121 protein-coding genes, 3 riboswitches and 2 other annotated features (2 of these 126 only partly in view) are annotated in these 112,124 nt (G+C 53.6%); of the genes, 43 read left to right on the top strand and 78 right to left on the bottom strand.

What is annotated here, in order from left to right; all coding sequences use genetic code 11:
• Window positions 1–1,458, top strand: partial view of a bifunctional glutamate--cysteine ligase GshA/glutathione synthetase GshB gene (gene gshAB / locus KNP75_RS00980; RefSeq protein WP_215189375.1) — the 3' portion only. It extends 834 nt beyond the left edge of the window; 1,458 of the gene's 2,292 nt are visible here — the last part of the coding sequence; its start codon lies off the left edge, out of view; the stop codon is at window positions 1,456–1,458.
• A gap of 77 nt (window positions 1,459–1,535) precedes the next feature.
• Window positions 1,536–2,036 carry an SRPBCC family protein gene (locus tag KNP75_RS00975; RefSeq protein ID WP_215189373.1) on the top strand — a complete coding sequence of 167 codons (501 nt, stop codon included), beginning with the start codon at window positions 1,536–1,538 and terminating at the stop codon, window positions 2,034–2,036.
• A gap of 47 nt (window positions 2,037–2,083) precedes the next feature.
• Here KNP75_RS00975 and KNP75_RS00970 read toward each other — a convergent pair whose 3' ends face one another.
• The 4 genes from KNP75_RS00970 to KNP75_RS00955 are packed head-to-tail and all read right to left on the bottom strand — an operon-like array spanning window position 2,084 to window position 5,062.
• Window positions 2,084–2,455, bottom strand: a complete 372-nt coding sequence (locus KNP75_RS00970) for a YidH family protein (RefSeq protein WP_131435836.1) — start codon at window positions 2,453–2,455, stop codon at window positions 2,084–2,086.
• Window positions 2,456–2,478: 23 nt separating this feature from the next.
• Window positions 2,479–3,537, bottom strand: coding sequence for a threonine aldolase family protein (locus KNP75_RS00965; protein ID WP_215189371.1), 1,059 nt, complete (start codon window positions 3,535–3,537; stop codon window positions 2,479–2,481).
• A 50-nt stretch (window positions 3,538–3,587) separates the two neighbouring features.
• Window positions 3,588–4,568 carry a zinc-binding dehydrogenase gene (locus tag KNP75_RS00960; protein ID WP_215189369.1) on the bottom strand — a complete coding sequence of 327 codons (981 nt, stop codon included), beginning with the start codon at window positions 4,566–4,568 and terminating at the stop codon, window positions 3,588–3,590.
• Between the two features lie 2 nt (window positions 4,569–4,570).
• A complete protein-coding gene (locus KNP75_RS00955; RefSeq protein WP_215189367.1) occupies window positions 4,571–5,062 on the bottom strand; it encodes a lactoylglutathione lyase family protein in 492 nt (163 codons plus the stop codon).
• Window positions 5,063–5,179: 117 nt separating this feature from the next.
• On the opposite strand from KNP75_RS00955, the gene KNP75_RS00950 reads away from it, so the two are divergent.
• Entirely contained in the window at window positions 5,180–5,485 is a 306-nt protein-coding gene (locus KNP75_RS00950; protein ID WP_138858700.1) for a winged helix-turn-helix transcriptional regulator, read from the top strand.
• Window positions 5,486–5,513: 28 nt separating this feature from the next.
• On the opposite strand, the gene KNP75_RS00945 is transcribed toward KNP75_RS00950, so the two are convergent.
• Entirely contained in the window at window positions 5,514–5,894 is a 381-nt protein-coding gene (locus tag KNP75_RS00945) for a VOC family protein (protein WP_215189365.1), read from the bottom strand.
• A gap of 79 nt (window positions 5,895–5,973) precedes the next feature.
• On the opposite strand from KNP75_RS00945, the gene KNP75_RS00940 reads away from it, so the two are divergent.
• A complete protein-coding gene (locus KNP75_RS00940; protein ID WP_215189363.1) occupies window positions 5,974–6,459 on the top strand; it encodes a GNAT family N-acetyltransferase in 486 nt (161 codons plus the stop codon).
• A gap of 9 nt (window positions 6,460–6,468) precedes the next feature.
• Here KNP75_RS00940 and KNP75_RS00935 read toward each other — a convergent pair whose 3' ends face one another.
• Genes KNP75_RS00935 through mtnK form a run of 5 tightly spaced genes read right to left on the bottom strand, consistent with a single transcriptional unit; the run spans window position 6,469 to window position 12,099 of the window.
• Window positions 6,469–7,470 (bottom strand): ABC transporter permease, encoded by a 1,002-nt coding sequence (locus KNP75_RS00935; protein ID WP_215189361.1) that lies wholly within the window; start codon window positions 7,468–7,470, stop codon window positions 6,469–6,471.
• 1 nt (window position 7,471) lies between these two features.
• On the bottom strand, window positions 7,472–8,845 hold the full coding sequence (locus KNP75_RS00930) for a sugar ABC transporter ATP-binding protein (protein ID WP_215189359.1): 1,374 nt from the start codon (window positions 8,843–8,845) through the stop codon (window positions 7,472–7,474).
• Window positions 8,845–9,921 (bottom strand): sugar ABC transporter substrate-binding protein, encoded by a 1,077-nt coding sequence (locus KNP75_RS00925; RefSeq protein WP_215189357.1) that lies wholly within the window; start codon window positions 9,919–9,921, stop codon window positions 8,845–8,847. The genes KNP75_RS00930 and KNP75_RS00925 overlap by 1 nt, the downstream gene beginning before the upstream one ends.
• Window positions 9,914–10,948, bottom strand: coding sequence for an S-methyl-5-thioribose-1-phosphate isomerase (mtnA, locus tag KNP75_RS00920; RefSeq protein WP_215189355.1), 1,035 nt, complete (start codon window positions 10,946–10,948; stop codon window positions 9,914–9,916). Before mtnA ends, KNP75_RS00925 begins: the two co-directional genes overlap by 8 nt.
• Entirely contained in the window at window positions 10,945–12,099 is a 1,155-nt protein-coding gene (mtnK, locus tag KNP75_RS00915) for an S-methyl-5-thioribose kinase (RefSeq protein ID WP_215189352.1), read from the bottom strand. The genes mtnA and mtnK overlap by 4 nt, the downstream gene beginning before the upstream one ends.
• Before the next feature lie 81 nt (window positions 12,100–12,180).
• A riboswitch (SAM riboswitch) is annotated at window positions 12,181–12,283 on the bottom strand.
• Window positions 12,284–12,488: 205 nt separating this feature from the next.
• A riboswitch (SAM riboswitch) is annotated at window positions 12,489–12,590 on the top strand.
• A 69-nt stretch (window positions 12,591–12,659) separates the two neighbouring features.
• On the opposite strand from mtnK, the gene KNP75_RS00910 reads away from it, so the two are divergent.
• The 4 genes from KNP75_RS00910 to KNP75_RS00895 are packed head-to-tail and all read left to right on the top strand — an operon-like array spanning window position 12,660 to window position 15,625.
• Window positions 12,660–13,817, top strand: a complete 1,158-nt coding sequence (locus KNP75_RS00910) for a 2,3-diketo-5-methylthiopentyl-1-phosphate enolase (protein WP_215189350.1) — start codon at window positions 12,660–12,662, stop codon at window positions 13,815–13,817.
• A complete protein-coding gene (locus KNP75_RS00905) occupies window positions 13,814–14,464 on the top strand; it encodes a 2-hydroxy-3-keto-5-methylthiopentenyl-1-phosphate phosphatase (RefSeq protein WP_215189348.1) in 651 nt (216 codons plus the stop codon). The genes KNP75_RS00910 and KNP75_RS00905 overlap by 4 nt, the downstream gene beginning before the upstream one ends.
• Window positions 14,461–15,078, top strand: a complete 618-nt coding sequence (locus KNP75_RS00900) for a methylthioribulose 1-phosphate dehydratase (protein ID WP_215189346.1) — start codon at window positions 14,461–14,463, stop codon at window positions 15,076–15,078. Before KNP75_RS00905 ends, KNP75_RS00900 begins: the two co-directional genes overlap by 4 nt.
• A 13-nt stretch (window positions 15,079–15,091) precedes the next feature.
• A complete protein-coding gene (locus tag KNP75_RS00895) occupies window positions 15,092–15,625 on the top strand; it encodes a 1,2-dihydroxy-3-keto-5-methylthiopentene dioxygenase (RefSeq protein ID WP_021066014.1) in 534 nt (177 codons plus the stop codon).
• 36 nt (window positions 15,626–15,661) lie between these two features.
• Here KNP75_RS00895 and KNP75_RS00890 read toward each other — a convergent pair whose 3' ends face one another.
• On the bottom strand, window positions 15,662–16,495 hold the full coding sequence (locus KNP75_RS00890; RefSeq protein ID WP_034779447.1) for a TerC family protein: 834 nt from the start codon (window positions 16,493–16,495) through the stop codon (window positions 15,662–15,664).
• A gap of 256 nt (window positions 16,496–16,751) precedes the next feature.
• On the opposite strand from KNP75_RS00890, the gene folE2 reads away from it, so the two are divergent.
• Window positions 16,752–17,660, top strand: a complete 909-nt coding sequence (folE2, locus tag KNP75_RS00885; protein ID WP_021066012.1) for a GTP cyclohydrolase FolE2 — start codon at window positions 16,752–16,754, stop codon at window positions 17,658–17,660.
• Between the two features lie 36 nt (window positions 17,661–17,696).
• On the opposite strand, the gene KNP75_RS00880 is transcribed toward folE2, so the two are convergent.
• The 4 genes from KNP75_RS00880 to pta all read right to left on the bottom strand — a co-directional run bounded on the left by KNP75_RS00880 (window position 17,697) and on the right by pta (window position 19,983).
• Window positions 17,697–17,864 (bottom strand): hypothetical protein, encoded by a 168-nt coding sequence (locus KNP75_RS00880; RefSeq protein ID WP_200881507.1) that lies wholly within the window; start codon window positions 17,862–17,864, stop codon window positions 17,697–17,699.
• Window positions 17,861–18,160: a rhodanese-like domain-containing protein gene (locus tag KNP75_RS00875; protein ID WP_215189344.1), complete on the bottom strand. Its 300-nt coding sequence runs from the start codon at window positions 18,158–18,160 to the stop codon at window positions 17,861–17,863. The genes KNP75_RS00880 and KNP75_RS00875 overlap by 4 nt, the downstream gene beginning before the upstream one ends.
• A 36-nt stretch (window positions 18,161–18,196) precedes the next feature.
• Window positions 18,197–18,916 carry a DUF2711 family protein gene (locus KNP75_RS00870; protein WP_215189342.1) on the bottom strand — a complete coding sequence of 240 codons (720 nt, stop codon included), beginning with the start codon at window positions 18,914–18,916 and terminating at the stop codon, window positions 18,197–18,199.
• A 77-nt stretch (window positions 18,917–18,993) separates the two neighbouring features.
• Window positions 18,994–19,983, bottom strand: coding sequence for a phosphate acetyltransferase (gene pta, locus KNP75_RS00865; RefSeq protein WP_034779454.1), 990 nt, complete (start codon window positions 19,981–19,983; stop codon window positions 18,994–18,996).
• A 338-nt stretch (window positions 19,984–20,321) separates the two neighbouring features.
• Between pta and hemQ the strand changes: the two genes are divergently transcribed.
• Window positions 20,322–21,101 carry a hydrogen peroxide-dependent heme synthase gene (hemQ, locus tag KNP75_RS00860; RefSeq protein ID WP_215189340.1) on the top strand — a complete coding sequence of 260 codons (780 nt, stop codon included), beginning with the start codon at window positions 20,322–20,324 and terminating at the stop codon, window positions 21,099–21,101.
• A 239-nt stretch (window positions 21,102–21,340) separates the two neighbouring features.
• On the opposite strand, the gene KNP75_RS00855 is transcribed toward hemQ, so the two are convergent.
• Entirely contained in the window at window positions 21,341–22,276 is a 936-nt protein-coding gene (locus KNP75_RS00855; RefSeq protein ID WP_215189338.1) for an ATP-grasp domain-containing protein, read from the bottom strand.
• Window positions 22,277–22,431: 155 nt separating this feature from the next.
• Between KNP75_RS00855 and KNP75_RS00850 the strand changes: the two genes are divergently transcribed.
• Together KNP75_RS00850 and KNP75_RS00845 are read left to right on the top strand one after the other, a co-directional pair.
• Complete coding sequence (locus KNP75_RS00850) at window positions 22,432–23,928, top strand: potassium/proton antiporter (RefSeq protein WP_215190371.1); 1,497 nt, start codon at window positions 22,432–22,434, stop codon at window positions 23,926–23,928.
• A 114-nt stretch (window positions 23,929–24,042) separates the two neighbouring features.
• Window positions 24,043–24,486: an Hsp20/alpha crystallin family protein gene (locus tag KNP75_RS00845; RefSeq protein ID WP_034779464.1), complete on the top strand. Its 444-nt coding sequence runs from the start codon at window positions 24,043–24,045 to the stop codon at window positions 24,484–24,486.
• Window positions 24,487–24,512: 26 nt separating this feature from the next.
• Here the strand turns inward: KNP75_RS00845 and trpA are convergent, their stop codons facing one another.
• The 5 genes from trpA to trpD are packed head-to-tail and all read right to left on the bottom strand — an operon-like array spanning window position 24,513 to window position 28,747.
• Window positions 24,513–25,289 (bottom strand): tryptophan synthase subunit alpha, encoded by a 777-nt coding sequence (trpA, locus tag KNP75_RS00840; protein ID WP_215190370.1) that lies wholly within the window; start codon window positions 25,287–25,289, stop codon window positions 24,513–24,515.
• Window positions 25,289–26,470 (bottom strand): tryptophan synthase subunit beta, encoded by a 1,182-nt coding sequence (gene trpB / locus KNP75_RS00835; protein WP_034779469.1) that lies wholly within the window; start codon window positions 26,468–26,470, stop codon window positions 25,289–25,291. The genes trpA and trpB overlap by 1 nt, the downstream gene beginning before the upstream one ends.
• Window positions 26,452–27,024 carry a phosphoribosylanthranilate isomerase gene (locus KNP75_RS00830; protein ID WP_215189336.1) on the bottom strand — a complete coding sequence of 191 codons (573 nt, stop codon included), beginning with the start codon at window positions 27,022–27,024 and terminating at the stop codon, window positions 26,452–26,454. Before KNP75_RS00830 ends, trpB begins: the two co-directional genes overlap by 19 nt.
• On the bottom strand, window positions 27,000–27,761 hold the full coding sequence (gene trpC, locus KNP75_RS00825; RefSeq protein WP_214753567.1) for an indole-3-glycerol phosphate synthase TrpC: 762 nt from the start codon (window positions 27,759–27,761) through the stop codon (window positions 27,000–27,002). The genes KNP75_RS00830 and trpC overlap by 25 nt, the downstream gene beginning before the upstream one ends.
• Window positions 27,758–28,747: an anthranilate phosphoribosyltransferase gene (gene trpD / locus KNP75_RS00820; RefSeq protein ID WP_034779475.1), complete on the bottom strand. Its 990-nt coding sequence runs from the start codon at window positions 28,745–28,747 to the stop codon at window positions 27,758–27,760. The genes trpC and trpD overlap by 4 nt, the downstream gene beginning before the upstream one ends.
• A gap of 56 nt (window positions 28,748–28,803) precedes the next feature.
• Window positions 28,804–29,028 (bottom strand) — a binding site (T-box leader).
• Between the two features lie 50 nt (window positions 29,029–29,078).
• Window positions 29,079–29,308, bottom strand: a binding site (T-box leader).
• 196 nt (window positions 29,309–29,504) lie between these two features.
• Here trpD and KNP75_RS00815 point away from each other — a divergent pair.
• On the top strand, window positions 29,505–30,866 hold the full coding sequence (locus KNP75_RS00815) for an amino acid permease (protein ID WP_215189334.1): 1,362 nt from the start codon (window positions 29,505–29,507) through the stop codon (window positions 30,864–30,866).
• 90 nt (window positions 30,867–30,956) lie between these two features.
• Here the strand turns inward: KNP75_RS00815 and KNP75_RS00810 are convergent, their stop codons facing one another.
• The 3 genes from KNP75_RS00810 to KNP75_RS00800 form a co-directional block, all read right to left on the bottom strand.
• A complete protein-coding gene (locus KNP75_RS00810) occupies window positions 30,957–32,492 on the bottom strand; it encodes a murein hydrolase activator EnvC family protein (protein ID WP_214753563.1) in 1,536 nt (511 codons plus the stop codon).
• Between the two features lie 461 nt (window positions 32,493–32,953).
• Window positions 32,954–33,319 (bottom strand): DUF423 domain-containing protein, encoded by a 366-nt coding sequence (locus KNP75_RS00805; RefSeq protein WP_034779481.1) that lies wholly within the window; start codon window positions 33,317–33,319, stop codon window positions 32,954–32,956.
• Window positions 33,320–33,332: 13 nt separating this feature from the next.
• A complete protein-coding gene (locus KNP75_RS00800) occupies window positions 33,333–33,938 on the bottom strand; it encodes a trimeric intracellular cation channel family protein (RefSeq protein WP_034779483.1) in 606 nt (201 codons plus the stop codon).
• 94 nt (window positions 33,939–34,032) lie between these two features.
• Between KNP75_RS00800 and KNP75_RS00795 the strand changes: the two genes are divergently transcribed.
• Entirely contained in the window at window positions 34,033–35,670 is a 1,638-nt protein-coding gene (locus KNP75_RS00795; protein WP_034779485.1) for an ABC1 kinase family protein, read from the top strand.
• Here the strand turns inward: KNP75_RS00795 and KNP75_RS00790 are convergent.
• The gene (locus KNP75_RS00790; protein WP_215189332.1) at window positions 35,609–37,201 is read right to left on the bottom strand and encodes a GNAT family N-acetyltransferase; all 1,593 of its coding nucleotides are present in this window, start codon (window positions 37,199–37,201) and stop codon (window positions 35,609–35,611) included. The genes KNP75_RS00795 and KNP75_RS00790 overlap by 62 nt on opposite strands.
• Window positions 37,194–37,709: a glycerol-3-phosphate acyltransferase gene (locus KNP75_RS00785; protein ID WP_215189330.1), complete on the bottom strand. Its 516-nt coding sequence runs from the start codon at window positions 37,707–37,709 to the stop codon at window positions 37,194–37,196. The genes KNP75_RS00790 and KNP75_RS00785 overlap by 8 nt, the downstream gene beginning before the upstream one ends.
• Before the next feature lie 88 nt (window positions 37,710–37,797).
• Between KNP75_RS00785 and KNP75_RS00780 the strand changes: the two genes are divergently transcribed.
• Window positions 37,798–39,210 (top strand): NAD-dependent succinate-semialdehyde dehydrogenase, encoded by a 1,413-nt coding sequence (locus tag KNP75_RS00780; protein WP_215189328.1) that lies wholly within the window; start codon window positions 37,798–37,800, stop codon window positions 39,208–39,210.
• A gap of 37 nt (window positions 39,211–39,247) precedes the next feature.
• On the opposite strand, the gene KNP75_RS00775 is transcribed toward KNP75_RS00780, so the two are convergent.
• From KNP75_RS00775 to KNP75_RS00750, 6 genes are all read right to left on the bottom strand, one after another.
• Complete coding sequence (locus tag KNP75_RS00775) at window positions 39,248–39,880, bottom strand: HAD family hydrolase (RefSeq protein WP_215189326.1); 633 nt, start codon at window positions 39,878–39,880, stop codon at window positions 39,248–39,250.
• Window positions 39,881–40,029: 149 nt separating this feature from the next.
• Window positions 40,030–40,395, bottom strand: a complete 366-nt coding sequence (locus KNP75_RS00770; RefSeq protein ID WP_035385631.1) for a rhodanese-like domain-containing protein — start codon at window positions 40,393–40,395, stop codon at window positions 40,030–40,032.
• Between the two features lie 104 nt (window positions 40,396–40,499).
• Window positions 40,500–40,772, bottom strand: a complete 273-nt coding sequence (locus KNP75_RS00765; RefSeq protein WP_029594570.1) for a DUF5327 family protein — start codon at window positions 40,770–40,772, stop codon at window positions 40,500–40,502.
• Window positions 40,773–40,840: 68 nt separating this feature from the next.
• On the bottom strand, window positions 40,841–42,136 hold the full coding sequence (locus KNP75_RS00760) for a DUF2252 domain-containing protein (RefSeq protein WP_215189324.1): 1,296 nt from the start codon (window positions 42,134–42,136) through the stop codon (window positions 40,841–40,843).
• Window positions 42,137–42,149: 13 nt separating this feature from the next.
• The gene (msrA, locus tag KNP75_RS00755; RefSeq protein ID WP_215189321.1) at window positions 42,150–43,100 is read right to left on the bottom strand and encodes a peptide-methionine (S)-S-oxide reductase MsrA; all 951 of its coding nucleotides are present in this window, start codon (window positions 43,098–43,100) and stop codon (window positions 42,150–42,152) included.
• Window positions 43,101–43,181: 81 nt separating this feature from the next.
• Complete coding sequence (locus KNP75_RS00750) at window positions 43,182–43,364, bottom strand: hypothetical protein (protein WP_138858671.1); 183 nt, start codon at window positions 43,362–43,364, stop codon at window positions 43,182–43,184.
• Between the two features lie 88 nt (window positions 43,365–43,452).
• On the opposite strand from KNP75_RS00750, the gene KNP75_RS00745 reads away from it, so the two are divergent.
• The 3 genes from KNP75_RS00745 (at window position 43,453) to KNP75_RS00735 (ending at window position 45,620) form a co-directional block, all read left to right on the top strand.
• Window positions 43,453–43,788: a hypothetical protein gene (locus tag KNP75_RS00745; protein WP_215190426.1), complete on the top strand. Its 336-nt coding sequence runs from the start codon at window positions 43,453–43,455 to the stop codon at window positions 43,786–43,788.
• 90 nt (window positions 43,789–43,878) lie between these two features.
• Window positions 43,879–44,949, top strand: coding sequence for a GGDEF domain-containing protein (locus tag KNP75_RS00740; RefSeq protein WP_215189319.1), 1,071 nt, complete (start codon window positions 43,879–43,881; stop codon window positions 44,947–44,949).
• Window positions 44,950–45,095: 146 nt separating this feature from the next.
• Window positions 45,096–45,620 (top strand): hypothetical protein, encoded by a 525-nt coding sequence (locus tag KNP75_RS00735; protein ID WP_138858668.1) that lies wholly within the window; start codon window positions 45,096–45,098, stop codon window positions 45,618–45,620.
• 247 nt (window positions 45,621–45,867) lie between these two features.
• On the opposite strand, the gene cydC is transcribed toward KNP75_RS00735, so the two are convergent.
• The 8 genes from cydC to arcA all read right to left on the bottom strand — a co-directional run bounded on the left by cydC (window position 45,868) and on the right by arcA (window position 57,552).
• A complete protein-coding gene (gene cydC / locus KNP75_RS00730) occupies window positions 45,868–47,583 on the bottom strand; it encodes a thiol reductant ABC exporter subunit CydC (protein WP_215189316.1) in 1,716 nt (571 codons plus the stop codon).
• The gene (cydD, locus tag KNP75_RS00725; protein ID WP_215189314.1) at window positions 47,580–49,304 is read right to left on the bottom strand and encodes a thiol reductant ABC exporter subunit CydD; all 1,725 of its coding nucleotides are present in this window, start codon (window positions 49,302–49,304) and stop codon (window positions 47,580–47,582) included. The genes cydC and cydD overlap by 4 nt, the downstream gene beginning before the upstream one ends.
• A 124-nt stretch (window positions 49,305–49,428) precedes the next feature.
• Window positions 49,429–50,118, bottom strand: a complete 690-nt coding sequence (locus KNP75_RS00720; RefSeq protein ID WP_029594559.1) for a Crp/Fnr family transcriptional regulator — start codon at window positions 50,116–50,118, stop codon at window positions 49,429–49,431.
• A gap of 129 nt (window positions 50,119–50,247) precedes the next feature.
• A complete protein-coding gene (locus KNP75_RS00715) occupies window positions 50,248–52,590 on the bottom strand; it encodes a glycoside hydrolase family 31 protein (protein ID WP_215189312.1) in 2,343 nt (780 codons plus the stop codon).
• Window positions 52,591–52,769: 179 nt separating this feature from the next.
• Window positions 52,770–53,732: a carbamate kinase gene (gene arcC / locus KNP75_RS00710; protein WP_215189311.1), complete on the bottom strand. Its 963-nt coding sequence runs from the start codon at window positions 53,730–53,732 to the stop codon at window positions 52,770–52,772.
• 15 nt (window positions 53,733–53,747) lie between these two features.
• Complete coding sequence (gene arcD / locus KNP75_RS00705; RefSeq protein ID WP_214753541.1) at window positions 53,748–55,223, bottom strand: arginine-ornithine antiporter; 1,476 nt, start codon at window positions 55,221–55,223, stop codon at window positions 53,748–53,750.
• A gap of 54 nt (window positions 55,224–55,277) precedes the next feature.
• Window positions 55,278–56,306 (bottom strand): ornithine carbamoyltransferase, encoded by a 1,029-nt coding sequence (gene argF / locus KNP75_RS00700; protein WP_215189309.1) that lies wholly within the window; start codon window positions 56,304–56,306, stop codon window positions 55,278–55,280.
• Between the two features lie 16 nt (window positions 56,307–56,322).
• A complete protein-coding gene (arcA, locus tag KNP75_RS00695; RefSeq protein WP_034780161.1) occupies window positions 56,323–57,552 on the bottom strand; it encodes an arginine deiminase in 1,230 nt (409 codons plus the stop codon).
• 342 nt (window positions 57,553–57,894) lie between these two features.
• Here arcA and mgtE point away from each other — a divergent pair, with 342 nt between their 5' ends.
• Both mgtE and KNP75_RS00685 read left to right on the top strand, forming a co-directional pair.
• On the top strand, window positions 57,895–59,253 hold the full coding sequence (gene mgtE / locus KNP75_RS00690; RefSeq protein WP_214823387.1) for a magnesium transporter: 1,359 nt from the start codon (window positions 57,895–57,897) through the stop codon (window positions 59,251–59,253).
• Between the two features lie 143 nt (window positions 59,254–59,396).
• On the top strand, window positions 59,397–61,178 hold the full coding sequence (locus KNP75_RS00685) for a solute:sodium symporter family transporter (RefSeq protein WP_034779516.1): 1,782 nt from the start codon (window positions 59,397–59,399) through the stop codon (window positions 61,176–61,178).
• 39 nt (window positions 61,179–61,217) lie between these two features.
• Here the strand turns inward: KNP75_RS00685 and KNP75_RS00680 are convergent, their stop codons facing one another.
• Window positions 61,218–62,120 carry a sensor domain-containing diguanylate cyclase gene (locus KNP75_RS00680; protein WP_052090191.1) on the bottom strand — a complete coding sequence of 301 codons (903 nt, stop codon included), beginning with the start codon at window positions 62,118–62,120 and terminating at the stop codon, window positions 61,218–61,220.
• 150 nt (window positions 62,121–62,270) lie between these two features.
• Between KNP75_RS00680 and KNP75_RS00675 the strand changes: the two genes are divergently transcribed.
• From KNP75_RS00675 to KNP75_RS00660, 4 genes are read left to right on the top strand one after another with little or no spacing between them, the layout of a single operon-like run.
• Window positions 62,271–63,284: a serine hydrolase domain-containing protein gene (locus KNP75_RS00675; protein WP_215189307.1), complete on the top strand. Its 1,014-nt coding sequence runs from the start codon at window positions 62,271–62,273 to the stop codon at window positions 63,282–63,284.
• On the top strand, window positions 63,284–63,670 hold the full coding sequence (locus KNP75_RS00670; protein ID WP_215189305.1) for a GNAT family N-acetyltransferase: 387 nt from the start codon (window positions 63,284–63,286) through the stop codon (window positions 63,668–63,670). Before KNP75_RS00675 ends, KNP75_RS00670 begins: the two co-directional genes overlap by 1 nt.
• A gap of 11 nt (window positions 63,671–63,681) precedes the next feature.
• Window positions 63,682–64,452, top strand: a complete 771-nt coding sequence (locus KNP75_RS00665; protein WP_215189303.1) for an SDR family NAD(P)-dependent oxidoreductase — start codon at window positions 63,682–63,684, stop codon at window positions 64,450–64,452.
• Window positions 64,453–64,474: 22 nt separating this feature from the next.
• A complete protein-coding gene (locus KNP75_RS00660) occupies window positions 64,475–64,681 on the top strand; it encodes a hypothetical protein (RefSeq protein ID WP_034779520.1) in 207 nt (68 codons plus the stop codon).
• 19 nt (window positions 64,682–64,700) lie between these two features.
• On the opposite strand, the gene KNP75_RS00655 is transcribed toward KNP75_RS00660, so the two are convergent.
• Window positions 64,701–65,132 (bottom strand): hypothetical protein, encoded by a 432-nt coding sequence (locus tag KNP75_RS00655; protein WP_034779522.1) that lies wholly within the window; start codon window positions 65,130–65,132, stop codon window positions 64,701–64,703.
• 146 nt (window positions 65,133–65,278) lie between these two features.
• On the opposite strand from KNP75_RS00655, the gene KNP75_RS00650 reads away from it, so the two are divergent.
• Window positions 65,279–66,274: an MDR family oxidoreductase gene (locus KNP75_RS00650; RefSeq protein WP_138858656.1), complete on the top strand. Its 996-nt coding sequence runs from the start codon at window positions 65,279–65,281 to the stop codon at window positions 66,272–66,274.
• Window positions 66,275–66,332: 58 nt separating this feature from the next.
• Here the strand turns inward: KNP75_RS00650 and KNP75_RS00645 are convergent, their stop codons facing one another.
• The 4 genes from KNP75_RS00645 to KNP75_RS00630 all read right to left on the bottom strand — a co-directional run bounded on the left by KNP75_RS00645 (window position 66,333) and on the right by KNP75_RS00630 (window position 68,820).
• The gene (locus KNP75_RS00645) at window positions 66,333–66,677 is read right to left on the bottom strand and encodes a YflT domain-containing protein (protein ID WP_215189301.1); all 345 of its coding nucleotides are present in this window, start codon (window positions 66,675–66,677) and stop codon (window positions 66,333–66,335) included.
• A 96-nt stretch (window positions 66,678–66,773) separates the two neighbouring features.
• Complete coding sequence (locus KNP75_RS00640; protein ID WP_214823393.1) at window positions 66,774–68,234, bottom strand: UDP-N-acetylmuramoyl-L-alanyl-D-glutamate--2,6-diaminopimelate ligase; 1,461 nt, start codon at window positions 68,232–68,234, stop codon at window positions 66,774–66,776.
• A gap of 155 nt (window positions 68,235–68,389) precedes the next feature.
• Entirely contained in the window at window positions 68,390–68,590 is a 201-nt protein-coding gene (locus KNP75_RS00635) for a helix-hairpin-helix domain-containing protein (RefSeq protein WP_215189299.1), read from the bottom strand.
• Complete coding sequence (locus KNP75_RS00630; protein ID WP_029594535.1) at window positions 68,587–68,820, bottom strand: hypothetical protein; 234 nt, start codon at window positions 68,818–68,820, stop codon at window positions 68,587–68,589. The genes KNP75_RS00635 and KNP75_RS00630 overlap by 4 nt, the downstream gene beginning before the upstream one ends.
• A 129-nt stretch (window positions 68,821–68,949) precedes the next feature.
• On the opposite strand from KNP75_RS00630, the gene KNP75_RS00625 reads away from it, so the two are divergent.
• Both KNP75_RS00625 and KNP75_RS00620 read left to right on the top strand, forming a co-directional pair.
• On the top strand, window positions 68,950–69,165 hold the full coding sequence (locus KNP75_RS00625; RefSeq protein WP_021065960.1) for a hypothetical protein: 216 nt from the start codon (window positions 68,950–68,952) through the stop codon (window positions 69,163–69,165).
• Between the two features lie 164 nt (window positions 69,166–69,329).
• Window positions 69,330–69,602 (top strand): sigma factor, encoded by a 273-nt coding sequence (locus KNP75_RS00620; RefSeq protein ID WP_052090193.1) that lies wholly within the window; start codon window positions 69,330–69,332, stop codon window positions 69,600–69,602.
• On the opposite strand, the gene KNP75_RS00615 is transcribed toward KNP75_RS00620, so the two are convergent.
• Window positions 69,585–70,397, bottom strand: coding sequence for an HAD family hydrolase (locus KNP75_RS00615; RefSeq protein WP_215189297.1), 813 nt, complete (start codon window positions 70,395–70,397; stop codon window positions 69,585–69,587). The two genes, KNP75_RS00620 and KNP75_RS00615, sit on opposite strands and share 18 nt — an antisense overlap.
• Window positions 70,398–70,459: 62 nt before the next feature.
• Here KNP75_RS00615 and KNP75_RS00610 point away from each other — a divergent pair, with 62 nt between their 5' ends.
• From KNP75_RS00610 to KNP75_RS00590, 5 genes are all read left to right on the top strand, one after another.
• Window positions 70,460–70,711 (top strand): hypothetical protein, encoded by a 252-nt coding sequence (locus tag KNP75_RS00610; protein WP_214711245.1) that lies wholly within the window; start codon window positions 70,460–70,462, stop codon window positions 70,709–70,711.
• Window positions 70,712–70,826: 115 nt separating this feature from the next.
• Entirely contained in the window at window positions 70,827–71,387 is a 561-nt protein-coding gene (locus tag KNP75_RS00605; protein WP_214796550.1) for an RNA polymerase sigma factor, read from the top strand.
• Window positions 71,384–72,097 (top strand): anti-sigma factor, encoded by a 714-nt coding sequence (locus KNP75_RS00600; protein WP_034779530.1) that lies wholly within the window; start codon window positions 71,384–71,386, stop codon window positions 72,095–72,097. The genes KNP75_RS00605 and KNP75_RS00600 overlap by 4 nt, the downstream gene beginning before the upstream one ends.
• Window positions 72,098–72,181: 84 nt before the next feature.
• Window positions 72,182–73,093 carry a Gfo/Idh/MocA family protein gene (locus tag KNP75_RS00595; RefSeq protein WP_215189295.1) on the top strand — a complete coding sequence of 304 codons (912 nt, stop codon included), beginning with the start codon at window positions 72,182–72,184 and terminating at the stop codon, window positions 73,091–73,093.
• Window positions 73,094–73,108: 15 nt separating this feature from the next.
• On the top strand, window positions 73,109–73,294 hold the full coding sequence (locus KNP75_RS00590; RefSeq protein WP_021065953.1) for a hypothetical protein: 186 nt from the start codon (window positions 73,109–73,111) through the stop codon (window positions 73,292–73,294).
• 37 nt (window positions 73,295–73,331) lie between these two features.
• On the opposite strand, the gene KNP75_RS00585 is transcribed toward KNP75_RS00590, so the two are convergent.
• Window positions 73,332–74,249, bottom strand: a complete 918-nt coding sequence (locus KNP75_RS00585) for a DMT family transporter (RefSeq protein WP_214796545.1) — start codon at window positions 74,247–74,249, stop codon at window positions 73,332–73,334.
• A 326-nt stretch (window positions 74,250–74,575) separates the two neighbouring features.
• Between KNP75_RS00585 and abc-f the strand changes: the two genes are divergently transcribed.
• Complete coding sequence (gene abc-f / locus KNP75_RS00580) at window positions 74,576–76,414, top strand: ribosomal protection-like ABC-F family protein (protein ID WP_215189293.1); 1,839 nt, start codon at window positions 74,576–74,578, stop codon at window positions 76,412–76,414.
• 15 nt (window positions 76,415–76,429) lie between these two features.
• Here abc-f and KNP75_RS00575 read toward each other — a convergent pair whose 3' ends face one another.
• Window positions 76,430–76,591: a hypothetical protein gene (locus KNP75_RS00575; protein WP_034779568.1), complete on the bottom strand. Its 162-nt coding sequence runs from the start codon at window positions 76,589–76,591 to the stop codon at window positions 76,430–76,432.
• A gap of 97 nt (window positions 76,592–76,688) precedes the next feature.
• Between KNP75_RS00575 and KNP75_RS00570 the strand changes: the two genes are divergently transcribed.
• Window positions 76,689–77,021, top strand: a complete 333-nt coding sequence (locus KNP75_RS00570) for a hypothetical protein (RefSeq protein ID WP_034779571.1) — start codon at window positions 76,689–76,691, stop codon at window positions 77,019–77,021.
• A gap of 558 nt (window positions 77,022–77,579) precedes the next feature.
• Here KNP75_RS00570 and KNP75_RS00565 read toward each other — a convergent pair.
• The gene (locus KNP75_RS00565; RefSeq protein ID WP_138858645.1) at window positions 77,580–78,434 is read right to left on the bottom strand and encodes an HAD family hydrolase; all 855 of its coding nucleotides are present in this window, start codon (window positions 78,432–78,434) and stop codon (window positions 77,580–77,582) included.
• Window positions 78,435–78,598: 164 nt separating this feature from the next.
• Here KNP75_RS00565 and KNP75_RS00560 point away from each other — a divergent pair, with 164 nt between their 5' ends.
• The 4 genes from KNP75_RS00560 to kynB all read left to right on the top strand — a co-directional run bounded on the left by KNP75_RS00560 (window position 78,599) and on the right by kynB (window position 83,001).
• The gene (locus tag KNP75_RS00560) at window positions 78,599–80,113 is read left to right on the top strand and encodes a BCCT family transporter (protein WP_034779574.1); all 1,515 of its coding nucleotides are present in this window, start codon (window positions 78,599–78,601) and stop codon (window positions 80,111–80,113) included.
• A gap of 121 nt (window positions 80,114–80,234) precedes the next feature.
• Complete coding sequence (kynU, locus tag KNP75_RS00555; protein WP_034779576.1) at window positions 80,235–81,512, top strand: kynureninase; 1,278 nt, start codon at window positions 80,235–80,237, stop codon at window positions 81,510–81,512.
• A gap of 11 nt (window positions 81,513–81,523) precedes the next feature.
• Entirely contained in the window at window positions 81,524–82,363 is an 840-nt protein-coding gene (gene kynA, locus KNP75_RS00550; RefSeq protein WP_215189291.1) for a tryptophan 2,3-dioxygenase, read from the top strand.
• A gap of 14 nt (window positions 82,364–82,377) precedes the next feature.
• A complete protein-coding gene (gene kynB / locus KNP75_RS00545) occupies window positions 82,378–83,001 on the top strand; it encodes an arylformamidase (RefSeq protein WP_214796539.1) in 624 nt (207 codons plus the stop codon).
• Between the two features lie 30 nt (window positions 83,002–83,031).
• On the opposite strand, the gene KNP75_RS00540 is transcribed toward kynB, so the two are convergent.
• Window positions 83,032–83,901: a MurR/RpiR family transcriptional regulator gene (locus KNP75_RS00540; RefSeq protein ID WP_214796537.1), complete on the bottom strand. Its 870-nt coding sequence runs from the start codon at window positions 83,899–83,901 to the stop codon at window positions 83,032–83,034.
• 203 nt (window positions 83,902–84,104) lie between these two features.
• Here KNP75_RS00540 and KNP75_RS00535 point away from each other — a divergent pair, with 203 nt between their 5' ends.
• Window positions 84,105–85,502 carry a 6-phospho-beta-glucosidase gene (locus tag KNP75_RS00535; protein WP_034779585.1) on the top strand — a complete coding sequence of 466 codons (1,398 nt, stop codon included), beginning with the start codon at window positions 84,105–84,107 and terminating at the stop codon, window positions 85,500–85,502.
• Window positions 85,503–85,540: 38 nt separating this feature from the next.
• On the opposite strand, the gene rbsB is transcribed toward KNP75_RS00535, so the two are convergent.
• From rbsB to KNP75_RS00500, 7 genes are all read right to left on the bottom strand, one after another.
• Complete coding sequence (rbsB, locus tag KNP75_RS00530) at window positions 85,541–86,452, bottom strand: ribose ABC transporter substrate-binding protein RbsB (protein ID WP_215189289.1); 912 nt, start codon at window positions 86,450–86,452, stop codon at window positions 85,541–85,543.
• 22 nt (window positions 86,453–86,474) lie between these two features.
• Entirely contained in the window at window positions 86,475–87,440 is a 966-nt protein-coding gene (locus KNP75_RS00525) for an ABC transporter permease subunit (protein ID WP_034779589.1), read from the bottom strand.
• 1 nt (window position 87,441) lies between these two features.
• Window positions 87,442–88,920 carry a sugar ABC transporter ATP-binding protein gene (locus KNP75_RS00520; protein ID WP_214753483.1) on the bottom strand — a complete coding sequence of 493 codons (1,479 nt, stop codon included), beginning with the start codon at window positions 88,918–88,920 and terminating at the stop codon, window positions 87,442–87,444.
• Between the two features lie 11 nt (window positions 88,921–88,931).
• The gene (gene rbsD / locus KNP75_RS00515) at window positions 88,932–89,321 is read right to left on the bottom strand and encodes a D-ribose pyranase (RefSeq protein WP_214823400.1); all 390 of its coding nucleotides are present in this window, start codon (window positions 89,319–89,321) and stop codon (window positions 88,932–88,934) included.
• Entirely contained in the window at window positions 89,321–90,205 is an 885-nt protein-coding gene (rbsK, locus tag KNP75_RS00510; RefSeq protein WP_214823401.1) for a ribokinase, read from the bottom strand. The genes rbsD and rbsK overlap by 1 nt, the downstream gene beginning before the upstream one ends.
• Window positions 90,202–91,185, bottom strand: a complete 984-nt coding sequence (locus KNP75_RS00505; protein ID WP_214823402.1) for a LacI family DNA-binding transcriptional regulator — start codon at window positions 91,183–91,185, stop codon at window positions 90,202–90,204. Before KNP75_RS00505 ends, rbsK begins: the two co-directional genes overlap by 4 nt.
• 101 nt (window positions 91,186–91,286) lie before the next feature.
• A complete protein-coding gene (locus KNP75_RS00500; RefSeq protein WP_215189287.1) occupies window positions 91,287–91,838 on the bottom strand; it encodes a GNAT family N-acetyltransferase in 552 nt (183 codons plus the stop codon).
• Between the two features lie 67 nt (window positions 91,839–91,905).
• Between KNP75_RS00500 and KNP75_RS00495 the strand changes: the two genes are divergently transcribed.
• Entirely contained in the window at window positions 91,906–92,352 is a 447-nt protein-coding gene (locus KNP75_RS00495; RefSeq protein WP_138858638.1) for a DUF4385 domain-containing protein, read from the top strand.
• Here KNP75_RS00495 and KNP75_RS00490 read toward each other — a convergent pair whose 3' ends face one another.
• The 14 genes from KNP75_RS00490 to KNP75_RS00425 all read right to left on the bottom strand — a co-directional run bounded on the left by KNP75_RS00490 (window position 92,353) and on the right by KNP75_RS00425 (window position 106,656).
• The gene (locus tag KNP75_RS00490) at window positions 92,353–92,790 is read right to left on the bottom strand and encodes a GNAT family N-acetyltransferase (protein ID WP_214753473.1); all 438 of its coding nucleotides are present in this window, start codon (window positions 92,788–92,790) and stop codon (window positions 92,353–92,355) included.
• A gap of 87 nt (window positions 92,791–92,877) precedes the next feature.
• Complete coding sequence (locus KNP75_RS00485) at window positions 92,878–93,327, bottom strand: OsmC family protein (RefSeq protein ID WP_021065934.1); 450 nt, start codon at window positions 93,325–93,327, stop codon at window positions 92,878–92,880.
• Window positions 93,328–93,372: 45 nt separating this feature from the next.
• Window positions 93,373–94,938, bottom strand: a complete 1,566-nt coding sequence (locus KNP75_RS00480; RefSeq protein WP_215189285.1) for a diguanylate cyclase domain-containing protein — start codon at window positions 94,936–94,938, stop codon at window positions 93,373–93,375.
• A gap of 134 nt (window positions 94,939–95,072) precedes the next feature.
• A complete protein-coding gene (locus KNP75_RS00475) occupies window positions 95,073–95,705 on the bottom strand; it encodes an SDR family oxidoreductase (protein WP_034779608.1) in 633 nt (210 codons plus the stop codon).
• Window positions 95,706–95,728: 23 nt separating this feature from the next.
• On the bottom strand, window positions 95,729–96,367 hold the full coding sequence (gene thiE, locus KNP75_RS00470) for a thiamine phosphate synthase (protein ID WP_215189283.1): 639 nt from the start codon (window positions 96,365–96,367) through the stop codon (window positions 95,729–95,731).
• Complete coding sequence (gene thiD / locus KNP75_RS00465; protein WP_215189281.1) at window positions 96,339–97,175, bottom strand: bifunctional hydroxymethylpyrimidine kinase/phosphomethylpyrimidine kinase; 837 nt, start codon at window positions 97,173–97,175, stop codon at window positions 96,339–96,341. The genes thiE and thiD overlap by 29 nt, the downstream gene beginning before the upstream one ends.
• Entirely contained in the window at window positions 97,175–97,963 is a 789-nt protein-coding gene (gene thiM / locus KNP75_RS00460; RefSeq protein WP_215189279.1) for a hydroxyethylthiazole kinase, read from the bottom strand. The genes thiD and thiM overlap by 1 nt, the downstream gene beginning before the upstream one ends.
• Entirely contained in the window at window positions 97,960–98,634 is a 675-nt protein-coding gene (gene tenA, locus KNP75_RS00455) for a thiaminase II (RefSeq protein WP_214796513.1), read from the bottom strand. The genes thiM and tenA overlap by 4 nt, the downstream gene beginning before the upstream one ends.
• An 82-nt stretch (window positions 98,635–98,716) precedes the next feature.
• A riboswitch (TPP riboswitch) is annotated at window positions 98,717–98,821 on the bottom strand.
• 61 nt (window positions 98,822–98,882) lie between these two features.
• Window positions 98,883–100,331, bottom strand: coding sequence for an exopolysaccharide Pel transporter PelG (gene pelG / locus KNP75_RS00450; protein ID WP_215189277.1), 1,449 nt, complete (start codon window positions 100,329–100,331; stop codon window positions 98,883–98,885).
• On the bottom strand, window positions 100,312–101,730 hold the full coding sequence (gene pelF, locus KNP75_RS00445) for a GT4 family glycosyltransferase PelF (RefSeq protein WP_215189275.1): 1,419 nt from the start codon (window positions 101,728–101,730) through the stop codon (window positions 100,312–100,314). The genes pelG and pelF overlap by 20 nt, the downstream gene beginning before the upstream one ends.
• Window positions 101,727–103,574, bottom strand: coding sequence for a DUF2194 domain-containing protein (locus KNP75_RS00440; protein WP_215189273.1), 1,848 nt, complete (start codon window positions 103,572–103,574; stop codon window positions 101,727–101,729). Before KNP75_RS00440 ends, pelF begins: the two co-directional genes overlap by 4 nt.
• Window positions 103,556–104,494: a tetratricopeptide repeat protein gene (locus KNP75_RS00435; RefSeq protein ID WP_215189271.1), complete on the bottom strand. Its 939-nt coding sequence runs from the start codon at window positions 104,492–104,494 to the stop codon at window positions 103,556–103,558. The genes KNP75_RS00440 and KNP75_RS00435 overlap by 19 nt, the downstream gene beginning before the upstream one ends.
• Window positions 104,495–104,498: 4 nt before the next feature.
• Window positions 104,499–105,668, bottom strand: a complete 1,170-nt coding sequence (locus KNP75_RS00430; RefSeq protein WP_214753453.1) for a GAF domain-containing protein — start codon at window positions 105,666–105,668, stop codon at window positions 104,499–104,501.
• A gap of 160 nt (window positions 105,669–105,828) precedes the next feature.
• The gene (locus tag KNP75_RS00425) at window positions 105,829–106,656 is read right to left on the bottom strand and encodes a glycoside hydrolase family 191 protein (RefSeq protein ID WP_353049010.1); all 828 of its coding nucleotides are present in this window, start codon (window positions 106,654–106,656) and stop codon (window positions 105,829–105,831) included.
• A gap of 104 nt (window positions 106,657–106,760) precedes the next feature.
• Between KNP75_RS00425 and KNP75_RS00420 the strand changes: the two genes are divergently transcribed.
• Window positions 106,761–107,162 (top strand): ion channel, encoded by a 402-nt coding sequence (locus KNP75_RS00420; protein WP_084592883.1) that lies wholly within the window; start codon window positions 106,761–106,763, stop codon window positions 107,160–107,162.
• 13 nt (window positions 107,163–107,175) lie between these two features.
• Here KNP75_RS00420 and KNP75_RS00415 read toward each other — a convergent pair whose 3' ends face one another.
• The 3 genes from KNP75_RS00415 to KNP75_RS00405 are packed head-to-tail and all read right to left on the bottom strand — an operon-like array spanning window position 107,176 to window position 108,815.
• The gene (locus KNP75_RS00415) at window positions 107,176–107,328 is read right to left on the bottom strand and encodes a hypothetical protein (protein WP_034779628.1); all 153 of its coding nucleotides are present in this window, start codon (window positions 107,326–107,328) and stop codon (window positions 107,176–107,178) included.
• A gap of 48 nt (window positions 107,329–107,376) precedes the next feature.
• Entirely contained in the window at window positions 107,377–108,216 is an 840-nt protein-coding gene (locus KNP75_RS00410) for an aminoglycoside 6-adenylyltransferase (RefSeq protein ID WP_215189269.1), read from the bottom strand.
• Window positions 108,213–108,815 carry a pentapeptide repeat-containing protein gene (locus KNP75_RS00405; protein WP_214755978.1) on the bottom strand — a complete coding sequence of 201 codons (603 nt, stop codon included), beginning with the start codon at window positions 108,813–108,815 and terminating at the stop codon, window positions 108,213–108,215. The genes KNP75_RS00410 and KNP75_RS00405 overlap by 4 nt, the downstream gene beginning before the upstream one ends.
• A gap of 53 nt (window positions 108,816–108,868) precedes the next feature.
• Between KNP75_RS00405 and KNP75_RS00400 the strand changes: the two genes are divergently transcribed.
• A complete protein-coding gene (locus tag KNP75_RS00400) occupies window positions 108,869–109,315 on the top strand; it encodes an NUDIX hydrolase (RefSeq protein WP_215189267.1) in 447 nt (148 codons plus the stop codon).
• Here KNP75_RS00400 and KNP75_RS00395 read toward each other — a convergent pair.
• Entirely contained in the window at window positions 109,286–109,996 is a 711-nt protein-coding gene (locus tag KNP75_RS00395; protein ID WP_215189265.1) for a YjjG family noncanonical pyrimidine nucleotidase, read from the bottom strand. The genes KNP75_RS00400 and KNP75_RS00395 overlap by 30 nt on opposite strands.
• A 72-nt stretch (window positions 109,997–110,068) precedes the next feature.
• Between KNP75_RS00395 and KNP75_RS00390 the strand changes: the two genes are divergently transcribed.
• Window positions 110,069–110,911, top strand: a complete 843-nt coding sequence (locus tag KNP75_RS00390) for a GNAT family N-acetyltransferase (RefSeq protein ID WP_215189263.1) — start codon at window positions 110,069–110,071, stop codon at window positions 110,909–110,911.
• Window positions 110,912–110,922: 11 nt separating this feature from the next.
• Here the strand turns inward: KNP75_RS00390 and KNP75_RS00385 are convergent, their stop codons facing one another.
• Window positions 110,923–111,870, bottom strand: coding sequence for an alpha/beta hydrolase (locus KNP75_RS00385; protein ID WP_215189262.1), 948 nt, complete (start codon window positions 111,868–111,870; stop codon window positions 110,923–110,925).
• Between the two features lie 59 nt (window positions 111,871–111,929).
• Window positions 111,930–112,124: the 3' portion of a hypothetical protein gene (locus tag KNP75_RS00380; RefSeq protein ID WP_214753442.1), read on the bottom strand. 36 nt of this gene lie beyond the right edge of the window; only the last 195 of its 231 coding nucleotides appear in the window; its start codon lies off the right edge, out of view — the gene reads right to left on this strand; it ends in the stop codon at window positions 111,930–111,932.

Genomic DNA, 112,124 nt, shown 5'->3' with positions numbered 1-112,124 from the left:
TTGGAACGACTGGAGACGAACGGCATCGATTACGTCGAGATTCGTAACATCGACCTCAACCCGTTCGAGAAGACCGGCATCGCCCTGTCCGACTTGAAGTTCCTGCACGTCTTCTTGCTCTACTTGACGTTGAAAGACGAGACACGATTTACGGACTGGCAAGCCGAGGCGTTCCACAACCAGCAACGCGTGGCGAAAGAAGGCCTATCCCCAACGCTCTTGCTGTACCGCGATGGCGAGGCGGTGCCGCTTCAGACGTACGCACGCGATTTGCTCGACGAGATTGAAGCGTTCAATGACCGATACGCACTCGGGTTCGATGATGTCTTCGCCTCTGTCCGGGATCGGATTGACCATGTCGAGGCGACTTACGCGTCACGCCTCACCTCCGCCATGATGACAGACGGCTATACGGACTGGTCGCTCCGACAAGCCGAAATGTTCTATCAAGACGCGTACGCTAACCGGTTCCGGATGCACGGCTACACGGATATGGAGCTGTCGACGCAGATTTTGATGAAGGCGGCCCTGAAACGCGGCTATGCCGTCGACGTGATTGATCGGGATGATCAGTTCATCCGAATCCGGAACGGTAACCAGACCGAATACGTCAAACAAGCGACGAAGACGTCGAAAGATAACTACGTCTCTGTCCTCATGATGGAAAATAAGACGGTAACGAAACACATACTCGCCGAACAGGGCATCCGGGTGCCGAGCGGGGTCGAACTCCGGAGTGAAGTCGATTTACAAGACGCCTGGTCTACGTTCGCGAACCAGCCGATCGTCTTGAAACCGAAATCGACGAACTTTGGCATCGGCATCCACATCTTCAAGGACGGCACGACGTTCGACGAGACGCTCGAGGCGTTCCGTCACGCCCGTACGTTTGACGACGTCGTCCTGCTCGAGACGTTCCTGCCCGGGAAAGAGTATCGTTTCCTCGTCATCGGAGACGAAGTCGCAGGCATTTTACACCGCGTCCCGGCGAACGTGACCGGGGACGGTGTGTCGACGATCCGTGAGCTCGTCGCCAAAAAAAATGAGGATCCTCTCCGGGGCAAAGGTTATAAGACACCGCTCGAAAAAATCGACATCGATGACATCGTCGTGGCTTTCCTCCGTTCTCAAGGCAAGACACCGGACAGTGTCCTCGCCGATGGTGAGCTCGTCTTCTTGCGTGAGAACTCAAACATCAGCACAGGCGGTGACAGCATCGACTATACGGATCGAATCGCCGACTTCTATAAACAGATTGCGGTCGATTCAGCAAAAGCGATCGGTGCGACGATTTGCGGCGTCGATATGATGATTCCCTCACTTGATGGAGATATCGACTATGGCATCATCGAGCTGAACTTCAATCCGGCCATCCATATCCACGCCTTCCCTTACGAAGGCAAGGAACGGCCAATCGGCGAGACCGTGCTCGATTTGTTATTTGACGGAAGAGGTTGAAGAGGTCCATGAATCGGGAATAGAGACTACATTGATTAGACAGATGTATCTTCTTTCTCGAGAAAGGGGTCTTTCCAATGGAAAAAGTGAAATCTCAAGTCGAAGGCAACACGTTAGTCGTCGAACGAAGTTTCAACGCACCACGTGAGCTGGTGTTCGAGGCGTTCTCGACACCGGCCCACCTCGAATCCTGGTGGGGTCCGGCTGGATGGAAGACAGAGATTCGAACGTTCGAGTTCGAACCTGGAGGCACGTGGCATTACAAAATGACATGTGTCGACAAGGAGCAGGGTGACTATTACGGTATGGAGTCATGGGGGAAATCGACGTTTCTCGAGATTGATTCGCATCGAAAAATCGTCTACACGGATGCGTTCTCGGACGCAGACGGGCACGTCAATCCAGAACTCCCCGTCATGACAATTACCAATGAGTTCATCGATATCCCGAACGGCACGCTGTTCATCAGCCGCTCCGAATTCACGGACGCCGAGTCGCTCCAGCAAGTCGTCGAGATGGGGGCCGTCGAAGGCTTCTCTTCGCAACTCGAACGGCTCGACGCCATCGTCTCCAGATAACGACAAGCACCGCATCTCTCTTGTTGAGATGCGGTGCTTGTTTGGCGTCAAAATAAGAAATAGCTGACAATCAAAATCAACGTGAAAATGAACACCATCCCGATGGCGAGCGCGACAAGGCTCATCTTCGCCGATTTGAACTGCTGAGAGTTGATCGTATGGACCTTTTTCAAATACGACCGGGTCCCGACGAGGATTGTCGCAATCCCGAAGATAATCGACAAGATGCCGATGGCCGTAATCAATTGGTGCTCGGTCCCGCTCAAATTCTCACTTCGATAGTAGTGGAAATTCGTTACGAGAAAGCCGATCCCGATGACGGTGATCGCCGTCCGAATCCAGGCGAGGAACGTCCGCTCGTTGGCGAGATGTTGCTGGATGTACTGCGAATCGACCGTCTTCTCTAAATCTAGTTTCACCGATATCCCTTCTTTCTAGCTCATCATTGCTCTAATTGTTCGAATAATCGATTGAGTTGATGTTCATCAATCTCTCCATACGCATCCCCGATACTGATCTCGGTCGAACAATAGTCGTCATGTGGTACGAGATAGCCCGTGACGCCGACCCCTGTCGTCTCTTGAACGGATTGAATCCGTGCCGCGACCGCTTCGTCGTCCCCTTCGAGATGAAGATGGAACATGTTCGTCACCGGGACTTCCGGTGTCGTCCACACTCCGTCGAGCGCATTGAAGCGGCGCGCCAGTTCCTTCGCCTGCTCGACATACGTCCCCATTCGGTCTTTCCGTAGCTCGTAGTAATAGTCAGCCGGGATGATGTACGGGTACAGTCCAATCAAATCACCGCCGTACCGCCGTTTCCATATTCTCGCCTCGTCACAGAACGGTTTAGGTCCTGCTAAGATGGCACCTGCAATACCGCCGATGCCTTTATAGAATGAGACGTAGACGCTATCGAACAACGCACATACTTCCTCCGCTGTCTTCTCATAATATGGGAGCGTCTCGAGGAGGCGCGCTCCATCTAGATGCAGACGAATCCCTCGCTCCTGGCACAAATGACTAATCGCCTCAAGTTCAGCAAATGACGGTAAGTAACCGCCGAGTTCCCGTTGTGGCAACTCAATCAACAGGCAGGCGACATCCGGTAACGCCTTCACTTCGGCGAGCGTCATCAACCGGTCGTCATCCCCAAGCAAAATCGGTTCGAGGTGATGCAACTCCTTCAACCCGTCCTGTTCGTGAATCTCCAAGTGACAGAGCGGATGATAGGCGACGTTTCGATTTCCGGTCTCGTCCGCCCAAATCCGTAAGGCGATTTGTTGTGCCATCGTGCCGCTCGGGAAGAAAATCGCATCCTCCATACCCAGTTCTTGCGCCATTTTTTGCTCGAACCGCATGATGACCTCGCCCGTCCCATAGTGGTCGCTCACCTGATTCGGGTCGACCTCAGCGAACGCCTGTTGCAAGACGCCGACAGTTCGTTTCCCGTGACCGCTCAGTTGATGCGACGTCTGTTGATACGATGTGCGTAAATCCATGTCATCCCCTCCACAACAAGCCCCCTGTCCGTAGACAGGAGGCTCCCAAGTTAGTCGCGCATGCGGACGATTAATTTGCCGCGCACTTTGCGTGTTTGTAGCTGTTCCAAACCATCTTTTAACCGTTCGAACGGCAAGACGTCCGTAACGAGATCGTTCAATTCACCCGCCTCGAGCAGCTTCATCATCTCTTCGGCCATATAGGACAAGTTACGGATGGCCCGCTCGTTCTCACTCGCATGGGCCGCACCGAGGGCGACTTCATGAATCGAAGGCGACAGCGTGAACCCTTTCATGTTCGACATGTCAGGTGGACCGGCGATATAAGCGAGCTGTCCGCTGAATGCGAGTCGATCCAAATCGGCCGTCGCCACATCGCGTCCGACCGTGTTCAAAATCAAGTCGACACCGCGACCGTCTGTCAGTTCCATGATTTTCTCCGTCACGTCCTCGACGTTGTAGTCGATGGCGACATCGGCACCGAGCGATGTGACCCAGTCAAAGTTTTCCGGCGATGCTGTCGTGAACACTTTAAGCCCAAGTTTTTTGGCAAGTTGAATCGCGTAACCACCGACCCCGCCCGCTCCGGCGTGGACGAGAATCGTCTCTTTGTCGCGCGTGTTCAACTTCTGCATGATTGCCTCATACGCTGTCATACCGGCACAAAGGATAGCCGCAGCGGCCTCATCGCTTACATCAGGCGGGACGACGGCACAAGCACGCGCGTCGACGACCGCATACTCGGCGAAGCCGCCGTTGTTTCCAAGACTCGTATGGACGGCGACACGTGAACCGGTAATGATATTGGCGATGCTCGAACCGACTTCGACGACTTCCCCGACCAGGTCGACGCCGAGAATGTGTGGGTACGACCAGTTCGGGTTGCCGTTCGTGCCGACTTTATAGTCGACCGGGTTCAAGGCGACCGCTTCGACTTTGATGAGAAGTTCGCCCGCATCTGGTGTCGGTCGCTCCACCTCACCGATGTGTAGATATTCTAATCCAGGTTGATCAAGTAGCCAAGCCTTCATGCTCAATACGCTCCTTCCGAATACGTCAGTTCATAGGAATGCGAATAAATTTCGACAAGGTTGCCGAACGGGTCTTCACAATACACCATCCGGTACGGTTTATCGCCCGGGTAATATTCCCGGATTGGCATCCGTTGTTTTCCGCCATGGGCGACGATTTTCTCGACGAGTCCTTCGATGTCCGGGTCTTGGACACAATAGTGGAAAATACCCGTCTTCCAAAACTCGAAATTGTTCTCCGGCTTCTCATTGTTCGGGAACTCGAACAGCTCAATGCCAATCTTATCACCCGTCGACATGTGGGCGATTCTGAAGTTGCCCCAGCCCGGTCCGAACACGTCCGTGCACATGACACCGATCGGTGAGTCGTCCTCGACGACGTCTGATGGTTGCATGATGGTGTACCAGCCCATCACGTCCTCATAAAATTTCACTGCTTCGGTCACACTCGGGACCGATAGTCCGATATGTGAGAATGTACGTGGATAAGTCACTGTCATCCGCTCCTTTTTGTTTGCTCAATTTGTTGGATAACGATACGATACCTTCATCGAAGCAAGAAAAATAGTACGCACATTCAAGTAACTACCCGAAAGCGAGGCGAATTGAACATGACGACCCCGTTCCCCGTCAATAAGGCGCTCGACATCATCGGCGGTAAATGGCGGCCTCAAGTGTACTGTACGCTCGAGAACGGCCCGCGCCGCTTCTCGGAGATTCAGCGCGCCATCCCCGACGTCAGCCGTAAAGTGTTGACCGACCAACTCCGTGAACTCGAACAACTTGGCATGGTCCGCCGCATCGACTATTCGACCGAGAAACAGCTTCACGTCGAATACTCGCTCACCGAGGACGCACTCAGCCTGCAACCAGCCATGAAGGCGCTCTGCTCTTGGGGCGAGACACACGACGAATAAACCCGCGCCGAATCCGGCGCGGGTTTTGTCATGCTGCGAATAGGCTGATCAGGTTTCCGTCCGGATCGATGACGATGGCGTAACGTTGTCCCCAAAACGTATCCCACGGTTCGCGGTGCGAGGCATGGCCCTGTCCGACGATCGCTTCATAGCGCGCATCCAGTTCATTCCGACTATCGCACAAGAAAGCAAGTTCGACCCGGTGCCCCGTCGCCGGTTTCCATTCCCCATACACCGATTCGGCCACTTCGACCGCATCGAAGGCGAGCCGGACACCGCCGTCATCGACCTCAACGTGCGCTTCCCCATCCATCGCTTCCGGAATCGACAGGCCGAGCAGCCGATAAAAATCGAGCGCCCGTTTCATGTCTTCGACGACGATGCCAATCATATCTAGCTTGATTCCCATGTAATCACCTCATTTTCCAAGTTGGTGGTGCTATGATGAGTGTAGCACTACATCCTGCTCGTGAAACGAGGAAATTCAAATGACCCATCAATTCGCTGTCCTGACCCAGCCACAGGCGGAAACGATCGCCTACACGTGGCACTATGAAGGGGATTATTCCTTTTACAACATGGAGGCCGATCAGGACGATTTGGCCGAATTTTTAGACGTCGAACAGCGTGGACAGTCGGTGTTCGCCATCACGTCTGACGGTGAACTCGTCGGGTTCGTGAGCGTCGCGCCAACGGATGCTGAAACGGTCGATATCGGGCTCGGCATGAAGCCCGATTTGACCGGCAACGGGAGCGGACGAGCGTTCGTCACATCGATTCTCGACTTCGTCAAAGCGACGTACTCACCTCATCGCATCACCTTGTCCGTCGCCGCCTTCAACGTGCGGGCAATCCGTGTCTATGAGGCGTGCGGGTTCACGCAGACCGGTTCGTTTCAACAACCGACGAACGGGAGCACGTTCACCTTCATCCAAATGGAACGTCAAGAAAGTCCTCAGAACCAACCGTTCTGAGGACTTTTCCTATGTGAGCTGCTTCTTTTGGATGTATGACAAGCCGAGCGCCGCTATCAAAATTGTGCCTTTGACGATGTCTTGGGCGTAATATGGCACGTCCCACATCGTCAGTCCGTTCAGCAAAATCCCAATCAAGATGGCACCGATCAACGTACCGACGACGTTCGGTCGTCCGGTCCCGAAGACGGCGTAGCCGATATAGGCGGCCGCGACGGCGTCCATCAACAGCGGTGCCCCGGCCGATACTTGTCCGGTACCGATGCGTGACGCCAAGATGATGCCGCCGATGGCCGCGAACAGACCACTCAACACGTACGCGTACAGCTTGATACGCGTGACGGCGATGCCGGAGCGGCGGGCCGCCTCCACGTTCGAGCCGACGTAATAAAATTCGCGTCCCGTCTTCGAATACGTCAAAAATAGATGGGCCCCGGCGAAGAAGAGAATCATCAAGATGGCGACGAACGGGACAGGACCGATCGAACCTTGGCCGATGAAGAGGAACGACGGGATGAAACGTCCCGGTGCCGTTCCCCCTTCAATTGGCATGTTGTCGTAAATCGAGAATCCTTTCGTATACGTCAATTGGACCCCGTTGATGACGTACATGATGGCGAGCGTCGCGAGCAAGTCCGGTAAGCGGAACTTGATCGTCACGAGCGCGTTCAACAGCCCGACGAGCACGCCGAGTACAATCGGGACGAGCAAAGCGACGAGCAGTTCTTGACTATGTAATACGAGACTCGACGCCGCACCGATTGTCGCGAGGCTCGCCGTTGAGCCGACCGATAAGTCGAACCCGCCGACGATGAGCGAGAACGTCACTCCGAGGGCGAGCAGCGAGACGATCGATACGGACTTGATGATGTCGCTGAAGTTCGCGTACGTCAAAAACTGGTCGTTCGTCACGCCGAAGACGGCGATGAGTGCGAGAATCGCGAACAACGTACCGTATTGACCGATGCCGCTGAAGCGTTTCGTGCGTTGTTTGATGACGAGTTGGGCCATGTTAGACGCCTCCTTTCTGTTGCCAACGGCCGCGGTCGAGCCAAAGCGTCCGGTTGGCGATCAATTCTAGTTCATGCGGTTCACTCGACGTAAAGATGACAGTCTTTCCATTTTTCGCGAGGCGGGTGACGAGTTCATAAATGTCCCGTTTCGCCGTCACGTCGACGCCTTTCGTCGGTTCGTCGAGCAGATAGACGTCCCGGTCCTCGAGGAGCCATTTGCTGAGGACGACTTTTTGTTGATTCCCTCCGCTCAATTCTCGGACCGGTTGCCCGACCTGGTCGTATTTCACTCGCAGCGAGGCCAATACGCGTGTGATTGCGTTCGCCTTCCCTTCAATCGCGAGGACGTTCCGTTCAATCGAATCGTCGAGGAAAAGCCCCTGTTTCCGGCGTTCTTCCGGTACGAGGGCGAACCCGGACCGAACCGCCTGACGTGGTTCACGAATCTTGATTGGTTTCCCGTCCAACGTCATCTGTTGTTCAACGCCGGAGAGACCGAATAGCGCCTCGATCAACTCCGTCTTCCCGCTCCCGGTGACGCCGCCGATGCCGACGACTTCGCCTTTATACGCCGTGAACGACAACCTCGTCCCGAACGCCGGTAACGTGAGCTCTGCCTGAATCCGCATCTCGGTTTCCGGAACGGCTTTCTCTACCGCTTCTGCCATGTCGGATCCGCTCAAATACGTATGGATATCCCGTTCTGACAACGCCTGAAACGGCCCTTCGTAAGCGATGCGGCCATCCCGGAGGAACGTCGTCGTCGTGGTGACGCACGACAGTTCGTCCGACCGATGCGTGATGAGAAGAATGCCGACACCTTCCTCTGCGAGCGATTGCAATAACGTGAGCAGTGACGTCGCATCTTCCGTCGACAAGGCGGCCGTCGGTTCGTCGAGCAAGAGGTAGGCCGCATCACTCGCGAGCGCCCGGGCAATCAAGACACGTTGCTTGACGCTGAGCGGGAATCGTCCGACCGGTTCGGTCACATCAAGATCCAGTCCGACGCGCTCCAAGTAGGTGGCTGCTCGCTGTTTTAGCTCACGAGGACGAATCCGTTCGACCGCCTGCCACGGCACGACGTTTTCATAAATCGGTAAATCGAGATAGAGGGCGTCATCGACTTCTTGCGACACCGTGATGATCCCACGGCGTATCGCCTCGGCCGGTGTGAATGTGACCGGTGTCTCATCGAGCTCGATCGTCCCGGATGTGGGGGTGATGGCGCCACTCAACAGCTTCACGAGCGTGCTCTTTCCGGCCCCGTTCAACCCGAGCAAGCCATGAATCTCGCCACGTCGGAGCGTGAAGTTGACATCGTCGAGCACGGTGACGTCGCCATAACGTTTCGTGACGCGTTCCAGCCGTAACATCAGTCCGTCCCTTTCATCCAGTCCGACCAGGCCGCGTCTGACGCGCCCCAGTTCGGGACGTATTGGCCGAGGTCGTCCATCGTCACTTTTTCGTCCGGCAAGACGTCACGGTCGACGAGATATGGGTCGACCGAATGAATCGACGGCGTCTCTTCACCCGCCAGTTTTTGATACGCGTAACGGACTTGGATCCGTCCGATTTCAGCCGGATCCGTCGCCGCCGTCACTTTCCACGGGCTGCCGTCCTCTTGCATGAGCTGCAGGTCTTCGTCACTCAAATCGATGCCATAGACCGCGATCTCATCGCGTCCGGCCTGTTTGATGGCACGGCTCGCCCCTTTGGCGAACTCGTCCCACATTGCGAATACGGCATCGATTTCCCCTTCCGGATACTTCTTCAAAATCGCTTCCATCTGGCTCTGTGTGTCAAGCGCCGTATTGTTCGTCGCCGAACCGAACTTGGCGACTTCCGTGATGCCTGGGTAGCGTTTCAAGAACGCATCATAAATCGTGTGGCGTCGTTCCATCGGTGTGAAGCCACCGACCCAAATCGTGACGATTTTGCCTTCGCCGTCCAAATCTTCGGCGAGTGCCTTGAGCGAACGCCAAGCGAGCGAATAGTCGTCCTGGTCGATGACCGTCACCCCGTCGTTCGTCAAATCGTTGTCGAACGCGACGACTTTGATGCCTTTGTCGAGTGCGCGTTGGACCGGTTCTTTTAATGCATCGGCGCGGCCATGGTCAATCAAGATGACATCGACCCCTTGCGTCGTCGCCGTGTCGACGTAACTCGCCATCTTCGACAGATCGTTGTCGGCGTTGTACACTTTCACGTTGCCGCCGAACGATTCGACTTGTTCCGTCACCCCATTGATATACTGCGACGAGAACGTCCCGATCGACATCTGCATAATCAAGGCGACATCGATATCTTTCGGCAACGTCCCGTTCGAGACCGAGACGGGTTTCGTCTCTGCCGTCTTCTCGGCCGGCTTTGATGGAGCCGCTTGCTCGTTCGTGCAACCGACGAGCGCCAAGACGAATGTGAATAACAAAATCAAGATTTTTTTAGACATGAATCGTTCCCCCTACATGATGTGTGATGGCGGCTTCTGTCGGTTCGAATACACCCGCCTCGGTGATGAGTCCGGTGATGAGGTCCGGTGTGGTGACGTCGAACGCCGGATTGAAGACGGTGATACCGACGGGCGCCGTCGGTTGACCGCCGATATGTGTGACTTCTGACGGATTCCGCTCCTCGATTTCAATCGTGTCGTCCGCCGTCAAATCGAACGTCGAATGCGGCGCAGCGACGTAGAACGGAATGCCGTAATGCTTGGCGAGGACGGCGAGTTGTAACGTCCCGATTTTATTGGCGACGTGACCCGTCCGTGTGATGCGGTCGGCTCCGACGATGATGGCGTCGACTCGTTTCGACTGAATCGTCCAAGCCGCCATATTGTCCGTGATGAGCGTCACGTCGATATCGGCCCGGTCGAGCTCCCAGACGGTGAGGCGTGCCCCTTGCAGGAGCGGCCGCGTCTCACAAGCGAAGACGTTGAAGGATACGCCACGTTCTTTTCCGACGTAAAACGGCGCGAGCGCCGTCCCGTAACGCGATGTCGCGATGGCACCGGCGTTGCAAATCGTCAACACGTTCCCCCCGGCCGGCAACACCGTCAGTGCATGCTCACCGATGGCCCGATACGTATCGACGTCCCGGTCATACAAAGCGATGGCGCGTCGTTTGATTTCCTCGGCAATCGCCTCGAAGTCATCCCCGACATTTAAATCAAGGAGCGACTCGATCACGTTTTGCAGATTGACCGCCGTCGGCCGGGTCGCGATCAGGCGGCGTCCGACGAGATCGAGCCGACGCGTGAAGTCCGGGTCATCGACTAACCGACTTGCCTCTTTGGCGAGGATGAACGCCCCGAAGTAAGCGATAGCCGGGGCGCCCCGGACTTGGAGCGTCTCGATGGCATGTTCGGCCTGTTCGAGCGTTTCGATTGTCACGTACCGCTCTTCATGCGGCAACAACGTCTGATCTAATACGATGAGTTCGTCCGTCTGCGGATGGAAACGGATATTTTGGACCGTCATACGCGCACCCCCGACAAAAGCGTCACCAAGTCGTCAATCGATTCGACGCTGTGGCGTTCTTTAATGAGCGCCGTCCCGAGAGCGAGTGCGTCACGTTTTCGTTCGAGCCGCGTCGCTTCCGGCAACGTCTCGAGATCGGCGACACCGGCGAGTCCAACGGCACGGCGAATGAGTTCGCAACCGGCGTAGCCGATCGTGTCGCTGAAAATCGTCCGCAACAACTCGTCGACGAAGCCGTCTGTGTTAAATGGCTCGACGGCGCGCTCAAAATTGACCCGGAACGTCTTCTCAAACGTCTCCCATACCGTCAAGACGTCCGTGAAACGTTCGAAGCGTTTGAGCGGGTCATGGAACGTCGACAGCGTCAAATGGGCGATGATTTGTCCGAGATCGAAGCCGAACGGTCCGTAAAACGCGAACTCTGGATCAATGATTTTCGTTTCTTGTTGAGTCGCGAAAATACTGCCCGTATGTAGGTCGCCGTGCAGGAGCGCCTCATGTTTCGTGACAAACCCGACTTTCAGTTTCGTCACCTCGACCTTGAGCGCTTGGTCTTGCCAAAGGCGTTCGACATCTTCTCGCAGCGCCGTCTCGATGTTGTTCGACTCCGCATCTTTGAACGGGTCGGTGAAGATGAGTTTCTCGGTGATGTCACACAGTTCCGGGTTGTAATAGTCACGTTCAATCCGCTTCTTCACGATCGGTCCGGCCGCGTAATCCGACGTCGCGAACAGCGTCTCGCCTAAAAATTCCCCAACATGGCGGGCAAGTTCAGGATACGTTTTCCCTTCCAAATAGCCTGTCCGAACGATCTCAAAATCTGACAGGTCCTCTAAAATCGTGTAGGCGAGCGTGCGGTCACTGCCAAGCACGACTGGCACGAAACGAGGGACGACGTTGGCGAATTCGCGCAACGCCAACTGCTCGATCCACGCCCGTTCAAGTGTGAGCGGCCAACTTTCGCCGACGACTTTCGCATATGGGAGCGCTTGTTTGACGATGAGACTCGTTTCGCCTTGTCGGATGCGGAAAACGAGGTTCAAATTGCCGTCTCCGATCTCCTCGCAATGCGTGATGCCTCCGTCTTCGATTAACCCCAACGTTTTCACATGCTCGACGACGGTCTGTTCTGTAAATGGTTGATATGACATAATGTTTTCCCCTTCCTGTACGTTGCCCACAAAAAAAGCCCCTTTCTCCGCGAGAAAGAGGCACAGCCAAACTGGTTGTTCCTCTCATCTGTCAGACATTCGTCTGGTGGATGTAGCACCGTGCCTAGTGGTCGGTTGCTGCGGCGTCATCGGGCCAATTCCCTCTGCCAACTCGCGATAAGAGTGGTTTATTCGATTCGGTGAACTTATGTGCTGAATATTACGGACTCGACGTCACGATTGTCAACGGCAATTTCCCGATGTAACTTCGTCTTTTTTTGTGCATATATGGAAACAACTTTCCAAAATATTTTTTTTGGAAAAAAAGGAATTGACGATGTGACGATTCTGTGCAAAAATTCAATTAAATTTCACAACTTCAAATCACATTCTTATCAAGAGCAGACGGAGGGACAAGCCCGATGATGTCGCAGCAACCGACCAGAGATGGCACGGTGCTAATTCTTGCAGCGTAAGCTGAGAGATAAGAGTTCATTTTTTTATGATGACCTCTTGCCTCGGCATGGGGTCATTTTTGTTTGCCTGGAAGGAGGAACCATATGAGTATCACTGCCACATATGAAATCAAACAGACGGACGCGGTCGCGACCGTCGCCGACAAGATCGCCCTCGAGCTGACCGTCGGCACATGGACGGACTTGCCTCACTTAGAGCAAGAGCAGTTACAGGCGTTCCGAGGTGAGGTCGTATCAACCACACATACGGACACGACGAGCCGCTTCACGATCCGCTATCCGTTACATAATGTCAGCCCTGACTTTTCATCCATCTTGACGACGACGTTCGGGAAACTGTCCCTCGATGATTCGGTCCGATTAATCGATTTGACGTTGCCGGAGACGCTCGCCTCTGATTTCAAAGGCGCCAAGTTCGGTGTCGACGGGATTCGTGAGTTGCTCGGCGTTCAGGATCGCCCGCTCGTCATGAGCATCTTCAAAGGCGTCATCGGCCGTGACCTCGCGTTTCTCGAGCAGCAACTCCGCGATCAGTTCGCCGGTGGCATCGATATCGTCAAAGACGACGAGATTTTATACGACAACCCGCTCACCCCTTCGCTCGAACGGGCCCGGATCGGAGCAGACGTCATTCAAGCCCACTTCGAGACGACCGGGAAACGCGTCCTGTACGCGATCACGCTGAGCGGCCCCGTGTTCGGTCTGCGTGACCAGGCGCTCCGTCTCACCGAGGCCGGTGCGACGGCGCTCCTGTTCAACGTCTATACGTACGGTCTCGACGCACTGCGCGAACTCGCGAACGATCCGGATATCCACGTCCCGATCTTGGCACATCCGGCCTTTGCCGGCGCCTTGACCGGGTCAATCAGTCATTCGCTTTTACTCGGTAAACTCCCTCGCCTCGCCGGGGCCGATTTGACGCTCTTCCCGTCACCGTACGGCTCACTTGCGACACCGCGCGACGAGGCGTTCGTGATTCGCGACCAGAGTGCCGAACCACATTGGTCGAAGCCGATTTTGCCGGTCCCGTCCGCGGGGATTCATCCGGGACTCGTCGCCGATATCATTCGGGACTTCGGGACGGATGTCGTCATCAACGCCGGCGGTGGCATTCACGGTCATCCGGACGGTGCAGCCGCCGGGGCTCGTGCGTTCCGACAAGCCATCGCTCACGTACTCGGTCAAACCGAAGGGCAGACGGACGAGCTCGATACCGCGTTGAAGGCGTGGGCGTCACGATGACGATCCATATCCTCTGCGACTTTGACGGGACGATTACGGCGGAAGACAATATCATCGCGTTGATGAAGGCGTTCGCCCCGCCGGCTTGGGTCGAGTTGAAAGACGCGGTCCTCGAGCAACGGATTTCCATCCGATCCGGGGTCGGTCAAATGTTTCGACTGTTGCCGAGCGAGGCCGCCCCGACTTACCGTGATTATTTGTTGGGGCGCATCACGCTCCGCCAAGGGTTCCCGGCATTTTTAGAAGAAGTTCGGGCCCATGGCTGGAAGTTTGACGTCGTCAGCGGCGGGATGGACTTTTTCGTCCATCCGATTTTGGAAGGCTACGTCGATCCCGAACACATCTACTGTAACGTCGCCGACTTCTCCGCTGAGACGGTCACCGTCGCTTGGCCGCACGCTTGCGACGAACAATGTACGAACGATTGCGGTTGTTGCAAGCCGACGCTCGCTCGTCGCATCGTCAATCCCGACGACCGCTTGATCGTCATCGGTGACTCGGTGACCGATTTCGAGGTCGCGAAGCGTGCCGACTTCGTCTATGCCCGAGGTCAACTCATCACGCTCTGCGAAGCGGCAGGCATCCGTTATGCCCCGTTCGAGACGTTCGACGACATCACCCATCACTTGAAGGAGGTGTCCGTATGAGCCTTGCGACACGTTGGCTTGAACTCGCCGACATTAAAGACGAACTCGCCGCCCGCGACTGGTTCCCCGGAACGAGTGGGAATTTGGCGATTCGCGTTTCCGATGACCCGCTCGAATTTCTCGTCACGGCGAGCGGACGCGATAAACGAAAACGAACACCGGACGACTTTGTTCACGTCGATGCGGCCGGACGCTTGATTGGCGAACAGAACGGTCGTCCATCCGCCGAGACGCTGCTTCACGTCGAAGTGTTCAATCGGACGGACGCGACGTGTTCGCTCCACGTCCATACGGTCGACAATAATGTCATCTCCGAGCTCCATGCCGCCACCGGCGAAGTCATCTTCACCGGCCAAGAGATCATCAAGGCGCTCGGCTTCTGGGACGAGGATGCGGTCGTCCGCGTACCGATTATCGAGAACCATGCGGACATCCCGACGCTCGCAGCCGCCTTCGCCCCTCATATCCGGGCAAACGCCGGCGCCGTCCTCATCCGCAATCACGGCATCACCGTCTGGGGCGAGACCCCGGCCGCGGCCAAACGTTATTTAGAGGCTTACGAGTTCTTGTTCAGCTATACGTTAAAACTACGCGCCCTAGGCGTCCATTCATAAGGAGGAACCAACCATGGCAACTGTCTATTTCCAACAAACCGAAGAACGTTACGTCGATCAAACTGAAGTGAGTGCCTTTTTAGAGTCACGCGGGATTTTATATGAGCAGTGGGATATCACAAAGCTCCCGGAAAACCTGCAAGAGAACTATCAGTTGACGGACGAGGACAAACAAGCGATCTTGTCGACGTTCCGTGACGAGATTCGTGACGTGTCGGAGCGCCGTGGCTATGAGACGGCAGACGTCATCTCGTTGTCGGATGCGACGCCGAACTTGGACGAACTGCTCGTCAACTTCCAAAAGGAACATCATCACACAGATGACGAGGTCCGCTTCATCGTCAGTGGCCATGGCATCTTCGCCATCGATGACGCCGAGCGCGGCTACTTCAACATCGAGCTTAACCCGGGTGACCTCATCTCGGTGCCGGTGAACACACGCCACTACTTCACGCTCCAAGACGACCGCAAAGTCGTCGCCGTCCGCATCTTTGTGACGACCGAGGGATGGGTGCCGATTTACGAGAAACAAGACGTGACAGCATGAAAAATGGTCTCTCGCCCAAAGGCGAGAGACCATTTTTTAATGTTTGGCAGCGGCTGTCGGTTTTGAAGAGAACCAACCCCATGCCGCGATCCCGACCATGACCGACCAGAAGAACACGGTCCACGCCGTCGAGTGGACGAATCCGTCCGGAAGACCCATGAATTCGAACGGTGTGCCGGCAATCAATTTCTTGAAGCCAGGGTGTTCGAGGACGAGCACCGTCAACTTCACGCCGACCCAGCCGACGATGATGAAAGCAGCTGTTTCGAGTGATGGGCGTTGATGCAACAACTTGACGAAAATACGTGCGGCGAAACGCATCAAGATGACCCCGATGAGTCCACCTGTCAAGACGACGAAGAACTGACCAGAGTCGATGCCGCCGATCTCACCGAGCCCGAGTGGCGGCAAGCTGACCGCGAGCGCGACTGCTGCGAGAATCGAATCGACCGCGAAGGCGATATCGGCGAACTCGACTTTAGCAACCGTCCACCAGAACTCTTTCTTCGTGACCGGCTTCTCCGTGATGGCCGTCTCTTCTTTCGCCTCAGCGGCGAGGTCTTGTTTCGGATCCATCTTACGGGCCTTATAGGTCATATACAGATGCCGCGCACTCATCCCGATCAAATAAAGCGCACCGAGCGCCTGGACTTGCCAGACGTTGATCAAGAACGAGATCAAGAACAAAGCGATGAAGCGGAAAACGAACGCTCCGAGTAATCCGTAAAATAGTGCCTTCTTCTGCTCTGTCCGTGGCAAGTGCTTGACCATGACCGCCAAGACGAGCGCGTTGTCTGCAGAAAGCAGCCCTTCAAGACCGACGAGTACGACGATGATCCAGGCGTACTGCAGGATTAACTGCCAATCCATTAAAACATCCCCTTTTTCTGTTGTGTTCCTTCATATTTAACAGTGATCTATATTTTAAGTTCACAGGAACATTTTATTCCCCATTTAGATTGAAATCAATCTTCTTTTCTTCAATTGCTGAAGTTTTTTCATTTGTGAGCACGTTCAAAGCATGTTCAAAGAGCAAAATGGTACCCGGTCGATGTACATTTCGTGATAAAATCCTAACAAGAACGAGTGGCAGTCATTTGCCCTCTCAAAAAAGGAGAATCCGATTATGTCTACAAGCCATGTCGCTTTACCTACTAAAGCAGAACGACATAAATTATTCGGTTCGGTCCCGCCGATCAAAGGCACGAAGCCAACTGAAAAAGATAAAATGGTCGATCTACAAAACACACCAAAAAACTTCTTGTTCGCGCTCGACAGCGTCGGCATCTCAAACGTCAAACACCCGGTCAACATCGAGACGCCAGACGGCATCCAAGCGACGGTCGCCACATTCGAGTTGACGACATCGCTCGTCCAAGACCGTAAAGGCATCAACATGTCGCGTCTGACAGAACAGCTCGACGCGTACCACACGCAAGGCTGGACGTTATCGAACCGCTCGCTCATCGAGTTCGCGCAAGAACTCGCCGAGCGCATGGAACAGACGGAAGGTCAATTGACGGTCCGTTACCCATGGTTCTTTAGCCGTAAAGCCCCGGCGACAGGTCTCAGCGGTCTTATGAACGCGGACGTCATGCACAACGTGACGTATAACTTAGAGACTGGTATGGCGAGCGTAACGGTCGGTCTTGTCATCAACGTGACAACACTTTGCCCATGCTCGAAAGAAATCAGTGAATACAGTGCCCACAACCAACGCGGCTACATCACGATTGAAGCTGGTCTCGATGAAGCATCGCTCGACGGTTTCGACTGGCGTCTCGCGCTTCTTGAGGCAGCTGAGTCGAACGCATCGGCCCCGCTTCACCCTGTCCTCAAACGTCCGGATGAGAAACGTGCGACAGAAATTGCGTACGAAAACCCGCGTTTCGTTGAAGACATGGTCCGCTTGATCGCGGCTGACTTGTACGAAATGAAACAAGTCGTCAACTTCTTCGTCGAATGCCGCAACGAAGAGTCGATTCACCAACATGATGCGATCGCTTCGATCACATTCGATAAGCGCGATAACTAAAAACGAGTGAAGCCTACGCGGGCTTCACTCGTTTTTCTATAGGCTTTGGACGAGTCGAATCGTCAACATCATGACGATGACGATGATCCAGACCGCCCAGACGAGCCGCCACTTGTCCCCATCGACTCGTTTGACGAACGTGTAGACGGTCAAGTAGAGCGCGATCAATAGCGGGATGACGACCCATGGATTGTCGAGCATCACGCTTCGACGTCACCGTCCCAAGCGAGCATGCCGCCCTCGACGTTGATGACCTTGTAGCCTGCTGACTCCAAATAATCACATGCTGTCACACTGCGGCCGCCTGAGCGACAGATGACGTGATAGACGTTGTCTTTCGCGAGCTTGTCCGTCACGCCAGGAAATTCAGACAGCGGATAGAGCGGTACGTTCGGGATATGACCCGCATCGTACTCGTCTTGTTCGCGGACGTCGATGATGTGGAGCGATTCGCCGTTCTCGAGTTTTTCACGTAATTCGGTTGCGTGGATGTTTTGCATGGTGGTTCCCCCTTAAAAGTGTTGTCCCTTACTAGTTTACCTCAGTTTTCGATCAAACAAACTCCAATTGATTGTCGTGTTTTCATCACAATAGAACCCTTCGAGTTCGCACCGCTCGACCACCTGCTCGACCCAAGCTCGGCTGCCGCAAATCAACGTGAAATGGCTATCCCAAGGCGGTACGATGAGCCAATCATGTAGATGTCCGAAGAACGTCCGATGCCGCATCCCCCACGTATCGGAGGTTAGCGTCTCCCGAATGTTGATGAGATGCCGTTCCGTGCAGAACTCGTCCCCGCTCCACATCCACTCTTCTCCCATCTCAAGAAGTGCTCGTAACACCTGATTCTCTAAAAGATTCGACAGCTCCCCTTCGCCTGGTGGAAGTACGTTCTCGCTATCGCAAAATTCGATGATTCGATTCGCACCTTCTTGATCTTCGGCGTGCGGTTTCAGCGCCGCAATCATCGTCCGGAGCGCGTGATCGATGCGTTTGATGTCATCGAAACCAAGTCGGCGACGCATATCTGCCCATGTGATGGCCCGAAATTGCTGTTCGACCTCATTTTTATCCATCTCGACATAACGGTCAACCGCGGTCGGGTCGTCTTTCGGGACTAGAAACGGATGAAACACGACGAATACTGTTTCGAACACCCCTTCGTAATACGTTTTGATCGGATAATCATCTCCGCCACCGAACATGGCGTACCGATGCCCTTCCGGCAATGTGATGATACCTTCCACTTCATCCATTTCCTCGCCCCCTTTTCCAATAGTTTACAATGGGACCACAAAAAAAGCATCCTCCGCTCAGGAAGGATGCTTGCGACTTACGCTTCGTTGCGCTCGTCGATCGCTTGTGCCGCTGTGATGAGCGTCAATTTATAGACGTCCTCTTCGTTACAGCCACGTGATAAGTCGTTGACCGGCTTGTTGAGACCTTGAAGGATCGGTCCGATCGCTTCGAATCCGCCGAAACGTTGAACCATCTTGTAGCCGATGTTTCCGGCTTCGAGGCTTGGGAAGACGAAGACGTTCGCATTTCCGGCTACTTCAGAGCCTGGTGCTTTCTTCGCCGCCACGCTCGGGACGAATGCCGCATCGAATTGAAGTTCGCCGTCGATTGGAAGGTTCGGTGCCTTCTCTTTGGCGAGACGTGTCGCTTCGATGACTTTCTCCGTCTCTGGCGACTTCGCTGATCCTTTTGTCGAGAAGCTGAGGAGCGCGACTTGCGGCTCGATGCCGAACGTCTTCGCTGTCAACGCTGACAAGTAGGCGTTTTCGGCGAGGTCAGCCGCGTCCGGTGCGATGTTGATCGCGCAGTCCGAGAAGACGTACTGCTCGTCGTCACGTACCATGATGAAGACGCCTGACGTCTTTTTGATGCCTGTTTGCATCTTGATGATTTGTAGGGCCGGACGGACCGTGTCGGCTGTCGCGTGCATCGCGCCTGAGACGAGACCTTCTGCTTTTCCTGTGTGGACGAGCATCGTACCGAAGTAGTTCACGTCTGACGACAACAATTCACGTGCTTGTTCCGGTGTCGCTTTACCTTTACGGCGTTCGACGAACGACTCGACGAGTGTGTCGATGTCTTCGTACGTCGCTGGGTCGTATTGCGTCAAACCTGAGATGTCAAAGCCATGCTTCGCAGCGACCGCTTCAAGCTCAGCTTTTGGTCCGATGACGATCGGTTCGACCATGCCGTCATTCTTCAAACGAACAGCAGCGCCGAGGACGCGCTCGTCAACACCTTCTGGGAAGACGATGGTCGGGCGAATCGGGCTGACTTTTTGTTTCAACGTGTCAAATAGTTTCATAGTGAATGAACTCCTTTTCGATTAGAAGAAATCGGATTTTTTCTCTCTCGGACGCTCTCGTCCATATGCGAGTTTTATTATACACAGTACGTTTTTTAAAATAAACTATTCTGCCCATTTCGTCATAAATCGCTTGAAATCAATCATTATATGGATAGAACAGTTTATCGTTTTTGACTGATACAGCCCATTGTGAAGCCGTTTTCATAAAACTTGCTCTTTACCTCTTTACCCAGCTCGAAGTGTGACTACCCTCACAACGGCGTCAAATTTGCCAGGCGGTGATTCGTGTATGGTAAAATAGTCAGCGAAGCCTAGTCTCGAAAGGAGTTTTTTTAATGTCAGAACGTCCAGCACCAACACCGACAACCGATACGCAACACGCAGCCGCCACGTTAGACGGTTGGTATACGCTCCATGATTTCCGCTCCATCGATTGGACTCGTTTAAAAGCAGTCGACCCAACCGCCCGTCAAGAGATGATTGACGAGTTCGTCGCCTTCCTCGGCTCACTCGAAGATGTCGAGACACGCGGTGAAGGAAGCCACGCCTTCTATTCAATCCTTGGCCAAAAGGCGGACGTCGTCTTGATGGTCCTTCGCCCGACGTTCAAAGAGCTCGAGCAAGTCGAACTCGCCCTCCGCAAGACGAAATTGTACGATTATATGATTCCAAGCTATTCATACGTTTCCGTGATCGAACTCGGCATGTACCGTGGTTCAGGAGACGGTGACCCGTACGAGAACCCTCACATCCGGGCCCGCCTCTATCCGACACTCCCGAAAGCGGCCCACATCTGCTTCTACCCGATGAGCAAGGCTCGTCGCGATGGGGACAACTGGTACACGTTGTCGATGGATGAGCGCAAAGACCTCATGTATCGACACAGCATGATCGGCCGCAGCTATGCCGGTAAGATTCAACAGTTCATCGGCGGCTCGACTGGTTTCGACGGTTGGGAATGGGGCGTCACGTTGTTCGCGGAAGACTCGCTCCAATTCAAGAAGATCGTCTATGAGATGCGCTTTGACGAAGTCAGTGCCAAATATGGCGAGTTCGGTGACTTCTATGTCGGGAACATCCTTCCTAAAGAAGCACTTGCCACATTCCTCGGCTAAACGATGTTTACGCCATCACGCCCTCGGGAATCATTGTTGTAGAAGCAACATTACAATGATCAATGAGGTGAACAACGATGCGCGTGTTCAAGGAATCAGATCGAGACACGGCGAAACGTTTAGATTCGTTCATTGAACGAATGGCACCGACGGCAGAACTAGTCCAACTTCGATTTGAACAGCAATTACAACATACACAGCGAAAGGGTCAGGCAAAAGCCTGACCCTTTCTTCTGTCTTTATTTAGTCGTGACCGTCAAGGCGTCCCCTAGGAACGTCGCGAGTTCGAGCATCCCGTACTGCCCTGCTTTCGCTTCGGCGTCCGAGTTGTAGTTCGTGTTCGTGTTGACGTCATACGCGTACACGTTTCCATCCTCGTCTTCGATGATTTCAATTCCAGCAACGGCAATGTGATTGTTCTTCAGAAACGCCTCTAGCTGCTTGATAATCGGGTCGTCGAAACCGGCGACGATCTCGAACTTCGCCGGTGGCGTCTCGCCGACCGGGCAAAACTGGTCTTCAATCGAGCAAGCGTCGGCCGGGCAGAGTTCGAAGCCGTCTGACGTATCGACGCGCACCGCGTAAACGAACTTGCCACCGATGAACTCACAGCGCGTGATGAACGGTTTCGGTGCCTCGATATACTGTTGGATGAGCGTAATCCCGTCAATCGACTCCTCGAACGTCGGTCCGTTCACGTATGCCTTCAACGCATCAACGGAATGAAACAACTGAACCCCGAGCCCTTTACCGGCCCGGTTGTGCTTCGTGATGAACGGCGTCATCCCGAGCTTCTCGGCCGCCTCGATGATTTGGGCTTTCCCGACGGCCGCAATCGTCTTCGGCACCCGAATTCCCTCTTGGCGGAGCGCCGTATATTGATTGACCTTGCTCACTTCGAGCCGAATCGCGCGTGTGCCGTTGAAGACGGTCCGTCCGTTCGCCTCGAGCCAAGCGAGCACACCTTCCGTCAACTCCGGCGCATACCGGTGCCCCCGTGTGTGCGACGAGGCACTCATCCGGTTATAGAAGACGCCTTCGGGCGGCTCGGCCGCGATGTCGATGATGCCTTGATCGAGATGCCACAGTTCATATGAAAGTGATAATTCCTCGAGTCGTCGGACGAGATGGTCCGTCCATTCGTTGTTTTCGTGGAGTACGTGAATTTTAGCCATGTGAATCCCCCTTTTGATTGTCCTTACTTTATCATATCTATATCCGATTATTCCAATCTGCATAATCGATGGTGCGTTGATTCTTAATTCATAACCATTTCATGGTATAATGAACTTAATAATACAATGCGAACATTAACGTGAAGAAGGAAGTGATGTGTTTGACCGCACCGATTTTGAGTACCGATTTTTTGATTCTTTTATTTGGTCTGCTCCTTGTCGCCGGCGTGTTAGCCACACGCGTATCGACTCGTTTCGGCTTGCCTGCCTTGATCCTGTTTATGGGCATTGGCATGCTGATGGGTAGCGATATCACCGGCCTGATTTTCTTCGACGACACCAATCTCGCTCAAATGATCGGTGTCGCCGCACTCGTCGTCATTTTGTTCGAGGGTGGACTGCAGACGAAATGGTCGTCGATTCGAAGTGTGCTTGCTCCGTCCGCTTCGCTCGCCACGATCGGCGTCTTGTTGACGACCGGACTTATCGCCGTGGCCGTTCGTTTCGTATTTGGTTTCGACTGGATTGAATCTTTCCTGTTCGGCGCGATCATCGGTTCAACCGATGCGGCTGCCGTCTTCGCCGCCTTTAAAGGAAAGAATATCTCGCCGAAAGTCGGCGCGACACTCGAAGCCGAGTCCGGCACGAATGACCCAATGGCAATGTTCTTGACGATTCTCGCCCTCGATTTCATGTTAAAACCCAACACGACGATTTGGGACGGTCTCTGGATGTTCGTCCTACAGATTATCGTCGGGGCGTTCGTCGGTTACATGCTCGGGAATTTATCCCGTCTCATGCTCAATCACTTACGACTCGAGTCGAGTGGTCTCCATGCGGTCCTCATGATTTCGATGGCGTTCATGACGTACGGCGTCGCTGCTTACTTTGCGGGCAGCGGTCTGCTCGCGGTCTACCTCGCCGCGATGATCGTCGGAAATGCGCATACGGCCCACGAAGTAACGATCGTTCAATTTTCCGAGGCGCTCGCCTGGATCATGCAAATCATTATGTTCGTCATTCTTGGCTTGCTCGTCTTCCCGAGACAGTTGCTCGACCCTGATCTCATCTGGAAAGGCTTGTTGATTTCGTTCATCCTCATGTTCATCGCCCGGCCGATCGCCGTTTATTTATCGACGATCACCATGGAATTCACGAACAAGGAGAAGTTGTTCATCTCTTGGGCCGGACTAAAGGGCGCCGTCCCGATCGTCCTTGCCACGTTCCCACTCATCGCCGGAATCGACAACAGTCAGATTATCTTCAACGCCGTCTTCTTCGTCGTCGTGACGAGCGCCTTGATTCAAGGAACGACACTGACACCGCTCGCGGCGAAACTCAATTTGCTCGGGCCGGATAAAATTCGCTCGCCGTATACGATCGCTCTCGTATCGAGCAAACAGTCGCAGCATCAGCTCGTCCCTTACGTGGCGACCGAGGAATCGTCGATGATTGGCAAGACGCTCGCCGATATCACCTTGCCACCGAACACGGTCGTGAATGCGATCGTCCGTCAAGACTATCTCATCCCACCGACGGGCCAGACGAAAATCGAACCCGGTGACTTGTTGTACGTGCTCGCCTCGACGTATCGCCATGACCAACTCGACCGAAAATTCGGGGAGGACGGGTTAGAACGCGTCGAATTGTGACTCTCGTTTCTTCAATAAACTGTCACGTCGATTACGTTTATCCCTAGCTAAAAACGGACAGAGTAAAAGTGACAACACTTCTACTCTGTCCGTTTTTTTGAAGGGGGAATTTGTATGTTCGATTTGACGCCATTCCGGAAGAATGAACTCGATCGATTGCGCAAAGACTTGTTCGGAGATGTCTTTGATCGGATGAATCATCTGTTCGACCCGAAAGACGGGGCGACATCGTTCCTCGACTCATTCAAACTCGACGTCCGGGACCAGGATAGCCAATACGTCATCGAGGCCGAGATGCCAGGTATCCAAAAAGATAACATCCACATCCGCTACGACAAAGATTATCTCATCCTCTCGGTCGACCAACGTGAAGAGAAGGAAGAAGACAAGGACTACGTCTATCGGGAACGCCGCGTCACGTCGATGCAACGTTCACTCTATCTGCCGAACGTGAAAGAAGACGCCATCAAAGCGAAACTGTCGGACGGTGTGCTCCACTTGACCGTACCGAAAGCCGATGACGGCTCGAGCACACGCACCATCGAAATCGAGGAATGAACAAGGATCGTGCCGAGGCACGATCCTTATTTTTTTACGCTGACCGTCCGCGCCGATGCAATCAACGCGGCCACGTCTTGTTCACGTCCCGCATGGAGCGCCTCGACGATAAAACTGCCGACGACGACCCCGTCACAGGCCCCCCCGAGCGTCCAAACCTGATCGGCGCGATGGACACCGAATCCGGCGAGCACCGGTACCGGTGACCGCTCCGTCAACGAACGCAAGTGGTCGAGTAACTCCTCCGGGAACACGTCCGTTTTCCCGGTCGTCCCTTTGAGCGTCACCGCATAGACGAATCCTTCCGCCTGGCTTAAAATCGTGTCGATGCGAGCCTGACTGCTCGTCAACGTGACGAGCGGTACGACCGCGACCTCGTGACGATCGATGCCGGCGAACAAATCGAGGCTCTCTTCAAACGGCAAATCGGGAATGATGACGCCGCTGACCCCAGACGCTGCCGCTCGCTCGAAGAAGCGCTCGACCCCGAACCGGAACACCGGATTCAAGTACGTCATCAGGACGATTGGCACCGAAAAACGACCCGTTCCTTCTATTAAACGGTCCAACACGTCCGTCAACGTCACCCCTTGTTCGAGGGCGCGCATTCCAGCCGCCTCAATGATGGGGCCGTCCGCTACCGGATCGGAAAACGGGATACCGAGCTCGATCGCCGTCGCACCCATCGCCTCCAACCGTTCGATCGTCGGGATCAAGCTGTCGAGACCGTCGTCCCCGGCCATAATGTACGGGACGAACGCCGTCCCTTCACTCCGCTGTCGAATCGCTTCATCTAATCGCATCATTGTGTCACCCTTTCTCGAATCGTATGAACATCTTTATCCCCGCGACCAGATAGACAGATGACGAGCACGTCATCCGCGTCCATCGTTTGGGCGAGCGTTTCCGCATAGGCGAGCGCATGCGATGACTCGAGTGCCGGGATGATCCCTTCTTGGCGACTGAGCGTCATGCAGGCCGCGAGTGCGTCTTCGTCCGTTACCGCCGCGTAGCGAACCCGCTCAATGTCTTTTAAGAAGCTGTGCTCTGGTCCGACGCCCGGATAATCGAGCCCGGCCGAGATCGAGTGCGCTTCCTGGATTTGTCCGGCCGCGTCTTGCAAGACGTACATGAGCGACCCGTGGAGCACCCCGACCTCACCTTTCGTGAGCGTCGCCGCATGCTTGTCCGTATCGACGCCACTCCCTGCTGCCTCGACACCGTATAAGGCGACCGTTTCGTCATTCAAGAACGGATAGAACATGCCCATCGCGTTGCTCCCGCCACCGACACAAGCGACGACCGCGTCAGGGAGACGACCTGTCTTCTCAAGCACTTGGCGACGCGTCTCCGTCCCGATGACGCTTTGGAAATCGCGGACCATCGTCGGGAACGGGTGCGGTCCAAGCACCGACCCCATCACGTAATGCGTGTCATCGACGTGTTTGACCCAGTAACGGAGCGCCTCGTTGACGGCATCTTTCAGCGTTCGGCTCCCCGACTTGACGGGAACGACGGTCGCACCGAGTAGCTCCATCCGAAACACGTTCAATTCTTGACGTTCGACGTCGACCTCACCCATGAAAATCGTACATTCGAGATTGAGGAGCGCACATACCGTCGCCGTGGCGACACCGTGCTGCCCGGCCCCTGTTTCGGCGACGACTTTTCGTTTGCCCATTCGTTTGGCGAGGAGTGCCTGACCGATTGTGTTGTTGATTTTATGAGCACCGGTATGGTTCAAATCTTCTCGTTTTAAATAGACGTTCGTCCCAAGACGGCGACTCATGTTCTCCGCATAATAGAGCGGCGTTTCCCGTCCTACATACTCACTGAGGAGATCGTTGAAGCGTTCCTGGAACTCAGGGTCTTGTTTCGCTTCCTCGTACGCCACTTCGAGCTCTTCGACCGCTTGCATGAGCGTCTCCGGTATATATTTCCCTCCGTAGGGGCCGAACTTTCCGTTCACTGGTTGTGTATACATCGTGTTTCCTCCTTGGCGCGTCCGATGAACGCGCGAATTTTATCATGATCTTTCTGTCCATTCGTTTCCACACCGCTCGAGACGTCGACGCCGTCCGGTCGCATGGCGCGAATCGCCGCGCCGACATTGTCGACTGTCAATCCACCGGCGAGCCAAAACGTTCGCTCCGGACGTTCCAGCGTCTCCCAATCGAGCGTCTCCCCACTGCCCGGTGTCGGGGCGTCGAGTAAAATGACGTCAGCCTTCGACTGGTGATCCGCTTCGATGAGCGGAAGCCTGAACTGACGGAACGCTTCAAACGGCCGTGTCCGACGGTGCAATTGAATATCGGTCAAACCACAAGCGACGGCAGCTTCGACTTCTTCAACTGTCGGGTCGAGAAATACGCCGACGACCCGAACTTCATCTGGAATCAACCGTCGCAGCCGCTGCGCCGTCGCGATATCGATTTGGCGCGGGCTATCCGCAAACACGAACCCGATGGCGTCCGCTCCCGCCTCTACCGCCGTGACGACACTGGCCTCGGTCGTCAGTCCACATATTTTAACGAACATGACGTCAACTCCTCGATCAAGGCTGTCGGGTCGTCCTGTCGCATGAGCGCCTCTCCGACAAGAATCGCCCGGGCCCCGGCTGTCTGTAACCGACGGGCCGCCTCTCCTGTGCTGACACCACTCTCGCTGACGAACGCGACATCGGGATACTTCGTCATCAAGTCGACCGATGTATCGAGCGATACCTCGAACGTCTTCAAGTTCCGATTATTGATGCCGATCAACACATCTCCGAGTTCGAGTGCCGTCTGAAGCTCGGCCTCATCGTGCACTTCGACGAGGACGTCGAGACCGATTGATCGGGCATACTGTTTTAACGTATGGAGCCGGCTCGGATGAAGCGCCGCGACGATTAACAATGCCGCACTCGCCCCGGCCGCTTTGGCCCGGTCGAGTTGCCGTTCGTCGATGATGAAATCTTTACAGAGGACCGGGATTTCAACGGCAGCCGCGACGTCGCGCAAGTCGTCGAACGAACCTTGAAAATACGTCGCGTCCGTCAAGACGGAAATCATTGTCGCTCCCGCCCGTTCATACGTCCGGGCCCGGCTCGCGACGTCCATTTCGCCGCGAATCAACCCTTTCGACGGGGAAGCCCGTTTAATCTCCGCGATGACATGAAACCCTTCCCCCATCAATCGCTGTAGCGAGATCGGTGTCGTCTTCGCCACCTCGATGTCTTCCATTTGATTGACCTCTTCGATTTTCGTTCCGATGATTTTCGTCAAGTAGCTCATGCGCCAACCTCCGTTCGTTGTAATTGTTTGAGTACGCGGATGGCGTGCCCTTCATCGATGCTTGCCATTGCCACGGCGACGCCTTCGCGAAGCGTCTGGACCGTCCCGTACGTACAGAGGGCGAGTGCGGCGTTCAATAAGACGACGTCGCGCGCCGGTCCCTGCTCTCCATTCAAGACGGCAAGGAGCGTCTCGGCATTCTCAGTCGGTGTCCCGCCTTGCAAGGCCGACAGCGGCGCTCGCATCAATCCGACGTCGCGCGGGTCGACGGTGTAGCGGGCCACTTTGTCGCCGTTGAAGAACAAGACTTCGTTTCTTCCGGCGAGACTCGCTTCATCCAGTCCGCCTGCCCCATGGACGACCATGCCGCGCTCGACGCCGAGGTGGCGCATCGCCGTCGCCATCTTCTCGATGAGCGATGGATGGTACACGCCGATCAATTGCCGCTTCGGCTTGAGCGGGTTCGTCAACGGGCCGATTTGATTGAAGATGGTCGCCGTGGCGAGTCGTTTCCGGACCGGCATGACGTGTTTCATGACCGGATGGATGTGCTGGGCGAACAAGAAACTCAAGTTCGTCCGCTCGAGGTCGGCGAGCATCGCCTCATGACTTTGGACGATCGGGATATTCAATGACTCGAGGACGTCGGCACTGCCTGACCGGCTCGACACGCTGCGATTCCCATGTTTGGCGACCGGGATATCGAGCCCCGCCAAGACGAACGCGACCGTCGAGCTGATATTGAACGTGTTCGCCCCGTCGCCGCCCGTGCCACAGACGTCGAGCACAGGAAGCGCCGTCTCGGGGAACGTTGCCGCCTCACGGATGTAATCAGCGAGTCCGGCCATCTCCTCGGCCGTCTCACCGCGCGCTTTCATGGCGAGTAACACCTCGGCGATTTGCGCTTCGTCGGCTTGGAACAACTCGGCCGCCGCCCGTTTCATTTCATTCGTCGTCAATGGGTTCGTCAATAGTCGTGTTAACATGTCCGTTCCTCCTCAAGCATTTTGGGTATAAAAAAACTCCATACGACGTCTGTCGTATGGAGGACGGTATGGACCGCGGTGCCACCTCTCGTTGGATCGATCGATCCCACTTTCCGATGCTATCACATCGTATCCCGATAACGGGGGAAGCCGTCATGACCTACTTGATTCAGCCATGCTCTCATGAGCCCATTCACGTAAATGTCTCGGCCAGGATCCCACCACCCCCGGCTCTCTTGACGAGACTTGTTCACGCTACTCTTCTCAATCACTGATTTATTATGCGTTGAAACGAAAAAGGGTTACCCGCCCGACTCATAGCTTGCGCTATGAGAAGGACGAGTAACCCCGTGGTGCCACCTTCGTTGGTTCCGTAGAACCCACTTCACGGACAATCATCCGCTTTCCCATGGTAACGGTGGGTGACCCGCTAAAGCCTACTAAAAGTTTCGGTTTAGAGCTCGGAAGTCCATTCGCGACGTCCCGCATACTGATTCACACCAACCATCAGCTCTCTGTCATACGGGGACCGTCGTTACTTCTCTTCGTCGACGCCTTTATTCGTTTCAGTTAAGTTAACTCGTACTATACAGGGCAGGAAACTTCCTGTCAAACAAAAGCGTGCAAAAAAAACTTTGCTTCTATAGGTGCGGCCGAATCGATACCGCTTTTTACGATATCGCGAGTTGACACTTGATTTTTTTGTCTGCTATAGTCGTCCCCAACAACACTTCACTCAACTAAAGGAGAATCAACTTTGGAAACTAGCAAATTAAAACGTGAACTGTCCACACGGCAGTTGACGATGATTTCGCTTGGTAGCGCCATCGGGACGGGCCTCTTCCTCGGAAGCGGGCTCGCCATCCAAACGGCAGGACCGAGCGTGCTCGTCAGTTACGCCATCGGGGCGTTCATCGTCCTTTTACTGATGGGCTGTCTCGCCGAGATGACGGTCGCCCATCCGACCTCAGGCTCATTCGGCACGATCGCCGAGCGATATGTCCATCCACTCGCCGGCTTTTTGGTCCGCTACTCGTACTGGGTCGCCAACGTCCTCGCCATCGGCGTCGAAGTGAGCGCGATCGCCATCTATATGCGCTACTGGTTCCCCGATGTGAACGGATTCGTCTGGGTCGCCGTATTCGGCGGTTTACTCATCTATGTGAACGCCCGGCACGTCCATATGTTCGGGACGACCGAATACTGGTTATCGTTCATTAAAGTGACGGCCATCATTCTGTTTATCGTGCTCGGGGCAGCCACGCTGTTCGGTCAACCCGGTTCACCAATCGAATCGATCACGACCGGTGATGAAGGTTTCTTCGCCTTCGGGTTTTACGGGATGTGGGTGACGATTTTCATCTCCCTCTTCAGTTTCCTCGGGACCGAGCTCGTCGCCGTCACGGCCGGCGAAGCGAAAGACCCGGACCGTGCCGTCCCGAAAGCGTTACGCGCGACCGTGTTCCGCTTGACGTTCTTTTATCTCATCACGATTGGCATCATGCTCATGCTCATCCCTTGGCAGCAGGCCGGGATCGATCAAAGCCCATTCGTTCTCGTCATGCAGCAGTTCGACGTGCCTGGCGCAGCCGGCATTTTAAACTTTGTCATCTTGATTGCTGCCTTGTCGGCGATGAACGCTCAGCTCTATGCTTCAACGCGAATGATGTATTCACTCGCCGAGGCCGGTGATGCTCCGCGTATCTTTAAAAAGGTCAGTGGCAGCGGGATTCCAATGCCTGCACTATTCGTCTCGACGGGCGGAATCGTTCTCGCGGCGCTGCTTCAAGTGTTCATGGAATCGTCGTATCCGTTCCTCATGGGGATCTCGATGTTCGGAGCGATCTTCACGTGGTTCATGGTATTCGTCTCCCACTTGTTCTTCCGGAAGAAATGGTCCGGACGCAAGTTGCCGGTCCGCATGATCGGTTATCCGTTCCTACCGTTACTTGGTGCCGGATTGTTGCTCAGCCTCATGATCACGACATGGTTCACCGATTTCAACATTTTGCTCAAGTTCGGGATTCCGTGGTTGGTCGGATTGACCATCATCTATCTTGTCCGTGAACGGTTCCGTAAAGCGAACAATCAATCAGACGATATCGAACAAGCGAACTGAAACAAGCGCTTATCCGCAACGGATAGGCGCTATTTTTTTCGCATACATAAAAACGAGCACCGGTCACGATTGACGGGTGCTCGTTGAACATCAGAAGAACTGACGTGGATTGACTGTGCTGCCCGCGTCCGTTCCCGAGTACGAGTAGCTGCCTTGATGGATCTCGAAGTGAAGGTGCGGGCCTGAAGAGTTACCCGTGTTACCAAGTCCACCGATGTTTGATCCTTGCGTCACACGTTGACCGGCACTGACTGAGACCGAGTTCAAGTGCGCATAGACCGTTGTCCATACTTGTCCGTTGATGACGTGGGCGATCATGACGTGATTCCCATATGCTCCACCCCAGCCGGCACGGATGACCGTTCCGGTTGCCGAGGCACGGATTGGCGTCCCGACAGGTCCTGCAATGTCGACACCGTTATGGAACGAGTAGCCGAATTGACCGCTTGCCGGTCCCCATCCTTGTGAGAAACGACCCGTTGTCGGTTGAATGAACATCGCGCCAGATGGTGCTGGTGCTGATGTCGTCGGTGCAGTCGGTGCTGGTTTCGGTTTTGGCGCTGGTGCAGGTGCTGGTTTCGGTGCTGCCGGTTTTGGCGCTGGTGTATTATTTTGTGTCGTCTGGTTTGAAGATGCAGATGACTGGGTATTATTGTTACTGTTCTGCTGTTTTTGAGCTGCTGCTCGTTCTGCCTCGGCTTTAGCCGCTGCCGCTCTTGCTTCTTCTGCTTGACGCGCTGCTGCTGCCGCTTGAGCCGCTTCCGCTTGACGAGCTTCTTCAGCCTTACGTGCCGCTTCTTGACGAGCCGCTTCTTCAGCGCGACGACGTGCTTCTTCTTCCTCACGACGCTGTGCTTCAATTTCAGCCGCAATCGCTTCTTCTTGGGCGATTAACGTCGCTTCGATTTCTTGAAGGTCGAAGATTTGCGATTCAAACTTAATATTCTTCTTCTCGAGCTCTTTGATGCGGGCTTCGCGCTCTTTCATCTTCTTCTCGAGTTGAGCTTGGCGCACTTCAAGCGCTTTTTGTTGTTTCAAGAGCGAAGCACGCTCTTCTTTGAGCGAGGCTTGCGCTTCTTTTAACGATTGGCGCGTCGCTTCGTAATCTTCAAACAACTCTTGGTCGCTCCGTTGAATCGTTCCGGCCGTGATCATGCGTGTGATCAAGTCCGAGAAGTTTTTCGAACCGAAGATAAACTCCGCCCAGTTGATTGAGCCGCCGCCGTTCGTTTGCATCGTGGCCATGCGCTCTTTCATCATCTCTTCTTGGGCTTTCATCTTCTTCTCGTAACCTTTAATATCTTTCTCGAGGTCTTCAATCTTCAATTCAGTCCGCTTGATTTCTTGGCGTTTTGCCGCGACATCGTTGATGATGTCTTGAAGCTGGGCGTCCATCTTGTTGACTTCCGTTTGGACTTTCGAGATTTCATTTTTGTTTTGCTTGATTTTCGAAGACGTGTTCGATTGGTTCTGTTTGACGTTATTTCGTTGCTCTTGCACTTTTTTCTGCTGTTCTTGTTTCTCCTTGATTGACGTCGAGGCATCAGCCACCGAGTGCGTCCCAAGAAGAAGCGCGCTAAGCGTAAGTGTCGAGACGGTGCGTTTCCAATTGATCAATGGGGACATCCTTTCTAGTTTAAGGGGTTGGCGTTCACGTTCTATTTAAGGTCAGTCGTTTTGCTATGTAACAAAAACGATTAATTTTTTAGTTTCAACACGACTAATTATATCGAAGTGTCGAATGTTTTCCTGTTAAAGTTATATTTCACTTTTATTACGACTGATGATGCGAAGACCTCATGTAGCTCCCAACCTCTTTATATTTCAACATTTTTTCACTTTTCTTTTCTCGAAACACTTTTGTAACAATAGTTGAAAATAGGAAATCATTGACCTTATATTTAAATAACGTTATCCAGTCTTTTTTCTAAGTCTAACCATTCCCAAAAAACGTAAAAAAGGGCCCGGTTGGTGTCTCGCTCAAGGCGAAGAAGCCAACCGGGCCAATTGTTCGTTGTCGTGTGAAGACGAGGGGTCTCACACTTAGAATGTTACACGACGACTGTTAATCACACGTTAACGTTTGATTACAGTTTGAGCGCACCGATGATGACGAACACCCAGGCTGCGATAAACAAGACGCCGCCAATTGGCGTGACCGCCCCGAGCTTCGTAATTCCAGTCAATGCCATGACGTATAGACTGCCTGAGAAAAAGAGAATTCCCGCAAACATGAGCCAGCCTGCTGTGTTGAACTGGCTAATGCTCACTTTCATCAAGATGCTCGCTAACGCGATGATGCCGATGGCGTGAATCATATGGTAGAGCACGCCGGTCTGCCAGTTGGCGAGCATGTTCGGTGCCAGACGTTCTTTCAAAGCATGGGCCCCGAACGCACCGAGAGCGACGCCGAGCGCCATTAAGGCAGCGCCGATGATGAGCAATAGTTTCATACTAATTTCCCCCTTATCGCACTTTCCGTGCAGGTAAATTCCACTTCCGATAGTAGGATATCACTCGAAGCGCCGCGACGACAACGAGTAACGTATAGACGGGGAGTCCCCCTTCAAGACGAAAATAATACGTGACGACCGCGATGATGATCGCCCACATCGCGTACACTTCAGACTGGAGGACGAGCGGTTTCCGGCCGGCCAATAAATCACGGACGACCCCCCCACCGACACCTGTCAGGACGGCAGCCGCAATCGCTGCCGACAATGGTAAATCCAGCTTGATGGCAACTTGTGCGCCTTGAAACGCGAAAGCCACGAGCCCGATGGCATCGACGATGACACCCCAGCGTTCCCAATGGGGCAAGACGACACTCGGCAACAGGAAGATGAGCAACGCGACAAGAAAACAAAGGATGAAGAGATCGTTTTGTTGCCAAATCAAGCTGACGGGGTTCCCGAGCAAGACGTTTCGGATGGCACCGCCACCGAAAGCCGTCGTAAAGGCGAGCAACCACACCCCAAAAATATCATATTTCTCGTCCATCGCGATGATGGCACCGCTCGCCGCGAATGCGATTGTTCCGACGACGTTGAGTAATTCCCACTCCATAAACATCCCTTGCCCTTTCTTGAAAGCATTCTGTGGTAAAGTTAAGATACAAAAAATCAGATCAGTCGAGCGACTGCTTGTAAAGGATGTCGGTACTTTTATGAAACGAATCGCCTTGTTCCGCATATGGATTATCGTCACGATGTTCGCCCGATTCATCATTAAAATTTATGCATTCTCCCGCAAACAGCAGCAAGGTCTCGCGTCGACCGAAGAGTACGAGGCGCTCATGTTGAACCTTGCCCGCGAGTATAAACGGAACGCGCTCCGGCTCGAGGGGCTGTTGATCAAGCTCGGGCAGTTTCTATCGATTCGGGCCGACTTGTTGCCTCCGTCCGTATTGAACGAGTTATCCGAGCTTGTCGACCGCGTCCCGACATCGGGCTGGGACAAGTCTCGCGCCATCTTGGAAGCAGAATGGGGCGTCCCGTACACCCAAGTCGTGAAGGACGTCGGCATCGACGCCGTCGCCTCTGCCTCGATTGGGGAAGTGTACGGCGCCACACTCCTGGAAACCGGGAAGCGTGTCGCGCTGAAAATCCAACGTCCGGATATCGAAAAAATCATTCGGACCGACTTCAAAGCGATGCGAATCGTCACGACGATGCTCAAGCGGACATCGCTGGCAAAATCGACCGACTTAGATAGCTTATATCGCCAAATGATTTTTGTCATCGGGGACGAGTTAAATTTCCAAACCGAATTGAAGAACGCCCATTATTTCAAAGCGAAATACGCCGATAACCCCGACGTGTACATCCCGGACTATTATGACCACCTTTGTACGAATCGGGTGTTGACGATGGATTGGGTCGAAGCCCGCCGCATCACCGACCTCGCTTTCTTAAAAGAAAATAATATCGACCGCTCCGCACTTGCCGAACGGTTGTTCACGATGGCAGCCGAGCAACTGTTGTTCGGTGGGCAATTCCACGCCGACCCCCACCCCGGTAACGTCCAGATCCGGGCCGACGGGACGATCATCCTGCTCGACTTCGGAATGGTCGGGTCATCGACTGCCCAAGACATGGCGACGATCCGTAAAATCTTGCAGGCGTTCATCTCGCTCGATTACGACGGTGTCGTCGACGGTCTTGAAGACTTGCGTTTTCTGTTGCCGACGGCGAACAAGCACAACATTCGTCAAGCGCTTGAAAAAGCGGTCACGTTCTATTTAGAGACCGATATCGATACGGTCGATACGAAGCTGATCGAAAAAGTGTTGCAAGATATCCAACTGCTCGTCAAAAACGAGCCGATCCAACTGCCGGCCGAGTTCGCCTTCTTCGGTCGGGCCGCTTCGACGCTGCTCGGGATTCTGCAAATCCTCGACCCGAAAATCGATTTGTTCACGCTCGGTAAACCGATCGTGATCCAATGGCTCGAGTCCGATGGGACGACGATTCAGAACCGTTACGTCATGACGGCGCTCAACTACGGGAAGAAGTTACTGAACGTCCCGCCGCTGCTCGATAACTATTTGAAAGAACCGACCCGGAAGCGCCTGTCCGAGCAGGCGATGTTCCAACGCGACCTCGAGTCCAAAGAACTGCTCCACCGCCAGACGTTCAACTCAGGGGTCATCATCCTCGGCCTCGTCGTCGGCCTGTTCGGCTATATCCGGCCTGACGAGTGGCTGTTTTGGTCAGGTGGGGTCGTCGCCGTCGTCGCCTACTTCAACTCAAGACGCCTCGGTCGTAAGATTCGTCATTTGGCACGCCAAGATTTCCGTGTTTGACCCCGTCACTCTCTCGAGTGGCGGTTTTTTTCTGGAGCCACGTCCCGATATAGGCGGCGACTTGCTGCAAATCCCGCTCGGTCGTCCATCCCATCGTGGAGACTTGGAGACAGTTCGCACGCCGTAAATAGGCGCTCTCATATTGCACTTGATAGCCCTGGAACATCAACTGGCGCCCCAGTTCAAGCGAGGAAAGATGTTCCGGTAACGTGAGCGAAAAAATACCCGGTGCTTGGTCGTCTCCGATTTTAACCGGTGCGCCTCGGCGCAAAAGTTCATCCACGAACACATCAAGTTTTGATTGATGCGTCCCAATCTCCGCGTCTGTCAATTCGTCTAACGCGATGTCCATCGCTTGAATGAGCGGGACCGATTGCGTGAAGGCAATCGGGTCATAGCCCGCCAAGTCCAAATAGCGTGAAATCGACGGGTTCGGGACGGCTCGATGTCTCATCGCGACAAACGCCAATCCCGGTGCATTGCGAAGCGCCTTTCCCGACACGAACGTCACCATGTCCGCAAAGGCATAGTCCGTCTCAAGCGTACCGACTGCGCTGATCGCATCAATCGCAATCACCGTTTCACACTTGCGTGCATAGTGACGCAACGCTTCCAAGTCGACCATTCTCCCCGTCGACGTCTCGCAGTGGACCGTCCAAATCCAATCCGGCCGTTGCCGCTCGAGTTGCTGGACGTCAATACGCTGCCCCCCAGAGAGCGACAAGACCTCAAATTCAAGCCCAGCCCGGTTGGCGTGATCGATGAGTCGTCGACCGAACTCACCTGTATCGAGAATCATCCCTTGTCCAGTCAATTGTGCGGCAACTGCATCGTTCGCGATCGTTCCGCTCCCGAGTAACGTGTAAATATGAGGTAACTTGATGAGGGCGCTTAACTTCAGCTGGACCGAATGGAGCAAACGGCTGGCCTCGACTGACCGATGTGATAACGGCTGCATGGCCAAGGCCGAGCGAACGCGGGATGACAGTTCGACAGGACCGGCGAGGAGTTGCCTCGGACGCAACGTTCGTGCGGTCTCGGATTGCATAAACCCAGAGCGGGTCAGCTTCATCGGCACGTATAACGCCTCCACCGTCCCGACCGGTTCTGCGAACGCGGTAAATCCGAAGCGTCGATACAACTTCTGTTCACGTACGGTGCCACTGATGACAATCCCTTCGACGCCCCGTTCTGTCGCTTCCAAGAGCATCCCACGCATGAGTCCGGCAAACGTCCGCGTGTTCCGATAGGCGGGCGTCACCGCCAATAGCCGGACTTCAATCCATTCCCCCGGTGGTAACGTCACCCCTTTTTGTTCGAGCGAGAACGGTCGCTCGTCACGGATGGCACACATGGCGACAAGCTGCCCGTCCGCCAATCCAACCCAGTATGTATTCGTATCATGGAAGCGATCGACGAGTCGTCGCTCCTCGTTCGGATGGTGTTGCGGGATTTCTTCGACAAACGTCTCATAGTTCAATCGATGAATCGCTTCCGCATCCCCCGGCGTCGCTCTTCGAAATTCAAGCACGTTGTTTCCCCCTTATATGATGGTACATGATCAAAATCATCGTCAAACTGGCCACACTGACATCTGTTGCGTCCCCCCAGGCCGCGAGCGGCAAGAGCATGAGCATGACAAGCCCCGTCTCGCGCGAGTTACGCGTCAGTTTGATGAGAATGAGCAACATGGCAAGTCCTGCTAAAAACCATAGCGGGCTGTACGCTAATATAATTCCAGAAAATACGGCGTACCCCTTCCCACCGGTGCGAATATGCCACATCGGATAAATGTGCCCGAGCGTCAAGGCGAGCCCGGTCTCAAAAAAATATGGACCGCTGATCGACAAGACGAGTACCGTCTTCAAGACGTCGAATCCGTAAACGAACAAGAACGCTCGCTTCCCGCCGATCCGTAACGCATTGCGGGCACCGGTATTTCCCGACCCACTCGTTGCCAAGTCTTGACCGTTCCACCTGCCGTATACACGACCGCCGAGTATACTGCCGACGACATAGCCCAAGATGATGACCCACATAGCGATCCCTCCCCCGTTGTAAAATTGTGTATGATTTTTGAAATCGGGTACCTTCTTAATGTGCACCTAGACGAAAGGGGAAATCAAGATGCGAGTGGAGAACAATTTCATCAACGGAGAATGGATTGATACATCGGACACGATCGAGGTGCGGAATCCCGCGACCGGCAACATTATGGCCACGGTGACAAAGAGCGACACCGCCGAAGCGAAACAGGCTGTCGATGCCGCCCACGACGCCTTGAAGGACTGGCAAGAGAAAACGGCAGAAGAACGAGGCGCCCTCCTGCTCGAATGGAATCGACTGATTGATGAACATACGGAAGCCATCGCTCGGACGATGGTCGAAGAGCAAGGCAAACCGCTTCAAGAAGCGATCGGTGAAGTCCGCTATGCGAACGGCTTCATCGAGTGGTACGCCGCGGAAGGTCGGCGCGTGTACGGCGAGACGATTCCGGCCTCGTCAAACAAGAAGCGCATCTTTGCCATTAAACAACCAGTCGGCGTCGTCGCCGCCATCACCCCATGGAACTTCCCGGCCGCCATGATCACCCGAAAATTGGCGCCGGCGCTTGCCGCAGGTTGTACCGTCGTATTGAAACCGGCATCAGCGACACCATTGACGGCGATCGAACTCGTCAAACTGGCTGAGAAAGCAGGCTTCCCACCCGGTGTCATCAATCTTGTCACCGGGAAAGCTTCTGACATCGTGAACACGTGGCAACACGACCCCCGTGTCCGCAAATTGACGTTCACCGGTTCGACCGAGGTCGGCAAGACGCTCATGCGCGGCGCCGCCGATACGATGAAGAAAATCTCGCTCGAGCTCGGTGGTCACGCCCCGCTCATCGTCACGGCACAGGCAGATCTCGACAAGGCTGTCCCGCAAGCGGTCGCGACGAAATTCCGTAACGGCGGACAGACGTGTGTCTGCGCCAACCGGATTTATGTCGAGCAATCCATCGTCGATGCGTTCTCTGAAAAATTCATCGAGGCCGTCGCGGCGCTCGAAGTCGGGAACGGACTCGACGAAGGGACGGATATCGGCCCGCTCATCGACGAGGCCGCGGTCGAGAAAGTGATGAAGCACTTGGAAGACGCCCAAATCCGGGGCGGGGAAATCACGGGTGGCGAACAGCTCGACGGATTGTTCGTCCGGCCGGCAGTCGTCCGCTATGCGAATGAGGATATGCTGTGCATGAACGAGGAGACGTTCGGTCCTGTCGCCCCGATTGCGTCGTTTGACTCGCTCGAGGAAGTGATTGAACGGGCGAACGCGACCCCGTTCGGCCTTGCCGCCTATGTATTCACGCAAGACATCAACGAGGCCCTCTATTTGGCCGAAGCGCTCGAATACGGCATCGTCGGCGTCAATGACGGCCTCCCCTCAACGCCGCAAGCCCCGTTCGGTGGCTGGAAACAGAGCGGTCTCGGCCGCGAAGGTGGGCACCACGGCATCGAAGAGTTTTTAGAAGTAAAATATATTTCGCTTGGACTCTAAAAAAACCGGTTGAACGTCGCGCGTTCAACCGGTTTTTTTATTTTTCGACCAAGGCGATCAAATCGTTCGGCGTCGCGATCACATGATCGGCGAGCGCCCACTCGTCTTCGTTGCCGAAGCCGAAACCGGTCAAGACGACCGGGAAGTCATGCGCTCGTGCCGCTTCGACGTCAGATTTACGATCCCCGACCATCACATAGTCGTTATCGCCGTGACGGAGACGATGCGCCGTCAAAATGTCGGCTTTCTTCTCCCCGCTCACGGATTCAAGACATTCTGGAGCCGTCATAAACTGGCGGATATTTTGCGAGTCGAGCATGAGGTTCAAATAATGGACCCCGCAGTTACTCGCGGTCGTCAACGTGTGCCCTTTCGCGTGGAGCGCCTCGAGCATCTCGTAAATCCCGTCGAACAAGACGTGTTGGCCTTCCATCGCTCGTTCGAGCGTCTCATGACGAAGTTTGCGAATTTGGCGGATCTCCTCGATTGTCGCCTCCGGGATGACGTGCTCCCAAAATGCGTTACCGGCCAATCCGTATCCCGATCGGACCGCTTCCTCGCTCGGTTTCGGTAAATGTGGAAGTTGCTCCAACGCCTCGTGGATTGCTTGCGTCATCGGTCCGGTCGTGTCAACGAGCGTCCCATCGATATCAAATAAAATGACTGCCATATCTGTATCCCCTCTCTCTTTCCTATGCTCCTACCGTAGCAGAATCCCCTCAATTCCGAAAGCGGAAACGTCACACGCAAATCTCACCTCTAAAAGTGAAATTCAGAGTCCATAAAAAAACGGCTGAACAAATGTTCAACCGAGAACTGTCAGCCGCGCCAGAAACTCATACCGCCTTTGACCGAGTAGACGTCCGTATAACCCGCGCTTTTCAACATGGCCGCGGCCCGTTGACTTCGCATCCCGCTTTGACAGATGACGTAGACCGGACGTTCTTTATCTTTCGGATATTGGGCACTCGCGTTCCCGAATCCCGATAACGGCACATTTTTCGCTTGCTTGATATGCCCGCCCCGGTATTCGTGTGGTTCACGAACGTCGAGCAGTTGAATGTTTCGCTCTTCGGCAATCTTCCGTTTCAATTCATCCGTCGAAACTGTTTTGACGCTGTTTCGCTTCGTCCACCAAAAATAAATCAATCCGATCACTACTGCGACAAACAAGAAATCAAGCATAGTCACGCCTCCGTTAGGTATAGTTTAGTTAACCCCATTATACCCCCTATGGTATATAAGTCAACGCGAACGCTCGCAAAAAAAGCTGTGCCCCGGGGCACAGCTTAGAAGTCGAGCAATGAATCGGTTTTCGGTTTGTCTTCCTCTTCTAAAGGAATCCCGAGAAACGCTGCCATCTGCCGATCAAGCGGCGGTTTCGCCTCGGTCGGTTGGGCCACGGGAGCCGCAGTGGGCTGCGTTGGAGCCGAATCGGCGAGCAACAGCTCGCAATACCCCATCAGCTTGGCCAAATGGCGCTTCTGGGTCTCTCCGCTCGACTGTTCAATTTGGCTCATCACTTGTTTCATCTGCGTGATGACCTGTTGTTCTGTAATCATACGTCGCACACATCCTTTACCGTTCCATTCTGAGGCAAACGTGGGGCCGACCGCAAGTCCGGTGCTCGTCAGACGTGGGTCTCCGCACGCGTCTTAAGCCAAGATTGGAACGCCTCAAAGTCGAACCTGACTTGATTGGCGTAAAATTGGGACCAACGCGAGATTTGACGAATGAATAGCGGTCGCGACGCCCCGATGGCCGCCGCAATCCGTTCACTCGCCTCGTAATCGAGCACGTTCGCATCCGCGTCCGCCCGGGCATGGATCTTGGCCGTGATCTCCGCCTGTACTTTCAACGTCTCAATGAGCGATTCTTCATTTTTGATGTGCTTCGCTTTCACTTTCCGCTTATAAGGTGACCGTTGCCGCACGTAATACTCGTTCCCGTCCATCGTCAAGTAGCCGAGATACGGGTCACGACTATGCACCATGGCGCGCTGAGCCGCGATGACACGGGCTCCTTGATGTGATAAGCCGTCCTCAAATAACGGATGCGTCGGCAAAAAGAGTGAAGGGACAGCTGATTGCGCCTGCTTCATTTCGAGAATGATATCCTCGTCATGCTCCTCGTCCGCGCCTTCAATCAAAATATAATACCGTTCGAGCCCGATTGAAGCGGTACCGCTCTCCCGTTTGATGGCGATGTCTTTAATCTCATAATGGTCGGCGTGGTGACGATGCTTTTCCGACAAGGAGGCCAAATAGTCAGGCCATGCCTGTTTGATTTGTTTGGCAGTCTTCGGACTGACCGGGACGAGGTCGTCACTTGTCGCGAAGTAACGCTCCTCATCCCGGACTTCCGTTCGCTCCGCCATGAATGCGTCTTTCTTCTTCTCTGCCTTTTTAATCACTTTCTTGATCGCTTTGCACGTGTTCGCTTTCGTGAATTGAACATCTTCATCCTTCCCATTCGCATAGCGTTCCATCGCACGCGCGTATGTCTCTGCATACGTCTCAATGGCTCGCCTCGCATCAAATCCTGACTCCGCGGCAAACAAATCGACCGAGATCGCCATGCGAAGGACGTCAAACAAATAAGACCCGAGATACGCCTCGTCAAAATCGTTCACGTCATAAATGATGGTTCCAGCCCCATCCTCGAACACACCGAAGTTTTCAAAATGCAAGTCCCCTTGAATGAACGTCGGATGAGACGCGTCGGTATCGAACGCGAGCGGCACTTTCGCAAAGTCATAATAGAACAAGTGGGAGCTCCCCCGGAAAAACGAGAACGGGGTCGCGCTCATCTTGTTGTACTTCTCATCTCTAGCCGCTTCAGACAAGTTTCGAATCGATTTGTCGTAGTAATCCAAGACGGTCGCGAGCGTCTCACGACGGATCTGTTGTTTGACGGATGTGAACATGACCTTCTCCCCTTCACGTATCGAATAAGTGCTTGTACTCTCCATAACCTGCAGACTCTAACTCTTCTTTTGGAATGAAACGGAGTGCTGCCGAGTTGATGCAGTAGCGCAGACCCCCTAGTTCTTTCGGGCCGTCATCGAATAAGTGACCGAGGTGACTGTCGGCTCCTTTCGAGCGGACTTCAGTCCGGACCATATGGTGCGTCGTGTCCATGTTCATGTCGATACGCTTTTCCTCGATCGGACGGGCGAAGCTCGGCCAGCCGCAATTCGACTGGAACTTGTCGCGCGACGTGAAGAGCGGCGTACCATCAATCACGTCGACATACAATCCTTCTCGTTCCTCGTCCCAATACTCATTTTGAAACGGGGGCTCGGTCCCGTTCTCTTGCGTGACTTTATATTGGATCGGCGTCAAGCGGTCTTTCAGTTCTTTCTGAATCTTCTTGTCGCTCCACGCCTCTTTCACAAACTTGGCGCGGCCTGAACCGACCCGGTACATTTCGTAGCGGAACGGATTTTTCTTATAGTAGTCTTGATGATAGTCTTCGGCTTCCCAAAACGTTTTCGCGGGACGAATCTCGACTTCGATCGGTCGGTCGAACCGGCCTGAGTCCTCGATTTCTTGTTTTGAACGTTCCGCTGCCACGCGCTGTTCTTCCGAATGATAGAAGATGGCCGGGCGATACGATTCACCGCGGTCATTGAATTGTCCGCCGCCATCGGTCGGGTCGATTTGACGCCAATAGATGCGTAACAGTTCCTCGTATGAAATGACTTCCGGGTCAAACGTGATCTCGATCGCCTCAAGGTGACCGGTCGTCTCCGAACAGACTTGTTGATAGGTCGGGTTGTCGACGTGCCCGCCCGTGTAGCCGGAAATGACGCGCTCGACCCCTTCGTATTTATGAAACGGTTTGACCATGCACCAAAAACAGCCTCCCGCAAATGTAGCTTTTGCCATAATAAATCCCTCCTTACTATGTAGTGTACCCAAAAAATCTCGTCGACAACAAAAAACGAGAACCACGAACGTGTTCTCGTCTTAGTCTTCTTCGACCTGATTCATGTGCCGCATCACTAAAAATAAGATGACGCCGACGATAAGCGCCCCGAGCACGGTCAACGCCATATTCCCTCGAGCCGATAATGTATAAAAGATGGCCAACCCGATCAAGATGAGCGCGATCGGAATAAACGCTCGCTTAAAATGATCCCAATACCGCACGGACAGTCCCCCTTTCTTTCTATCATACCAAATTTGTTTGCTATGATAGAGAGGAAGATGATGTTTCATTTCGAAGGAGGCACTTAGTATGGAGGTTGAACGGTTATGGGCCAATCGTCCGACACTGATGTGGGAAGACCGGATGAATGAAGGCGATGACGTGTATACCGTCGAGATCATCTTTGCCGTTGACGCCGCGCTCCGACGGTACGTGACCGCATTGACACATGCAGACGGAACGGAAGTAAGCGTCTTGGCAGCGGTCCGCGACGTCGTGTTGCGCTTGAACGAGCTCGATACCGAGCACGACCATTTCATCGAGACGGTCGAGCGTGAGGAACTGTACGATTTCATTCAAGCCGGGGCAATTCTAGCCGGTTATGAGACTGACGAGGACGTGACGGAAGAATGGCGCGACTGGTGAACACATTGCACTCCTCCATAAGCAGTCAACGCTGTTTGAATATGCTAAACTGAAACTAATTATTTCCATTTCACGCAAGGGGATAGAGCCATGCTAACCATCATCAACTCGTTCTTTCTGAACTTGTGTATCCTATTCACCCTCTTCACAATCTCATTTCTTCCGTTCCGCAATCGTCCGCGTCTGACGCCAAAATCGCCTTTGAAAGGTCGAATCTTGCTTGGCGTCCAGACAGGGATCGTCGCCTTGATTTTACTCGCGAACGCACTGCCGCTCGAAGGGATTTTGATCGACTTGCGCTCCATCCCCATCTCGCTTGCCGTCTTGTTCGGCGGGTGGGTCAGCGGGATTGTCGCTGCCGTCATCTTTCTGACCGCCCGATTTTTCATGGTGACCGACGGGGCGTATATCGGCTTTTATTTGGCGGTCTTGACGATGATTGGACTCGTCCTTCCCATCAGTCTATTGCGGCTAAAACTCGATAACACTCGCAACACGTTACTCGTCTTCACGACGATCAGTGTCACCGTCTTCGGTGCGGCCATCTATTATGCGTTGCCGCTCGAACTGTTCTATCCTGTCATTCTCGCCTACGTCGTCATGGCGTACGGCGGCGCCTGTGCCGCGTATCGTTTGCTCCAAGAGTTGCGTCGCCACTTCGAGAACGTCCAACATCAGCAACAACTCGCCCGGACCGACGCGTTGACCGGCATCGCCAACCGGCGTCTATTGAACGAGGCGATGGCCAACTTGAACGTCGAAGCCAAAGAATACGCCTTGATCCTCGTCGACATCGACCACTTCAAGCGCGTGAACGACACGTACGGTCATGACGTCGGGGACGACGTCTTGCGGGAGCTCGGCATGTTGCTCGTCGCCGAGAGTGAAGAGCGTCATCTCGTCGGCCGCTTCGGCGGAGAAGAATTTTTAATCATCATGCCGAACGCCAATCGAGATGAAGTGACTCACCTCGCTGAATCTATACGAGAAAAAGTCTCGACGTTCCCGTTCGAGACGAGCGCGGGGACGCTGCATATCACCGTTTCGCTCGGGGCCTGCCATTCGAACGATATCGAAGTCGACAGCGTGTTGAAACATGCCGACGAAGCGTTATACCACGCAAAGGAATCGGGACGAAATCGATTCATTCTGGCGTCGTAAAGCGCCTCATGTTCGCAAAAGATTGCGATTTCCCGCAGTTTTCCCGCTTTACTTTCAACTAGTGAATCGGTACACTAGGCTAGACTTTGATTCGACTATCCTTACAGTGATCATAGATTTGGACAGAAAAAGGGGAAACACATTTCATGACAGTATTGTTATCACTATTCGGTTTGATGTTTGTGGGATCGTTCATCCTCGACTATCAACGTGGCAAGACGTTCCGGCAGTCGCTCTTCGGGGGAGTCGATACGATGAAACGGAACTTGTTTATCTTTTTACGCACGTCCCTCTCGATGATGATTTTTATCGGTCCGCTCCTACTCATCTCCATGTTCGCCTTCTCAGAACTCGTATCGTTCGAGACGGTCGCCGCCTTCATGATTGCCGTGCTCAGCATCGGGTTCGCGGAACGCATCATCGGGATGATCGTCGCACCGCTCGTCCGGACGTTCTGGCACCAACGCGGAAAATTGATGCCGCTCTATCTTGATGCAGGTCTTTATATTTTCTTGCTGTCGATTCTCATCCTCGAGTTCTTGATGAACATTCCAGGTGTTGAACTCGGTGCTTCTGCCATCGCGGTATTTTATGCGTTCGCGCTCTTCTATACTCGTTACTTGTTCAGCTTGCTTCGCTTCACGCTTCGTAAGGGCGTACCGTCGAGCTGACAACGATCCGCAAACAGTTTGGTTTGCGGTTTTTTTGTACAATTTACTAATTGACAATGAGAATCGTTATCACTTATACTCTAGTTGTAGCTCCCAAAGCTTGACGTAAACGTTCCCCAAACCAATACGTCACGTGGATTCCCCTCCACGACACTCTTTTTGAAAGCAATGCGACAACCCCCATTTGTTGCACCCAAATTTGCCATCCAAAAAAACGAGCGGCTCTCCGACGGAGCCGCTCGTTTTTTCATGCAAAGATATCTTGTTCGATCTGTTTCAATCCATAAAACACACCGTGTGCCTGCATCAGTTCATCATACGATCCGGTCTCGACGATGCGTCCGGACTCCATGACGATGATGTGATCGAAACGTTCGAGCCCAGTCAGACGATGGCTGACCATGACGAGCGTCGCTTCATCGGCTTGACGCAAAATCTCGGCGAACACGTCCGCCTCGGTCCGCGCATCGAGCGCCGATGTCGCTTCGTCAAGTATCCAGAGCAATCCATTCTTCAACAAGGCTCGGGCGATGGCAAGACGTTGCCGCTCGCCGCCCGATAAGTTCGCCCCTTTCTCAAGGACGGGCTCGTCGAGCGAGAAACCGAGGCGGACACTCGCGAGCGCCGCTTCCATCTCAGCGTCCGAGAAATTACCGGCGAGCTCCAAGTTCTCTCGTACCGTCCCGAAGAAGAAATGGTTCTCTTGAAGGACGACGCTAGCTTCACGCCAGACCGATGCTTGGGTCACATCGTCCAACCGCTGTCCATTCAATCGGATCTCACCAGACTCAGGTCTGACAAAAGCGAGCAACAGTTGAAGCAGTGTCGATTTCCCTGAGCCGCTCGGTCCGACGATAACGGTCTTTGAACCGCCTCGTAACGTCACGTCGACGCCGCTCAGCACGTCACGGAACGTGTCCGGGTAGCGATAGCTCACGCGTTCGAACGATACGTCAGGTGCTGTCTCGAGCGCTACGTCGGTACGGGCCGACTCGGCAGCGACAATCGCTTCACTCGGCTCGACCACTTCGAGCAGTCGATCGGCCGCTTGCTTGCTGTCAGCAAAGTGGCCTGGGAAGACTGCCATCGGTGTCGCGTTCTCAAACGCGGTGAGCGACATCATGATGAGCATGGCCAAGAAGAGGCCATTTAATTCCCCGTCGACGACAAGATAGGCCCCGATGGCCAAAACACCCCATGAGACGAGTAAGGACGCCGCCACGACGAGCGAGGAGTTGAAGAACTGGTTCGTCACATCTCGTTTTTGGGCATCGGCGTAGCGGTCGCTCTGTTCAAGCAGTTCGTTGCGCGTTTGACCAAGCCGATGGTGCAACAACAGGTCGCGATAGCCGTACATCATCTCCGTCATCCCACTCGACAGGTCTCCTCGCAAGGTACGGAGTTCCCGGTCATGCTTGGCACGGACACGGGCGAAGAAGGCCGGGATCAAAAAACCGGTCACGAAGACGCCGAACAAGATCCAAACGCTGACCCAGACCGAGAAGTATGTGACGAAGAAAATCGTGCTCAAGAAGACGAGTACCAAGATAATCGGCGGGTAGAACACCCGTAAAAAATAGTTCTGCAAGCTCTCGACGTCACCGACGACGCGAGCGAGCAAGTCCCCACTCCGATATTTGGCAAAGATGCTCGGGACGAGCGGCTCGAGTTGACGATAAAATCGGACCCGGAGTTCGCTCAAAATCGTGAACGTCGCCCGGTGCGAGGCGAGACGCTCCTGATAGCGAGCACTCGCCCGAATCACACCGAACAGTTTAATCAAAACGACGGGCACCATGAGCGCATACAGCGGCGGCACGAGCCCAGCCCGTGAGACGAGGTATCCGCTCGCCGCGAACAAAGCGACGGCTGCGATGCCAGCGACATAACCAAAGAAGATCGAGAGGATGATATCCTTTTTCTCTCGCATCATCCATTTCGTGATCGTCCAAAGGGAATTCATCCTCTCACCCCTTTCTGTAGCGTGAATAAGTCAGCGTATTGCGGAACGCTGAGCAGTTCGTCATGTGTGCCTTGGGCGACGAGACGCCCTTCGTCCATGAACCAAATCGCATCGGCTTGTTTGATCGTATGCAGACGATGCGCGACCGTGACGAGCGTTGACTCACGTGACAACTCATCGATTGAGCGCCGAACGATTTGTTCGGTCACTAAATCAAGTCCGGTCGTCGGTTCATCGAACAAGATGATGCCGGGACGTTTTAAGAAGGCCCGGGCCAAGGCGAGCCGCTGCCGTTCGCCTCCGGATAAGCCGTAACCCCCTTCACCGAGTTCGGTATGAAGACCGTTCGGCAACTGAGCGATGACATCGTTCAGTCCGGCTGCCGTCGCCGCCTCGAGGATGCTCGCTTCGTCCGCCGCCTCACCGAGGGCGATATTATCGGCGACGGTGCCGGCGAACAAATACGGATTTTGTGAGATATAGCCAATCGTGTCATACCATGACGTATCGGTGTACGTCTCGAGCGGTTCACCGTCCACGAGGACACGTCCGCTGTCAGGTTTGACGAGCCCCGATAACACGTTCAAGACGGTTGTCTTCCCGGACCCGCTCGCCCCGACGAGCGCCATGTGGGCACCGGCAGGAATTACGCCGCTTAAAGGCTGGAGCGTGAAACGCCCCCCTTCATAGGCGAATGATGCTTCGTCGAGCTCGAGGTCGGGTGTCCGGCTCGTCAACGTCCGGTCGCCCCACTGCAGACGTTCATCCGGTGCGTCGAGCGCCTCGAAAATACGATCGGCCGCCCCCATGCTGCCGCGTCCGGTATGGAACGCACCGCCGAGGTCTTTAATGGCCAAATAGTATTCCGGAGCCAAGACGAGAATCAAAAAGCCGGAGAAGAACGTCAAGTTCTGCCAGACGACCATTTGCAGCGCCACTTCGAGCGCCACGACCCCTGTGCTGAGCATCGAGATGAACTCGAGCATGAGACCCGATAAGAACGCCGTCTTCAAGACGACCATCGTCGCGTCGCGGAAGTCGAGACTGCTCTTTTCAATCGCTTGCGCCTCACGCTCGGTCCGACCGTATAGTTTCAATGTCGTCAATCCTTGCAACACGTCCAAGAACTTTCCGGAGAACTGGTTCATCTTCTCCATCTGTTGTTCGGATTTTTTCTGCGTCGCAATCCCGATGATAATGAAAAAGATTGGGATGAACGGCGCCGTCACCATCATGATGACGCCCGAGATCCAATGTTGGCTGAAGACGACGACGAGAATGAGCAGCGGAATGATCGACGTTTGAATGACTTGCGGCCAATATTGGCTGAAGTAGGCGTCGACTTCATCGACCGCGTCCATGAAGACGCTGACTTTCTTTCCGGACTGGCCGGACAAAGATGTCTCGATCGGATTCGATGTATAACGGTCAAGCAACTGAAACCGGAGTGTCCGTTTCGCTTTCTCCGCTAGACTAGCTCCGATTCGTCCTGACATGTAGCCGAACAAAGCACGCGTGACGAGGGCGAGAATGAGCCAGCCGAGCGCCGGGATGATGCTTTCAAACGATGCATTTTTTAAAAAGACCTGGTCGACGATATCGACGATTAAATACGCCTGCGCCAAAATCGACAATCCGATCATCACCGCGGCGATGACGAGTCCGACGATATGGCGTTTTTCAGCTAAAGCGAGAGCTTGCAGTCGTTTCACTGCGTTCATCCTTTCTATACTATCCAAAACTTTTCTTTGTGAGGATTCTCACTAATTATAACTGATGCACACGACCATGGCGAACGCTTCGCTTAGCCAGACATGCAAAAGACGCCGCGTATATCACGTGGCGTCATACGGTCGACTGTTCAAAGTATTCGGGATGGCCAATCATCAATTCACGCGCATCGAAGTGAAGCACCTCTTCTTTTCGTAAGCGCGATAAGATGTTCGACACGGTCTCCCGTGACGTGCCGGATAAGCGTGAGATTTCAATCGTCGTGAACGGACACCGGACGCGAACCCCCTCTGCTTCCGGTTCCCCGAGGTCTTCAATCAAGTAATGGATCGTGTTGAGTACGCGTTCGGTCGCACTCGGAGTGATGATGTCCTGCACCCGTCGCTCGTGCAAGTCGAGAATCCGATTCATCTGTCCGACGATATGGAGTAACATCGACGCGTTCCGAGAGACGAGTTGTTCGAATCGGTCCGTCGGCATATAGATGACCTCGATATCGGTCAACGCCTCCGCCGAATGTTGATAATACGGTTCCGTCATCAAGCCGCGATACGGGAACAGTTGCTTCGGTTTCAAGTAGTCCGTATATTGATGGGTCGCCGTCTCGTTGTTGCGCTCGAGCTTCACGTAACCGCTGATTAAAAAGTAGACGCGCTCCCGAGGATCGCCTTCCATGAATAAGAGCTGTCCTTTCCGGTACGTTCGACAATAGACATGGGGCAACAGTGCCTCGAGCTCACGGGCGGTACATTTGGTGAATACATCGAGTTGCCGCAAGTCGTCTACGGTCCATTTCGGTTTCATGTTGAACCCTCCAATCTATCTTGCCTCTCCTTTTAGTATAGTTGGATTCAATTTGAAAACGCTTGCAAAATCCAACGATTTTCTGACAAAAAAAGAGGGGCTTTCACCCTCTTCGTCACAGCACGTTATTCAGTCGAGCATCAACTCCATGATCGCATCTTGCAGGTCACGGTCGAGTTCAAGCGCGTGCAAATCGAACAACCATGCCTCGAGTCGCGTCTTCGCTGCCGCCGATCGATACAACTTGTCTTTTAAATCATAAGAAATCTCGGCGCGGTCCAAGAAACGATACAAGCGATCGAGCCGGTGATCGTTCGCCGTCAGTTCGACCGGGAGCGACACCGTCATCTCTTCATCAATCGGACCGAGTTCGAGGCGCAGTGTCTGGGTCTCTCGATTGTATTCACCAGAACCGGTCACACCTCGGAGGAGTAACGTGACGTTACGGTCAGACGGCAAGACGGTCCGGTCACCTGTAACGTGAATGTGGAGTTTCCGTTCCTCCCAATCAAGCGTGAACGTCGTCTCAGCGTAAGCACCCGTCTCATAGTCACGGTCCGACCCGTTGTCTTCATAGAGCGTGAACGTATTCGACGCGCCCGGGAAGATGAGCACTTCCAAATCGGCCGGATTATCCGTATCGTTACGACCCGAGTAATGCCGTGCCATCGGGATGATGGCCCCTGCTTTCGCGAACACTGCTTGTTCGTCAAGTCCCCGGAACACCCGAACCGACTTCTCTCCCGCATAGCGATGACCGGTAAAGAAATCGAACCAGTCACCTTTTGGTAACCAGACGTTCGTCGCTGCGACGTGGAGCTGTTTATTCATCGGCTCGACGATCGGAGAGACGATGAGCTCACTGCCGAAGTAGTATTCGTTCGGTACTTCATACGCCGCGTCCTCGTCCGGATGTTCATAATACATCGGTAAGATGAGCGGCAAGGCACCCGCGTGGTTCCGCCAGTTCATCGTATAGATGTACGGGATCAATTGATGGCGCAGACGCAAGAACGTCTTCATCGATCGCTCCGCCTCGAGACCGAAGCGCCACGGCTCCTTCCCGTTGAACGTACTGAACGTCGAGTGCAGGCGCATAATCGGACTGAACACACCGAACGCGACCCAACGTGCGGCGAGCTCATCGTCTTTTGAACCTCGGTAATGCCCACCGATATCGTGACTCCACCAACCATAGCCGATATTGGAAGCCGTCGCCGTAAAGTACGGCTGGAACGCGAGCGACGCCCACGAAATCAACGTGTCTCCCGAGAAACCGACCGGATAGCGGTGACTGCCCGGGCCCGAATAACGGGAGAAGATGATTGGTCGATCGCCATCCCGGGCGATGTCGGCCGCATGATAGTGGTTCAGCATCCAGAGCGGGTCGAGCCCTTCCATTTTCGACGTCGAGCCTTGTTGCCAGTCGATCCACCAGAAATCGACGCCGTCGTCTTCATGCGGATGATGCATCTGCTCGAAATAGGCTTGAATGAAGCGTTTATCGGAAAAGTCGAACGGGATGCGGTCGCCTTGGGACGGATCGATGCCCATCGCCTCGGCCATCGCCACATATTGGTCTTCGAAGGCACGCACACCATCCGCCGGATGCAAGTTCAACGTGACGAGCAACCCTTCTTGCTTGAGCCACGTCAAGAATCCTTTCGGGTCCGGGAACAAGTTCTTGTTCCATGAATAGCCCGTCCATCCGCTCCCGTATTCTTCGGGGACATCGGTGACGTGCCAATCCATGTCGATGACGCTGACCGAGAACGGGATGTCCTCTGTCTTAAACCGACGCATGAGTTCTTTATATTCCGTCTCGTCGTAGCGCCAATAGCGGCTCCACCAGTTGCCGAGCGCTTTTCGTGGCAACAGCGGCGTCGAGCCGGTCAATTGATAGAAATCACGGAGTGCGCGTTTATACTCATGCCCATACCCGAAGTAATACAAGTCATGGATATGTTTACGCCGCGGTTCGACGAAACGGTCCTCGGTCATGATGAACGAATCAGAGTCATCGATGACGGCATACCCTTGTTTCGAGGCGATGCCTTCACCGAGTTCGGTCGCCCCGTCGACGTGGTCGAGCGTTCGCGCCGTCCCTTTCAACGTCCGCTCCGGTCCGTTAAACGTATAGCGGCTATAATACGTACTGAAGTTCCCTTTCACGTCGACGTAAAGCGTGTTCGGCGCGAACGGCCCTTTCGTGTAGTAGAGGTGGACGTGCTCCGTGATGATTTGCAATTCCGTCTCATCCTCAATCACGCGAAACTCTGGGACTGCGAACGCCCGGTTAAAGACGACTTGGGTCGGCCGGTCTTCGAACACCCCATCCTCGGCATACTCCATCCGAATCAATTGGCTCGTCAGTACCGTGAAGCGATAGCAGCTCCCTTGGACGATCGCCCGATCATCTGCCTGCGGTTTCATTTGTTGCGTATAGACGTTCTCCTCTTCAAATAGACGCATAAGCTCGAGCGTTGCCGCTCTTCGTCACTTCCCTTCTAAATTGTGCAAACGTTTACACTCAAAATGATAGCAATGTCTAAATCGACATACAACATTCCTTCCCCATGTCGGACCATAAAAAACGACGAGCAGCCAATTCAGGAAAAAAGCCACAGACGCTGATGTCTGTGGCGTTGAGCTTATTGTTGGAGCGTCGCGGCGAGTCGGACGCGCGTCCCGACCTCACCTCGGACCGCCGCAAGGGCTTGTTCGAGCGACGTGATGACGGCAACCCGGTCGTGTCCTGATTCGGCGAATTGAAGGGCGGCCCGAACTTTCGGCAACATGCTGCCCGGTGCGAACTGGCCCTCGGCGATATACGTCTCGAGTTGTTCTTTCGTCGTCTCCTCGAGCGCCCGGGCCGACGGTGTCCCGAAATCGACGAACACGTGCTCGACGGCCGTCAAGATGAGGAGCATGTCGGCGTCGACGAGATCGGCGAGTTTCGCAGCGGCAAAATCTTTATCGATGACCGCCTCGACGCCGATATAGCCATCGGCTGTATCGATGACAGGAATCCCCCCGCCGCCAGAGGCGACGACGATGTGCTCATGAGCGACGAGGTCACGGATGACCGCGTGCTCGAGAATCGCCACCGGAAACGGACTCGGGACGACACGGCGATAGCCGCGTCCGGCGTCTTCTTTGAACACATAACCGGTCGTCCGTTCAATCTGCTGCGCTTCCGCCTCGTCATAGAAAGGACCAATCGGCTTCGTCGGGTGACTGAAGGCACTATCGTTCGGGTCGACGACCGACCGCGTGACGATCGGTGCGACCGAACGTTCCAAACCACGAGATCTCAGTGCTTTCGTGAGGGCGTTCTCGAACCAATAGCCAATCATCCCTTGTGTCATCGCCCCGCAAACGTCGAGCGGCAAGGCCGGCGTCGCCGGACTGTCCGACGCAGCCTGTTGCAACATCAAATTTCCGACTTGCGGCCCGTTGCCATGGGTGATGATGACCTCAATTCCTTCGGCGACAAGCGCGGCCAGTGATTCCGCTGTCGCCTCGACGGCTCGAATTTGAGCCTCGGCCGTCGCATCTTTACCTTTTTGAATCGCATTTCCACCTAGTGCGATGACTACTCGTTTATTCCGCATATTGGTTTCCCCCGATCAAAAGACTGAGATATTTCCTGAGACGATGCGCACGACGGCCAAGATGGCGAGCGCGGTCAAGACACCGGCCACGATCCACTCCGTCTTCGTCAACGTCTTGATTCCGTTCTCACGTTGCGCCTTGATGTAGAGCAACGTACCTGGTGCGTACAGTAATGTCGTCAAGAGCAGATAGTCGATTCCGGCCGCATAGATGAGCCAAATCCCGTAAATCGAGGCGACGGCTCCGATGATGAGGTCGCGGGTCCGACGTTCACCGGCATTGTAGCCGATGCCGTTCTTCGCGACTTTGACTTGATAGAAGGCCGAGAAGACGTACGGGATCAAGATGGCGCTCGAGGCGAGCGAGAACGCGAAATTATACGCCGCATCCGAGAACAGGAACGTGAAGAGGAACAGCTGGATCAACCCGTTCGTGAGCCAAAGCGCGTTGGCCGGCGCATTGTTTTTGTTCTCTTTCGTGAACCATTTCGGGAACACGCCGTCTTTCCCGGCTACGAATGGGATCTCAGCGGCGAGCAACGTCCAGCCGAGCCATGCTCCGAGAACTGATATGACGAGACCGCCATTGATGAGCATCGCGCCCCACGGTCCGACCGCTGACTCGAGCAAGTACGCCATCGCCGGTTGCGAGGCGTTCGCCACGTTCTCTGGATTCATGAGACCGAGCGACATGACCGAGATGAGCAGATAGATGATGAGCGTCCCGAGCAATCCGATGACCGTCGCTTTCCCGACGTCCGAGCGCTTGCGGGCCCGTCCAGATAAGACGACCGCCCCTTCGACCCCGATGAACACCCATAGTGTGACGAGCATCGTCGAGACGACCTGGTCTCTCACACTACCCCATGAGAAACCACCCTGTCCCCAGAAATCGAACGTGAAATTATCGAGGTTAAAGAAGAATAAGGTGATGGTGATGAAAGCAAAAATCGGTACGAGTTTGGCAATCGTCGTGATGATGTTGATCATCGACGCTTCGTGGATACCACGTAAAATCAACGAATGCACGAGCCATAGCATAATCGAGGCACCAATGATCGAAGCGATGTTTTGACCGCCTTCAAAGATTGGGAAGAAATAGCCGACCGAACTGAACAGAAGCGTCGCATAGGCGACGTTGCCGAGCCACGCGGATAGCCAGTAGCCCCACGCCGAGTTGAACCCGACAAACTGACCGAAGCCGGCACGGGCGTAACTGTACACACCACCATCGAGATCCGGACGACGCATCGTCAAATTTTGAAAACTGAGTCCGAGGGCGATAATCCCGATTCCGGTGATGACCCACCCAATCAAAATCGCTCCCGCGTTCGCACCTTGGGCCAAGTCGGCCGCCAAGTTGAAGGCGCCGCCGCCGATCATTGAACCGACGACGAGTGCCGTCAGCGCCCCGAGCCCTAAACGTCGATCTTTCTTCTCTGGTTGCACGCCAGCCGTTCCACTTGAGTCATGCGCTATTTTCGTAGACATTGAACTCATCCCTTTCGTTTAGTACGGGCCGGAGGGGAGATCCCCTCCCATCCGTCAGCGTTCAAGCCATCCGTTCGTGTCGGTGAGCGTCGCGGCCATCACCGCTTTAATCGTATGCATCCGGTTCTCGGCTTCGTCAAAGACGAAGGAGTGACGGCTCCGGAACACTTCATCCGTGACTTCCATCTCGCTCAACCCGTACTCCGCATGGATCGCCCGGCCGACTTCGGTCTCCAAGTCGTGGAAGGCAGGCAGACAGTGGAGGAACATGACGTCCGGATTATTCGTCTTCGTGAGCATGTCCATGTTCACTTGATATGGGTGAAGCAGTTTGATGCGCTCGGCGAACTCGGCCTCTTCGCCCATCGACACCCAGACGTCCGTGTAGATGACGTCGGCGTCGGCGACCGCTTCGTCGATGCTTTCGGTCAACGTGATCTTCGCCCCTGTCTCGGCAGCGACCGAGCGGGCAAAATCGACGACTTCATCCGACGGCCAAAGCGATTTCGGCGCACAGATACGCATGTCCATCCCGACTTTGGCACCACCGATGAGGAGCGTGTTACCCATATTGTTGCGCCCGTCACCAACGTAGACGAAGCGGATGCCAGACAGCTCGCCTTTCTGTTCTTTGACGGTCAAGAAGTCGGCCAAGATTTGCGTTGGATGATACAAATCCGTCAACCCGTTCCATACCGGGACACCGGCGTCTTTGGCCAGCCCTTCGACCGTGTCATGGGCGAAGCCGCGGAATTGGATGCCGTCAAACATACGCCCGAGCACGATCGCCGTGTCGCGCACCGATTCTTTTTTGCCAAACTGGATATCCGATTTCCCGAGGTATTCCGGATGCATGCCTAGATCGATGGCCGCCACAGTGAACGCACAACGCGTCCGCGTCGAAGGTTTCTCAAACAACAGCGCCACATTCTTTCCTTCACAGATTCGATGCGGGACGCCTTGTTTCTTTTGACGTTTGAAGGTGGCCGATAAATCGATCAAATAGTTCAACTCATCCCCTGAAAAATCGTTCAATGATAGAAAATGACGGCCTTTCAAATCAAAGTTGTACGTTGTAGACATGCTCGTTTCCTCCTCGTTAAATGTCTTTGCGGATAATCGGACAGCTCATGCAGCGTGGGCCCCCACGGCCACGCGACAATTCACTCGACATGATCTCGATGACTTCGACGCCCTCAGAGCGAAGCAACTCGTTCGAGACGTAGTTACGGTCGTACGTGACGACGACGCCTGGAGCGATCGCGAGTGTGTTCGACCCATCGTTCCATTGTTCGCGGGCAGCGGCGATCGGGTCTCCGCCGCCACATGGGATCAAGACGATCTCATCGAGACCGAGTGCGGCTTTCAACACGTTCAACAGATCCGTATGCTGGGTGATGTGAAGTTCACCCTCGGCGTTCAACGTCAGTTCAAAGATGTTCATCTTGCCTCCTGGCCCTTGGATGAACGGGTGAATCGTGAACTTGTCATGGTCGACCATCGTGAAGACCGTATCGAGATGCATGAACGCGCGCGACTTCGGAATCTCGATGGCGATGACTTTCTTGAACGTGCCGCCGTTTTTCAACAAGTTGAGAGCGACCCGTTCAATCCCTTGGGCCGTCGTCCGCTCGGAAATCCCGATGGCGACGACTTCTTTCGAGAGAACGAGTTCATCTCCACCTTCCATCGCGAAGCGGTAGTCGCGGTCCGACCAGATCGGGATGTCGTGTTTCGCGAATCGCGGATGATAGCGCATAATATATTGCGTAAACAACGATTCGCGGCGGCGAGCCGGCTCTTTCATCCGGTTGATGGATAGCCCGTTCCCGATGGCTGCCGATGGGTCACGAGTGAAATATAAGTTCGGCATCGGGTCGAGATAGAACGGATATGTGTCCTCAATCATCTCGTGCAAGTGGCGCCGTTTCTCTGGCTTAATCTCAGACTTGCGAATGCCGGCCATAACGGTTTCAATCAATTTTTCGTTGTCGTAGGCGAGCAAATATTCTTTAAGTGTCTCGTACGAGCCGTTGATATTCGATTTTGACTCCGCCAAGATATCGGCGACGAATCGTTCGCGCACCCCTGGTAGTGATAACGTTTCCGCCATCAAATTTTCTAGATAGAGTACTTCGACGCCGCGATTTTGGAGCACGCTCGCAAAGTAGTCATGTTCTTTTTGAATGACCGGAAGATGAGGAATGTCGTCGAACAAGAGTCGTTCCAAATATTCTGGGGTCAAATTTTCGAGCTCACGCCCTGGTCGTTTCAATAGTACCGTCCTAAGTTCACCAATTTCTGAATACACGTGGATCGGATGTTTCAGCGTTGTATCCCGTGCGGTTTGTTGATCCGTCATCGATATCATCTCGCTTCCTCCTTGTGATTCGGGTGTGTTTCTACCCTTACATTATCAACTTACCCAATTCCGAGGTGGGCAAGTCCGACGTTTGGACTGTGGTGGATTCCACACTAAAGTGCATAGATGATGACGTGGCATGAATGAACAACCACTCGAGAAACGGTGCGTCCCCTCAAATCGGAGGAGAGAGACGTATACACACTGTATAGATTGTGAAAAAAATTCATAACATTTTTTTGATTTTGTTTGAGCCCGACTAAAGTCGTGACATAATATAGACAAATGATGTGAAAAGGAAGTGAGTCGATGGCAATCGAACGTACAGAACGCGCCCGTCATGAAGCCCAAGTGACAGCGCTCATCCAAAAAGGGGACCCGGTCGATTTCCGCGACGTGTTTCTCACACTCCATCCGGGCGAACAAGCCGACCTCTTCATTGAGCTCGAGCAACCGGGTCGCCAGTTCGTCTACGATGCCTTGTCCCCGGAAGCGTTCACCGACCTATTTGAAAAGCTCGAACTCGATGAACAAGAACAGTTCATCCAAGAGATGCCACGTCCGTTCGCCGTACGCGTGTTGAACGACATGTTCTCGGATAACGCCGCCGACTTGATGACCGAGCTCCCGGACGATTTCATGAACGAACTGTTCGAGTTGATGGACGAGACCGAGGCGACCGAAGTCAAAGACTTAATGCGCTATCCGGATGATACGGCCGGCGCCATCATGACGACCGAGTTTATCGTGTTGAAAGCGGACAAGACCGTCGGTGCGACGCTCGAAGACTTGCGCGAACTTGGACCGGAAGCCGAGACGATCTATTACCTGTATGTCATCGACACCGATCGCCGGCTCGTCGGCGTCGTCTCGCTACGCGATTTGATCGTCTCCCCGCTCGATGTGCAAATTGCGGATATCATGGGCCGACGCGTCGTATCGGCCCACGTCCTCGCCGACCAAGAGGACTTGGCGCGGACCGTTCAAAAATATGATCTATTGGCCTTGCCTGTCATCGACAGCGAGGACCACTTGCTCGGAATTATCACGGTCGACGATGTCATGGATGTCATCGAACGGGAGACGACCGAGGACTTTGAGGAGCTGTCAGCGACAAAAGGATCGTCCGACATCAATATGGGACCGGTCGAAGCAGCGATAAAACGGGCCCCTTGGATTATCAGCCTCATGTTTCTCGGGATGATCACCGCGTCGACGATTGGTGGCTTCGAGGATACACTCGAAGCGATCGTCCTGCTCGCTGTCTTCATGCCGCTCGTCATGGGTTCGGCCGGGAACGCCGCCACCCAATCGCTCGTCGTCGCCGTCCGTTCAATCGCACTCGGGACGATCAATCGAAAGAACGTGTTGAAGATGATTCGCCGTGAGTTCGGGACGGGCGTCTTGCTCGGTCTCGCCTGCATGGTCGTCATCTTTGGGGTCATCACCGTTTTGTACGACAGTGCCTTGATCGGGATGATCGTCGGTCTGTCGATCTTTGCGTCACTCAGCGTGGCGACCATCGTCGGGACGCTCGTGCCGCTCCTCATCAATCGATTGAAACTTGATCCGGCCGTGGCGTCGGGCCCCTTCATCACGACGGTCGTCGACAACCTCGGCTTGATCATTTATTTCACGGTCGCGACTTCGTTGCTACGCTTTTTCTGACACCTGACATCTCAGGTGTCTTTTTTGTCGTGATGTTTATTACAGTTCTTTTACAAAAGAGAAAATGGGAAATAATCATGATTTAGGACGGGTATTCATGAAAAGTACTTATAAATAAGAAGAGATTGAGGGAGGGATATTCGTTGACCATTCAACAAGTTGTTTACATATTGATCACAGGGGCTCTCTTCATGGGTCTCGTCGCATACGTGTCATACCGCATGACGAAAGGAAAAGTCGAGAGTGCCGACGATTATTTCTTGGCTGGACGTGGTCTCACCGGTCTATTCATCGCCGGATCGCTTTTATTGACCAACTTGTCGGCCGAGCAATTGATCGGCTTGAACGGCCAATCGTTTGCCGGCAATATGTCCGCTATGGCATGGGAAGTCACGGCCGGCATCGCCGCCATCATCATGGCCCTCTTCTTACTTCCACGTTTTCTCGGCATCGGAATTTCAACGATTCCCGAGTTTTTGAGCCAGCGGTATGACGAGGACGTCCGCCGCTTGACGGTCCTGTTGTTTTTGTTCGGCTATATGTGCGTCACGATTCCATCGATGCTCTACTCAGGCGGCTTGGCCGTCCTGCAACTGTTTGACGTACCAGCCCTGCTCGGGATCAGCTTCGAGCAATCACTCTGGATGGTCATTTGGTTCATCGGGATTATCGGTGCCGTGTATGCCATTTTCGGAGGACTCCGTGCCGTTGCCGTTTCTGACACGTTGAACGGAATCGGCTTGATTATCATCGGATTCCTCGTCCCGACGCTTGGCTTTATCGCGCTCGGTGACGGCAATCTTGTTGATGGGATGAAGACGATCGCAACCGAGAATCCGGAGAAACTAAACGCGATCGGTTCAGAGAACGATTCCGTTCCGTTCTTGTCCATCTTCACGGGGATGATTTTTGCGAACTTATTTTATTGGGCACTCAACCAATATGTCATTCAACGGGCACTCGGGGCGAAGAACTTGGCCGAAGGTCAAAAAGGAGTGCTTTTCACCGGCTATTTGAAGTTGCTCGTCCCAATCTTCATGTTGCTCCCGGGGATTATCGCATTCCATTTGTATGGCACGAACGTCGACAAGGCCGACCTCGCTTATCCGAGCTTGATTGCCGACTTGTTGCCGATGTGGCTCATGGGCTTTTTCCTCGCCGTCTTGCTCGGTGCCGTGTTCAGCTCGTTCAACTCGCTGTTGAATAGTATCGCTACGCTATTCGTGCTCGATATTTACAAGCCGAAGTTCAAACCGGACGCATCAGACAAAGACTTGATTCGGGTCAGCAAATGGTTCGGGACGTTCGTCGCGCTCGTCTCGTTCTTCGTCGCTCCAAACTTGATGTATGCACCGGACGGCCTTTGGGACTTGATTCGCCGTTTCACCGGCTTCTTCAACATCCCGATTCTCGTCATCGTCTTAATCGGGATGCTCGTGAAGCGGGTGCCGCCGATCGCCGCGAAACTCGTCATCGGCTTCCACGTCGTCACGTATTACTTCCTCGTTTGGGGAACGGAGCAGTGGTTCGGCTTCGACCTCGGCATTAACTTCATTCACATTTACGGGATTTTGTTCGTCCTCGAGACGGCCATCATGCTCGTGTTCGCGAAAGTTCGTCCGATGCAACACATCAATCCGATTCGCATCGACCTCGGTCGCGTCAAACCTTGGCGCCATGCCATCTCGACGTCAATCATCCTGATTGCTTCGATGGTGTTCGTCTACTTCGTCTTCTCACCAATCGGTCTCGCCTATGCGGACGGGATCGTGTCGAGCTGGTTCTGGCCAGCGACACTCGCTTTGGTCGCGACGACGAGCGGGCTCGTCTGGACATCGTATCGCTACTGGTTGCCGCGTTATGAGGCATACTTGAACAATCTCGATACGACAGACACCGAGCGTGAAGAAGCGATGGGTGAATAATATATTTAGACAAACAGACACGTTCCTTGCTGATATCTTTTAGCAAGGAACGTGTCGATTTGTCTTACTTCTATTCTTCTGTTCATACATGTTTTGATCCGCTTGATCATACAATTTCTTGAAATCGTTTAACTGTTCCTCCCAAGCTGCACCGACAGCGGCTGAAATATCATTCGATTCAAACACGCTTCTAATGGAAACCGTCAAATCTAGCAATTTATCTTGTTGTAGTTGATCAGTTAATACAACAAATTCGTCGCCTCCAATCCGATAAACGTTTGTGCTTAACCCTTGCAAGAGGAGTCCCGCTTTCTGAAGTAACAAATCACCAGCCGAATGACCTTGATGGTCATTAATTTTCTTCAAGTCATTTAAATCGATGACTATCAACCCTACTTTTTTAAAAGAGAGACAATCAATTGTTTCATTAAAGGCACGTCGGTTCAAAACCCCAGTGAGTTCATCATGACGGCTCACATATTCTAACTCCTCACGTTTCATTACAGCCGCTTCTACATTCCTAATGATTCCTTGTACAGCTACAATCTCACCATTTTTATAAATCGGAGTCGTGTATTCTTCAAAACGCAAGTAACGACCGTCATTAGTTCGCCAACGTTGCGAGATAGCCTCATCGTAACTCATCTTTCCTGAGACTTTATTCATGAGAATTTGATAATCATCTGGGTGAATACGACGAAAACAATCATCTGGATTTTCATAGTTTTCCGCTACAACACCCTCACCTAAATACAAATCAAGGGAAGGACTTATGTAACGAAAACGAAACGTCGGTTTGACTTCAAATATATAAATGACGTCTTTAACGTGGTTACCGAAATGTGCAAACGCCCCGTCCACCTCTTTACGTGATTGAAGTATCTTCTGCGCAACAAGTACCAAAATCAATCCAACTAATAAACCTAACCAAAATTGTTCCATGTTTTCCCGCTCCCCATCTAAACGTACTATTCTATCGTATCACGTTAACGAAACACCGCCTGTACCTTTTCCATTATTTAGGTTAATGTTTAAATGTAACGTTCATTTGTTGATGAATGTAAACTTAAAATTAGAAGTTGGAGGTCAACCATGAGTCCTGACTGGTCACGCTATGAAGTCTCATCTACTTTTTCTGGATCGGCGCTCGTCATGCGACAAGACGACATCCTGTTCGAACTTCAGCAAGGCTACGCGAATCGGGCCGAACAAATCGAAAATCAAACGTCGACCCGCTTCGGCATCGCTTCGGGCTGTAAGCTGTTCACAGCGATTGCCATCTGCCAGCTCGTCGAACAAGGAAAATTGTCGTTTACGTCGACACTCCGCGAGAGTTTGGACATCGACTTCCCCCGATTTGACCCAGCCGTGACAGTTGAACAGTTGCTCACCCACACGTCCGGCATCCCCGACTATTTCGACGAGTCTGTCATGGACGATTTCGAGGAATTGTGGCGACAGCGTCCAATGTATCACATCAGGCAGCTACGTGACTTTCTCCCGATGTTCCAGCACGAACCGATGCGACAAGAACGGGGCGTGTTCCAATACAATAATGCCGGGTATATCCTGCTCGGCCTCATCATCGAACAAGCGAGCGGGTTGACGTTCTCGGACTATATCGAACGATTCGTGTTCAAACCGGCCGACATGACCGATTCGGGGTACTTCTCCCTCGATGCCTTACCGGCGCACACGGCGCTCGGGTATATCGACAATGCGGACGGCTCGTGGCGGACGAACCACTATTCGATTCCCGTCAAAGGCGGCGCGGACGGCGGCGCGTTCGTGACGGCACAAGATATGGCCAAACTTTGGAACGCCCTGCTCGCTCATCGCCTGCTCGGGGAGGAGATGACGTCACGGTTGCTCACGCCTCACGTGCCAGTGAACGAAACAGGCGCACATTATGGATACGGTCTGTGGATTCAATTGGATCCGAAGCGACACGTCTTCAAATATCATGTCATGGGTTATGACCCCGGCGTCAGTTTTCATTCTGCTTACTATCCGGACACAGACATCGTCTCGGTCGTCTGTTCGAACGAGTCAGATGGTGCGTTCGACCTCATGAAAGCCATTGAAATGAAAGTAGGTGAAGGTTGATGGTCATTCGTCCTTATGAAGAAGCCGATTTTGAACAGATTCAAGCATTGAATGAAGCGGAAGGTTGGAGTCAACTCGTCCGACAACATGACTTGACGAAACAGGCGTGGCGGCAATCGAACGTCGCCTATGTCGTCGAGTCAGAAGGACAGGTGATCGCCTACTTGCGTGGATTGACCGACACGACCGTGAGTCTGTACGTGTGCGAACTGCTCATCGCGGCCTCGCACCGTCGCCTCGGGATTGGCGAGCGACTGCTGTCACACGTGCATGCGCTCTACCCCGAAACGCGCCTCGAGATGCTCGCGAGCGCTTCATCCCACACGTATTACGAAAAATTGAATTTCCGCCCGTTTTACGGATATCGGAAGACGATTCACGAATAGGAGGAACTGCCATGAAACTAGCTATTGTGACCGGTGCATCGCGCGGCCTCGGCCGTGCCATCGCCGAGGAACTATTGAAGCGTGATTATGAGGTCGTCAATTTTTCACGGACGCAGGCGACCGATGCCTCGTTCCGTCACGTCAAGGTCGACTTAGCTGATCCGACAAGCACACTGGCCGCGATTGGACAGATGAAGCCGCTCATCGAGACGGCAACGTCCTTGCTCGTCGTCCAAAATGCGGCGTTGATTGAACCGATTCACCGGGCCGGTCAATTGGATGCTACGCAGCTTATCGCTCACGTCCAAGCCAACTTGCTCGCCCCGATGCTCTTGACGAACGCGGTGCTCGCATACGACTTGCCCGTCTCGCTCATCCATGTGACCTCTGGGGCCGCCAAGCGCCCCATCTCGGGCTGGAGTGCCTATTGTGCGACGAAAGCCGGGCTCGATCATTTCACCGAGACGGTCGCCCTTGAATTGACCGATACGGACGACAAAGTCGCCTTGTTCAATCCAGGCGTCATGGACACCGCGATGCAGGAAAGCATTCGGGCCTCGTCAGAAGACGCGTTCCGTGACGTTGAACAGTTCCGCTCCTATGTGACGGAAGGACGATTGCGCACCCCTGAGACGGTCGCCCGCATCTTGGCGAAACACTTGCTAGACGAGCCGTTCGAGAATGGCAAGACGTATTCGGTGTATGACCTAGACCGATTTTTCACCTGGTATAAAATTCAGCCACCCTTTTTAGGCTCAACCGCCTACACTAGAGACAGATGAAACGAGAAAGGGTGGCTAAGTCATGAAGACGATTGCAGGAGGATTATTATTTTTCGGCTTGTTCAGTCTCGGATTGTCGTTCACGATGATTGGGGACACGGCGATTGTCGGAGCGATGGTGAGCGGTGTCGCCATCTTATGTAGCGTCGGGCTTTGGTTCGGAGCGACAGAAGTAACGCGCATCCGTGTTGCTCTCCTCGACAGCAAAAAAACGTCTTTCCCCGAATGAGGGAAAGACGTTTTTGGATTCATTGATTGTCTTCTTCTTCGTAATCATCATCAGCATATTCCTCGAAATCATACTCTTCGAAGTCCGCTTCATCGATAAAGATGTCGCGGTCATTGACGACGTGAATCGGACCGTTGGCCACATCGATTCGAATCGTCCATGCCCATGGAATGCGCAATCGGCTATAAACGCCTGTCCAGAATTCCATCGATTCTTGCTCGTATCGTTCGAACTCTGCCAGCAACTCTTTAAAGGTTACCCCTGACAACTGAAAGTTTGAGTCTTGGATTCGCTCGAGCGCATTATGTGTCGCCTCGAGTTCCGCCGCACGTACCATCTCTTCGGCCGTTGCCATCTCAAGAATGGTACCATCCGGTGGCAGAATGTCGTATACGTTAAACAATTCGCCTTCTTCTACTTCTTCATCAAACTCATAGTCGTCGTGCCGCATGCTTCATTCCTCCTCACTCTAGTTGAATCTCTTTCATTGTACCATTCCACTCCCTGTTAGAACGAAACATTCGTGTATATATTTTGGCAGGTAGGGAATCATAACAAAGGAATAGAATACGTATCAGCGAAAGGGGCCAATTGACCATGAACGAATCATTTCAAGCACTCGTCCTCGACAAGACGGATGACCATCTTCACGCCAAGGTGACGGACGTCAAACTCGACGCACTTCCAAAAGAAGAAGACGGTAACGTCCTCGTCGAGGTTCATTATTCCGCACTCAATTATAAGGACGCCCTCGGTCTTACCGAACCCGGAAAAATCATTAATCAATACCCGTTCATCCCTGGATGTGAATTTGTCGGCAAGGTCGTCGAGTCCGATCATCTCGACTTCAAAGCCGGCGATGAAGTCATCGCCACCGGTTTCGGGATCGGCGAACGACATTTCGGCGGATTCAGTCAATTTGCACAAGTTCCCGGAAACTGGCTTGTAAAACTGCCTAAAGGTATGGACATGCGTGATGCCATCACGATCGGGACACCTGGATTGACAGCTATGCTTTCAATCGATGCGCTTGAGTCCGCTGGCGTTCGACCAGGGGAAGAAGTGCTAGTTACAGGTGCAACTGGAGGCGTAGGCAGTTTTTCGATTATCTTACTTCATAAACTTGGCTATCACGTCATCGCATCCACAGGAAAAACAGACTCCCCTTACTTGCAAGCACTTGGCGTTGACACAGTCATCGATCGACACGAGCTTGAGGGAGCGGTTCGTCCGTTAGCTCGACAGCGGTTTGACGCGGCAATCGATTCGATTGGCGGGGCCACTCTTGCGAATATTTTGAGTCAAACGCGTTATGAAGGTGCCGTTGCAGCTTGCGGACTTGTCGGCGGTTCCGACCTTCCAACAACTGTTTATCCGTTTATTTTGCGCGGAGTCAAATTAATCGGCATCGACTCGGTCATGCAACCCATCGTACGGCGCCTGAAGGCGTGGGAACGACTGGATGAGCTGCTTGATTCTAACGTGCTCAACCATATGATTCATGAGATTCCGTTGCATGACGTCCCTCGCCACGCTGAGGCGATGATGCGCGGCGAACTGAGCGGTCGGACCGTCGTTCGGATCCATGACTAACAAACAGGGCTGAATCCAGCGATTCAGCCCTGTCTCTGTATTCTCCATGGCGGTGGAATTATAAAGTGAATCCGGCTGGTGCGTCTTTGACGACGACAATCACCTTGCCTTGGTCTAATTTTTTCTCGAGTTGGTCCGCTTCTGTCGATGAGAAGCCGAGCTGTTCGAATTGGGCTCGGAGCTCGTCCCCTTTTTTACGGAACAAGTTTTTCGCGGCCGTCCCCAGGCCAACCTCTGATGCCGATACTGTATTCGCGTCGGCGTTATCGGCCACACGATCGGTCCGGTCATCGTCATGGGTGATGACATAAATGTGCTTGTCCTCAATCCCTTTCGCTTTCATCGATTGAATGGCGGTCACAACTTCTTCATCATTTGTAAACTCTTTGTACAAAACTGACATGTGTAGTTCCCTCCTTCGATAGCGTTACAGTAAGAGTAATTACCTTCTTTTGCAAAATTTACACATTAAAAAACGATGACAGCTGTCATCGTTTCGTTAAACGGCCGGTTCTTGGCCTTTTAATTTTTTTAATTCATCGAGCAAAATGTCCGATTCGTTGAACGGAATCGACTCTTGGCCGACGCGTTCGACATGGTCATGCCCTTTTCCGACGACGACGATCCGTTTCCCGACGAGCGCTTGTTGCGCTGCATGGCGCAAAGCATCTCGCCGTTCCTCGAACGTCACGTAATGCGTGTTCGAATCAACACCTTCGAGCAATCCATCGATGATGTGCCTCGGGTCTTCCGTCCGCACGTCATGTACCGTCACGATTAAATCGTCTGAATAGCGGCTCGCGATTCGACCCATCTCTGCCCGCTTCGTCGGATCTCGGTCTCCGGCCGCGCTCAAGACGACCACGAGCTCTCGCTCACCTTGCTGAAGCGTCGACAAACATTTTTCGAGTCCGTCCGGCGTATGGGCATAGTCGATATAAATCTCGCCATCTTCCGTATCAAGTCGCTCGAGACGACCTTTTGGAAGCGTGAGTCCTGGCACGTTGGCGATGATGGAGCGCAACATCAGTTCCGACGTCGAGACGAGACCGATGGCCGCAGCCAGGTTGGCGGCGTTGAATGCGCCCATGAAGCGGACCGGCGCCTCAATCGTCAGTGCGTTCATTTTGACGACTACCGTTTGGTCATGCCAAATGACTTGGATATCGGCCGGTACGTCCGCATGCGTGCTATACATGATACGTCGACGGGTCGGGGCAAAGGCGGCCATCGTTTTACTGGCCGGGTCTTCGGCGTTCAAAATAATGGCGTCCCCGTCTGTCGTTTCGACTTGTTCGAATAATCGGGCTTTGGCCCGGGCGTACTCGTCCATTGAGCGATGGTAATCCAAGTGGTCATGCGTCAAGTTCGTGAACGCCGCCGCGTGAAATCGGACGCCTTCGACACGTCCTTCCATCATTGCATGCGAGGAGACTTCGACGACACAGTCGGTCACGCCGGCATCCGCCATCTCGGCCAAAATACGATGTAAGACGACGGCTTCCGGCGTCGTATTTGGTGTTTTTAATGTTTGATCTTTATAACGTGCTCCAATCGTACTGACAATCCCGACCGGCCGTCCGGACAGACGAAATAGATCATATGTCAATGTCGCGGTCGTCGTTTTGCCATTCGTACCGGTGACACCGTAAATACGCATCCGATGTGAGGGGTGGTCATAAAAGGCACTGGCCACCACGCCGGCTGTCCGCTTCGTGTCTGCGACGACAAGGTTCGGCACCTCAAGATCAAGCGGGTATTCCGAGATGACAGCAACCGCTCCTTTGGAGACGGCGTCCTCAGCGAATTCATGTCCGTCCACCGTATAACCGCGGATACAGATAAATAAATTCCCTGGACTGACCTTTCTGGAATCTGTCTCAATTCCGGTCACCCATGGATCGCGTTCGATGTCATCCATCTCATTTTCTAGAATGGCGGATAAACGTTTCGTCCTCATGCTGTGTACTTCCTTTCTCATGGGTGTCGCTAGGTTCGCAAACCTTATCGTCATGGTACTAGATATTAGGCTGTAATGGAGATGACAAATATATTACTTCCCTTTTTACGTGCAATGCAATCGCCCAACCAAAAAATTCCTAGTCCAGGACGGGACTAGGAATGTATTTCGCTGTCGGTGAACCGAAGTCCTTGCTCATGAAGCGCGGTTTCCAAGATTCGCAGCACACTTGGCCCGACCCCATGTAAGGCCGTAATCTCTTGCTTCGTATACGTGGCCAACTGTTCGAGCGTATCGATATAGGCGGCCTTGAGCGCCCGTTCGGCCGGCGCCGAACATTTCGGAAGTGGTGTCATCCAATTCCCTCCTCTCGTCCTGAATCTCGTTCGATCGTCGGGAGACAGGCGAGGACACGTTCCATACAAAATGTCCGACGGGCCTTCTTGCGTATATCCCACGCGACAAGTCGATCGCCTTGCAGCTTCATCAGTTTGACGCGTCGCTTTGAAATGACCCCGTTCCGATCGATATACACCATTTCCACGACTTGTCCGTTCCGCATCCAACGCATGACCTCTTGCCTCATCTGATCTCCCTCCTTTGTTACCTTTATTATACCGAACGTTTGTTCTTAATTCCAGTCTAGAGGTGTGCGCTCGAACGATTTCACGTATGCTAGAAGAAACGAATGTTTCGTGAAAGGGGTTTACCCAATATGACCTATTTGCTGTTGGCCGTTTTGGCCATCGTCCTATTCATCTCCATGATTTATGCCGCCAAAGCCTTACCGAATTTACGAAATGTCTTATTCAACCGCGGCAGCCTGTTCGGCCAAGACACCGAGACCGTCACGTGTCCGAACTGTAAGAAAACGTTCAAACGGTCCGGTGGGAACACCCAGACATGCCCGCACTGTTATACGTCGTTTTAACCCAAAAACACCCGCCTGGCCGCTAGACGCGGACCTCGGGTGTTTTTTGAATGTGCTCGAATCAGCAAGTAACCGTTTACGCTCACCTTATAAGTGAAATAAGAAGGTTACGTCATTTTCCCGCAACTTAACCCGAGATAGTCTCATTTCAAAAGGAGTCCACCATGTCATTCATATCCGATCACGATTTATACGCACGCATAGTAAACCGCGACACTTCCGCGCTCGAACTGCTGTACGACCGTTATGAGCGCATCTTATATTCGCTCGCCCTCCGCTTGACGACGCGAGCCGACTTGGCCGAGGCCGTCCTATCCGAGGTGTTCACCGAGCTTTGGAAACGGCGTCTGCCGCTCGATTTGACGACTCATCGGCTGAGAACGCATTTGTTCGAGCGTGTGGAGACCGCAGCGCTACGTCTAGTCGCGAGCGCTTAAACCCGTCTGCTCTACCGCTCGATGCAACACTTCTAGAATCCCATCCGCATACATGCCCTCGGTGACACGACCATGTTCTCGTTTGGCTTCTTCCGTCCCGTTACCAAGCACATAGCCGTTGCCGACATACCTCAACATTCCTAAATCGTTCCCACTGTCCCCGAACGCGTAGGCGTGCTCGGTTTGAAACGTATATCGGTCGCACACGTAGTCGACTGCAGCGACTTTCCCCGCCCCTCGTGGGATGAAATCGATATCGTAGGCGTCTGCCGGATCCCCGGCGAGCGGGTTGCAACGACTGATGTTGACCGCAATCCCGAAGTCACCGGCACTCGAACGAATATGCTCGAGCTCATCCTCGCTCTCGCCGAAGTAATAATAATTGTGCATCCAGCCGCTTGTGCCAAGATTCGTCTGTGGTTCAATCGTGAGTGTTCGCCCTAGCCTGTCGACGACTTGGGTGACGCGGTCTGAAAAATCATCGGGAAAACGTGACGAATAACCGGGATCAAGCTCTAGTTGCCCGGACGCCGTCACTTGATACAGCTCTGTCCCGAGACTCGCCGCAATTCGATGTGGGAAGTAACGCATCTCGGCCCGCTTCACTTTCTCCATAATCGTCTCGAGCGAACTCCCCGTCACCCACATCGTCGATAAGCGATGCGAGTACATATCGAGAAAATCTTCGAGTTGGCGCAATCGTATTAACTGGTCAACAGAGCAAGCATGCGGGAAGTACGTCTCGTCGAAATCAAAACAGATGAGCGTCCGACCTTCCTTTGTAAATCGTTTCATCGTCATCCTCCTTGTGTCGCCATACCCCTTCTCGTATAGTAAAAGGAGAAAGGACGTGCAACATGAAAAATCGTTTAAGCCGCTACTACTGTCAGTATAGCGGAATCGTGATCGGGTTCGGACTTGTCTTCGCCTTTTTGTTCGGCATACGGACATATTCATTTTGGCAACAATGGCTCTCGAACGGACCCGCACTTCTCGTCACGCTCCTCACGGCGACGTTCATTAGTTTTATGACGTACCGACTGCTCAGCGCCTTGAATTTGAAACTCTTCCGCCGCCTCGGTGACGCGACGTCGACATGCTCCCGTTAAACACGGGACTACATAACGACCGTTCACAAAATAGTCACCTCAAATAGGCATCCATTTCACGGTTTCATCCGTTAGATCAATACAAGGGATTCCCTTATGGATAAAGGAGACAGCCATGACTGATATTGAATTGTACGAGCGCGTCAGGCAAAAAGACAAACAAGCGCTCGAGGCACTTTATGATCGCTACGAACGAATCCTGTATGCCTTTGTCATGCAGTTGACGAAAGACCGCGACCTCGCCGAAGAAGCGATGCAGGAAGTATTCATCAAGCTGTGGCGCGGCGGCGGCGTATATGATGACTCAAAAGGAAAATTCAAATCGTGGCTGTTCACGATGAGCCGTCACGTCACGATCGACTTGATTCGCAAACGAAAACCCGACCTGCAACTAGACGAGTCTTACGCTGAAGCCATCCCGTCCCCGGCCCCATCCGTCGAGACCGAGGTCGAATGGCAAGAAGAGCGAACGCAAATCGAGACGGCGATGGCCGAGCTTCCGGTCGAGCAACAACAAGTCGTCCGTCTCATGTATTTCCAAGGGCTCAGCCAACAAAAGATCGCCGATGCGTGTGGCATCCCGCTCGGCACCGTAAAAGGAAGGATTCGATTAGCGTTGAAACAGTTACGAAGGCATCTATCCCATGATTTGATCGATAAGGAGGTGGAACGATGAACGCTTGTGACCAATTGATTGATTATTTCAACCAGCATTTGACGGAAGACGAACGCATCCGGTTCGAAGCGCATCTCGCGACATGTCAATCGTGTCAAGAAGAGCTCGAACAACTCGAGGCCCTCGTCGGCGGCGTCGCGTTCCTCTCTGAACCGGCTGAACCACCGAGCGGGATGAAGGCACGCATCCTCGACAACGTGTTCGCAGAAGACGATACGGAGACAGCGTCGAAACCAGACGAACCGACCCCGATCACACCGTTCACTGCCACGAAGAAGAACCAGAAGACGCCATGGGGAGCGCTCGCTCTCGCAGCCGCACTCATGCTCTCCTTGATCGGGAACGGCTACCTGCTCTTGAACCAAGATGACCCGAGCGGCATCGCCTTGACCGAGACCGTCCCGCTCGAAGGCGAATCGGAAGGCGTGGCTTACCTCGCCGAACAGGACGGCCAGCGCCAGCTCATCGTCCAGACGAACGGACTCGATGCGCTCGAAGCGAACGAAGTGTATCAAGTTTGGTTGTTAAAAGACGGCTCGCCGATTCCGACCGGGGCGTTCGTTACGGACGACAAAGGGAACGGGACCGTCATCTATACGCTCGATTCGACCGAATCAGAGATGGACTGGGATACCGTTGCTGTCACGAAAGAACCCGAACGGGGCAACACGGCACCCGAGGGCGACATCGTGCTCAGTGCCAGCCTATAAGCAAGGACCGAATGACCTGACGCACCGCGCGTACGTGTCATTCGGTTCTTTTTTCGTTATGATGATAGAAAAGGAGTGGTACATATGCGTCAGCCTAAAATTGGTGTCGTCGGTCTCGGCGGCATCGCTCAGAAAGCGTACTTACCGATTTTAACGAACAGCACGTCGTTCGAACTCGTCGGTGCCTATTCCCCGACCGTCGCCAAACGTGAGGCGATCTGTCGAGCCCACCGGATGGAATCATTCACGGGACTGCCCGAGCTCGCGGCAGCCGTCGACGCGGCGTTCGTCCACAGTTCGACCGAGACGCATTTCGACGTCGTCTCTTATCTGCTCGCAAACGGTGTCGATGTGTATGTCGATAAACCACTCGCTGCGACAATCGAACAGGCGGAACGTCTCGTCGAGCTGGCCGAGCAGACGAACCGGAAGCTCATGGTTGGCTTCAATCGCCGGTTCGCCCCGATGTATCAGCACGTGAAAGAAGCAGCCCCATTCCACACGCTCGACTTCGTCAAGCATCGCGGGGACGGATTGCGCGGCCACGACTATCAGTTCACGTTGCTCGACGATTATTTGCATGTCGTCGACACGCTCCGGTACTTCGCCGGAAGCGAGTTGCGCTTAGTGACGGGCCAAATCGCGACGACCGAGGCGAACGGTCTCCACTTCGCGCGCCATATCTGGCAAGACGAATACGGACTGCACACGACATCGATGCACCGCAAGGCCGGGACCAATCACGAAGGGCTGAGTGCCATCCGGGACGGACTTCGCGTGACGGTCGATGAGATGGTGACGCTTCAACGGTTCGAGCACGGCGCCCATTCAACGAAGACGTTCGGGTCATGGGACACGCTCCTGACCCAACGAGGCTTCCAAGGGGCGATCGACCACTTTATCTCGGCAGTAACCGAGGATACGGCCATCATGACGGACGGTCGTGAGGCGCTCCTCACACAACAGCTGGTGACGGATTTGTTCGGCTCACACTGAAAGGAGGCGTATCAAATGGATTTCTTTTTCTACATCATGGTCATCGTCGTCGTGTCCATCGCCGCAGACACGTTCAACAAGACACGGAAGGCGCGTTTAGAAGAACTTCGACTCAAAATCGAGCAAGAGAAACTCGCGATTCAGCGGCTCGAACTCGAGATGAAACGCGACGAAGACAAACTCGATCATCACGGATTTTAAAAAGACGATCGGCCCAGAGCGGGTCGGTCGTCTTTGGTTATAAGATATGGCGCTCCTCAGCTTGACGTGTCTCGCGGACACGCTTTTGCCGTCGTTCGGTGAGTGTCGACCAGGTGACGGCCGTGATGATGCAGGCGGCACCGATGAAGAAGTTGCGGTCGAGCCGTTCGTCGAGGACGAGCCAGCCGAGGTAACCCCCGACGAGCGGTTGGAAGAAGAAAAACAGCGACCCGACGCTCGCATCCATGAGTTCGATCCCTTTGTTCCAAAAGAAGAACGCCCCGGCCGTCGAAATGATGCCAACGTATAACACACTGAGCCACAACACCGTGGTCATATCCGGCAAACCGGATGCGGCCACTTCCATTCCCATGAGCGGCGTCATCAATACGAAGGCGATGCCGATGGCGAACGTCGTGATCGTTAACGACGACATCGTCTCGGAAGCGATTTTCACATAGATGGACATGAGCGCCCACGTGATGGCGGCACCGACCAAGACGAGGCTACCGATGAAATACGTGCCTTCGACGTGCCAGCCGACGACGATGATGACCCCGAGCGTCGCCAACAGAAGTGACCCGATTTTGACAGGTGTGAGCCGCTCTTTCAAGATCAACCGGGCGAAGATCACCATGAACGCCGGCGTCGCCGCCGTCACAAGCGATCCCGTATGGGCGTCGGATAGTTTCGTGCCAATGAACTGAAACGAAATCGAGGCAACGTATCCGATGACGCCGACGAGCGCGATCCACTTCCAGGCGCTCCTGGTAATCTGCTCGCGTCCGAATGCCCACCACATTATAAACAGAACGACAAAGGCGACGGCGTAGCGCATCCAGACGAGCGTGAACGGTTCGATATAGCCGAGCGCATACTTACTGACGACGTACATCCCGCCCCAAATGCTGGCGGCGAGCGTTAAACTGATAGCACCGAGCCATTCCTTGCGCATAGCGTCTCTCCTTTCTGATGCCTAAACAATACGACACCGTTTCCTGAAATTCCTGTCTCTCTAGTTGTCGAACTGACCGAAATCGCTTACAATAACTCTAATGATGATTGAAAGGAGGGAGAAAGGTGAACTTTGTCGGACGTACGCATTGGTCAACAGAACATTTGTACATTTTGCGTGCGATTTTTCACGATGTCGCGTAACCACAGGACCCGTCTGTCCTTTTTTAGACATTGCTGAAATACGACAAAGCGCCTCTCTTTCTTGCCGAGCGCTTCTTTGCGCTCGGTTTTTTTGATAGGCCTCTACTTTAGGAGGAACCATCTATGTTAATCGAATTACAACATATTCAAAAACAATTCGGCGGCCACGCCGTCTTAATCGATGCCAATCTTCAGGTAAACGCAGGCGAGCGAATCGGGCTCGTCGGACGGAACGGGAGCGGCAAGACGACACTCCTACACCTCATCGTCGGCGCCGATTCGCCCGACGAAGGGACGATCTATCGAAAACAACGGCTGACGATTGGCTATTTGGCCCAGATTCCTGCCCATCCCGGTAAATCAGGGCGAGACGTACTCTATACCGCGTTCGCCGAGTTGACGAGACTCGGTGACGAGATGCGACGACTCGAGGAACAGATGATCTCAAGTGACGACATCGACTCACTCCTCGAGACGTACGGCGCCCTGCAGATGCGCTATGAGAACGGCGGCGGCTATGCCATCGATTCGAAAGTGAATGCGATGATCGATGGATTACGGCTCACAAGTTTCGTCGACCGCCCATTCGACACACTCAGCGGCGGAGAACGGACCAAAGTCGGGCTCGCCTTGGCGTTGCTCCAAGAGCCGGAACTGCTCATCCTCGACGAACCGACGAACCATCTCGATTTAGAAGCGATGACTTGGCTCGAGTCATTCCTGCGTGACAGTCCGTCCACGCTTCTCCTCGTCTCACACGACCGCGTGTTTCTCGACGCCGTCGCCACACGCATCGTCGAATGTGAGGACGGGGAGTTGGCTAGTTTTGATGGCAACTACAGCGCGTTCGTCGCCCAAAAAGAAAAGAAGTTGCTCGATCAATTCCATGCCTATACGGAGCAACAAAAGAAAATCAAAAAGATGAAGGAAACGATTCGACAGCTAAGACAGTGGGCGAACGAAGGCAATCCACCGAACGAGAAGTTTTATCGGCGCGCCAAATCGATGGAGAAAGCGCTCGCCCGCATCGAGACGATCAAAAAACCACGACTCGAGGCCGTTCAACCGGACATTCAGTTCACGGCTCAGGGGCGGACCGGACGCGATGTGTTCGAGGCGACCGACGTGACGGTCACTTACGACCGGACCGTCTTCGAACACGTCTCGTTCTACGCCGGTCATGGCGAACGCATCGCCATCGTCGGCCCAAATGGGAGCGGCAAGTCGACCCTGTTGAAAGTATTGCTCGGTCACTTCGAACCGGCGACAGGCGAGGTGCGACGAGCGGAACGGGCCCAAATCGGCTACTTGTCCCAACACATCGACTTTGATGACTCCCATCGGCTCATCGAGGCGTTCCGTGACCGCATCGCTGTCGATGAAGGGAAGGCCCGTCAATTGCTGGCCCAATTCCTCTTCTATGGCGCGAGCGTCTTCAAACCGGTCAAAGATTTGAGCGGCGGTGAGAAGATGCGGCTCATGCTCGCCATCCTCATGCACGAGGACATCAACGTGCTCGTGTTAGACGAACCGACGAACCATCTCGACATCGAAGCGCGTGAGGCACTCGAAGACGCACTCGACCGTTTTACCGGCACGCTCGTCGCCGTCTCACACGACCGCTACTTCTTGAACAAGCTGTTCCCGATCACGTATTGGCTTGATGGGACAGCGACACATTTCCCGGGAAACGTGTCGTATGCGCTCGAGAAACGGCAACATGAAATGACCACAGAGGTCGCCGTTCCTAAACCGAAACTCGTAAAACCGAAGCAAGAAACGACTCACGACACCTCAGTTGATGAAGCTCGCCTGACCGATCTCGAAGCAGCACATCAAGCACTCCTGCACCAGATGAATGAGACGAACGATTTAGAAGAATTAATGACGTTGCAGCAACAAGCCGATGCGCTCCAAGCAGACATCGACACATTGTTGAATCAGTTGCTCGAATCGATTTAATCAAAAACGACGCCCTTAGCGGCGTCGTTTTTGTTCGAACCAAGCTTGGACGAGAAAGCCCGTCACGCCAAGCGCCATCAAAAAATAGGGCACGATACGTGGGACAGCACCCGTTTCCCCCATCATCATGAGAATCAATCCGCTCACGAACGTCCCGAGCCAATATATTTTCGGCATGTCGTCACTCCTCTACAATTTTTTCTTGTAATTTGTCAGAATTTTTCGTAAAATATTTTGAAATTCTTATTTACAGATATGGAAAGGAGACGCGCTCATGCCAAAACGAAACTGGGAGACGATTCTCCGATTCACCCTCGTCGTCACCATCACGGCCGCTACGTTCCTCTACATCCGCTACTCGACCGAAATTAAAGAACGCGAGCGGGCTTTGGAGCAGTACCTTGCGACTCATTATAACATTTCGGCGGAAACCTATTCGATTGACGGTACCCTTTCCTTAAGCGGCTACGTCTATGATTTGACGTTCGAAGACGAACCTGACGCCGCTTACACGTTTCAGGTCGAACAGGCCGCAGACGGCCATCGTGTGAAGTTTGAACGAGCAGATGGCAAACAACCGGACCGGGTCGCCACGTTCGCCCCATAAGAAAAAGCGCCACGTCTGTGGCGCTTAACGGTGAGCGTTTCTAGTAGAGCGGACTTTCACCCGACCGAGAAAGTTCCCGGCCGACCGTCCCATGCAATCAATCGATACGTGCTAGAAAATGGACGCGGTTCAGAACGCGATTTCGGAGCGTTCGTTCGTCTGAACATCAATCTGGCCCTGCACAGAGACATTGCCTCCAAAACGGCCATGACTGCGTTTCGACGTAATAAGGTTGAAATCCATCATGAACCTCATCATGCCCACCTGTTTTGAAACACCGAGCTTCCTAGACGTTTTGCCTCCCACATATCCTTTTTGTCTGCCCCTCACCTCTCGCTCGAGGTCAGGTGGACGACAGTTTGAATCAGGAGATCACCTAGTCCGCCGGTCTTTCAACCAACTTGTCTCTCGTTTCACCGAGCCGGCCTCAGTCAAACAACGATTGAATCTTCGTTTCATCCGTTGCCCCCTTTCAGCTCAACACGTTGAATGAGGACTACACTAATACATTAACCGTTTTACGTGACATCGAATCCCTGTTCACCATTTCTCCAAAATTTAGTCGTCGATATAATGGTCGAGCGCATAGGCGACGCCATCATCCTCAACATCCTTCGTGATATGGGTGCTGATGTCTTTCAACGGATCGACGGCATTCCCCATTGCAATCCTCGTTTCCGCCACTTCGAACATCGAGATGTCGTTCAAATTGTCCCCGATGGCCACAATATCCGCTTGTGGAATGCCGTGATGCTCTGCCAACTGCGTCAAGGCCATCCCTTTGCTCGCATTCGGATGACCGATCTCGATTTTTGTCCAGCCTGCCGTCGTGATCAAAATGTCGGTCCGGGGCTCATACAGTTTCCGGAGCTCGTGCAGTTTGCGCCGATCGAACGAATAGACAAAGACTTTGTACACTTCGTCGGCCTCAAAATCGATGTCCTCGATCGCATCAACATATGTCAGCCCGAACTGTTCGTTTTGAATTTCAATCTCTCGCTCGCCCCATTCCCGTGAGAACGATTGGTCGTGTGGCAACACCTCATCCAACTCGCCCTTCAGTAAATCGGTACCCGAACGGAGTACTTTCACCCCGGCATTCGTATAAAATTCGACGTACGCTCCGTGCTCATGGGCCACATCCCACAACTCCTGTACGACGTCTTTCGGGAGCGCGTGGTAATAAATGCGCTCATTCTCATAGAAAGCGATCGCCCCGTTCCCGGACAAGATTGGACAAGTCAATCTGCTCCGTCGCAGCAACTCTTCGATATCGTGAATCGATCGGCCCGAAGAGATGGCGACCAAATCTCCCTCGGCTTGGCGACGCCGGATTGCGTCTTGGTTCGTTTCTGTGATGACACCAGTTCGAGACAATAACGTCCCGTCTAAATCGATGGCAATCAATTTCATGTTCCAATCTCCTTTCAAACACGTCTCATCATTCCATTCCCCGAATTCATCCATCTCAACGCAAAGAAGACACCATTCTGGCATATAGGCGTTTTCCTTTCACGCAAATAGGGAAATATTTATTAGTCCTAAATAATAATTTGTGCGTTTGGAAAGGAGTCCTCATGAACACTTCACCTGAAAAGCCACGCTTGAATCGCGTGTTCTACATTTCGGCGAGTCTCATCGCTCTCCTCGTCCTGTTTGGCGCGATTCGTCCGACGTTGTTCGCGACGATTGCCGGGAACATCTTCAACTTCACGACCCGTTCGTTCGGTTGGTTTTACTTACTTGCCGTCTTTTTGTTCGTCGTCTTCCTCGTCTTCCTTGCGTTCAGTAAATACGGGAAGATTCGGCTCGGGACGGACCAGGACCGTCCGCAATACCCGTTCTTTACTTGGATCGGGATGCTGTTCTCCGCTGGTTTCGGGGTCGGACTCGTCTTTTGGGGCGTTGCCGAACCGATGAGCCATTTCATCACCCCTCCGTATGCGGATACGACCGAGCTGACCGTCGAAGGAGCTCGATTGGCCATGGCATATTCCTTCTTCCATTGGGGCGTCAGCCAATGGTCCGTCTTCGCCATCGTCGGCTTGATTATCGCGTATTTCCAGTTCCGCCGAAATGCGGACGGCCTTATTTCGACGAGTCTGTCTCCGCTCATTAAAGACCGGGCTTATAAACAGCCGCTCAATCAAACGATTGATATTTTAGCCGTCATCGCGACCGTCATGGGTGTCGCCACGTCACTCGGTCTCGGTGTGCTCCAAATCAACGGTGGTTTGAACAGTGTCTTCGGGTTGCCGAACACAGCGCTCGTCCAAGTATTGATTATCGTTGTTTTGACCGTCTTGTTTTTGACTTCGACGACGACCGGTCTCGACCGCGGCATCAAATGGCTCAGTAATATCAACCTCGGGACCGCGCTCGTATTGATGGTATTCGTGTTCTTTGCCGGCCCGACCATCTTTATTTTAGAGACGTTCACGCTTGGGTTAGGGGATTACTTACAGAACTTTATCCGCTACAGTCTTCGTTTGCAGCCATACCAGCAAGGGACGTGGGTGCGTGATTGGACCATCTTCTACTGGGCATGGGCCATCGCTTGGTCGCCGTTCGTCGGTGCATTCGTCGCCCGCGTCTCACGTGGCCGAACGATTCGTGAGTTTATCGTCGGGGTGCTCATCGTGCCACCGTTCATCGCGCTCTTATGGATTGCCGTGTTCGGCGGAACGGCCCTTCACCTCGACCTATTCGAAGGAACATCGATTGCGCAAGCGGTCGATGCCGATGTGACGAGTGCCTTGTTCGTCACGTTCGCCGAACTTCCGTTCAGCTTTGTTTTATCCGTCTTGTCGATTCTGTTGATTCTTACTTTCTTGATCACGTCAGCCGATTCGGCGACGTACATCATCAGCAGTATGACGACGAATGGTAGTTTGAATCCACCGCTCACTGTCCGAATCGTTTGGGGCATTTTGCTCGGCGGAATCGCCGCCGTTCTATTGATCGCGAGCGGGCTCGAGGGATTGCAGACCGCTTCACTCATCTCCGCCCTCCCGTTCACCGTCATCTTGATTCTGATGGTGTACACGCTGTTCAGTCTATTACGCAAAGAAAATGTCCGTAAAATCAAATAGGAATTGGGGTCGCCTCAAAGGCGGCCTTTTCTTTTGGGGATGCGTCCCTCCATATTGACACGTGCAAAGGCGATTGCTACGCTTTTGTCAGCATGACACGCAAGTCAAAGGGGGAAATGATATGGCTCAAGATTTCACACGGGCGTACGCGGAAACACGCGACGCCAGCGACTCGCTCGCACCATACCGGGGAGAATTTTATTTGCCGCAAGACGGCATTTATATGGACGGTAACTCGCTCGGCCTGTTATCGAAACGGGCCGAACGGACGTTACTCGAATCACTGAGCGATTGGAAAGAGCTCGGGATTGATGGCTGGATGTCGGGACGCCACCCATGGTTCAACTTGTCAGAACAATTAGCCGCACTTAACGCCCCGCTCGTCGGAGCCAGAGCCGAGGAAGTGATGGTCACCGGGTCGACGACGGTCAACTTGCACCAACTTGTCGCCTCATTCTTTAAACCGGAAGGGAAGCGGACGAAGATTTTAGCCGACACACTCACCTTCCCATCTGATATTTACGCTTTGAAGAGTCAACTCGAGCTCCGCGGACTCGACCCGAGCGAACATTTGGTCCAAGTCTCGAGCCCGGACGGACGCTACTTGAAGGAAGAAGACATCATCGCAGCGATGACAGACGACATCGCCTTGATCGTCTTGCCAACCGTCCTCTATCGCAGCGGACAAATCCTCGATATGGCCCGTCTCGCCAAGGCGGCACACGAGCGAGACATCTTGATCGGCTTGGACGCTTGTCATTCGGTCGGTGCCATCCCGCACGCATTCCACGACTGGGGTGTCGACTTCGCCTACTGGTGCAACTATAAGCATTTGAATGGTGGACCTGGCAGCGTCGGCGGTCTATTCGTTCACGAGCGTCACTTCGGGACGACGCCTGGCCTTGCCGGTTGGTTCGGTTCACGCAAAGATAAACAGTTCGACATGGATCATACGATGACGCCGGCCGATGACGCCGGTGCGTTCCAAATCGGGACGCCGCACGTTTTAAGCCTGGCCCCACAACTTGGTGCCCTCGAGATGTTCAACGAAATCGGGATGGACGCCATCCGCGAAAAATCGCTCGCCTTGACGACGTATATGACCGTACTGATTGACGAAGTGCTCGCACCATACGGCTTCATTATTGGCAGCCCGCGCAACGAGACACAGCGTGGTGCCCATTTGAGTCTCGAACACCCTGAGGCGGCCCGCATTTGTAAAGCGCTCAAACAGCATCGCGTCATCCCGGACTTCCGGGCCCCGAACATCATCCGACTCGCACCGGTCGCGCTCTACAACACGTTCACCGATGTGTATGATGTCGTGATGACGTTACAGACAATTATGGAAAACAAAGAATACGAGGCGTTCGAGAACGTCCGCGAAGTCGTGGCCTAAGGAGAAACAATATGAGTGAACGGATTGAACACAAAGTCGAGCAATCGATTCAGACAGACTTTTCGAAAGACATGTCGTACGGTGACTATTTGCAACTCGACCCGATTTTATCGAGTCAGCACCGCTTATCGGACCATCATGACGAGATGCTGTTCATCATCATCCATCAGACGAGTGAGCTGTGGATGAAATTGATTTTGCATGAACTGACGGCAGCCGTGACCGCCATCGAGACGGGAGAGCTCGAGCGTTCGTTCAAGATGCTCGCCCGTGTCTCGAAGATTCAACAACAGCTCATCCAGTCGTGGAGCGTCCTCGCGACGTTGACTCCGGCCGAGTATTTGGAGTTCCGCGACAAACTCGGTTCGTCTTCTGGATTTCAATCGTACCAGAACCGCCAAATCGAGTTCGCCCTCGGCTTTAAAAACGCACGCACGCTTAGCGTCTACGCCCATGACGAGAAACTGTATCCGCTTCTCGAGTCGTCGCTTCAGGCACCGAGCATCTATGACATGACCGTTCGCGAAATGCACCGCCGTGGCCCTGCCATCGATGACGCCGTGCTCAACCGGGACGTCACGAAAGACTGGGAATGGAACGAGAGCGTCGAAGCGGCTTGGGCCGATGTGTACCGGGACGTGGACAAGTATTGGGACTTGTATGAGCTCGGTGAGAAACTGCTCGATATCGGCAGCCAACAGCAGATGTGGCGCTTCAACCATATGAGCACCGTCGAACGGATTATCGGTCAAAAGATGGGGACGGGTGGATCGTCAGGCGTCAATTACTTGCGCCGCGTCCTCGACCACCGTTTCTTCCCTGAACTTTGGACCGTCCGGACAAAACTGTGAGGAGGACGAACACGATGACATGGATTGATGTTTCGCAACCGCTTGAAGACACGATCACGACATGGCCGGGCGACACGGCATTCTGTTACGAGATCGCTTGGCCGATGGCCGCCAGCGGTTCGGTCAACGTCGGGAAAGTGACGATGAGCCTGCATACCGGGACGCATATCGATGCCCCGTTCCATTTCGACGACGCCGGACAGCGCGTCATCGACCTTGATCCCGGGCTCTATATCGGTCCGGCCCGAGTCATTCATCTCCCTGCCCGCGAACGGATCGAAGCGACGGACTTGGACGGCTTTGACTTGACCGGCGTCGAACGATTGATTTTAAAGACGGACGGCTGGCCGAACAAGCAGGAGTTCCCGAGCCACATCCCTGAACTCACGCCGTCACTTGCTGATCGTCTCGGCGAACTTGGGATTTACTTGATCGGTCTCGATTTGCCGTCGGTCGACGCAATCGACAGTAAAGAGATGGCGGCGCATCATGCACTCGCCCGGAACGGGGTCCACATTCTCGAAGGTCTCGTCCTCGACCATATCGCCCCTGGTGATTACGAATTGAACGCCGTGCCGCTCCCGATTGTCAAAGGAGACGGCAGTCCGGTGCGCGCGCTCTTGCGTTCGCTCGATTGAACAAACACCCCTTCGCTCGAAGGGGTGTTTTCAGTCTTCCTGCATGACCTCACTCGAACTTTTACGATGGTCGAACCGTTTCGAGATTTGCACTTTGTAAGCCATGTTCGCCTCGTAGTCTGTCGAGAACACACCAGCGTACAACAGGTCGAGCAGGCAATGAATCGAATCGTTCGTCGTGAAGCTCCCGATTTTCGAATAGAGGCGCTCACGGGTCGTCAAACGGAGCGTACAATCCGCCTGGTTCGAGATGGCATTCTCCCCTAGACTCGTCAAGGCGAGCACCGGCACACGTTGTTTTTTTAAGTAAGGAATAAGTCCGACCGTATAATCACTTTCTCCCGTATAGGAGATCAGGAGCGCACATGTCGTTTCGTCCGAGTTGGCCGCCTCGAATTCGGCATCGAATTCACAGAGGCTGACTTGTTTGCCGATCCGGTTCATCTTTGACTTGAAGTCGTGACAAAGCAACAAATTATGGATGACAGAAAAGACCTTGATATGGCGCGCTTCACTCAACATCATTACGGCCTGCTCGTATGCCTCATGATCGAGCAACGACAGCGTGTCCTCGATCGTCATCTGTTTGAGGGCCGCCAGCTTGTTCGCCACAACCATCAAGTTATCCTTAGCCGAGAATGGCTCATTGGCATCGATATCCGAGAAGTGACGATTCAAATACTCGATTTCCTCCAAAAACTGTTCCTTCAACTCGAGCCAACCCGCAAACTCCAGTTTCGTGGCGATGCGACTTAACATCGATGGGTGCGTATACGTCGCCTCGGCGATTTGTTTCATCGTCTTGTCGTGGATCCGCTCCCGCTCGACGAACAAATAGTCGATGACGGCCCGTTCTGATTTAGAGAACAGGTCTTGCTTCATTTTCTCGGTCAATAGCATGTCCGGTCTCCTCTCGTGAATTGAATTCACAAAAATAAATGTCTATATGTTTCTTTTTGTAAACGTTTTCGGAGTTATCTTCAAATCTATTGTGTTCATTTTTCTATATTTTATACTGAATGAGAAATGAGAAGATACATTCAGCGCTGATATTCATTTACACATCTGAGACTATTTTGTGAACATATGAGGAGGAGATTGGAATGACAACGGGAATCAAGCTCGTCACCATCGGGGGCGGCAGCAGCTACACACCAGAATTGATGGAAGGGTTCATCAAGCGTTACGAAGAGTTACCGATTCGTGAGATTTGGCTCGTCGATATCGAGGCCGGGAAAGACAAACTCGACATCGTCGGACAGATGGCGCAACGGATGTGGGACGCTTCTCCGTATGACGTTAAAGTGCATCTGACGCTCGACCGTCGAGAAGCGTTACAAGACGCCGACTTTGTCACGACACAGTTCCGTGTCGGTTTGCTCGACGCCCGCATCAAAGACGAACGGATTCCGCTCTCGTACGGTATGGTCGGCCAAGAGACGAACGGGGCCGGCGGTATCTTGAAGGCGTTCCGTACCATTCCTGTCATCCTCGATATCGTCGAAGACATGAAACAGCTCTGTCCGGACGCCTGGCTCGTCAACTTCACGAACCCGAGCGGAATGGTGACCGACGCGGTCATCCGTTACGGCAAATGGGACAAAGTTATCGGACTGTGCAACGTGCCGGTCAATGCGATGATGGCTGAACCTGAGCTGATCGGCAAGAAGCCAGAGGACTTGATCTATTCGTTCGCCGGGTTGAACCATTTCCACTGGCACCGCGTCCACGACGTGAGCGGACAAGACGTGACACGTGACATCATCGACAAGATGTACGACGGCGATTCGGGGATTCCCGCCAACATTCACGACATGCCGTTCTTCCAAGAACAACTGCAACAGATGAACATGATCCCTTGCGGCTATCACCGGTATTACTATCGTGCCGAGGAAATGCTCGCCCACATGCTCGAGGAATATCGGGACCCGGCCGTCGGCACGCGGGCCGAGCAAGTGAAGCAGACGGAAGCGGAGCTATTCGAGCTGTACAAAGACCCGAACCTCGACCATAAACCGGAGCAACTATCTAAACGCGGTGGCGCCCACTATTCGGATGCGGCGTGTGAGACAATCGCCTCGATTTACGCCAATAAGAACACACACATCGTCGTCTCGACGAAGAACAACGGGGCCGTCCCTGACCTCGCTCCAGACGATGTCGTCGAAGTGTCCGCCTATATCGGCGCGACCGGTGCGAAACCAATCGCGTTCGGCGCGCTCGCCCCGGCTGAAAAAGGATGGCTCCAAGTTATGAAGAACATGGAGCTGTGCGTCGAAGAAGCGGCCGTGACCGGTGACTACGGGCTCGCCCTTCAAGCGTTCATCATCAATCCGCTTATCCCGAGCGGCGAGACTGCGAAACGGGTGCTCGATGAACTGCTCATCGCCCATAAAGATTACTTGCCTCAGTTCGCCGATAAAATCGCCGAACTCGAAGCGAGCGGCGTCACGATCAAAGACGAAGTCGTTCAAGCGCTCCGCCCGATTCAACAAGCATAAAAACAGCCGACGCACCTCGAATGCGTCGGCTGTACTCATTATTTGATCAATTCGAGGTCGACCGGGATGTTCTCTTCCACTGTCTCCCCTTTTAAGTAGTTCACAGCAGCTTCGACACCGAGCTTTCCGATTTCGGTCGGTTTTTGCGCGACCGTCGCAGCCATCGTGCCTTCTTCGACCGCCTTGACCGCATCGTCCGTCGCATCAAAGCCGATGACTTTGACGTCTTTCAATCCTGCACTGCTTAACGCCTGCACCGCACCGAGCGCCATCTCATCGTTATGAGCGAATACGGCGACGATGTCTTTGTTGTCTTGGAGGATGTTTTCCATGACCGTCAACCCTTGGGCCCGGTCAAAATTAGCCGACTGTTTAGCAACGACGTCAAGTTTTCCGTCAATCGCTTCGTTGAACCCTTGACCACGGTCACGCGTGGCTGACGCTCCTGGAATCCCTTCGAGCTCGACGACTTTCCCGCCTTCACCGACGAGTTCGACCATATATTCACCTGCGAGCTTCCCACCAGCGACGTTATCTGACGCTACGTGTGCGACGACTTCACCTGACTCGGCGTTACGGTCGACTGTGATGACCGGGATTCCGGCATCGTTCGCACTTTGAACGGCCGCGCCGACTGCTTCTGAATCCGTTGGGTTGATGAGAATCAAGTCCATCCCTTTTTGAATCATGTCTTCGACGTCACTCACTTGTTTGGCCGCATCGTTTTGCGCATCGGCAACTGTAAGTGTCGCATCGAGTTCAGTTGCTTGCTCTTCCGCACCGTCTTTCAACGCGACGAAGAACGGGTTGTTTAGTGTGGAAATCGAGAGCCCGATTTTGAAGTCCCCGTCTTTTGTCTCTTGCTCCGAACTTGTCCCCGGTTGTTCCGTCGAACAAGCCGCCATGACGACCATTGTCAATACGAGTAGCCAAGCTGTCCATTTTTTCATCTTCCGTTTCCCCTTTCGATGTTTACGCGTTTTGTTTTCGATCGAGCAATACCGCGAACAAAATCACGGCGCCTTTGACGACGAGTTGGAAAAATGACGAGACGCCAAGAAGGTTCAAGCCGTTGTTCAACGTTCCGATAATGAGCGCCCCGATGAGCGTCCCGACAATCCAGCCACGTCCTCCGGCAAGACTCGTTCCCCCGAGAACGACGGCCGCGATGGCGTCAAGTTCATACGACGTCCCGGCCGTCGGTTGGGCCGAGTTGAGACGCGATGTTAAAATGATGCCGGCGAGTGCCGCTAACGTACCCGACAACGAGTAAATCAAGACTTTGACTTTATTGACCCCGATGCCCATCAGTTTGGCAGCTTCCTCGTTGCCGCCAATCGCGTACGTGTGACGACCGAACGTCGTCTTTTTCAAAATGAAGTACAACACACCGAAAGCAATCAACATCGTCACGGCTGGCACTGGGATGATCCAGAAGTAACCGCGTCCGAGCATCTCGAACCATGTAGAGTCGCCTAGACCGGTAATCGGACGACCGTCCGTATAGACGAGCGTCAACCCCCGGTAAATCGTCATCGTCGCCAATGTCGCGATGAACGGCGCGACTTTTCCGTACGTGATGACGGCACCGTTGAACGCACCGAGCACAGCTCCGGCAATTAATCCGAGCGCGATCGCCATGACCGCATGTTGCCCATCGACCATCATGCCCGCAACGAAAGCTGACGAGAGCGCCAGAATCGAACCGACCGACAAGTCGATGCCGCCTGTCAAAATGACGAACGTCATCCCGAACGCGATCAACGCATTGATCGAGACTTGGCGTAATACGTTAAAGATGTTGTTCAATGAGAGAAAACCTGGCTCGAGCGCCGTCACCACAACGATGATGGCGAGCAGACCGAACAACGGCCCAAGTTTTTGCCCCCAACCGAGCTTTTGCGGTCGCCCTAATGCAGTCGCTGCTTTCAATTCCATATCATTGTCCTCCTGTCGCATATGTCATGACTTTTTCTTGCGTCGCCTCGTCTTTCGTTAACGTCCCCGTGACGACGCCTTCTCGCATGACGACAATCCGATCACTCATCCCGAGCACTTCGGGTAAATCGGATGAGACCATGATGATGGCGACACCCGATTCGGCCAGCTCACTCATGATCGTATAGATCTCTTTCTTCGCCCCGACATCAACGCCTCGTGTCGGCTCGTCAAGAATGAGCACGTCGGGCTCGGCGCCGAGCCATTTCCCAAGGACGACTTTTTGTTGGTTCCCGCCCGAGAGCGACTTCACTTTTTGTTCCATCGAATGGTGCTTGACGCGCAGTTTTTTCAAATAACCGTCCGCGAACTGCTCCTCTGCTTGGCGTGAGATGATCGTTCCTTTCGCCCGTTTATCGAGCGTCGGCAACGACAGATTTTCGCGCAATGAGAAATCGAGGAGCAACCCCTCGCCTTTTCGGTCTTCCGTCAAGAAGGCGATGCCGTGTCGAATGGCATCGACCGGCTGTTTGATTCGGATTTCGGTGCCCTTCAATTTGACGACTCCGCCCTTGGCCCGGTCGGCCCCGAACAAGGCGCGCATCACTTCGGTGCGTCCGGCTCCCATGAGTCCCGAGAAACCGACGATTTCACCGGCCCGAACATCGAACGAGACATTGTGGAACCGGTTACCTATCAATCCATCGACTTCAAGGACGACGTCTCCGATGGTCGCGTTGCGATCCGGATACCGTTCGCCAATCTCACGTCCGACCATTTCTTTCACGATTTCTTCAAACGACGTCTCGGCGATGCGGTGTGTCCCGATCGATACGCCGTCGCGGAGGACGGTGATGCGGTCGCATAGTTCAAAAATCTCTTCCATCCGGTGCGAGATATAAATGATGGATACGCCTTGGTCACGCAGCGCCCGCGAAACCGAGAATAGCGCCCGAATCTCTCGGTCGGTCAAGGCGGCGGTCGGTTCGTCCATGACGATGACTTTCGCATCCGTCATGAGCGCCTTCGCGATCTCGATCATCTGTTGTTGTCCGACAGATAATTGTTTGGCAAGCTGATCGACTTCCATGAACACGTTCAGTTCCGCTAAGTACTCGCGTGCCCGTCGCTTCATCTCTTGCTGCTTGATGACACCGAATGGACCGGTCAATTCCCGTCCGAGAAACAAGTTTTCCATCACGGTCAGCTCCGGTAGTATGTTCAGCTCTTGATGGATGAACGCGATGCCAGCGCGCTCGGCTTCTTTTGGATGTTTGAACTGCCGGACGGCCCCATCGATGACGACTTCGCCTTCATCGAGCGGATGAAGCCCGGTCATGACCTTCATGAGTGTCGATTTACCGGCCCCGTTTTCTCCCATCAATGCATGAATTTCGCCAGGTAACAATTCGAAGTCGACGCCTTTCAATACACTGACCGGACCGAACGACTTATGGATGCGCTTCAACTGGATGTGCATCGAACCCCTCCTTAAAAGATGACACCGGCATGTAAAATGACGTTCGCATACGGAGTCGCTTCGCCTGTCCGAATAACGACTTTCGCTTGTTCGACCTCACGCTTGAACACCTCGTGCGAGCACGTCTTCACCGTATCGAACCGTTCGGTCAACGCTTTGGCGATCGGTTCGTTCTCCGTGAACACCTCATCGGCTACGGTGATTTGTTCGATGACCATGTCCGCCTCAACGGCATCTAATACATCGAGGAACGACGGTTCACCAAGACGAAGCGCCAAATCGACTCGCGCCACGCCGTTTGGAATCGGTAGTCCACAGTCCGCGATGACAACCGTGTCCGTATGACCCAAGTCGGCAAAGATTTTCGTCAAATGGCTATTCAAAATCCCATGTTTCTTCATCACACTCGCTCCAATCGTTTCATGACGTCATCTCGGTTCGGCATGCCGCCTTGGGCCCCGAACCCTTCCACGCTCAATCCTGAAGCGACAACGGCGAAGCGTACCGCTTCACGTAACTCGCTTCCTTCCATCAGGGCGGCTGCGAGGGCGCCGTTGAACGTATCCCCTGCCCCCGTCGTATCGACGACATCGGCTTGAATGGCTGGAACGTGCTGAATCGTCTCGCCATCAAAGAAGCGGACGCCGTTGACCCCTTCGGTCACAATCAGTTTGTTCGGATAGCGACGCAATACGTCTTCAAGCGAGACATCGCCGAACAAGTCACGGCACTCATGCTCGTTCGGTGTCACGTATGTCACGTTCGCAAGCAAGGTCTCCGTGAGCACTTGTGACGGCGCTGGGTTCAGTAGAACCGGGATGTTGCGGGATCGACAGTACGCACTCACTTGTTCCACCGTCGCGATCGGGATTTCGAGCTGGAGCAAGACGAACGTTTCTTCATCGAGCAATTGTTCGAGCTCTGTTTCTGTAAAACGCACGTGTTTGTTTGCCGACTGGACGACGACGATTGAGTTATCCCCTTCGGCGAGCACGATGTGCGCCGTCCCGGTCACTTCATTGTCGATAGTTCGTAAGTGAGATGTCCCGACTCCGTTTAGGTCAAAGTTTTGTCGGATGCGTTGGCCGAACTCATCGGACCCGATACAACCGACCATCTCGACTCGTCCTCCGAGTCGGGCGGCAGCCACCGCTTGGTTGGCCCCTTTTCCGCCGGGTACCGTTTGGAACGTCTGTCCGATGACGGTCTCTCCTGCCTGTGGACGTTTATCTGTCGTGACAACTAAATCCATCGATACACTCCCGATGACCACAATTCGGCTCATGTGTCATGCCCCTTTCGTTTCGTCGTCTGTCGTTCCGTCAACGTGACGGGTAACAAGATTTCTTTTGTCATCGTCTCTTTCTTTTCAATCAAATCAAGGAGTCGCTCGGTCGCACGGCGACCCATCTCATAAATCGGTTGCGCGATCGTCGTGAGCGGCGGCGATGTCATCTCACCGAGCTCGATCCCATCGTAGCCGATGATTTGCAAGTCTTCCGGCACACGCACGTTTCGACGCAATGCTTCCTGCAACACGGCGGCGGCAATGACGTCATTGGCGGCGAACACCCCATCGAACGGCCAATGTTCGTCAAACAGGATCTGTGCCGCCGTGAGCGCTTCTTTGAACGCGAAGCTAGAATGCGTCATCCCGACGAGCCGGTCGCCCGCGACATCAAGAAAGCCGTCGGTCCGCCGTTTCACCGTTTGAAGATTCTCTGGACCCCCGATATGGGCCAGCCTCGTCGCACCACAGCTCAACAGCGTCTCCGCCGCCAGGCGACCGCCTTCATACCCATCCGAAATGACGGCATCGATCCCGGATTTGACGATGCGGTCGAGTGCGACCATCGGCAGTTCTAATTTTTCATAATTCGGATTGTCCGAATGGTTCGTCGTGATGATCAGTCCGTCGACATGCATCGTCTGGAGCGCGACCAAATATGTCTGTTCTTTCGCCAGTTGTTCGTCTGTGTTGCACAGGACGACTTGATAGCCATGTTGATTCGCCACATCTTCGATCGCTCGGGCCAGCTGTGGGAAGAACGGGTTCGTGATATCCGGCATAATCAAGCCGATCAAACCCGATGTTTTTGTGAATAAAGAACGAGCGACTCGGTTCGGCGCGTAGTCGAGTTCGGCGATGGCACGTTCGACGGCTTCCCGCGCCTCTGCGCTCACATAACCGTTGTTGTTCATGACACGGGACACGGTCGCGACAGAAACGTTCGCCCGTTTGGCCACTTGTTTGATTGTCGCCATCTCGGCCCCTCCTTCTTTGATAACGCTTACAAAACCATCATAATGTGTAACCGGTTACATATCAAGTGTTAATTTTCCGGCATCCAAAAACGCCCGGCTCATCATTGAGCCCGGCGTTCCTCATACTCGTCTTTCGTCACGACGTAAATGAGGCTCTGCACAGTGCGCCCATCCAAGCGCGTCAACTGCTGAGACGTCGTGAACGCGTACGTGAAGCCTGTCTTTTCGACGACGCGGCGCGACTGGTCGTTGAAGTCGAAATGACCGCACCAGATGCGTTCGAGTCCGAGGTCGTCAAAACCGTGCCGCATCAATTCATGGACGGCTTCCGGGATGTACCCTTGCCCCCAACGGTCCGGGCTGAGGACATACCCGATCTCGCGCTGCCGGTCATGCTGAATCTCAGGGTCCGGCCGGCGGTCGTGCAACCCGAGGCTGCCGATCACCTCACCTGTCTTTTTCAGTGTGATGGCCCAGACGTCTTGGTCTTGCTGGAACAGCCGGATGACGTCACGCGTCTCCTCGACCGATTGGTGCGGCGCCCAGCCTGCTTTCGGTCCGACCCGCTCGTCTTTCGCATAGTGAAACATCTGTTCAGCGTCCTCGAGCTGAAACGCCCGCAACCGGAGCCGGTCTGTATCAAGTTGAATCATCTTGTTCTTCCTTTCTGTCGTTTCCCTCGGATTCGTTCCGGGAATGAATCCATGAGGAGGGATCACGATGCCATTTGATTATGATTTAGATTTTGAAACGATTGATTTTCGCGAACACCCCGAGCTGTATCGAGTCGGACGCGGCGAGCAAGGCGTCCTGCTCGTCGAACCATATAAAAGTGAGATTCTCCCCCATTGGCGCTTCAAGACGCCTGACATCGCCAAACAGTCCGCCGATGAAATCATGGAGCTATTCGAAAAATACCGGGCCAACGATGATTTCGTCGGAATGGATATGGCCCGCAAATTCATCCAGATGGGCTATACCCGGGCGAGACGTTACGCCAACTATAAAGGTGGACGAAAATATAAGGACGACGGCGATCTCCACGACCGACAAATCGACGAGGAGAAAGCGGAATCGGCCCGCATCTTCAAAGAGCGATGGGACCAGCTTCGGGCGGACGAGGACTATTTGAAGCGAAAGAAAGCCCATCAGAAACAGTACGGCTGATTATCGGGTCATGACGAGAAAACGGGTCGCCCCTTTTTCAAACGAAGTGACCTGTCGAAACCCGAGCTGCTCATAGAGATGGATGGCCCGCTCATTGAACGCGGCCACCGTCAACCGGAGCGGTTTGCCTTCGTGCGCCGCTTCTTGCATCACCAACCGGACGAACGTACGCCCGTGTCCCCGTCCCGTTCGATCCGGGCGCATGCCGAGCCCGAGGTCGACGCATGTGTCATCGTAGACGTATGTATCGTTCGGCACTTGTGCGTACGTGCCGAGACAATAGAAACCGATCAACGCCTCGTCATGGACGGCCTGATACGCCATCAGTTCATCCAGCCCTTCCGCTGAAGCTTCTTGGTTATAGAAATCATACGGTGCCTCGTACGTCCACGCTTGAATCGCGCGGGCGTCTTGCTGTGTCATCGGGCGAATATCCATGACAACCTCCTTTCTCACGTCTCTTTTTGTTCGTGCTCGTCGGCAAACATTCCTGTCTACATCAAAAAAGGATGGGTCGCCCCATCCTCACTTCCGTGTCCACGTCGCCGTGATGTCGACGTCGGCCGCATGCATTAAATTGTGGATTGGACAACGAGCCTCAACGCCTTTTTGGAGCGCCGCAATCCGTTCATCCGATTCGGTCGTATCGAGGACGATGTTGACGTGTACTTTCTCAAAATACGTCCGTACTCCTTCAACGCCTTGGAAGCCGCGCGGGTCGAGCGTTCCTTCGGTCACGAACGTCACCCCGTCATAGTTGAAATCTTGGTCTTGCGCCACGTAGGCAATCATGATTGTCGTACACGACGACAACGCCCCGAGCAAATATTCGAGCGGGTTCGGACCGGCGTCCGTCCCGCCGAGACGTTCCGGTTCATCGACGACGAACGGTTCGAGGTCACGCACATGCACCGTCGTCTTCACACTCGTCGCTTCCCCTTCGGCTCGCATCGTCACTAACGGTTTTTCAGTCATATTGTCTCCTCCTCTATCAAATTGCCATCTTCATTCTCGTTCCCGTTATTTCGGTCCATGTAACACTTCGTCATAAATCGCATAGTCGTTTTTACCGTGTTGCTTGATTTGATACATCGCCTGATCAGCTTTATGAATGAGCGTGTCCAAGTCCGCCCCTTGATCCGGTGCGACACTGACCCCGATGCTCGCTCGAATCGGAATCGTCTCCCGTCCGAGCCGGAACGGCCGCTCCGTCAGCAGCAACTGCAAGCGCTCGACGAACGCAACGATGTCATCTGCATCGACGTTCGGCACATAAATATAGAACTCATCCCCGCCGACGCGCGAGGCTAGTCCCGCTTCCGGCGTCGCCATCTCAAGCAACTCACCGAGATGAATGAGAAAATCATCGCCGACTTGGTGGCCGTACGTGTCGTTGATTCCTTTAAAGCCGTCGAGGTCGATGACGACAAGCGCGACCGTGTCCGCTTGCAGTAATGCCTGGTCGGCCTGCTCATAAAACGCCCGACGGTTCGCGAGTTTCGTGAGCGGGTCATGATAGGCGAAGAAGCGAATCGACTGTTCGGCTTCTTTGAACGAATGGACGTCTCGAATCAAAATCATGCCGTGTATTTTTTGATCGATATAGACGAAATCACCATCGATGACGACGTACCGTTCTTGTCCTGATTTTGTCTGAATCTTCGTCTCGAACTCGAGAAACTTTTTTTGCGCATGGAAATGTTGGTCGTAATGCGCACTCCATTCGTCCCGCTTTTTCTCGGGCAACAAATCGACAAAACGTTCATTGACGACACGGACCGTATGAAACAATGTGCGCGCGGCCGGATTCGCACTCTCAATCTGTCCCTGATCATCGACGAGCAGAATCGCCGACGGGTTCAAGTTATAGAGCGTGCCATACCGTTTGACGTAAGACGCTAGGAAATCAAGTCGATTCATCGCGACGACGAGCGCGACCGCCCAGACAAGTCCACCGTACATATACGCGTAAGGCGGCATGATTCCGCGGAGCTGGACGTATCCGAAGACGATGTCCCAGACAAGAACGGCGACGGCCGTCCAAATGAGCATGCGCAGCACCCGTTGATGCTCGAAGCGCTCGGACCGCTTAAGGGCATACATCAATAATAGGATCACAAGAAAATGAAACACGTTACCGACGGTCATCGTCGTCAAATAAGACGCGTTGAACTCAGGATAAATCCAGACACCGACTTGGTCGAACCGCTGACTGTTCAAGATGTTCTCTTGACGGATGAACGTCAACGCGACCGGCACGAGCGGCAAATAAATGGCATACGGATACATCCATTTCGGCAGTTTCGCCCCGACGCCCGTCACTTTGACGATGAAGTGGACGGAACACACAAAAATCAAAATTCCGGCGTTACCGAACCAATACGTCACGAAGGCCGGACTCGCTTCGATCGGGGACAAATGACGCCCGAACTCGGCCAAGAACAACATCGCGTAGCCAAATACGAACAGGCTGAGCAGTCGATGCTCGACTTGGCGCGGGTTGCGGAGCAATACGTCAAGGGCAAGGTGGCTCAATAAGAAAGCCGGAAGTAAATAAACGGCCATATAGAGAAATAGTGTGGTCACGGATAGACCCCTTTCTTCAAATAAATCCATCTCTTACTTTCTCTATCGGTCGAAGCGAATCCTTTCTCGAGTGCGCGGACACATCCATACAAAAAGCGAGCGGAACCAAGTCCGCTCGCAGTCGTCATCTCTTTTTATAACGTGTCTTCGATTGCCGTGTCACCTTTGACGAGGTCAATCGCTTGATTGTGGGCTGCGTCATGACCAATGAGATGTGCCAAGAAGGCCGCCACGTCTGCACGCGGAATCTCACCAGTCGATACGTCACCCGTCTTCACTTTGCCGGTACCGGCGTCATCTGTGAGAGCGCCCGGACGGACGATCGTATACGTAAGCCCGCTCTCCTCGAGCAGACGATCCGCATGGTGCTTCGCCACATAATATGGTTTCATCTCTTCCGGCCATGCCGAACGATCTTCTGCTTTCAAGGCGCTCACCATGACGAACTGTTTAACATTCCCGTTCTTGGCAGCCTCGATGCTTTTCGCCGCGCCGTCAAGGTCAATCAGGAGCGTCTTGTCGGCTCCGGTGCTACCACCTGAACCGGCTGCGAAGACGACCACGTCCATGCCAGACATTGCTTGTTCAAGTGACGAGACGTCACCTTCGAGGTCGCCTAGGACGGCCTGATAGCCTTTTGATGTGAAGTCATCGAGTTGCTCTTGTTTTCGAACCATCGCCGTGACTTGGTGTTTCCCTTCCTCGTGCAATCGTTCCACGAGCTGTTTTCCAATCTGTCCATTCGCGCCTATTACAAATACGTTCATCTGTCTTCCTCCTCGATTTGAATTCAGAGACAAGCGAAACGCCGTGTGGCTATGGCCACATCCGGTGCAGAAGCGATGGCTGAGATGACGGCGACGCCGTCCGCCCCGTCGTTCCGAATCATCGGGACATGTTCCGGTAAAATGCCGCCAATCCCCACGATTGGCAGCTCTCGATACATGTCTCGGACTTGGCGGATGAGTGTCGTCCCGTTCACTGCCCCGGCATCTTCTTTCGAAGTCGTCGGGTAAATTGGGCCAATGCCTACATAATTCGCATGCTCGATGGCTGCTGCCGCTTCTTCGAGCGTGTGGACCGAGACACCGAGCCACTTATCTGGACCAATCCGCTCCCGAACGATTGCGGTCTCGGCATCGTCTTGTCCGATATGCACGCCGTCCGCATCAATGCGCGCCGCCAGTTCGACATCGTCGTTGATGATGAACGGGACGTCGTACGAACGACAAAGTGCTTGCAGGGTCCTTGCCATCGCTTCTTTTTTATCCCCATACAGTGCCTCTTTACCTTTTTCACGAAATTGAAAACATGTCACGCCACATTGGAGTGCCGTTTCGACCGTCTGGAGCATGTCTTTCGTGTTCGGTGTCCCGCATACGAAGTAAAGCCGCAACTGTTCAGCGAGTGCCCGCCTTGATGGATTCAATCGTCACACCCTCCTCTCCATACGCCACATATGCCCAATGGTTCGTCGGTCCGTGTCCGGCGCCGATCTCGAGGCCATGGGTGATGGCGCTTTGAATGAACCGCTTCGCCGTCACCGCCGCCTCCATGATAGAACGACCTTTGGCAAGTTCCGCTGTAAGCGCCGCCGAAAATGTACAACCGGTACCGTGCGTATCGCTCGTCTGGATGCGCGGGGCCGAGAGAAGGAACACTTCCGACTCCATCATGATCAAGTCTTCGGCAGTTTCACCTTCGAGATGGCCGCCTTTTAAAATAACCGCGCGCACGCCGTACGCTAACATCCGCCGAGCCGCCTCGAGACGATCATTAAACGATCGAATCGTCAACCCGGTCAGCACTTCCGCTTCCGGCACGTTCGGCGTGACGACTGTCGCGAGTGGCAACAAGGAGGTCTTGAGCGCATCGACCGCCGTGTCCTGTAAAAGCGGGGCCCCTCCTTTCGCAATCATGACCGGGTCGACGACGAGTCGGTTGAAGACATGACGTTTCACCCCGGTAGCGACCGCCTCGATGCGCGCCGCATCAAATAACATCCCGGTCTTACATGCTGCGATCGAAAAGTCCGAACCGATTGCATCGAGTTGTTGTGTGATGAGTTCCGGCGACACTGCTTCGACCCCATGCACCCCACGAGTGTTTTGAGCGGTGACGGCCGTCAGAACGCTCGTCCCGAACACGCCGAGCTCTTGAAACGTCTTCAAATCAGCTTGGATTCCCGCTCCCCCGCCAGAGTCCGAACCCGCAATCGTCAATACTTGCGGCCGCATCATGACACCACCTCAATACGGTCGCTCGGCAACTCGACAGCTGTCATCTTGCCGAGTTCATTCAAGAAGTGAACGGGGAAGTCACCCGGTCCATCCGCCAAAGCGGTAGCCAGTTCGCCGCACCGGGCATATCCGGCGAGTGCTGTCGCCGTGGCCGTAACCGCATCCCGTTCGACCGCAAGGAACGCACCGACGACCGCACTGAGTAAGCAGCCGGTCCCTGTCGTCCGGGCCATTGCTGCGGTGCCGCCTTTGATTTCAATCGTCACATCCCCGTCGCTGACGACATCCGTCTCTCCGGTCACGGCAACGACACAGGTGTAGCGTCGTGCCGCCGCGCGTGCGATGTGATTCAAATCAACCCGCGTTTCCCCGGCGTCCACGCCGCGCGTCGTCGCGTCGAGACCAATCAATGTCGCAATTTCTCCGGCATTGCCTCGGATGACCGTCACGCGGACGTGTTGCAAAATGGATGTAGCGACGTCACGTCGAAACGCGGTCGCCCCTACACCGACCGGATCGAAGACGACCGGCCGGCTCGATTCATTCGCCGCCTGTCCGGCTCGAATCATCGTACGTTCCGTCGTCGCATCGAGTGTGCCGATATTGAGTACGAGCGCATCGCTCGCAGACGCCATGTCCGCGACTTCTTCGACGGCTGACGCCATCACCGGCGCAGCGCCGATGGCGAGCAACCCGTTCGCCGAAAAGTTAGCGACGACGATATTCGTAATGTTATGGATGAGTGGCCGTTCGGCTCTGACTTTGTCCCATAAGTCGCGCTTCATCGTGTCACCCCCGCCGGTAAATCCCACGACTCGAGCGTCCACGCCATTTCCCAAAACGCATGTTCATAATAACAACTCTTCAAGAACAGCTGTTGATACCGGACCCGTTCTTCCGCTGTCGCTTGTCCGGCGAGCACGTCGAGCCGTTCAAGCTGTTCCTCGACGAGATCGCGGAACCATTCCGAACCGTACGTCGCAATCCACGTCGCATAGATTGGATGATCGGGTGTCGCATCTTTTAATCGCTCCCCGATCTCATAATAGACCCAGTAGCACGGCAAAATCGAAGCGAGCACATCACCGAGCGTCGGACCGGCCTGTTGCATATGGAGCGCATAAGCGTAAGCCGTCGGGGCCGGCTCAAACGTCGCCCACTCCGCCTCCGTCACGTTGAGCAAGGTGAAAAATTCACGGTGCAACGCATGCTCTGCTTCGATGGTATGGAGCGCATGCGTCAAAAAGCGGCTCGCGACTTCCATGTTCGGGGCGAGGGTCGCGCCTTTCGCCTGTACTTTGGAGAACTGGTTCAAATAGTATGAATCTTGCATGACGTAATGCCTAAATTTCGCCTCGTCGAGTTCGCCTGTTCCGAGCTCGCGGACGAACGGATGGTCAAAGCTGGCTTGAAACAAGGCATCTGCCTCTTGTCGAAGATGTGCGGTGAATGTCATTCATGTCTCCTCCTTTGTAATCAAAAAAGACGCCGCCTCCCATAACGGAAGCGGCGTCGGATTTACACAAAGTGTACGAGAACAATCGGTTCGCCCACTTCCCTACGCTAGCGTGAACTAGATCAGGTTCAAAGGGTCTGGACCTCGTCCATCTCAGCCGCGTCACGCGACTCCCCTAGTGGTAAACATTATGAAATTCGGTCGTCTACGACCACATCATATCAGTCTTTTTCCATGTTGAAAACCCTTTATCGCGAGAAGCGACGGTTCAACAACGTCCCCATTTGGGAGAACCGTTCGGTACCGAGCTTGCGTCGATTCGAGGCCGCGAACACGTAATAATCGACTTTGCCCATGTAATAGATCAAACGCAGGCCGGCCAAGAAGAACGTGATTGTCGTGCTGACAGCAAAGCCAACGCCGTACCAATCGATGCCGCGCGGCAAGAGCAAGAGCGTGAACAACGCATTCAACGTGAAGAACGAGATATTGACGAACAATGCCCCGCGTCGATCCTCGAAATAGAGCAACAACAACGTCAAGATGAGAATCATCGCGTTCGCGAACGCCGCGAGCGTCGTCATCCGAAAGATTTGACCGATCTCATCCGGGACGCCGATCCAACTGACGAACACGCCTGCCATGAGGATGGCGAACAACGTCACGACGCCTTGGCTCCGCGCGAGTCGAATCAACTCATTTTTCAGCACCGACGTCATCGTCTGTTTCGCTTTCTCGATTTGATGGAGCGCCCCGCCGTAGTTAATCAATCCATAAAACGTACGGTAGCGCTCATAAAACCGGGTCTCGACGGCGACGACGAACAAGAGCTGCGTCGGGATGATCGTCAAGTACGACCAAAAGATGGCCGTGTCATAATACGGGTTGAACAAGAACGAGTCCGCGATGATGACGCGTCCTTCACCGAACCAGATGATGAAATTCGTGACCCAAATCCCGAGCACGTACAACACGCCGATGGCGAACAAGTCTGGATAGCGGTCGAAGTACTTGAAGTACGAGAACTCTTTCACCGCGTAGCGGAGTGGGAACGTCCGGAGCATCGCGAAGAACAACCCGAACAACGTCACAATCATCCCGACCGTGAAACCGAGCAATAGCTCGAGACTCGACGGGTTGACCATGAGGCGACTAATCGCGTAGACGCTCCCGACCGAGATGAGTCCGCCGAGCAAGAAGCTATAGGCCACCGCTTGATAATACTTGGCGGCACTCAAGAACAAGAACATGACCCAGATGACGTTAATCGTCATGAATAAAACGAACAACGTCAGTTTGTACAGAAAATCGAGCGGCGACAATAGCCAAAAGATACTGTACAGAATCGTCGCGGCGAGAATCGTCACTTTGAGCATCCCGGTGAAGACCGGGAAAATCTCATGCGCTTTCTTCTCATAAAACAAGTCCGCCACGTATCGGGTGACGACGAGCTGCTGAAAACTGAACAAGATTTGCGAGAAGATGAACGCGTACGAGACCGAGATCATGAAAAGCGTCCGTTCGGCGAGCGATAACGTCGGCATTTGGAACGCCAACCATTGAATCGTCCCGACGACCAAGATGACGATCAACCACGGTCCGGATGTGACGAGGCCCGAGAACGTGTACGCCTTCAACCTGGACGAATAGTAGTCTTCTTGGAACAACTTCTGCAGCTTAAACCCGATGCCCGCCATACTGTTCCCTCCTCGTTTCATAGATGGCTTTGTAGCGGTCCACGACTTGTTGGAGACGATAGTATTGACGGACCCGCTCCCGCCCGTTCTTACCGAAACGCATCCGCTCCTGCGGATAATCCATCATCCACTCGACCTTGTCCGCGACCGCTTCCGGATGAACCGGGGGCACGATAAATCCGGCTGGACCGAACGGGTCGTCTTCTCGGCCGTACAGGAGCTCGGAACAAGCCCCGACATCGGTCGCGACCCACGGGATGCCGGCTGCCATTCCTTCAAGAATCGCGAGCGGTTGACCTTCCGAGATACTCGTCAACAGAAGTAAATCAAACTTCGGCAAATAGGCTTGGACATCAACCTTTCCGACAAGCTCGACATAATCGTTCAGTCCGCTCTGTTCGATGAGCAGACGGCACTCTTCCGCATATTCTTCATCCTCATCGAGCGGACCCATAATCGTCAGTTTGAACAGACGATGCCGCTCCTGCAAAATCTTGGCGGCGTAAATCATCGTCTTCAAATCTTTGATTGGCACCAAGCGGACGATAGCACCGATTTGAAAGAGGTCGTGCTCCGGACGGTCGACCGTCGCCTGGATTTGTCGGTCGGCGATGCCATTGGCGATAATTTTCGTCTTCTCGCTCGGGGCGCCAATCCACTCCTGATATTCGCGGTTCCGCTCGAACAAGGTGATGATCTCATCGGCCGCGTTATAGGCCTCACGCGACAAATGGTGAAAGAAACGGACCCACCTCGGCTTATACGGCGCTGGAATCCAATACGACTGTAGAATCTCCTCTTCGCGTTCCCGCGAGTAGATGCCGTGCTCCGTCAAGATGAACGGAATCCCTTGCGTCTCTTTCATGTAGGACGCGACCACACCGGCATAACCCGTTGACACGGAATGAACGAGGTCGACTTTCGGGAGCGGTTGATGGAGCACCCGTAAAATCGGAGTGTACATACTCTGCCACATCCAGAAATAGTCGATGAACGAACCTCCGTTCATTTCCTCGGCGTAGGCCGCCTTGACATTTTTCCAAAAGAACTCGCTTGCGAAAAACGCCTGACTTGAAGGCACTTCTTTCCCAAGCAAACGAAGCGCTTGCCGGTTCGGACTTTTCAACATGAGCCAGTCCGATACGTTCTGTTCGTCCTCAGTGCCCCACTTCAATCGCCCTTTCGCTCGCTCGCCCACGTCGCTCAAATACAAGTGAGTAATCCCTGAAACGTTCGGCGGGAACACATATTTCATGTCTTCCGGACGCTTCTCTGTCGGTTGAATCGAAATGATTTCAAACGACACTTCGGGCATCGCTTCAATCAACGTCTGCGTCCAACTTGAGACGCCTCCGCTCACGTACGGATAACTCCCCTCTAATACGAGCCCGATTCTCATTGCGCTTCCCCCTTGATGGCGATTTCAGCGTTCGCCGATGTCAGTTTGACGAGGTAGAGCGGACGGTCGGCTTCCCACTGTTCGACCGTCCCGAAATCGAACTCTCCTGTCTCAAGTGACTGGCCTGGTTTGAGGCGAATCATGAAGTGGGACGGGTTGATGAGCCCTTCCCCGGCTAAATAGACGGTCGACTCATCAAACGTGACGTTCAAATCAGCTTGTTGGTATGTGACCATCTTTTCGGTCGCATAGTGTTGCGTATACGCCTCGAGGTGAGGATATTGATCTTTCACGTCATGGACGATTTTACGCAGACTCGCGAACATCGTATCCCAGTCCCGACCAAAGGCCCGGTCTGGGTCGATGACATCATCCGGGTGAATGAAGTGGGAAAACACACCGAAGTTGGCGATTGCATCGACCATTTGGAAAATCGATCCGCGCTCTTCCCCGTAATCGCTTGTCACACGCGGGAAATGGTACAAGTTCGGATGCGTCGCATCAAATTCGAACTCTTGGACGAAGTCCCCGCTCTCCGGCTCCCCCGTGTAGAGCGAAGCAATCGTTCGCAGTTCTGGCAACGCCTCGGCGATCGCATCGACCCCAGTCCGGTTGAGCGCGTTCGACGGCGGAACGTATGACTTGAGCGTTTCAGCCGGGAAATAGTTCGCAAACACGGACTCGGCTTGAAGCAATGACCGTTTCATCTCGTCTTTATCTTGCCACGGAATGTACCCGTACGTCGGGTCAATCGGTTCATCGGCCGTGACGAGCGACTGGTGGTTATAGCCATGGAGTCCGATTTCCCCACCGTGGGCGATCAATTTGCGACCGAAGTAGAGCATTGGGAACTCACCCCGTTTGATTAACTGTTCGTCGACGAGCTCCATCTCCTCTTCATATGTCCCAATCATGGCACCCGTGTAAATCAAGTCGTCGTCTTTCGCCAAATCGACCATATCTTCCCACCAATCCTCGGCGAAGAAATCTTTGACCGATTTATCGAGCGGGGTCGCGGACACGTCCTTCATTTTCCCGTCCATGACCGGTGCCGGGAAATCATCGATGTACATGAGTTTGATCGCTGCTTGTGCTGTGACGAACGCCGGCGGCATCGTGCCGAGCGTCTGCACGAACAGACCGCGGATCATCTTTTGGTTGGTGATTGTCGTGTTCCAATAAAGGACGTTCCCTTCGCCGACACCGTATTCCCAAAGGATCGGGAATCCTTCGGCCGACAACATGACGTTGGCCTCGTCTGCAATCGCAAAATCGACGACGCTATGGACAAATAAGTCGTCCGGTGGATTCAAGTCAACGTACCCAGGGAAAATCGTCTCTTCAAAATTTAGACCATACACGTCCGGTACGTACTCACCGATTTCTTCGATGCCGGTCAACGCGTTCCATGCCGGATCTTTAAACCGATTCGCAAAGACGAGGTTCCCGCCTTGTTCGACATAACGTTTCATTTCCACGAACGGCCATCTTGTCGTATCTTCACCAGTGAAAATGATGATGGTGTATGGAGATGGCGCAATCGACCCGACGGCGCCTGGGTTCACTTCGCGAACGTCAAGTTTCGCATACTGCAGACCGTACAGCAGGTTGTCTGCCGTTTCGACCGCCAAATCGCCTTCATCCCGGACGAGATAAACTTGAAGCTGATGCTCACCCGCTTTTGCCGAGGCATCACTCTTCAACTGGTCGATGTTCATCTGTTGCTCGGCGACGTTTGGCAACAACGTGTGTAGCGAGTGGATCCGTAAGTATTGAATCGCACCGACGACGACTAAAAATAAGACGATGAAGAGCGAGAATGAGATTACAGTTCGTTTTTCCATGATGTCGTGTCACTCCATTCTTCAAACAACAGTCGGTACTCATACGGTACGTCCTCCAGTGAGAATTGGGTCTGCATCATAAACATGACCGCCTTCACTTCGTTCCAACGTTCGCGCTCATAATAGTAATTGATCAGCATCAGATGAGCCTCGATGCGTTCCGGGAAATGATGGACGTACTCTTTTAAAATGTTCAATTGCTCTTTGGGGCGCTCTAACGTGAGATAAATCTCGTTCAAGTCCTCGTAAATCCAGGGCGAAGGCGGATAGAGCGTCTTCGCTTTCAATAATTCTTCCAGCCATGCGCCTCGCTTGTCCTTCAACATGACCTCGGTGATGAGTTCACTATGGATCATGCGTTTATAAATCGTCGCAAGCCGTCGAATCGTGTCTGGGTTACCTAAGTCGTACTCGCGTTTGGCGTGTTTCAATTCTTGTTCATATTGATCGATCAAGATGTTCATTGTCGCCGCGGCGTAGTGGACAGTCTCGCTGTCCGTGCTCTCAAGTCCCATCTGCAAATACTTGCCTTGCTGGTCAATCGACTGGTTGACGTGCGTCAAAATCGAGTGTTTGCGGATAGCCGGATCTTTCGAGTTGATGGCGTCGGTGAGCGGTAACAGATTGGTGCTGCTGCTCGCTTCATGACGAATCTGTTCATAGTTGACGACCTTGAAGTCGATATAGTCGTCATAGTCTTCAATCAGACCGCTCCGACCGAACCGTTCAGCAAGCCGATACACCGCATAGACGGCAAGTTCGGCCAAAAACGGTAAGAACAGACCGAAGCTGAGCGCCGCCACCGCGACGCCATAATCCGGCGCTTTCATTCTTCGTTTCAACGCGATCAATAATCCGAAGGCGAGCAGTGCATGAACGACATAAATCCCGATCAATACGAGACGAATGGTAGACTCCATCTCGTCACACTCCCTTCTGGATCAAAATCCCTTCGATCCGGTCATAGATCCGTTGACGGTGTTCTTCACTCGTTCCTGGGAGTAAGAGCAACAGCTTGTTCTCATCAGGGTCGTACCCGACGACATCGATCTCCCGTAAATATGAATGGACGATGGCCTCGATACTCTCGAGTGAGACAGGCTCATACCCGAGCGGATATTCGAGGACGATATACGGCTGTCCATGGTGAATCTTCTTTTGTTCTTGGATGGCGACGAGTTCTGTGAACGCTTCTTTCTTATAAAATGAGGTGCCTTTATGCATCTTCTCGTGCTGCTCTTTACGAATCAGGTTCTCGGCATTTTGAATGCGTGTGCCAATCCACGAGAAGAGGATGTTGAGAACGTGCAAGTCATCGGTCGTCAATTTTCGAAGCGGCAACCGTTTGATGACGACGACTTCTCGGGTCATCCCGTCCACGATGATCGGTGCGAGCAACATCGGGTCCGTGTCTTCGTCGTCGAGTTGACGGAGCGTCGTCTCTTGCACTTGGAAGAACCGTTTGAACATACTCGACGCCTCATCGAGAAAAATCGTTTGCGGAAACTCTTTCTTGTCCGTTTGGCGAATCAAGAGGCGCATCGACTTCTGGGAACGGTCGACGTGGTAAATGGCGACGTCACTCGCGAGGAACGTTTTTTTCAATAGACGAATCGTCTCGCTCCGAATCAATTCTGGATGCGGCAAATCAAGCGATACGGCCAGTTCATACAATTGGTTCAAGCTGTACTCGGATTGAAGTAGTTTTTGACGAAGTGTGGTTTGCGAAGTGTTGAGTAAATCGACGGTCTCTTTCAAATACGTGTTTTCATCTTTCAGTTCTTCGTTGCGGAACTGGCTGATTTCGTAACGCTCTCGAAATGAGGTGCTGAACAACCCGACGATGACAGTGATGGCGAAGTAGTAAAACAGTGTAAGAAGTGAGTTTGTATCGTAGAACAACAGGAAGATGTCTCCTCCCATTAAGCCGGTGTATAACACTTTATAGAGGAGCAAAATGCCGAAACTGATTAAGCCGAAAATCGTTCCATACCTGAGCGCGAACAGGATGGCGGCCACATAAAACAAGTTCAGTTCATTTTGAATCGTGCCTAGGCTGAAGAATAAATCGATTCCGATCAATAGTGCGAACACGACAAGAATCTCGACCCATTTGAGCCATGGACGGTCTTGAGCGTACAGAATGATAATCCCCTCCTCATGGATAACATCTCTTCAGTTTTTAATGCGGGATGATCCCCTGCCCTCGGACAGGTATACATAGTCCCTTATCTTCCTTTACCCTAATTACCCCCTAAAAATCCCACGTATTGTAATAAGTTGGTTCGTGATAATGGATGAATCCGTTCGCTTCGGCCATATCCCGACTTGTTGCCTCTTCTTGGTCTGAGACGGTGAGGACAGCGATTCCGTATTCGTCCTGAATCGCGTTCATTCGATCGAGCATCTCCATCGACCAAGAGTCGGACGTGATTTCCGTGTAGTTAAAACCTTCCCACATGAAGCCTTCCACATAAGGCGCACTCGTTCGTTCGAGCGTCTCGATGCCCCAGTTTTGGACGACTGGGACGCCCGGATATGCCTTTTCAATCGCTTGTAAAAAGGCCTCGAGCCCAGCCAGCTGTTCTTCTAAGTCGTCCGGATAGTCGAGGTGGACGTCATCGATATCACCGACCGTGTCGAGGAAAATTCCGTCCAGATGTTTATTGATGACTTGTTTTTGAATTTCACGGATTAAAATTTTACGGAAATCGGACGAGCTGATATCTGTCAAATACGAATCCCATTTCGGGAAATAGATGCGTTCCCCGTCCCGATAGAAGAAATCGTCTTTGTCCATTTGGCCGATGAGCGCACGATTCCACGTGTCTGCTTCCATCACGTTAATATAGCCGAGCACTTTCGTCCCGTTCGAGCGGATCGTCTCAATCTGTTCCGGCGTATACCAAATCGGTTCGATGATGACGAGGTCGTATCGGGCCATGTCTTCAATGATCGCCTCGGTCGGCATGTTATAAAAAATCTTATAGGAATTGATCTCATCAAAATCAAACGGCTCTTTCGTCGTACATCCTCCTAAAAAGAAGATGAACAATAAGCCGCTCACTAAACATCGTCGCACTCGGACACCTCCTTGTTGAATGAATCCGTCTTGGTGTGAATCGGTCCGTTTGACGGTGAACGATCAGGGAAACAACATAGTACAGACTGTCACAGAAGGGAGAAATGGGCGTGAATACCATTTTATTGACGATTGCCCTATTATTCGTCGGCTTGAACGTGTTTACCTTCTTTCGGCGCCAAACGTATAGACAGACCGGCTTCGACATGCGCTTGTTCAGCCACTTGTTCGTCAGCCTACTCGGCGTCATGATCGGGTTTGCCTTGATTTACTACGCGCTCTCACGCGATGGCGTCATATTGGTGACGTCACTCGAGACGATGAACGCGGTCGATCCGAACTGGCGCAATCTGCTTTACTTCAGCGGGGTCACGTTGCTGTCTATCGGATTCGGCGACCTGCTGCCAATCGGTCCGGCCCGGTTGTTCGCCTTGCTCGAAGCGGCCATCGGGATTTTGTTGCCGACAGCATTTTTTGTAAAATCGATATACAAAAAAGAAGACTGAAGAAAACAGTCTTCTAACGTCCAGTAATCAGCAAATACATGTTGAAGGCGACAAGTCCAAGCGGAAATAAGGCCACGACTAAAATCGGCCATTTTTTCGTCCGGATGCCGACAAATAAAAGTAAACTCCCCACTAGGAGCGCGATGAACGTCGTATACGGATTCAAGCGTCATTCCCCCTTCTATAGAGGGGCTTTTCCCGACTCAACCGAAAACTAATCGTTTGAACACCAAAGCGTAGAAAAGGCGTCACGAATTCGTCGGGCTTCCATCTCCGCAAACGGATATCCGGCTTGGTCGGCCACGCGGCGACTGACACATTCAAATTGTTCCACCAATGTCGCATGGGCCGTTTCCATCGCTGTCACTTCGACCAAAGTGTATGTATCAAGATAAGCCTGCCATACTTCAGGGGCCAGATGCTTCTCAAGCCCATCCCCGGACTTTCCTCCGTTCGCCGTAAAGTTTGTCGCAAAGCCGACGTCCCATGCAAGCATCTGCCGGAGCATCGTTCGCATGATCGTCACATGGTCGAAAGCGTATAACAGTTGACCCCGCTTGATACCTTTGACGACGTAAAGCGACACCCACCAAAACTCGTTCCAACACTGCTCATAGTCGAATCGGCTCGGTCGTTTGATGCGGTACGTGTCATCAGATGGGATCGGTTGACCGGCAATCTCGTCTTTATCAATGAGGACGAGACTGAGTGAGTCAGCGTGAATCGCTTCCTGCACGTCACGCATAGGACGGACGGTCAAATCGACGCGATGACCGGCTGCAAACTGAACGAGAAACGCGAAACGCTCATATTCGTCGCCTCCCGGCACCTCGTCCGGCGTCTGCATAATCAAGACGTCCCCGAGCGGCGCCATCCACGAGCGGTCCTCGATGAACGCGATCACGTCTTCGACGAAACAAGTGACATCGACGTCTTGAAAACGGTCTGGTTTTACGTGCGGATTGACGAGCGACCCGTTCAAGACGAGGACGCGGACGTCTTCCCGCTCCGCGGCCATGGCCGTCAAGTGCTCGAGCACTTGCTCATTGGTCATATGACGTTCGCCCCGAGCGAGCGGGCGACTTGGACGGCCTGCATGACGTCAAGCGTCGCTTGTTTCAGAATGACGTCCGAGAAATCGACCCCATCCATCTCGGCCCCTACAAAATCGGCACCGGAGCAATCCGCGTGCTGCAACACGGCACGGGACAAGACGGCGTTCGTCCAGCGTGATTCTTTCAAATCCGCACCGTATAAATCAGCCTCGGTCAAACGGACACCGGACCAATCCATCTTCCGGAGCGGAGCGTGACGCAGATTGACGAACGACCAATCACCCTCGCGCACGACGACCCCTTCAAACGTGCATGACTCGAACGACGAACCCGTCATCTTGCACTGATCGAACTCGCTCAAAAACAGATTCGCCCCGTTGAACTGACAATTCAGGAACGAGCTGCCGCTGTGGCGCGAGGCGTTCCACTTCGAATCGGTGAAGTCACAGTTGATGAAACGACACTGTTCGGTCTCAAACTCGGTCGCATCGATATAGGTGAAGCGACAGTTCTCGAACGTCGTCTGCGTGAGTTGGATGTCACGGAGCGTCTCGTCGCGGAAGTCCTCGCCTTTATAACTCTCATTTGATTGAAACATGACCTGCCTCCTTGGCGTATACTTGATGTAGCTTAAGGAATGGAGTGATGAAGATGGATATCGTATTTCCGACCGAGCACGGCACGTTCAATTATCGCGTCGCCGGCATCTGGGTCCAGGACGGTCATTTGCTCGTTCATCGGAACGTGAACGATGACTTTTGGGCGTTACCGGGCGGTCGTGTCGGCATCGGCGAAGAGGCCGAGCTTGCCTTGACGCGTGAACTGCAAGAAGAACTCGAAGCAACACTGACGGGAACGACGTTCGCTTTCGTGTCCGAAAATTTCTTCACGTATTTGGAACGCACGGTCCATGAAATCGGCATGTACTTTTATGTAACGGGTGACCTCCCGCTCCGGCATGGAGACTTCCACGGACCAGAAGGCGATCACCTCATCTATCGTTGGCAGCCGCTCGACGAACTCCGGGACTTGAAACTCTTCCCGGAGACACTCTATGCGTTGCCGCAATCATTGCCGCCCCACTTTATCGATCGCTGAGCTTGATAGAATCGACTTCAACTCGTGCAAGTCTTGAATCTCATATGTCGTCTCGACCGTCGCCGCAATTTCGTGCGGATTGTACCAGCACGTGTCGAGCCCATACATGCGCCCGCCGGCGATATCTGCCGTCAGTGAGTCCCCGACGATGAGCCCGCGTTCCGGTGCCACATTCGGAACCCGGTCAAATACATAGTCAAAAAATGGTTTCATTGGCTTTTGTGAACCGGTCGCGTCCGAGACGAACACGTCTTGGAAGTAAGGGAGCAGTCCCGAGGCTTCGAGCCGCTTGAACTGAGTCTCCGTCACCCCGTTCGTGACGATATAGAGCGGATACTGTTCACTGAGCGTACGGACGAGTTCGAGTGCCCCATCGATGATGTGCACCCCGGCGTGCAAATGGTCGCGATAACGCTGTTCGACTTCATGTGCATCGATCGTGATGCCGAGCGTGTCGAACAGTTGCGTGTGCCGGCCCATCAAGACGTCTTCCCGTCCGACCTCGCCGCGCTCGAACGCGCGCCATAATCCGTTATTGATCATCACATACTGTTGTTTCAATTCATCCGTCATCCGAACGTTGTGTGCCGCGAGCAACTGCTCCAAGGCGACGTGCTCGCTCTGTTTAAAGTCGAGCAACGTATCGTCGACATCGAATAAAATAGCTTCATATCGTTTCATAATCGGTATTACCCCTCTCTGCCTCTAATGTACAGGAACGGACCGAGAAGTTCAAAACAGGGAGTGAGTCACATGCCAAAACCACCCATCTCAAACCTCGAGTATTCGGAGAAAGAACTCGCGTCGTTTTTCTATTTGGCCGATGAGATGTTCGGCATCGATTTTCGGGACTGGTATCGTGCTGGTGAATGGACCGAGCGCTATCGTTGTTACTCATTGACGTTTTATCGGAATATCATCTCGAACGTCGGCATGAGCCGAATGACACTGATGACGGACGGAACCGCTCGCGAGGCGTATCAGATTGGGACGGTCATGACGGACGAGGACCGACAAGGACTAGGACTCGCCACCCGTATTTTCAAGCATGTGTTCAAACAGCATGACGCCGATGGCTTGCCTTATTTTTTGGCTTGTGACGAAGGGGTTGAACCGTTTTACGAGCAACAGGGGTTCTCCGTCCAACTTGAACCGGAGCTATTCGTTTCAGTATCGGGATCTGCGGGTCCACTCGAACGTGTCGATGTCGATGCCGAGCAGTGGCGTCGTTTCAAGCTGGAGTCGCTCCCGTTTTCGCCACGCCTCTATGCGACGGACGACATGCATATTTGGATGTTCCACTACTATCAAGGCATGAACAAAGACGTTTATCGCTTCGACGATGTGCACGTCATCTATTTGATTGAAGGCACGCGTCTGAAGTTATTCGCGGTGCTGTCATCTCGGCCTGTCGACATGCGTGACGTTGTGGCCCGACTCTCTTTCGAAGGCATCACCGAGATCGTCTTCGAATTCACGCCTGAGCTGGACGGTGTGGAACAGCGCCCATCCCGGGACGGGCAATGGATGATTCGCATGAATGAAGAACAGCTCTTCCCGGAAGGCTGTCGCTTCCCAAGCTTATCGAAAGCGTAAAAAAACTCGCCTCAGGGGCGAGTTTTTTTCGTATGGAATGCGTGTCCGAGTGCCTGTGCTGCTTCTTTGACGGCTCGTCTCGCTTCCGGGACATACGTGTAATAGTTGACGAAGCCGTGAATCAAGCCCTCGTAATTTTGATACGTCACCGGGACACCGAGGCTAATCAATTTGTTGGCGTATGCGCGTCCGAGGTCGCGGAGCGGATCGTATTCGGCCGTCAACAACGTCGTCGGGGGAAGGTCCCCTAAGTGGTCCGAAAAAATCGGCGAGGCGTACGGATGCATCAATTCCGACTCATCATGGAAATATTGTTGCTGGAACCACCGGATGAGCCCTTCATCGAGCAGATAACCGTTCGCGTAATCAATCAATGACAGCGGCAAGTTCTCCTCGGTCCCGGTAACCGGGTAAAACAGCAGCTGATGCATGACGAGGGGACGACCTCGTTCAATCGCCATCAAGGCGCTGACCGTGGCGAGTGTCCCGCCGGCACTGTCTCCGCCGACGGCGATGCGCTCGGCATCGATTTCAAGTTCCGAGGCGTGATCCGCAATCCAAACGAGCGCCTCATAGCTATCGTAGACGGCTGTCGGAAACTTATGCTCCGGAGCGAGTCGGTAGCCGACCGAGATGACGGTGCAGTCGGCCTCGTTCGCGATCGTCCGACATATCGCGTCATGGGTGTCGAGACTGCCCGTGACATATCCGCCACCATGAAAATAGACGAGTGCTGGCGCGATCGTTCGACCCGACCGATAGACGCGGATTGGCAGTGAGCGATTCGGAAGCATAATCGAGCGATTCTCGACGTGATATACATGCTCTCTATGTTGAAACCGGGTCATCATTGCGTCTTCTTGTCGTCTTAATTCGAGCGGATCCAATTGGTCATATGTGGTCGAGATTTGATTTTGAAACTGGTTCAAATAAAATTGAATCGTCGGATTGACTGGCAACGGGAATCCCTTCTTTCTCTTTTAGGCGTACAGTTGCCTATTCCCAGCCGCGTTCGACCTTAAGCAGATTCACGTGCTTTTTCGAAAGCCCAACGGTTCACACATACTACAACGACCCCACTCGCGAACACGACGGTCCATATGTTCATGACGATGGATTGGCCGAACGGCTTGAAAAAGTAATCCCATGCCCCATCGATGTACCCGATCATGGTCATGGAAATCAAGTGCGAGATGATGAGCGTAAAAATGAT

It is taken from the genome of Exiguobacterium sp. s6 (assembly GCF_018618155.1).
GTDB lineage: Bacteria > Bacillota > Bacilli > Exiguobacteriales > Exiguobacteriaceae > Exiguobacterium > Exiguobacterium mexicanum_A.
Note: the sequence above shows the minus strand (reverse complement) of the source record. Positions and strands in the feature narration are given on the sequence as shown.

Coding starts and splice junctions, on each gene's coding strand:
- cydD (WP_215189314.1), bottom strand. CDS start 49,304: ATGAACGCAGTGAAACGACTGCAAGCTCTCGCTTTAGCTGAAAAACGC.
- cydC (WP_215189316.1), bottom strand. CDS start 47,583: ATGAATTCCCTTTGGACGATCACGAAATGGATGATGCGAGAGAAAAAG.
- trpB (WP_034779469.1), bottom strand. CDS start 26,470: ATGTATACACAACCAGTGAACGGAAAGTTCGGCCCCTACGGAGGGAAA.
- KNP75_RS00520 (WP_214753483.1), bottom strand. CDS start 88,920: ATGCACATCCAGTTGAAGCGCATCCATAAGTCGTTCGGTCCGGTCAGT.
- rbsK (WP_214823401.1), bottom strand. CDS start 90,205: ATGAGCCGAATTGTGGTCATCGGGAGTGTATCGATGGATTTAGTTGTC.
- KNP75_RS00650 (WP_138858656.1), top strand. CDS start 65,279: ATGAACGAATCATTTCAAGCACTCGTCCTCGACAAGACGGATGACCAT.
- KNP75_RS00785 (WP_215189330.1), bottom strand. CDS start 37,709: ATGTGGGTCATCATCTTGGGCTATGTCGTCGGCAGTATACTCGGCGGT.
- KNP75_RS00610 (WP_214711245.1), top strand. CDS start 70,460: ATGAAAAATCGTTTAAGCCGCTACTACTGTCAGTATAGCGGAATCGTG.
- KNP75_RS00665 (WP_215189303.1), top strand. CDS start 63,682: ATGAAACTAGCTATTGTGACCGGTGCATCGCGCGGCCTCGGCCGTGCC.
- pelG (WP_215189277.1), bottom strand. CDS start 100,331: ATGGCGGGCATCGGGTTTAAGCTGCAGAAGTTGTTCCAAGAAGACTAC.
- KNP75_RS00680 (WP_052090191.1), bottom strand. CDS start 62,120: ATGGAACAATTTTGGTTAGGTTTATTAGTTGGATTGATTTTGGTACTT.
- KNP75_RS00850 (WP_215190371.1), top strand. CDS start 22,432: ATGTGTTTGACCGCACCGATTTTGAGTACCGATTTTTTGATTCTTTTA.
- KNP75_RS00585 (WP_214796545.1), bottom strand. CDS start 74,249: ATGCGCAAGGAATGGCTCGGTGCTATCAGTTTAACGCTCGCCGCCAGC.
- KNP75_RS00525 (WP_034779589.1), bottom strand. CDS start 87,440: ATGGAATTGAAAGCAGCGACTGCATTAGGGCGACCGCAAAAGCTCGGT.
- arcC (WP_215189311.1), bottom strand. CDS start 53,732: ATGCGGAATAAACGAGTAGTCATCGCACTAGGTGGAAATGCGATTCAA.
- kynU (WP_034779576.1), top strand. CDS start 80,235: ATGGCTCAAGATTTCACACGGGCGTACGCGGAAACACGCGACGCCAGC.
- KNP75_RS00505 (WP_214823402.1), bottom strand. CDS start 91,185: ATGGCGACAATCAAACAAGTGGCCAAACGGGCGAACGTTTCTGTCGCG.
- KNP75_RS00805 (WP_034779481.1), bottom strand. CDS start 33,319: ATGAAACTATTGCTCATCATCGGCGCTGCCTTAATGGCGCTCGGCGTC.
- KNP75_RS00930 (WP_215189359.1), bottom strand. CDS start 8,845: ATGTTACGGCTGGAACGCGTCACGAAACGTTATGGCGACGTCACCGTG.
- KNP75_RS00640 (WP_214823393.1), bottom strand. CDS start 68,234: ATGAGGACGAAACGTTTATCCGCCATTCTAGAAAATGAGATGGATGAC.
- folE2 (WP_021066012.1), top strand. CDS start 16,752: ATGTCTACAAGCCATGTCGCTTTACCTACTAAAGCAGAACGACATAAA.
- KNP75_RS00780 (WP_215189328.1), top strand. CDS start 37,798: ATGCGAGTGGAGAACAATTTCATCAACGGAGAATGGATTGATACATCG.
- kynB (WP_214796539.1), top strand. CDS start 82,378: ATGACATGGATTGATGTTTCGCAACCGCTTGAAGACACGATCACGACA.
- abc-f (WP_215189293.1), top strand. CDS start 74,576: ATGTTAATCGAATTACAACATATTCAAAAACAATTCGGCGGCCACGCC.
- KNP75_RS00625 (WP_021065960.1), top strand. CDS start 68,950: ATGACCTATTTGCTGTTGGCCGTTTTGGCCATCGTCCTATTCATCTCC.
- KNP75_RS00800 (WP_034779483.1), bottom strand. CDS start 33,938: ATGTTTATGGAGTGGGAATTACTCAACGTCGTCGGAACAATCGCATTC.
- argF (WP_215189309.1), bottom strand. CDS start 56,306: ATGTCTACAACGTACAACTTTGATTTGAAAGGCCGTCATTTTCTATCA.
- rbsB (WP_215189289.1), bottom strand. CDS start 86,452: ATGAAAAAATGGACAGCTTGGCTACTCGTATTGACAATGGTCGTCATG.
- KNP75_RS00570 (WP_034779571.1), top strand. CDS start 76,689: ATGCCAAAACGAAACTGGGAGACGATTCTCCGATTCACCCTCGTCGTC.
- mtnK (WP_215189352.1), bottom strand. CDS start 12,099: ATGTCATATCAACCATTTACAGAACAGACCGTCGTCGAGCATGTGAAA.
- kynA (WP_215189291.1), top strand. CDS start 81,524: ATGAGTGAACGGATTGAACACAAAGTCGAGCAATCGATTCAGACAGAC.
- KNP75_RS00400 (WP_215189267.1), top strand. CDS start 108,869: ATGGATATCGTATTTCCGACCGAGCACGGCACGTTCAATTATCGCGTC.
- pta (WP_034779454.1), bottom strand. CDS start 19,983: ATGAAACTATTTGACACGTTGAAACAAAAAGTCAGCCCGATTCGCCCG.
- KNP75_RS00490 (WP_214753473.1), bottom strand. CDS start 92,790: ATGGATATTCGCCCGATGACACAGCAAGACGCCCGCGCGATTCAAGCG.
- mtnA (WP_215189355.1), bottom strand. CDS start 10,948: ATGACGGTCCAAAATATCCGTTTCCATCCGCAGACGGACGAACTCATC.
- KNP75_RS00715 (WP_215189312.1), bottom strand. CDS start 52,590: ATGCGTCTATTTGAAGAGGAGAACGTCTATACGCAACAAATGAAACCG.
- KNP75_RS00935 (WP_215189361.1), bottom strand. CDS start 7,470: ATGGCCCAACTCGTCATCAAACAACGCACGAAACGCTTCAGCGGCATC.
- KNP75_RS00605 (WP_214796550.1), top strand. CDS start 70,827: ATGACTGATATTGAATTGTACGAGCGCGTCAGGCAAAAAGACAAACAA.
- KNP75_RS00560 (WP_034779574.1), top strand. CDS start 78,599: ATGAACACTTCACCTGAAAAGCCACGCTTGAATCGCGTGTTCTACATT.
- trpD (WP_034779475.1), bottom strand. CDS start 28,747: ATGTTAACACGACTATTGACGAACCCATTGACGACGAATGAAATGAAA.
- thiD (WP_215189281.1), bottom strand. CDS start 97,175: ATGCGGCCGCAAGTATTGACGATTGCGGGTTCGGACTCTGGCGGGGGA.
- KNP75_RS00440 (WP_215189273.1), bottom strand. CDS start 103,574: ATGGAAAAACGAACTGTAATCTCATTCTCGCTCTTCATCGTCTTATTT.
- KNP75_RS00565 (WP_138858645.1), bottom strand. CDS start 78,434: ATGAAATTGATTGCCATCGATTTAGACGGGACGTTATTGTCTCGAACT.
- KNP75_RS00735 (WP_138858668.1), top strand. CDS start 45,096: ATGACAGTATTGTTATCACTATTCGGTTTGATGTTTGTGGGATCGTTC.
- tenA (WP_214796513.1), bottom strand. CDS start 98,634: ATGACATTCACCGCACATCTTCGACAAGAGGCAGATGCCTTGTTTCAA.
- KNP75_RS00765 (WP_029594570.1), bottom strand. CDS start 40,772: ATGATTACAGAACAACAGGTCATCACGCAGATGAAACAAGTGATGAGC.
- arcD (WP_214753541.1), bottom strand. CDS start 55,223: ATGTCTACGAAAATAGCGCATGACTCAAGTGGAACGGCTGGCGTGCAA.
- KNP75_RS00615 (WP_215189297.1), bottom strand. CDS start 70,397: ATGAAACGATTTACAAAGGAAGGTCGGACGCTCATCTGTTTTGATTTC.
- KNP75_RS00770 (WP_035385631.1), bottom strand. CDS start 40,395: ATGCTTGATTTCTTGTTTGTCGCAGTAGTGATCGGATTGATTTATTTT.
- thiM (WP_215189279.1), bottom strand. CDS start 97,963: ATGAAGCGCGACTTATGGGACAAAGTCAGAGCCGAACGGCCACTCATC.
- msrA (WP_215189321.1), bottom strand. CDS start 43,100: ATGGCAAAAGCTACATTTGCGGGAGGCTGTTTTTGGTGCATGGTCAAA.
- KNP75_RS00635 (WP_215189299.1), bottom strand. CDS start 68,590: ATGACACCACTTCCGAAATGTTCGGCGCCGGCCGAACGGGCGCTCAAG.
- KNP75_RS00965 (WP_215189371.1), bottom strand. CDS start 3,537: ATGGATTTACGCACATCGTATCAACAGACGTCGCATCAACTGAGCGGT.
- KNP75_RS00910 (WP_215189350.1), top strand. CDS start 12,660: ATGAGTATCACTGCCACATATGAAATCAAACAGACGGACGCGGTCGCG.
- KNP75_RS00540 (WP_214796537.1), bottom strand. CDS start 83,901: ATGCTATTGACCGAGAAAATGAAGCAAGACCTGTTCTCTAAATCAGAA.
- KNP75_RS00740 (WP_215189319.1), top strand. CDS start 43,879: ATGCTAACCATCATCAACTCGTTCTTTCTGAACTTGTGTATCCTATTC.
- KNP75_RS00630 (WP_029594535.1), bottom strand. CDS start 68,820: ATGAGGCAAGAGGTCATGCGTTGGATGCGGAACGGACAAGTCGTGGAA.
- KNP75_RS00590 (WP_021065953.1), top strand. CDS start 73,109: ATGGATTTCTTTTTCTACATCATGGTCATCGTCGTCGTGTCCATCGCC.
- KNP75_RS00890 (WP_034779447.1), bottom strand. CDS start 16,495: ATGGATTGGCAGTTAATCCTGCAGTACGCCTGGATCATCGTCGTACTC.
- KNP75_RS00575 (WP_034779568.1), bottom strand. CDS start 76,591: ATGCCGAAAATATATTGGCTCGGGACGTTCGTGAGCGGATTGATTCTC.
- KNP75_RS00905 (WP_215189348.1), top strand. CDS start 13,814: ATGACGATCCATATCCTCTGCGACTTTGACGGGACGATTACGGCGGAA.
- KNP75_RS00435 (WP_215189271.1), bottom strand. CDS start 104,494: ATGGAGTCTACCATTCGTCTCGTATTGATCGGGATTTATGTCGTTCAT.
- KNP75_RS00875 (WP_215189344.1), bottom strand. CDS start 18,160: ATGCAAAACATCCACGCAACCGAATTACGTGAAAAACTCGAGAACGGC.
- rbsD (WP_214823400.1), bottom strand. CDS start 89,321: ATGAAGAAACATGGGATTTTGAATAGCCATTTGACGAAAATCTTTGCC.
- KNP75_RS00845 (WP_034779464.1), top strand. CDS start 24,043: ATGTTCGATTTGACGCCATTCCGGAAGAATGAACTCGATCGATTGCGC.
- KNP75_RS00600 (WP_034779530.1), top strand. CDS start 71,384: ATGAACGCTTGTGACCAATTGATTGATTATTTCAACCAGCATTTGACG.
- KNP75_RS00870 (WP_215189342.1), bottom strand. CDS start 18,916: ATGGATGAAGTGGAAGGTATCATCACATTGCCGGAAGGGCATCGGTAC.
- hemQ (WP_215189340.1), top strand. CDS start 20,322: ATGTCAGAACGTCCAGCACCAACACCGACAACCGATACGCAACACGCA.
- KNP75_RS00475 (WP_034779608.1), bottom strand. CDS start 95,705: ATGAACGTATTTGTAATAGGCGCGAATGGACAGATTGGAAAACAGCTC.
- KNP75_RS00925 (WP_215189357.1), bottom strand. CDS start 9,921: ATGTCTAAAAAAATCTTGATTTTGTTATTCACATTCGTCTTGGCGCTC.
- KNP75_RS00620 (WP_052090193.1), top strand. CDS start 69,330: ATGTCATTCATATCCGATCACGATTTATACGCACGCATAGTAAACCGC.
- KNP75_RS00495 (WP_138858638.1), top strand. CDS start 91,906: ATGCCATTTGATTATGATTTAGATTTTGAAACGATTGATTTTCGCGAA.
- KNP75_RS00775 (WP_215189326.1), bottom strand. CDS start 39,880: ATGGCAGTCATTTTATTTGATATCGATGGGACGCTCGTTGACACGACC.
- KNP75_RS00660 (WP_034779520.1), top strand. CDS start 64,475: ATGAAGACGATTGCAGGAGGATTATTATTTTTCGGCTTGTTCAGTCTC.
- KNP75_RS00595 (WP_215189295.1), top strand. CDS start 72,182: ATGCGTCAGCCTAAAATTGGTGTCGTCGGTCTCGGCGGCATCGCTCAG.
- KNP75_RS00945 (WP_215189365.1), bottom strand. CDS start 5,894: ATGGGAATCAAGCTAGATATGATTGGCATCGTCGTCGAAGACATGAAA.
- trpC (WP_214753567.1), bottom strand. CDS start 27,761: ATGAGCTACTTGACGAAAATCATCGGAACGAAAATCGAAGAGGTCAAT.
- KNP75_RS00940 (WP_215189363.1), top strand. CDS start 5,974: ATGACCCATCAATTCGCTGTCCTGACCCAGCCACAGGCGGAAACGATC.
- KNP75_RS00745 (WP_215190426.1), top strand. CDS start 43,453: ATGGAGGTTGAACGGTTATGGGCCAATCGTCCGACACTGATGTGGGAA.
- mgtE (WP_214823387.1), top strand. CDS start 57,895: ATGGCAATCGAACGTACAGAACGCGCCCGTCATGAAGCCCAAGTGACA.
- KNP75_RS00960 (WP_215189369.1), bottom strand. CDS start 4,568: ATGAAGGCTTGGCTACTTGATCAACCTGGATTAGAATATCTACACATC.
- KNP75_RS00485 (WP_021065934.1), bottom strand. CDS start 93,327: ATGACTGAAAAACCGTTAGTGACGATGCGAGCCGAAGGGGAAGCGACG.
- pelF (WP_215189275.1), bottom strand. CDS start 101,730: ATGAGAATCGGGCTCGTATTAGAGGGGAGTTATCCGTACGTGAGCGGA.
- KNP75_RS00645 (WP_215189301.1), bottom strand. CDS start 66,677: ATGTCAGTTTTGTACAAAGAGTTTACAAATGATGAAGAAGTTGTGACC.
- KNP75_RS00655 (WP_034779522.1), bottom strand. CDS start 65,132: ATGCGGCACGACGACTATGAGTTTGATGAAGAAGTAGAAGAAGGCGAA.
- KNP75_RS00500 (WP_215189287.1), bottom strand. CDS start 91,838: ATGATTCAACTTGATACAGACCGGCTCCGGTTGCGGGCGTTTCAGCTC.
- KNP75_RS00760 (WP_215189324.1), bottom strand. CDS start 42,136: ATGTTCACATCCGTCAAACAACAGATCCGTCGTGAGACGCTCGCGACC.
- KNP75_RS00950 (WP_138858700.1), top strand. CDS start 5,180: ATGACGACCCCGTTCCCCGTCAATAAGGCGCTCGACATCATCGGCGGT.
- KNP75_RS00675 (WP_215189307.1), top strand. CDS start 62,271: ATGAGTCCTGACTGGTCACGCTATGAAGTCTCATCTACTTTTTCTGGA.
- KNP75_RS00855 (WP_215189338.1), bottom strand. CDS start 22,276: ATGGCTAAAATTCACGTACTCCACGAAAACAACGAATGGACGGACCAT.
- KNP75_RS00390 (WP_215189263.1), top strand. CDS start 110,069: ATGCCAAAACCACCCATCTCAAACCTCGAGTATTCGGAGAAAGAACTC.
- KNP75_RS00895 (WP_021066014.1), top strand. CDS start 15,092: ATGGCAACTGTCTATTTCCAACAAACCGAAGAACGTTACGTCGATCAA.
- KNP75_RS00975 (WP_215189373.1), top strand. CDS start 1,536: ATGGAAAAAGTGAAATCTCAAGTCGAAGGCAACACGTTAGTCGTCGAA.
- KNP75_RS00900 (WP_215189346.1), top strand. CDS start 14,461: ATGAGCCTTGCGACACGTTGGCTTGAACTCGCCGACATTAAAGACGAA.
- KNP75_RS00420 (WP_084592883.1), top strand. CDS start 106,761: ATGGGCGTGAATACCATTTTATTGACGATTGCCCTATTATTCGTCGGC.
- KNP75_RS00395 (WP_215189265.1), bottom strand. CDS start 109,996: ATGAAACGATATGAAGCTATTTTATTCGATGTCGACGATACGTTGCTC.
- KNP75_RS00535 (WP_034779585.1), top strand. CDS start 84,105: ATGACAACGGGAATCAAGCTCGTCACCATCGGGGGCGGCAGCAGCTAC.
- trpA (WP_215190370.1), bottom strand. CDS start 25,289: ATGCGATTAGATGAAGCGATTCGACAGCGGAGTGAAGGGACGGCGTTC.
- KNP75_RS00830 (WP_215189336.1), bottom strand. CDS start 27,024: ATGTTCGTTAAAATATGTGGACTGACGACCGAGGCCAGTGTCGTCACG.
- KNP75_RS00410 (WP_215189269.1), bottom strand. CDS start 108,216: ATGACCAATGAGCAAGTGCTCGAGCACTTGACGGCCATGGCCGCGGAG.
- KNP75_RS00720 (WP_029594559.1), bottom strand. CDS start 50,118: ATGAAACCGAAATGGACCGTAGACGACTTGCGGCAACTCGATGTATTC.
- KNP75_RS00405 (WP_214755978.1), bottom strand. CDS start 108,815: ATGTTTCAATCAAATGAGAGTTATAAAGGCGAGGACTTCCGCGACGAG.
- KNP75_RS00670 (WP_215189305.1), top strand. CDS start 63,284: ATGGTCATTCGTCCTTATGAAGAAGCCGATTTTGAACAGATTCAAGCA.
- KNP75_RS00795 (WP_034779485.1), top strand. CDS start 34,033: ATGAAACGAATCGCCTTGTTCCGCATATGGATTATCGTCACGATGTTC.
- KNP75_RS00810 (WP_214753563.1), bottom strand. CDS start 32,492: ATGTCCCCATTGATCAATTGGAAACGCACCGTCTCGACACTTACGCTT.